This is a genomic window from Alistipes finegoldii DSM 17242 (assembly GCF_000265365.1).
Lineage (GTDB): Bacteria > Bacteroidota > Bacteroidia > Bacteroidales > Rikenellaceae > Alistipes > Alistipes finegoldii.
Map to the genome: position 1 here is coordinate 2,187,501 of NC_018011.1, position 115,343 is coordinate 2,302,843.

95 protein-coding genes and 5 tRNA genes (2 of these 100 cut by a window edge) are annotated in these 115,343 nt (G+C 59.0%); 48 read left to right on the forward strand and 52 right to left on the reverse strand.

The genetic code is table 11. The features are described 5' to 3' along the window. On the forward strand, positions 1-462 hold the 3' portion of the coding sequence (locus ALFI_RS09530; RefSeq protein ID WP_014775652.1) for a DNA-formamidopyrimidine glycosylase family protein. The gene continues 369 nt to the left of window position 1, outside the view; 462 of the gene's 831 nt are visible here — the last part of the coding sequence; the start codon falls outside the window, past its left edge; its stop codon occupies positions 460-462. A gap of 177 nt (positions 463-639) precedes the next feature. Here ALFI_RS09530 and ALFI_RS09535 read toward each other — a convergent pair whose 3' ends face one another. From ALFI_RS09535 to dapF, 5 genes are all read right to left on the reverse strand, one after another. Beyond that, positions 640-1,449: a M48 family metallopeptidase gene (locus ALFI_RS09535; RefSeq protein WP_042493522.1), complete on the reverse strand. Its 810-nt coding sequence runs from the start codon at positions 1,447-1,449 to the stop codon at positions 640-642. A 101-nt stretch (positions 1,450-1,550) separates the two neighbouring features. Next, on the reverse strand, positions 1,551-1,829 hold the full coding sequence (locus ALFI_RS09540) for a zinc ribbon domain-containing protein (protein ID WP_014775654.1): 279 nt from the start codon (positions 1,827-1,829) through the stop codon (positions 1,551-1,553). A gap of 135 nt (positions 1,830-1,964) precedes the next feature. Further along, positions 1,965-2,774 carry an alpha/beta fold hydrolase gene (locus ALFI_RS09545; RefSeq protein WP_042493524.1) on the reverse strand — a complete coding sequence of 270 codons (810 nt, stop codon included), beginning with the start codon at positions 2,772-2,774 and terminating at the stop codon, positions 1,965-1,967. A gap of 11 nt (positions 2,775-2,785) precedes the next feature. Then, a complete protein-coding gene (locus tag ALFI_RS09550; protein WP_014775656.1) occupies positions 2,786-2,977 on the reverse strand; it encodes a hypothetical protein in 192 nt (63 codons plus the stop codon). A gap of 21 nt (positions 2,978-2,998) precedes the next feature. Beyond that, a complete protein-coding gene (dapF, locus tag ALFI_RS09555; protein WP_014775657.1) occupies positions 2,999-3,805 on the reverse strand; it encodes a diaminopimelate epimerase in 807 nt (268 codons plus the stop codon). Between the two features lie 137 nt (positions 3,806-3,942). Between dapF and ALFI_RS09560 the strand changes: the two genes are divergently transcribed. Both ALFI_RS09560 and tamL read left to right on the forward strand, forming a co-directional pair. Beyond that, on the forward strand, positions 3,943-4,689 hold the full coding sequence (locus tag ALFI_RS09560) for a nitroreductase family protein (protein WP_014775658.1): 747 nt from the start codon (positions 3,943-3,945) through the stop codon (positions 4,687-4,689). Between the two features lie 8 nt (positions 4,690-4,697). Beyond that, on the forward strand, positions 4,698-7,073 hold the full coding sequence (gene tamL / locus ALFI_RS09565; RefSeq protein WP_014775659.1) for a translocation and assembly module lipoprotein TamL: 2,376 nt from the start codon (positions 4,698-4,700) through the stop codon (positions 7,071-7,073). A 189-nt stretch (positions 7,074-7,262) separates the two neighbouring features. Here tamL and ALFI_RS09570 read toward each other — a convergent pair whose 3' ends face one another. The 6 genes from ALFI_RS09570 to ALFI_RS09595 all read right to left on the reverse strand — a co-directional run bounded on the left by ALFI_RS09570 (position 7,263) and on the right by ALFI_RS09595 (position 13,900). After that, positions 7,263-8,171, reverse strand: a complete 909-nt coding sequence (locus tag ALFI_RS09570; RefSeq protein ID WP_014775660.1) for a helix-turn-helix domain-containing protein — start codon at positions 8,169-8,171, stop codon at positions 7,263-7,265. Between the two features lie 183 nt (positions 8,172-8,354). Beyond that, on the reverse strand, positions 8,355-8,909 hold the full coding sequence (locus ALFI_RS09575) for an OmpH/Skp family outer membrane protein (protein ID WP_009596382.1): 555 nt from the start codon (positions 8,907-8,909) through the stop codon (positions 8,355-8,357). A 30-nt stretch (positions 8,910-8,939) separates the two neighbouring features. Further along, on the reverse strand, positions 8,940-9,446 hold the full coding sequence (locus tag ALFI_RS09580; RefSeq protein ID WP_014775661.1) for an OmpH/Skp family outer membrane protein: 507 nt from the start codon (positions 9,444-9,446) through the stop codon (positions 8,940-8,942). Between the two features lie 183 nt (positions 9,447-9,629). After that, positions 9,630-12,203: a BamA/OMP85 family outer membrane protein gene (locus tag ALFI_RS09585; RefSeq protein WP_014775662.1), complete on the reverse strand. Its 2,574-nt coding sequence runs from the start codon at positions 12,201-12,203 to the stop codon at positions 9,630-9,632. A gap of 26 nt (positions 12,204-12,229) precedes the next feature. Beyond that, positions 12,230-12,943: an isoprenyl transferase gene (locus ALFI_RS09590; protein WP_014775663.1), complete on the reverse strand. Its 714-nt coding sequence runs from the start codon at positions 12,941-12,943 to the stop codon at positions 12,230-12,232. Between the two features lie 78 nt (positions 12,944-13,021). Further along, a complete protein-coding gene (locus ALFI_RS09595; protein WP_009596378.1) occupies positions 13,022-13,900 on the reverse strand; it encodes an NAD(+)/NADH kinase in 879 nt (292 codons plus the stop codon). A gap of 180 nt (positions 13,901-14,080) precedes the next feature. Between ALFI_RS09595 and ALFI_RS09600 the strand changes: the two genes are divergently transcribed. The 3 genes from ALFI_RS09600 to ALFI_RS09610 are packed head-to-tail and all read left to right on the forward strand — an operon-like array spanning position 14,081 to position 16,889. Then, complete coding sequence (locus tag ALFI_RS09600) at positions 14,081-14,794, forward strand: pyridoxine 5'-phosphate synthase (protein ID WP_014775664.1); 714 nt, start codon at positions 14,081-14,083, stop codon at positions 14,792-14,794. A gap of 27 nt (positions 14,795-14,821) precedes the next feature. Then, positions 14,822-15,475, forward strand: a complete 654-nt coding sequence (locus ALFI_RS09605; protein WP_014775665.1) for a GDSL-type esterase/lipase family protein — start codon at positions 14,822-14,824, stop codon at positions 15,473-15,475. Between the two features lie 4 nt (positions 15,476-15,479). Continuing rightward, positions 15,480-16,889, forward strand: a complete 1,410-nt coding sequence (locus ALFI_RS09610) for a CCA tRNA nucleotidyltransferase (RefSeq protein ID WP_014775666.1) — start codon at positions 15,480-15,482, stop codon at positions 16,887-16,889. A gap of 57 nt (positions 16,890-16,946) precedes the next feature. On the opposite strand, the gene ALFI_RS09615 is transcribed toward ALFI_RS09610, so the two are convergent. Next, positions 16,947-17,885: a DMT family transporter gene (locus tag ALFI_RS09615; RefSeq protein WP_014775667.1), complete on the reverse strand. Its 939-nt coding sequence runs from the start codon at positions 17,883-17,885 to the stop codon at positions 16,947-16,949. A 49-nt stretch (positions 17,886-17,934) separates the two neighbouring features. Here ALFI_RS09615 and ALFI_RS09620 point away from each other — a divergent pair, with 49 nt between their 5' ends. Then, on the forward strand, positions 17,935-18,888 hold the full coding sequence (locus ALFI_RS09620; protein ID WP_014775668.1) for a DMT family transporter: 954 nt from the start codon (positions 17,935-17,937) through the stop codon (positions 18,886-18,888). On the opposite strand, the gene ALFI_RS09625 is transcribed toward ALFI_RS09620, so the two are convergent. The 3 genes from ALFI_RS09625 to ALFI_RS09635 form a co-directional block, all read right to left on the reverse strand. Continuing rightward, a complete protein-coding gene (locus ALFI_RS09625) occupies positions 18,885-19,280 on the reverse strand; it encodes an acyl-CoA thioesterase (protein WP_014775669.1) in 396 nt (131 codons plus the stop codon). The genes ALFI_RS09620 and ALFI_RS09625 overlap by 4 nt on opposite strands. 5 nt (positions 19,281-19,285) lie before the next feature. Next, a complete protein-coding gene (locus tag ALFI_RS09630) occupies positions 19,286-19,867 on the reverse strand; it encodes an L-threonylcarbamoyladenylate synthase (RefSeq protein ID WP_014775670.1) in 582 nt (193 codons plus the stop codon). 117 nt (positions 19,868-19,984) lie between these two features. Then, entirely contained in the window at positions 19,985-20,362 is a 378-nt protein-coding gene (locus ALFI_RS09635) for a VOC family protein (RefSeq protein WP_014775671.1), read from the reverse strand. Positions 20,363-20,514: 152 nt separating this feature from the next. On the opposite strand from ALFI_RS09635, the gene ALFI_RS09640 reads away from it, so the two are divergent. Together ALFI_RS09640 and ALFI_RS09645 are read left to right on the forward strand one after the other, a co-directional pair. Then, positions 20,515-21,240 carry a YebC/PmpR family DNA-binding transcriptional regulator gene (locus tag ALFI_RS09640; RefSeq protein ID WP_009596327.1) on the forward strand — a complete coding sequence of 242 codons (726 nt, stop codon included), beginning with the start codon at positions 20,515-20,517 and terminating at the stop codon, positions 21,238-21,240. 124 nt (positions 21,241-21,364) lie between these two features. Then, positions 21,365-22,255 carry a PHP domain-containing protein gene (locus tag ALFI_RS09645; protein WP_014775672.1) on the forward strand — a complete coding sequence of 297 codons (891 nt, stop codon included), beginning with the start codon at positions 21,365-21,367 and terminating at the stop codon, positions 22,253-22,255. A 21-nt stretch (positions 22,256-22,276) separates the two neighbouring features. Here ALFI_RS09645 and ALFI_RS09650 read toward each other — a convergent pair whose 3' ends face one another. The 3 genes from ALFI_RS09650 to ALFI_RS09660 form a co-directional block, all read right to left on the reverse strand. Next, positions 22,277-23,083, reverse strand: coding sequence for a rubrerythrin family protein (locus tag ALFI_RS09650; RefSeq protein WP_244264960.1), 807 nt, complete (start codon positions 23,081-23,083; stop codon positions 22,277-22,279). Positions 23,084-23,219: 136 nt separating this feature from the next. Continuing rightward, positions 23,220-24,551 carry a glucose-6-phosphate isomerase gene (locus ALFI_RS09655; protein ID WP_014775673.1) on the reverse strand — a complete coding sequence of 444 codons (1,332 nt, stop codon included), beginning with the start codon at positions 24,549-24,551 and terminating at the stop codon, positions 23,220-23,222. A gap of 7 nt (positions 24,552-24,558) precedes the next feature. After that, the gene (locus tag ALFI_RS09660; protein WP_014775674.1) at positions 24,559-25,566 is read right to left on the reverse strand and encodes an NAD(P)H-dependent glycerol-3-phosphate dehydrogenase; all 1,008 of its coding nucleotides are present in this window, start codon (positions 25,564-25,566) and stop codon (positions 24,559-24,561) included. A gap of 197 nt (positions 25,567-25,763) precedes the next feature. Here ALFI_RS09660 and ALFI_RS09665 point away from each other — a divergent pair, with 197 nt between their 5' ends. The 7 genes from ALFI_RS09665 (at position 25,764) to ALFI_RS09695 (ending at position 35,349) form a co-directional block, all read left to right on the forward strand. After that, the gene (locus ALFI_RS09665) at positions 25,764-26,783 is read left to right on the forward strand and encodes a rod shape-determining protein (RefSeq protein WP_009596510.1); all 1,020 of its coding nucleotides are present in this window, start codon (positions 25,764-25,766) and stop codon (positions 26,781-26,783) included. Positions 26,784-26,877: 94 nt separating this feature from the next. Then, entirely contained in the window at positions 26,878-27,732 is an 855-nt protein-coding gene (mreC, locus tag ALFI_RS09670; RefSeq protein ID WP_014775675.1) for a rod shape-determining protein MreC, read from the forward strand. Further along, complete coding sequence (locus tag ALFI_RS09675) at positions 27,733-28,251, forward strand: hypothetical protein (protein ID WP_009596503.1); 519 nt, start codon at positions 27,733-27,735, stop codon at positions 28,249-28,251. Beyond that, positions 28,248-30,074, forward strand: coding sequence for a peptidoglycan D,D-transpeptidase FtsI family protein (locus tag ALFI_RS09680; protein ID WP_014775676.1), 1,827 nt, complete (start codon positions 28,248-28,250; stop codon positions 30,072-30,074). The genes ALFI_RS09675 and ALFI_RS09680 overlap by 4 nt, the downstream gene beginning before the upstream one ends. Then, entirely contained in the window at positions 30,064-31,497 is a 1,434-nt protein-coding gene (gene rodA, locus ALFI_RS09685) for a rod shape-determining protein RodA (protein WP_014775677.1), read from the forward strand. Before ALFI_RS09680 ends, rodA begins: the two co-directional genes overlap by 11 nt. Positions 31,498-31,510: 13 nt before the next feature. Then, the gene (locus tag ALFI_RS09690) at positions 31,511-34,084 is read left to right on the forward strand and encodes a calcium-translocating P-type ATPase, PMCA-type (protein WP_014775678.1); all 2,574 of its coding nucleotides are present in this window, start codon (positions 31,511-31,513) and stop codon (positions 34,082-34,084) included. Positions 34,085-34,098: 14 nt separating this feature from the next. Then, on the forward strand, positions 34,099-35,349 hold the full coding sequence (locus tag ALFI_RS09695; protein WP_042494033.1) for a phosphatase PAP2 family protein: 1,251 nt from the start codon (positions 34,099-34,101) through the stop codon (positions 35,347-35,349). Between the two features lie 310 nt (positions 35,350-35,659). Here the strand turns inward: ALFI_RS09695 and gdhA are convergent, their stop codons facing one another. The 4 genes from gdhA to ALFI_RS17625 form a co-directional block, all read right to left on the reverse strand. Beyond that, positions 35,660-36,997 (reverse strand): NADP-specific glutamate dehydrogenase, encoded by a 1,338-nt coding sequence (gene gdhA / locus ALFI_RS09700; RefSeq protein WP_014775680.1) that lies wholly within the window; start codon positions 36,995-36,997, stop codon positions 35,660-35,662. 143 nt (positions 36,998-37,140) lie between these two features. Next, complete coding sequence (locus ALFI_RS09705; protein WP_014775681.1) at positions 37,141-40,134, reverse strand: PEP/pyruvate-binding domain-containing protein; 2,994 nt, start codon at positions 40,132-40,134, stop codon at positions 37,141-37,143. A 258-nt stretch (positions 40,135-40,392) separates the two neighbouring features. Further along, entirely contained in the window at positions 40,393-40,812 is a 420-nt protein-coding gene (locus tag ALFI_RS17620; protein WP_042493527.1) for a methyltransferase domain-containing protein, read from the reverse strand. After that, positions 40,809-41,069 (reverse strand): class I SAM-dependent methyltransferase, encoded by a 261-nt coding sequence (locus tag ALFI_RS17625; RefSeq protein ID WP_161990498.1) that lies wholly within the window; start codon positions 41,067-41,069, stop codon positions 40,809-40,811. The genes ALFI_RS17620 and ALFI_RS17625 overlap by 4 nt, the downstream gene beginning before the upstream one ends. A 174-nt stretch (positions 41,070-41,243) precedes the next feature. Between ALFI_RS17625 and ALFI_RS09720 the strand changes: the two genes are divergently transcribed. The 8 genes from ALFI_RS09720 (at position 41,244) to ALFI_RS09755 (ending at position 59,576) form a co-directional block, all read left to right on the forward strand. After that, positions 41,244-42,452, forward strand: a complete 1,209-nt coding sequence (locus tag ALFI_RS09720; protein WP_014775682.1) for a hypothetical protein — start codon at positions 41,244-41,246, stop codon at positions 42,450-42,452. Positions 42,453-42,469: 17 nt separating this feature from the next. Next, positions 42,470-43,570, forward strand: a complete 1,101-nt coding sequence (gene gcvT, locus ALFI_RS09725) for a glycine cleavage system aminomethyltransferase GcvT (RefSeq protein WP_014775683.1) — start codon at positions 42,470-42,472, stop codon at positions 43,568-43,570. A gap of 89 nt (positions 43,571-43,659) precedes the next feature. Then, entirely contained in the window at positions 43,660-44,634 is a 975-nt protein-coding gene (locus tag ALFI_RS09730) for a dihydroorotate dehydrogenase-like protein (protein ID WP_014775684.1), read from the forward strand. A gap of 236 nt (positions 44,635-44,870) precedes the next feature. Beyond that, positions 44,871-48,143 (forward strand): phosphodiester glycosidase family protein, encoded by a 3,273-nt coding sequence (locus tag ALFI_RS09735; protein ID WP_042493529.1) that lies wholly within the window; start codon positions 44,871-44,873, stop codon positions 48,141-48,143. Between the two features lie 34 nt (positions 48,144-48,177). Then, entirely contained in the window at positions 48,178-50,622 is a 2,445-nt protein-coding gene (locus ALFI_RS09740; protein WP_014775686.1) for a PL29 family lyase N-terminal domain-containing protein, read from the forward strand. Between the two features lie 30 nt (positions 50,623-50,652). Next, positions 50,653-54,894, forward strand: coding sequence for a DUF4886 domain-containing protein (locus tag ALFI_RS09745; protein WP_014775687.1), 4,242 nt, complete (start codon positions 50,653-50,655; stop codon positions 54,892-54,894). 12 nt (positions 54,895-54,906) lie between these two features. Then, on the forward strand, positions 54,907-58,626 hold the full coding sequence (locus ALFI_RS09750) for a BACON domain-containing protein (protein WP_014775688.1): 3,720 nt from the start codon (positions 54,907-54,909) through the stop codon (positions 58,624-58,626). 20 nt (positions 58,627-58,646) lie between these two features. Next, positions 58,647-59,576, forward strand: coding sequence for a glycerophosphodiester phosphodiesterase family protein (locus ALFI_RS09755; protein ID WP_014775689.1), 930 nt, complete (start codon positions 58,647-58,649; stop codon positions 59,574-59,576). Positions 59,577-59,679: 103 nt separating this feature from the next. On the opposite strand, the gene ALFI_RS09760 is transcribed toward ALFI_RS09755, so the two are convergent. The 6 genes from ALFI_RS09760 to ALFI_RS09785 all read right to left on the reverse strand — a co-directional run bounded on the left by ALFI_RS09760 (position 59,680) and on the right by ALFI_RS09785 (position 68,651). Next, positions 59,680-60,477 (reverse strand): S1/P1 nuclease, encoded by a 798-nt coding sequence (locus ALFI_RS09760; protein ID WP_014775690.1) that lies wholly within the window; start codon positions 60,475-60,477, stop codon positions 59,680-59,682. A gap of 92 nt (positions 60,478-60,569) precedes the next feature. Then, the gene (locus tag ALFI_RS09765) at positions 60,570-62,387 is read right to left on the reverse strand and encodes a RagB/SusD family nutrient uptake outer membrane protein (RefSeq protein WP_014775691.1); all 1,818 of its coding nucleotides are present in this window, start codon (positions 62,385-62,387) and stop codon (positions 60,570-60,572) included. Positions 62,388-62,417: 30 nt separating this feature from the next. Then, positions 62,418-65,969, reverse strand: a complete 3,552-nt coding sequence (locus ALFI_RS09770; protein WP_009596383.1) for a TonB-dependent receptor — start codon at positions 65,967-65,969, stop codon at positions 62,418-62,420. A 44-nt stretch (positions 65,970-66,013) separates the two neighbouring features. Further along, the gene (locus tag ALFI_RS09775; RefSeq protein ID WP_014775692.1) at positions 66,014-67,015 is read right to left on the reverse strand and encodes a FecR family protein; all 1,002 of its coding nucleotides are present in this window, start codon (positions 67,013-67,015) and stop codon (positions 66,014-66,016) included. A 105-nt stretch (positions 67,016-67,120) separates the two neighbouring features. Further along, on the reverse strand, positions 67,121-67,747 hold the full coding sequence (locus ALFI_RS09780) for an RNA polymerase sigma-70 factor (RefSeq protein WP_014775693.1): 627 nt from the start codon (positions 67,745-67,747) through the stop codon (positions 67,121-67,123). 238 nt (positions 67,748-67,985) lie between these two features. Continuing rightward, on the reverse strand, positions 67,986-68,651 hold the full coding sequence (locus tag ALFI_RS09785; RefSeq protein ID WP_014775694.1) for an HD domain-containing protein: 666 nt from the start codon (positions 68,649-68,651) through the stop codon (positions 67,986-67,988). Positions 68,652-68,721: 70 nt separating this feature from the next. On the opposite strand from ALFI_RS09785, the gene ALFI_RS09790 reads away from it, so the two are divergent. The 3 genes from ALFI_RS09790 to ALFI_RS09800 are packed head-to-tail and all read left to right on the forward strand — an operon-like array spanning position 68,722 to position 70,717. Next, the gene (locus ALFI_RS09790) at positions 68,722-69,489 is read left to right on the forward strand and encodes a threonine/serine exporter family protein (RefSeq protein WP_039939570.1); all 768 of its coding nucleotides are present in this window, start codon (positions 68,722-68,724) and stop codon (positions 69,487-69,489) included. Next, positions 69,486-69,983 (forward strand): threonine/serine exporter family protein, encoded by a 498-nt coding sequence (locus ALFI_RS09795; RefSeq protein WP_014775695.1) that lies wholly within the window; start codon positions 69,486-69,488, stop codon positions 69,981-69,983. Before ALFI_RS09790 ends, ALFI_RS09795 begins: the two co-directional genes overlap by 4 nt. Positions 69,984-69,985: 2 nt before the next feature. Further along, positions 69,986-70,717, forward strand: coding sequence for a DUF6064 family protein (locus ALFI_RS09800; protein WP_014775696.1), 732 nt, complete (start codon positions 69,986-69,988; stop codon positions 70,715-70,717). A 117-nt stretch (positions 70,718-70,834) separates the two neighbouring features. On the opposite strand, the gene rny is transcribed toward ALFI_RS09800, so the two are convergent. The 9 genes from rny to ftsY form a co-directional block, all read right to left on the reverse strand. Continuing rightward, positions 70,835-72,382, reverse strand: a complete 1,548-nt coding sequence (gene rny / locus ALFI_RS09805; protein WP_014775697.1) for a ribonuclease Y — start codon at positions 72,380-72,382, stop codon at positions 70,835-70,837. 322 nt (positions 72,383-72,704) lie between these two features. Further along, positions 72,705-73,004, reverse strand: coding sequence for a cell division protein ZapA (locus tag ALFI_RS09810; protein WP_014775698.1), 300 nt, complete (start codon positions 73,002-73,004; stop codon positions 72,705-72,707). 95 nt (positions 73,005-73,099) lie between these two features. Continuing rightward, positions 73,100-73,393, reverse strand: coding sequence for a hypothetical protein (locus ALFI_RS09815; RefSeq protein WP_014775699.1), 294 nt, complete (start codon positions 73,391-73,393; stop codon positions 73,100-73,102). Between the two features lie 64 nt (positions 73,394-73,457). After that, positions 73,458-74,756, reverse strand: coding sequence for a 30S ribosomal protein S12 methylthiotransferase RimO (gene rimO / locus ALFI_RS09820; protein ID WP_014775700.1), 1,299 nt, complete (start codon positions 74,754-74,756; stop codon positions 73,458-73,460). A gap of 103 nt (positions 74,757-74,859) precedes the next feature. After that, positions 74,860-75,705: a hypothetical protein gene (locus tag ALFI_RS09825; protein WP_014775702.1), complete on the reverse strand. Its 846-nt coding sequence runs from the start codon at positions 75,703-75,705 to the stop codon at positions 74,860-74,862. 31 nt (positions 75,706-75,736) lie between these two features. Continuing rightward, a complete protein-coding gene (locus tag ALFI_RS09830; protein WP_009596465.1) occupies positions 75,737-76,561 on the reverse strand; it encodes an endonuclease/exonuclease/phosphatase family protein in 825 nt (274 codons plus the stop codon). Between the two features lie 25 nt (positions 76,562-76,586). Then, the gene (locus ALFI_RS09835; RefSeq protein WP_009596415.1) at positions 76,587-78,218 is read right to left on the reverse strand and encodes a RagB/SusD family nutrient uptake outer membrane protein; all 1,632 of its coding nucleotides are present in this window, start codon (positions 78,216-78,218) and stop codon (positions 76,587-76,589) included. A gap of 11 nt (positions 78,219-78,229) precedes the next feature. Then, the gene (locus ALFI_RS09840; protein ID WP_014775703.1) at positions 78,230-81,448 is read right to left on the reverse strand and encodes a SusC/RagA family TonB-linked outer membrane protein; all 3,219 of its coding nucleotides are present in this window, start codon (positions 81,446-81,448) and stop codon (positions 78,230-78,232) included. Positions 81,449-81,805: 357 nt separating this feature from the next. Then, complete coding sequence (ftsY, locus tag ALFI_RS09845) at positions 81,806-82,816, reverse strand: signal recognition particle-docking protein FtsY (protein ID WP_009596472.1); 1,011 nt, start codon at positions 82,814-82,816, stop codon at positions 81,806-81,808. An 82-nt stretch (positions 82,817-82,898) separates the two neighbouring features. On the opposite strand from ftsY, the gene ALFI_RS09850 reads away from it, so the two are divergent. Further along, positions 82,899-83,807 (forward strand): hypothetical protein, encoded by a 909-nt coding sequence (locus ALFI_RS09850; protein WP_039939566.1) that lies wholly within the window; start codon positions 82,899-82,901, stop codon positions 83,805-83,807. Positions 83,808-83,869: 62 nt separating this feature from the next. On the opposite strand, the gene ALFI_RS09855 is transcribed toward ALFI_RS09850, so the two are convergent. The 10 genes from ALFI_RS09855 to ALFI_RS09895 form a co-directional block, all read right to left on the reverse strand. Further along, entirely contained in the window at positions 83,870-85,084 is a 1,215-nt protein-coding gene (locus tag ALFI_RS09855) for a glycosyltransferase family 4 protein (protein ID WP_014775705.1), read from the reverse strand. 29 nt (positions 85,085-85,113) lie between these two features. Then, entirely contained in the window at positions 85,114-86,313 is a 1,200-nt protein-coding gene (locus ALFI_RS09860) for a glycosyltransferase (RefSeq protein WP_014775706.1), read from the reverse strand. A gap of 142 nt (positions 86,314-86,455) precedes the next feature. Then, on the reverse strand, positions 86,456-86,614 hold the full coding sequence (locus ALFI_RS16585) for a DUF4295 domain-containing protein (protein ID WP_009596369.1): 159 nt from the start codon (positions 86,612-86,614) through the stop codon (positions 86,456-86,458). Between the two features lie 12 nt (positions 86,615-86,626). Next, complete coding sequence (rpmG, locus tag ALFI_RS09865) at positions 86,627-86,809, reverse strand: 50S ribosomal protein L33 (RefSeq protein WP_009596501.1); 183 nt, start codon at positions 86,807-86,809, stop codon at positions 86,627-86,629. A gap of 16 nt (positions 86,810-86,825) precedes the next feature. Continuing rightward, on the reverse strand, positions 86,826-87,059 hold the full coding sequence (gene rpmB / locus ALFI_RS09870; protein ID WP_009596398.1) for a 50S ribosomal protein L28: 234 nt from the start codon (positions 87,057-87,059) through the stop codon (positions 86,826-86,828). A 127-nt stretch (positions 87,060-87,186) separates the two neighbouring features. Further along, positions 87,187-89,100, reverse strand: a complete 1,914-nt coding sequence (locus ALFI_RS09875) for an ATP-binding protein (RefSeq protein WP_014775707.1) — start codon at positions 89,098-89,100, stop codon at positions 87,187-87,189. Positions 89,101-89,175: 75 nt separating this feature from the next. Then, positions 89,176-89,724, reverse strand: a complete 549-nt coding sequence (locus ALFI_RS09880) for a CinA family protein (RefSeq protein WP_014775708.1) — start codon at positions 89,722-89,724, stop codon at positions 89,176-89,178. Between the two features lie 11 nt (positions 89,725-89,735). Beyond that, a complete protein-coding gene (locus ALFI_RS09885; RefSeq protein ID WP_014775709.1) occupies positions 89,736-90,977 on the reverse strand; it encodes a competence/damage-inducible protein A in 1,242 nt (413 codons plus the stop codon). Between the two features lie 16 nt (positions 90,978-90,993). Further along, positions 90,994-92,166, reverse strand: coding sequence for a quinone-dependent dihydroorotate dehydrogenase (locus ALFI_RS09890; protein ID WP_014775710.1), 1,173 nt, complete (start codon positions 92,164-92,166; stop codon positions 90,994-90,996). 58 nt (positions 92,167-92,224) lie between these two features. Further along, positions 92,225-93,220 carry a 4-phosphoerythronate dehydrogenase gene (locus ALFI_RS09895; RefSeq protein ID WP_014775711.1) on the reverse strand — a complete coding sequence of 332 codons (996 nt, stop codon included), beginning with the start codon at positions 93,218-93,220 and terminating at the stop codon, positions 92,225-92,227. A 94-nt stretch (positions 93,221-93,314) separates the two neighbouring features. Here ALFI_RS09895 and ALFI_RS09900 point away from each other — a divergent pair, with 94 nt between their 5' ends. The 4 genes from ALFI_RS09900 (at position 93,315) to ALFI_RS09915 (ending at position 97,674) form a co-directional block, all read left to right on the forward strand. Then, positions 93,315-94,355 carry an agmatinase family protein gene (locus ALFI_RS09900; protein WP_014775712.1) on the forward strand — a complete coding sequence of 347 codons (1,041 nt, stop codon included), beginning with the start codon at positions 93,315-93,317 and terminating at the stop codon, positions 94,353-94,355. Beyond that, entirely contained in the window at positions 94,356-95,735 is a 1,380-nt protein-coding gene (gene nhaA / locus ALFI_RS09905; protein WP_014775713.1) for a Na+/H+ antiporter NhaA, read from the forward strand. Position 95,736: 1 nt separating this feature from the next. Beyond that, on the forward strand, positions 95,737-96,450 hold the full coding sequence (locus ALFI_RS09910) for an FKBP-type peptidyl-prolyl cis-trans isomerase (RefSeq protein ID WP_014775714.1): 714 nt from the start codon (positions 95,737-95,739) through the stop codon (positions 96,448-96,450). A 90-nt stretch (positions 96,451-96,540) separates the two neighbouring features. Then, positions 96,541-97,674 (forward strand): FKBP-type peptidyl-prolyl cis-trans isomerase N-terminal domain-containing protein, encoded by a 1,134-nt coding sequence (locus ALFI_RS09915; RefSeq protein ID WP_014775715.1) that lies wholly within the window; start codon positions 96,541-96,543, stop codon positions 97,672-97,674. Positions 97,675-97,773: 99 nt separating this feature from the next. Here ALFI_RS09915 and ALFI_RS09920 read toward each other — a convergent pair whose 3' ends face one another. The 4 genes from ALFI_RS09920 to ALFI_RS09935 form a co-directional block, all read right to left on the reverse strand. Further along, the gene (locus ALFI_RS09920; protein ID WP_014775716.1) at positions 97,774-98,271 is read right to left on the reverse strand and encodes a GNAT family N-acetyltransferase; all 498 of its coding nucleotides are present in this window, start codon (positions 98,269-98,271) and stop codon (positions 97,774-97,776) included. Between the two features lie 66 nt (positions 98,272-98,337). Beyond that, the gene (locus tag ALFI_RS09925) at positions 98,338-98,706 is read right to left on the reverse strand and encodes a DUF3127 domain-containing protein (protein WP_009596520.1); all 369 of its coding nucleotides are present in this window, start codon (positions 98,704-98,706) and stop codon (positions 98,338-98,340) included. Between the two features lie 298 nt (positions 98,707-99,004). Then, positions 99,005-99,078, reverse strand: a tRNA-Ile gene (locus ALFI_RS09930). A gap of 107 nt (positions 99,079-99,185) precedes the next feature. Beyond that, the gene (locus tag ALFI_RS09935; RefSeq protein ID WP_014775717.1) at positions 99,186-100,013 is read right to left on the reverse strand and encodes a S1/P1 nuclease; all 828 of its coding nucleotides are present in this window, start codon (positions 100,011-100,013) and stop codon (positions 99,186-99,188) included. 316 nt (positions 100,014-100,329) lie between these two features. Here ALFI_RS09935 and ALFI_RS09940 point away from each other — a divergent pair, with 316 nt between their 5' ends. The 3 genes from ALFI_RS09940 (at position 100,330) to ALFI_RS09950 (ending at position 102,958) form a co-directional block, all read left to right on the forward strand. Continuing rightward, positions 100,330-100,596, forward strand: a complete 267-nt coding sequence (locus tag ALFI_RS09940) for a type B 50S ribosomal protein L31 (protein ID WP_009596455.1) — start codon at positions 100,330-100,332, stop codon at positions 100,594-100,596. 305 nt (positions 100,597-100,901) lie between these two features. Beyond that, positions 100,902-101,759 (forward strand): Cbp1 family collagen-binding glycoprotein adhesin, encoded by an 858-nt coding sequence (locus tag ALFI_RS09945; protein WP_009596463.1) that lies wholly within the window; start codon positions 100,902-100,904, stop codon positions 101,757-101,759. Positions 101,760-102,229: 470 nt separating this feature from the next. Beyond that, positions 102,230-102,958 carry a helix-turn-helix domain-containing protein gene (locus ALFI_RS09950; RefSeq protein WP_039939562.1) on the forward strand — a complete coding sequence of 243 codons (729 nt, stop codon included), beginning with the start codon at positions 102,230-102,232 and terminating at the stop codon, positions 102,956-102,958. Positions 102,959-103,065: 107 nt separating this feature from the next. Here the strand turns inward: ALFI_RS09950 and ALFI_RS09955 are convergent, their stop codons facing one another. Then, entirely contained in the window at positions 103,066-103,587 is a 522-nt protein-coding gene (locus tag ALFI_RS09955) for a GNAT family N-acetyltransferase (protein ID WP_009596318.1), read from the reverse strand. Positions 103,588-103,926: 339 nt separating this feature from the next. Here ALFI_RS09955 and ALFI_RS09960 point away from each other — a divergent pair. The 13 genes from ALFI_RS09960 to rpoC form a co-directional block, all read left to right on the forward strand. Beyond that, a tRNA-Thr gene (locus tag ALFI_RS09960) sits at positions 103,927-104,000 on the forward strand. Positions 104,001-104,125: 125 nt separating this feature from the next. Further along, positions 104,126-104,208: transfer RNA gene (locus ALFI_RS09965), tRNA-Tyr, on the forward strand. A gap of 97 nt (positions 104,209-104,305) precedes the next feature. After that, a tRNA-Gly gene (locus tag ALFI_RS09970) sits at positions 104,306-104,378 on the forward strand. Positions 104,379-104,510: 132 nt separating this feature from the next. Further along, on the forward strand, positions 104,511-105,698 hold the full coding sequence (tuf, locus tag ALFI_RS09975; protein ID WP_009596396.1) for an elongation factor Tu: 1,188 nt from the start codon (positions 104,511-104,513) through the stop codon (positions 105,696-105,698). Between the two features lie 48 nt (positions 105,699-105,746). Next, positions 105,747-105,820 (forward strand) — tRNA-Trp (locus ALFI_RS09980). A 20-nt stretch (positions 105,821-105,840) separates the two neighbouring features. Beyond that, entirely contained in the window at positions 105,841-106,038 is a 198-nt protein-coding gene (secE, locus tag ALFI_RS09985) for a preprotein translocase subunit SecE (RefSeq protein ID WP_009596332.1), read from the forward strand. A gap of 14 nt (positions 106,039-106,052) precedes the next feature. Next, a complete protein-coding gene (gene nusG / locus ALFI_RS09990; protein ID WP_009596421.1) occupies positions 106,053-106,613 on the forward strand; it encodes a transcription termination/antitermination protein NusG in 561 nt (186 codons plus the stop codon). A 16-nt stretch (positions 106,614-106,629) separates the two neighbouring features. Then, positions 106,630-107,070 carry a 50S ribosomal protein L11 gene (rplK, locus tag ALFI_RS09995; protein WP_009596474.1) on the forward strand — a complete coding sequence of 147 codons (441 nt, stop codon included), beginning with the start codon at positions 106,630-106,632 and terminating at the stop codon, positions 107,068-107,070. Between the two features lie 6 nt (positions 107,071-107,076). Continuing rightward, positions 107,077-107,775: a 50S ribosomal protein L1 gene (gene rplA, locus ALFI_RS10000; RefSeq protein WP_009596498.1), complete on the forward strand. Its 699-nt coding sequence runs from the start codon at positions 107,077-107,079 to the stop codon at positions 107,773-107,775. A 17-nt stretch (positions 107,776-107,792) separates the two neighbouring features. Further along, positions 107,793-108,317 carry a 50S ribosomal protein L10 gene (gene rplJ, locus ALFI_RS10005; RefSeq protein ID WP_009596430.1) on the forward strand — a complete coding sequence of 175 codons (525 nt, stop codon included), beginning with the start codon at positions 107,793-107,795 and terminating at the stop codon, positions 108,315-108,317. A gap of 41 nt (positions 108,318-108,358) precedes the next feature. Further along, positions 108,359-108,736 carry a 50S ribosomal protein L7/L12 gene (gene rplL / locus ALFI_RS10010; RefSeq protein WP_009596324.1) on the forward strand — a complete coding sequence of 126 codons (378 nt, stop codon included), beginning with the start codon at positions 108,359-108,361 and terminating at the stop codon, positions 108,734-108,736. A 244-nt stretch (positions 108,737-108,980) separates the two neighbouring features. Beyond that, positions 108,981-112,841, forward strand: coding sequence for a DNA-directed RNA polymerase subunit beta (gene rpoB / locus ALFI_RS10015; RefSeq protein ID WP_009596390.1), 3,861 nt, complete (start codon positions 108,981-108,983; stop codon positions 112,839-112,841). A 36-nt stretch (positions 112,842-112,877) separates the two neighbouring features. Next, a protein-coding gene (rpoC, locus tag ALFI_RS10020) for a DNA-directed RNA polymerase subunit beta' (protein WP_009596320.1) crosses the window boundary here: on the forward strand, positions 112,878-115,343 show its 5' portion. 1,794 nt of this gene lie beyond the right edge of the window; the window shows 2,466 of its 4,260 coding nt (coding positions 1-2,466); the start codon lies at positions 112,878-112,880; its stop codon lies beyond the right edge, outside the window.

Here is a 115,343-nt window from a genome sequence, read left to right on the forward strand (position 1 = left end):
TTCGACAATCCGTATTATCTCGGCGCACTCTCGAAGCCCTCTCCGCTGGACGACGCTTTCGATGAAGCCTGTTTCGGCCGGCTTATCTCCGATGCCAAGTCCAATTTGTCGGCAAAGGCGTTCTTGGCGACGGAACAGCGTATTCCCGGACTCGGAAACGGTGTTTTGCAGGATATTTTGTTCAAGTCGCATATTCACCCCAAGCGCAAGCTGGCGACGCTGGGTGATGCAGAACTGGGGCGGATGTATTCATCGGTGAAATCGACCCTGAGGGATATGGCGGATCGCGGCGGACGCGATACGGAGAAAGATTTGCTGGGCAAGCCCGGCGGGTACAAGACCCTGCTCTCTAAAAACACCTTCGCGGAGCCTTGTCCGGGCTGCGGCGGTGCGATTGTCAAGGAGGCTTATCTGGGCGGAGCCGTCTATTACTGTCCTGTCTGTCAGCCGCTGATAAAATAGCGAGACATGCAAAAAAGCCGCCCAAAAAGGGGCGGCTTTTCCGTTGCATGAGTGTGCCAATGCGAAGGCTGGCGTGCTGCGGCGGGTTTTATTCCGGACAACCGGTTTTATTCCGAATATGCTGGTTGCCGGACTTTTCGGCCGTTGAACGCGGGGTATCCGCTGCGGCTTGACGGCCTACTGCTGGTGTGCGGCTACGTAGGCGTCGGCTTTCTCTTTCATGCGCGCAGCGCGTTTTTCGCTGTCGGGATGCGAAGAGAACATTTTCTGTACCGTCGAGGACTTCGCGCCCTTGGAAAGCTCGACCAGCTTGTTCAGCGAATTGCCCATGCCGTAGGGGCTGAAACCGTTCTTTACGGAGAATTCGAATCCGTATTCGTCGGCTTCGTATTCCTGCTTCTGCGAGAACTGGGCGCCGGTGAATGCCGTCACGACCTCGCCGAGCTGCGAGTCGCTCAGCTTGGCCAGCGTGCTGCCCTCGGCGGCTCCTGCGGCATTGCGCGCCGCCGATGAGAGGTAGGCGTTTTTCATCGCGTGTTTTACGTCGGCATGTACCACATGGCCGATCTCATGGCCGCTGATCGCCATCAGTTCGTCGTCGTCCATCAGGTCCATCAGGGCGCTGAATACGCGGATCGAACCGTCGCCGCAGGCGAAGGCATTGACGTCCACGACATGGTAGACCTTGAAGTTGAGCGGCAGTCCGTTGATCTCGGTGATCCCCTCGGTCAGCCGCTTGAGACGTGCGCCGTATTCGGTCGTTTCGTCGGCGATGGGGTTGTTGGCATCCATCCATTCGACCGCTTCGCGGCTCAGCTGGGCAATGTCCTTGTCGCTCAATGTCACGGCTTTGGCCACGTCCTTTCCCGCTTCGAGCAGTTTTCCGGTGTTGAGTTTCCTGCCGCCGATTTTCAGCTGGGCTGCGGCGTCGGCGGGCCACATGGCGCACAGAAGCAGGGCAAAGCCCATAAAGAAAAGTTTTTTCATTTCAAGTATGTTTTAATCAGCGTTTGTGGTTTTTTCGGGACAAATATAACGCAATTCTGCTGCGGATACAAAAACGGACCGGAATTTCCGGTCCGCTTTCGTTATTTGCTCCAGCGCTTGAGCGTCGGAAAATACTCCCGCATCAGCCTGACAGCCTCTTCACGGGTATAGCTTTTGCCGTTCTCGTCGCGGAATTCTTCGTGGAACTCGGCGCAGTGCCGGATCATCTCTTCCATCGTGCACGCTTCGGTAAAGGCGCCGTTTTTGTAGCAATAGACGCAGTAGTCCACGCTCGCGCCGCCGTCGGCTTCCGTGCCGAAGTCGCCCGCCGTCTGCATCGGCATGCCGCAGCTCTGACAGAATTTCATCTCTTCGTTCATCGTTCAAAGGTTTTATATCCTGCCGGAACCGATGAGACGCGGTTCAGAGAGGATCGGTTTAGTTTGTTCCGGGAATGGGATCGAATCGCGCCGGCTGAACCCCGGAGAAATTATCGCCCGAACAGTTTTTTCGCGCTATTCGATTTTTTCATCGTGGACGAAATCCAGTATCGCCTGAGCCGCCGCTTCCGGCTCTTCGAGGAATCCCATGTGTCCCGAATTTTCCAGCCATACGACCTGCGCCTGCGGGTGCTCCGCAACCATCTTTTCGGCGGCTTCGGGCGGTATGTAACCGTCTTTTCGACCGAGTATGAAAAGCTGCGGGACCTTCGACGTGCGCAGCATTTCGTTCTGGTCCCTGCGGGCGATCATGCCGCCCAGCAGGGCTACGATTCCCTCGTCTTCGGTGACGAAAACCTGCTCGGTAAGGTCTTCGATTTCGTCCCGCATGCGTGCGCGGTTCTCTTCGGCGAATCCTGCGGCGGGAGCTACCCGTGCCAGCATCTCTTTCTTCCCGGCCTCGACGAGCGCGATCTCCCTGCGGCGGTTTTCGGCCTTCTCCGGCGTGTCGGGATTGGGCGTGGAGCTGAGCAGCACCACGCCGTCGAGCATTTCGGGATGGCGTTCGCAGAAAGCCAGCGCCACGTATCCGCCCATCGAATGTCCTACGAGCGTGCAGCGTCCGATGCCGAGGGCTTTGAGCGCGTCGGCGACCGTGTCGGCCAGAAAATCCATCGTGTGGACCGCGCCCGTCACCACCGAAATGCCGTGGCCCGGCAGATCGAGCGTCACCACGCGCACCTCCTTATATAGATAAGGTACGAAATCCTCCCAGACGAGCAGCGATTCGAGATAGCCGTGCAGCAGCACGACGCATTTGTCTCCGGCCTGCGAGTCGCAGACGTGCAGGGCCGTGGAGCCGGCCATAATAAATTTTTCAGTCATGATTACAGGGCTTACTCCTCGTCCTGATCGTCGAGGTAGTCGAGTACGGATTCGCGCCGGGGCATGAGTTCTTCCTCCTCCTCTTCGTCGATCGAACGGTAGAGCGAATGGCGCTCCTTGCCGCTTTTGCGCATCGGTTCGAGACGTTTGGCTTTCCGAAGTTCGTCCGCTTCATGTTCGCGAATTCCCTTTTGTGTTTTCATGGATGGGAAAAGATGAGTGGTTTAGAAATTGTCGGTTTCGAATACCCCTTTGAAGACGCGCCGCGCGGGGCCCGTAAGCCGGATATCCGTATAGGTCTGCGTGCCGGGTTCATGCGAGAAGCGTACGTGCAGTTCGCCTCCGGGCACCGTGATTCGGTATTTGGTCGTTTCGTGCTGCAAAGCGTAATTGGTTATGATCGCCGCGGCCGTGGCTCCTGTGCCGCAGGCCAGCGTTTCGTTTTCGACGCCCCGTTCGTAGGTCCGCATCCGGATTTCGCCCTCGCCTGCGATCTCTGCGAAATTGACGTTCGTACCCTGCGGAAAACGCGCCGTGTCGTGACGGATCATCCGTCCCAGACCCTTTACGTCCACGCCGTCCAGCTCCTCCGTGAATTCCACATAGTGGGGAACGCCCGTATTGAGGAACCACCAGCCTTTGCCGCTGCGAATTTCCGATACATTTATCATGCCCAGCTCGATCTCGCCCGTCCGGTTCTTCGCGCGGCGTATGCGCGCGGTGTGCATGCCGTCCGTGGCGTCGAAATACTTGGTTTCGCCGCCGATGCCCAGATGCTCGGCGAAAAGCGCGAAACACCGTGCGCCGTTGCCGCACATTTCGCCCGGCGAACCGTCGGCGTTGTAGTAGCGCATCGAGCAGTCCATCTCGACGCTGCGCCGCAGGGTCATCAGCCCGTCGGCTCCGATGCCGAAGTGGCGGTCGCACAAGGCCGCGATCAGCCGTGCGTCGGCGCTGAACAGCTCTTCGCGGTCGTCGATGAGGATGAAATCGTTGCCTGCGCCCTCGTATTTTACGAATGATACCAGCATTCCGGATAGTGGTTATATCATCGCAAAAATAATAAAACTTCTAAAAGTTTTACTATTTTTGTGGAAAATAAGCGCATTCGCCCGGACCGGCGGACGCTTGTATTGTTTTTATACAGAACCGATAAAAGAAAAAATCCATGAAAAGCGTGCTTTTCAAGCATCGTTCGATACGTAAATTCTGTTCCACACCCGTTCCCGAAGAGCTGCTGCAGGAGATACTGGCAGCGGCTTCGCGGGCTTCGACCTGCGGCAACATGCAGCTCTATTCGCTGGTCGTGACGCGCGATGCGGCCCTGCGCGCGAAACTCGCCCCGTGCCATTTCAACCAGCCGATGGTGACGCAGGCGCCTTGCGTGGTGACGGTCTGCGCCGACGTGCACCGCTTCTCGATGTGGTGCGAGCAGCGCGACGCCGATCCCGCATACGACAACTTCGCATGGTTCCTGAACGCTTCGACGGACGCCCTGCTTGCGGCCCAGAACCTCTGCGTCGAGGCCGAAATGAACGGGCTGGGCATCTGTTACCTCGGTACGACGATCTATACGGCCGGGATGATCGCCGAGATACTCGAACTTCCGAAGAGGGTGATTCCCGTGACGACCATCGTGCTGGGCTATCCCGACGAATCGCCCGAACTGACCGACCGTCTGCCGCTGGAAGCCGTCGTGCATTACGAGAAATACACCGACTATACGGCCGCCGAGATCGACGAATTGTGGGCCGAGCGCGAAGAGTCGGAGCTGACCAAGCGTCTGCTGGAGGAGAACGGGCTGCCTAATCTGGCGCAGATTTTCACGCAGCGCCGTTATGTGCGTGAGGACAACCTCTCCATCTCGAATTCCTACTTCGCTCTGCTGAAAGAGAAGGGGTTCTTTAACAACTGATCGGGGGCGTGCGGGGCTTGAGTCGTATATTAGCTGTCGCCGTGCTGGGCTTTTTGTGCTCCGCGTGCAGCGTTACGCGCAAGATTCCCGAAGGGCAGTACCTGCTGCAGAAGGTGACGATCGAGTCCGACAAATCGACGCCCCGCAAGGAGCGCATCACGGCTGCCGACCTCGAAAAATACGTGCGCCAGACCCCCAACAAGCGTTTTCTGGGGACGAATTTCTATGTCTGGCTCTACGAGCAGGCCAATCCGGGCAAGCAGAACTGGTGGAACAACTGGAAACGCAAGATCGGGCAGGAACCCGTGCTGCTCGACATGAGCCTGACCGAGCGGAGCGCGCAGAACCTGAAGGTCTATATGGACACGCGCGGGTTCTTCTCTTCCCAAGCGACGTTCGAAGTCGATACCACCTCGCGCCGCAGGCGCGCCAAAGTCGTCTACCGCACCCGGCAGGGCGAGCCTTACCGCATCGACAGCATTTCGTACGATTTTCAGGACAAGTTCCTCGAACAGATCATCCTGCCCGACACCGCCAATACGCTGATCCGTCCGGGGCGGGTTTTCGACATCGCGGTGCTCGACCGCGAGCGGGAGCGCGTCACGGCTTTCCTCAAGGAGCGCGGCTACTACAACTTTACGGTCAACAACATCGACTATGTCGCCGACACGCTCGGCGGAAACCATCAGGTCGATGTGCAGGTCAATATCAAGCAGTATCTTACGGGTTACAACGAACGCGGACAGGCCGTGATGGACAACAACATGGTCTACCGCATCGACCGGATCAACGTCTTTCCGGCGTACGATCCGACCGTCGCGCGGACCGATTCGACCTTTCTTTCGCGGCTCGATACGCTCTATTACCGCGGTCTGAATATCATCTACGAGAAGCGTCCGAACCTGCGTCCGGCCATTCTGCGTCAGTCGGTGCCGCTCTATCCCAACTACGTCTACAATTCGGCGCAGGTGAACCGCGCCTATACCGACCTGATGTCGCTCGGCTATTTCAAGAGCGCCAAGATCGCCTTCGTCGAGCAGCCCCGGAGCGTCGATGTCACCAATTACGTCTCCTTCATCGGCGCCTCGGCGGATTCCACGCAGACCCGCTTTACGAAGGAGGGCTATCTGGAGTGCAACATTTTGTGCACCCCGGCGCTCAAGCAGAGTTTCAAGGTCGATCTCGAAGGCAGTACGACGTCGAGTTTCTACGGACTGAAGGCTACCGTCGGTTACCAGAACCGCAACATCTTCCGGGGAGCGGAGGCGCTGGACGTTTCGTTTACGGCGGGATACGAGTTTATGAAGGCGCCCGACGCCAAGAAAAAGCGCGCCACGGAATTCGGCGTTACCACCGGACTCACCTTCCCGCGTTTTCTGGTGCCGTGGCGTACGCGGCGGTTCCGTTCGGTGAACCAGCCGAAGACCAAGGTGGAGCTTTCGGTCAATTTTCAGGACCGCCCCTATTATCGGCGTACGCTTTCGAGTGCGGGAATCACCTACCAGTGGACCAACAACCGTTACTCTTCGTTCTCGCTGCGGCCCGTCGATATCAATGTCGTCGATGTGAATCGGCTGGACTCGACCTTCCTCGGCAAGACGACGAATAAATACCTGAAAAACAGTTTCCGCACCCAGTTTATCGGCGGCCTTTCGTTCGGCTACAGCTATAACAACCAGCGTAAGAATCTGGGCGGCAACGCCACCAATATCCGCTTCAATCTGGAGACGGCGGGCAACCTGATCGACGCGGTGGACCGGCTGTTCTATGCGCGGCCGAAGGAGGGCGAGCCTGCCAAAATCTTCGGCATCGAATATTCGCAGTATTTCCGTACGGACCTGAGCGTCAGCCGCAAGATAATGCTTGGCGAGGTGTCGGCTCTCGTGGGGCGTCTCTACGGCGGCGTGGCGATGGCCTATGGCAACTCGTCGGCCGTGCCCTTCGACCGGCAGTTCTATGCCGGCGGCAGCAACGGCATGCGCGGCTGGACGCCCCGCACGCTCGGTCAGGGGTCGGTGCCCAATCCGCACGACTCTTTCCCGATACAGACGGGCGATGTCAAGCTGGAGGCCAACCTCGAACTGCGCTTTCCGATCTGGGGCATGGTGCACGGCGCGACCTTCTTCGATCTGGGCAATATCTGGTATATCCGGCGGAATCCTTCGGAGTACTCCGACGAGGCGGTCTTCTTCTTCGACAAGTTTTATAAGCAGCTGGGATTCAACACCGGACTGGGTCTGCGTTTCGACATCAAGTTCGCCGTGCTCCGGCTCGACTGGGGCGTGCAGCTCCACAATCCCAACAATCCGGCGGGCGAACGGTGGATCCACAACCTCCGCTGGAAGAATACCGCGCTCAACTTCGGCGTCGGATATCCCTTCTGACGAGGCTTCGCGACGACAAACCCCGGCGCAGTGCTGCGGCCGGGGTTTCGTATGCAGGAGGGTGTGCATACTGCCGGATATGCGCTGTCATACATGCTCCGTCGGATATTCACTGCCGGATATGCCTCTCCTCGACATGCACCGCCGGATGCGTATTGCCGGACGTGTTTCGCCGGATGCTGGCCCTTGTCAGTTTTGCGCTTTGTACTGCGAGGGCGACATGCCCGTGTTGCGCTTGAAGTAGCTGCCGAAGAACGACTGGTTCGGGAAGTTCAGGTAGTAGGCGATCTCCTGTATGCTCATCGTCGAGTATTTGAGCAGGGTTTTGGCCTCCAGAATCACATAGTTGTCGATCCACTCCGAAACCGACTGCCCGCTGATGCGCTTGATGAGCGTGGTGAGGTATTTGGGCGTGATGCAGAGCTGGCGGGCGTAGAACCCGACGCTGCGCTCTTCGCGGAAGTGTTCGCCCAGCAGGTGGGTGAATTGCTTGAAGTACTCTTCGGCGCGGTTGTGCGAATTGTTCTGCCCTTCGGGATGCTCCGCGAGGTAGTGGTACATGATATCCCCGACCTTGTAAATCGTTGCGGCGATCAGCCCGCTGACGATATCGAACGAGAAATGGGTCTCCGGCCCGCGGGTTTCGCGTTCGATCTGGGCGATCATGCCGCGCATGGAGCGGCTCTCTTCGGGCGTCAGCGCCAATGTGGGATTTTCGACGAATTTGAGGAACAGCGGTATCATGTTTTTGATGTCGATGTTGATGCGGCGCATGAAGTCGGGCGATATGGCGATGACGTCGGCTTTGAAATACTGTTGCGAATTTACCTGCAGGATATTTTTCGGGGTAAAGATGAACATCGAATCCTTCTTCAGCCGGAATTCATGCAGGTTGAACGATACGGAGGTCTCCCCTTCGGTGCCGACTCCGATTATGAAGGCGTCGATGCGGCACGGGAACCGGAAGACCTGCATTTGGGAGTCGCTGCTGGCCGTAATGCATTCGCGCATCAGGCCCTGACGTTGTTCGCCGGCCAAGTCTATAAGTTCGGCCAGCGTAAATGAGTTGATCGGTGTTTGGCTCTCTGTATTGTTCATTTCGTCTCTGGATTTTGGATGAAATATAGCGATAAAAACTCATATTCAGTTCATATAGTTTTATATTCGGACCAAATGAACAGCTTTGTGCCTCTTTTGATCGCCGCTTGCGGCAGGGGCATGAAAAAGGCGCCGGAATCGCCGGCGCCTTTTTCATGCCCCATCGGGAAATCCCGGAGTGACTTATTTCGAAGCAGCGGGTGCGGCCGCAGCGGCGGGAGCATCCGTAATGCCGAGTTCTTTCTTCACTGCGGGGGCGATGTCGGTGAGGGAAGCCTCGTCGAAATAGGCGAGCGAACCCGTCGAAGTGTCGAATACGGCCAGATAGCCGCCTGCGGCAGCCACTTTGTCGATCGCGTTCTTGGCCTTCTCGATAATCGGGGCCAGCAGCTCGTTCTGACGCTTCTGGAAGTCCTGCTGGGCTGCCTGCTCGAACTCGTTGCGGCGCTGAATCAGGGCGTTGAGATCGTTCTCCTTGAGCTGGCGTACCGACTCCGAAAGGGTGTTGAAATTCTTCTGGAACTCCTGCAGTTTCTGGTTGTATTCGACGGTCATGGACTCCAGATTGTCCTGAAGATCCTTGGCATAAGCCTCCATGTTGGTCTGCATCTCCTTCGTTTCGGGCATCCCCACGATGATCTCCTGAGTGTTGATGCGTCCGAATTTCTGTTGTGCGAAGAGCGATGTCGCGCCCATCACGAATACAACCGCAAGGGTTAGTTTGATTGCTTTTTTCATAAAAGATTATTAGTTAATTGTTTGATGTTTCTACTTCTTCAGTATGTCGATCAACTGCTGCGTGCGCTCCACACAGGGATTCGTATAGAGCAGCGTGGGATTGTTCGCCGAGTCGAGCACCACGTCGGCGCCGGCCTGCTTGGCGTAGGCTTCGATGGCCGCGAAGACCTTCTTCTGGATCGGCTCGATCATTTCGATCCGCTTTTTCATCAGCGCGCCGTCGTTGCCGAAGAGGCTCTCCTGAAAGGTCTGCGCCTCTTTTTCGCGGGCGAGAATGGCGTTTTCGCGGGTCTGGCGGGTTGTCGCCGAGAGCGAAGCCTTCTGATTCATATAGGCGTTGTAAAGCGCTTCCACTTCAGCGAATTTGGCGTCCACCTGTTCCTGATATTGCTTGGCGAGTTCGTCCAGATCGGAGATCGCCTTGTTGTAGGCCGCGACGGATTTGAAAACCTTTTCGCTGTTGACGATTATGTAATTCTGCGCTGCCAGCGTGCCGGCCGTGAGAATGAATGCCGCGATTAAAATCAGACGTTTCATAATCTTATGTTTTTAAGTTAATATTCAGCCGGTTTCCCGGAACCATACCATAAATATAACTATTTTCTTTCAAATTTATTGCCAGCCTCTCTTTTTTTGCAAACGCCTCCGCCGGAATTCCGGGTCCCCCTTTTCAAAGGGAGATTCGAATACGTGGGGATTGTCCGCGGAATCGTGCGCCGGTTAGAACTGCTGGCCCATTACGAAGTGGAACTGGCTTCCGCTCTTGCCGCTCTGACCTGCCGGCGAGTCGAAGCCGTAACCCCAGTCGATACCCAGCATACCCACCACGGGCAGGTAGAGACGTACGCCGAAACCGGCCGAACGCTTGATCTTGAAGGGCGAGAACTTCTTCCACGAATCGAATGCGTTACCGCCTTCGAGGAATCCCAGCACATAGATCTGCGACGAAGGTTTCAGGATGACGGGGTAGCGGATCTCGGCGGTGTATTTGTTGTATGCCACCGAATAGTCGTTCGTAGGATCGAGGGCGCCGTCTTCGTAACCGCGCATCGAGATGATGTCGATACCGTAGATGTTGTATCCCGACATGCCGTCGCCGCCGACTTCGAAGCGTTCGAAAGGCGAAACCTTATATTTGTTGTAGTTGCCGAGGTAACCCATTTCGGCCTTGAGCATCAGCACGAGATTCGAGTTCTTGGTCAGCGCTTGGAACCACTGCGCCTTGAACTGCCACTTGTGGAACTCGACCCAGCGGTAACGCTCCTGATTTGCTTTGTCCGCCACCTTGCTGTCCGTGCTGTTGGCGAGCTCCGCCAGCTTCTTGTAGTCTTTGCCGTCCCAGAGCGAGTAGGGGGGCGTGAACTGCACCGATGCGCTGAACTCCGAACCGCGGCGCGGATAGATCGGCTGGTCCACCGAGTTGCGTGCGAAGACGAATTTGAGCGAGAGCAGGTTGGCGGCGCCGTTGGTCATGCCGAACGTATTCCAGTTTTTGAGCGAGAAGCGTTCGTAGCTCGCCTCGCCGTAAAGCGTGAAGTAGGGGTCGGGCCAGTTGAGACGCTTGCCCAGACCTGCCGCCAGACCGTACGTGCGGAAGTACTGCGTACTCTTCTGCCATACGTAATAGGCGTTGTTCTGCTCGGAGAAGTGGGCCGATATGGTGAACGAATTGGGCTTCTTGCCGCCCAGCCACGGGTCGGTGAAACTCAGGGCGAACGCCTTGTAGTAGGTGCCGTTGGTCTGCGCCGACAGCGACAGCCGCTGGTTCTGGCCCATCGGGTAGGGGCGCCATGCGCCCTTCTTGAAGAAGTTCTTGATCGAAAGGTTGTTGAGCGTGATGCCCACCGAACCTACGAACGTTCCCGAACCCCAGCCGCCGGCGATGTTGAACTGGTCGGAGGCCTGCTCTTCGAGCGGCCAGTTGACGTTCACCAGCTCGTTCGAAACGGGTTTGATGTCGGGCATGATCGCTTCGGGGTTGAAGTGTCCCAGCGAGCCGAGCGTGCGGATGGTCTGCATGAGCAGCGAACGGTCGTAAAGCTCGCCCGGACGGGTGTAAAGCTCGCGGCGGATCACCTCGTCGTCCACGCGCTGGTTGCCCGTGATGCCGACTTCGTTGATGGTGAACTGCTTGCCTTCGAATACCTTGACCTCGATGTCGATCGAATCCGGCCCGATGATGGTTTCGGCGGGTTCGATCTGCGACATCAGGTAGCCCTTGTTCTGGTAGAGCGACGATACGGACATCGCTTCGGGATCGGTCTCCTTGCCGATGCCCAGACGCTTGTGCATCGACTTCTTGTCGTACGTGTCGCCCTTGTTGACGCCGAACATGCGCTGCAGGTCGTCGGTTTCGTACACCGAGTTGCCGACCCACGACACGTTGCGGATGTAGTATTTGTTGCCTTCCGAAATGTCGAGGTCGATGGCCAGCCGCTTGTCGCTGATCGGATAGATCGAGTCGCTGACGATCGTGGCGTTGCGGTAGCCTTTCGAGTTGTAGAAGTCGATCAGCAGGTCCTTGTCGTTCTCGTAGTCGCTCTCGTTGAGTTTGGTGCCGCGGAAGAAGTTGATGCTCTTCTGGTGCGTCTTCTTGAAAGTCCGGCGCAGGCGCTTGTCCTTGAACTGCTCGTTGCCCGTGAAGTTGATCTTGCCGATCTTGACTTTGTGTTTGCGGTCGATCAGGAAGGTTACGTTGACCATCTGCGGGCGCAGCGTGTCGTTGGTGATGCGCGTCGAGACCTCCGTGTTGCGGAAGCCCTTCTCGGACCAGTAGGCCTTGATGAGTTTCTGGTTCTTGTCGATGACGTAATCCGAAAGCTCGCTGCCGCGTTTGAGCTTGAGCTTTTCGAGCAGGTCTTTCTTCTTGCCCTTCGAGATGCCTTCGAAGTCCCAGTTGTTGACGCGCGGCCGCTCTTTGAGGAACACCTCCAGATCGAGGCTGTCGCCCTCGATCTCGGCTCCGATCTTCACGTCCGAGAAAAACCGCTGGCTCCACAGACGCGAGATGGCGTTTGCGATGAAGTTGCTCGGCAGGTAAATCGAATCGCCGGGGATCAGCCCGGCCGAAGACTTGAGAATGTCGGGGTTGAGGTACTGCACGCCGTGAATGTTGACGTCGCGGATGTAATAGAGTTTCTGCGCGCCGTCCTGCCGCAATATGGGTGCGTCTTCCGGGAATGCGGGCTTGGCCGAAGCCGCGGTGTCAGCAGGATTCTGCTCTTGGGCGAATATATTCGTGCAGCACAGCACGAGGGCAGCGGCTGCCGTGAATATCTTACCGAAATAATTCATCTATTTAAATCTAATCTTAACTTCATCTATTTTACCAGCCCGAAACGGCGGTCGCGCCGGGCGTATTCCTCCATTGCACGGTCGAACTCCTCCTCGGTGAAATCGGGCCACAGCACCTCCGGGAAGTAGAGTTCGGCGTAGGACGCCTGCCAGAGCAGGAAGTTGCTGAGCCGGTGTTCGCCGCTCGTGCGGACGATCAGGTCCGGGTTGGGGTAGGGCGCCGTGTCGAGCGCCGCGCTGATCGTGCCTTCCGAAATCTCCTCCGGCGCCAGCTCTCCCGATGCGGCCCGTGCGGCGATTTGGCGTACGGCGCGGGTGATCTCGCTGCGTGAGGAGTAGTTGAGCGCCAGTATCAGCGTCAGGGTCTTGCCTCCGGCGGTCCGCTGCTCGGCTTCGGCCAGATAACGCTGCACCTTTTCCGAAAAACGCGTGCGGTCGCCGATCATCCGGATCTCCACCCCCTGACGGATCAGTTCGGGCGTTTCGTTGACCACGCTTTTGCAGAAAAGTTCCATCAGCGCATCGACCTCCTGCGCGGGACGTCCCCAGTTTTCGGTTGAGAACGCATAGAGCGTCAGGTACTTCACACCCCAGCGCGCGGCGGCGCGCAGCGACGCCCGTACGGGTTCGACGCCGGCGACATGGCCTTCGTAACGCTCTTTGCCGCGCAACTCGGCCCAGCGGCCGTTGCCGTCCATGATGATGGCGACGTGTTGCGGTATGCGATTCTGCTCGCTCATATTAGGGCACAAATATAGGGAATAAAAATGAAAAATACCTATTAAATGAACAACTTTACACCGTTTTTGTGCAGGGCATTAACTGCGGATGTCGATGCCCCACATCATTTTATTCCGTAACGTGTCGTAAAATGATATATTGTGCGGTACGGCCAAAAAAATCTTCTGTTCGGCGCGTTTGACGGTGAATGTCGCCTCCTGCCCGACGGCATAGACGCGGTTGTCCAGAGTGACGAATGCGTCCGAGCGGCGCGTGTGTACGTGAAGCGTGATGACGGCGGTGTCGGGAATGACCACGGGGCGCATCGTCAGGTTGTGCGGCGCCAGCGGCGAGATCACCAGACAGGCGCACGTCGGGGCTACGACCGGGCCGCCCGCGCTGAGCGAGTAGGCCGTCGAGCCGGTCGGCGTCGAGAAGATGACGCCGTCGCCGTGGTAGGTGGCGACCATCTGGTCGTCCACGTAGGTTTCGACCGAGATCATGCCTGCGCCGTGGCGCTGTACGGTGAATTCGTTGAGCGCCAGCGTGGTGTCGGGCTGCTCGGCGTAATCGCCCGTGACTTCGATCATCGAGCGGGCCTCGGTGGTGAGACGCCCCTCCGCGATCTCCTTGAAGATCAGGTTCAGGCCGGCGGACGGGGCGCTGGTCAGGAAGCCCAGATGCCCGGCGTTGATGCCCATGACGGGAATCGGTGCGCCGCAGAGACGGTGCACGCCTTCGAGCAGCGTGCCGTCGCCGCCGTAGCAGACCATCACCGAATTGGCAGGCTGTTTGCCCGTGCATTGTCCGTAGATCTTTTCCGGCGGAATGCGGATGCCCGTAAGCTCTTCGGCCAGAGGCGCGAACTCCTCGTTGACGGCGTAGTCGAATCCGAAAATGCGGAAGGCTTCGAACAGCTGGCAGATCTCCCCGGCGGTGTGAGGCAGCTGGCGGCGGGAAAAAAGTATGATTTTCATCGGCGGAGTTTCGAAAAAATAAGTAACTTTACCACGCCAAGACGATACAGGAAGCCGGTTCGTGCCTCGTCCGGATCGCCCGGCGCAACTTGGTTCAACATCGGGGACGGCGCAGTCCGCATTCCGGCTTCATCCGGCAGCGGCCGCAGACGGGTCCCGAATGCAAATATAGCGAATTTTATGACAAAGTTGAGTGTAAACATCAATAAGATTGCCGTGGTGCGCAATTCGCGCGGCGGAAATCTTCCCGACGTGGTCCGTGCGGCCCTCGATATCGAGCGTTTCGGCGCGGAAGGCATCACGGTCCATCCGCGTCCCGACGCCCGCCACATCCGCTACGAGGACGTGCGGAACCTGAAACGGGTCCTCGCCACCGAATTCAATATCGAGGGCAATCCGATTCCGAGCTTCGTCGATCTGGTGCTGGAGGTCGTGCCGACGCAGGTGACCCTCGTGCCCGACGCCCACGACGCCATTACGTCGAACGCCGGGTGGGACACGCTCGCCAACCGCGGATTCCTGACCGAAGTCACGGCGCGGTTCCATGAGAAAGGCATCCGGGTCTCGGTTTTCGTTGATCCCGATCCGGCGATGGTCGCCGGGGCGAAGGCCTGCGGCGCCGACCGCGTGGAGCTTTATACCGAGGCCTACGCCCGCGAATACCCCGCCGGCGCCGAAGCCGCGCTGGCGCCCTATCTCGCGGCGGCCGAGGAGGCCCGCCGTCAGGGACTCGGCCTGAATGCCGGACACGACCTCAATCTCGAAAACCTGCGCTTTTTCGTCAGCCGCATCCCGTGGACCGACGAAGTCTCGATCGGCCACGCGCTGATCTGCGACGCGCTCTATTACGGGCTGGAAAACACGGTCCAGCTTTACAAACGCGAACTCCGATAAATAGAAAATGATAAAAAGAAGCCGACCATGAAAAAAATCGTTCTCCTTGCCGCGGCGCTTCTCCTTGCTGCCGCATCGTTCGCCCAGAGCGAATACAACTACCAGAAACGCAGTCTTTTCGAGCAGTTGCCGATTCGCGGCAACGACATCGTTTTCCTCGGCAACAGCATCACCGACGGCGGCGAGTGGGCCGAGTTGTTCAACAACCGCCATGTCAAGAACCGCGGCATCAGCGCCGACCGTTCCGGCTGGCTGCTCGACCGGCTCGATCCGATCATCAACGGCCATCCCAAAAAGCTGTTCCTGATGATCGGCACAAACGATCTGGCCGTCGGCATCGCGCCCGAAGAGGTCGCCGCCAATGTCGAAAAACTGCTCGACCGTTTCGCCGAGGAGTCGCCGTGGACGAAGATCTACGTGCAGAGCATCCTTCCCGTAAACGGCGTGGATACGAAGGCCAAGCCGAAGAACCACTGGAAGAAGGGCGCCGAGATCATCGAGACCAACAAGCTGCTCGAAACGCTTTGCGAAGGGCGCAAGAACGTGATGTATGTCGACGTCTATTCCGCGTTGGTCGATGAGAAGGGCATGCTCGACAAGCAGTACACCAACGACGGCCTGCACCTGATGGGCGAGGGCTATCTGGCGTGGAAGACGGTGATCGAAAAATTCGTGAGGTAGCCGCGTGCCGCTGACGAATCCCATATTCCGGCGAATCTCGCGTCTGGCCGAGGAGCAGGGCGTGAGGGCTTTCGTCGTAGGCGGTTACGTGCGCGACCATTTCCTGCGCCGCCCCTCGACCGACATCGACGTGGTGGTCGTGGGCAGCGGTATCGCGCTGGCCGAAGCGCTGGGCAGCGAACTGCACGCCAAGGTCTCGGTATTCAAGACCTTCGGCACGGCCATGCTCCGCCACAAGGGCGTCGAGGTCGAGTTCGTGGGCGCCCGCCGTGAGTCCTATACGCAGGATTCGCGCAAACCGCAGGTCGAGGCGGGCACGCTCGAAGACGACCAGCGCCGCCGCGACTTCACGATCAACGCCATGGCGTGGTCGCTCAACGCCGGTTCGTTCGGCGAGCTGGTCGACCCGTTCGACGGCATGGACGACCTCGAAGAGTGCGTCATCCGCACGCCGTGCGATCCCGACGTTACCTTCTCGGACGACCCGCTGCGCATGATGCGGGCCGTGCGCTTCGCGTCGCAGTTGGGGTTCACGATCGAAGGCGAGACCTTCGACGCCATCCGCCGCAATGCGCACCGCATCCGGATCGTGTCGCGCGAACGCATCGCTGCGGAACTTAACAAGATCGTCCTTTCGCCCGTACCCTCGATGGGCTTCGAACTGCTGGAGCTGACGGGGCTTCTGGAGCTGATTTTCCCGGAGATGCACAACCTCAAGGGCGTCGAGAAGCGGGGCGCGCATGCCCATAAGGACAATTTTATCCATACGCTCAAGGTGCTGGACAACGTCGCCCGCCGCAGCGGCGATCTGTGGCTGCGCTGGGCCGCCGTGCTGCACGACATCGCCAAGCCGCTGACGAAGGCTTACGATCCCAAGGTCGGCTGGACGTTCCACGGCCACGAGGTCCTCGGCTCGAAGATGGTGCCGGCGATCTTCCGGCAGTTGAAGCTGCCGCTCAACGAGCATATGAAATTCGTGCAGAAGCTGGTTTTCCTCCACCTGCGGCCGATCATCCTCTCCGAAGATCTGGTCACGGACTCGGCCGTGCGGCGTCTGCTGTTCGAGGCGGGCGACGACGTGGAGCAGCTGATGATCCTGTGCGAAGCCGACATCACTTCGGGCATCGACGCCAAGGTCAAACGCTATCTGGCCAATTTCGAGCTGGTGCGCCGCAAGATGAAGGATTTGGAGGAGCGCGACCGCATCCGCAACTTCCAGCCGCCGATCACGGGCGAGATCATCATGCAGACCTACGGCATCGGTCCCTGCCGTGCCATCGGCGACATCAAGGAGGTGATCAAGAACGCCATTCTCGACGGCGAAATTCCCAACGATTACGACGCGGCCTACGCCCTGATGGAGCGGCTGGCGGCGGAGAAGGGATTGACCAAAGCCGCGGTTCAGAACCTCTGAAAACGGTCTTGTCCGTTCAGGGCGTATTTGTAAATCAAAAGGTTGAGTTGCAGATACTCAACCTTTTTTCATGCCCGCTTCCGCCTCCACCTGCGCCCGCGATTTGGATTTGGTCACCAGCCAGACCCCGGCGAAGACGCACAGGGCCGCTGCGGCCTTGGTGAACCCGAAGGAGTCGAGACCGATTGCAACCGAGAAAAGCACCGCCACGACGGGTTGTACGTAGTTGTACATCGACACCACCGTGGGCCGCAGGTAACGCTGTCCGATCGGCACCATGAAGTAGGAGAGGAAGGTCGAGCAGACGACCACGTAGCCGATTCCGGCCCATGTCCGGGGCGCGAGCGCGGCGTAGTCCACCGCCGTGAGCGGCCGGTAATAGACCGCGGCAGCGACGACGGCCGCGAAGAGGAACATCCACTTCATGGTCGTTACGGGCGAATATTTGACGATTACGTTGCGGAAAGCGGTGAGGTAGGTGGCGTAGCTGACCGCGCTGACGAGACACAATACGTCGCCCTTGACGCTGCTCGTGTGCCCCGTCCCGTGCCGGCTGACCAGAATCAGCAGCAGCGCCCCGGCGCAGCCGAGGAACACGCCGCCCGCCTTGAGCCATGTGATCGGCTCGCGCAGGAACAGCGTCGCCAGCACCATCGTCAGTACGGGGACCACCGTGGCGATGATCGACGAGTCGATGGGCGAGGTGAGCGACAGCCCCCAGAGGAAAAGCATCTGGTTGAGCTGGATGCCGAACACCGACGCGAAGAGCAGCAGCACGATGTCGCGCCGTGCGACTCTCTCGCGGGGCAGGAAAAACGAAACGCTCCAGAATAGCAGGCAGGCGCCCAGCATGCGGTAGACGCTCAGTGCGAACGGACTGACCCCGCCGGGATTGCTCTCCGACCAGAGCACGCTCTTGCCGATCGGCGCGTTGAGGCCCCAGACGAGATTTGCGACCCAGAGAGCCGCGTGGCCTTTCAGTTTTCCTTTGTCCATGTCATTGCGGGATTGACGCGGCAAATATAGGTAAAATTTGGTGTAATAATTGCCCCTCGGAATTCCCGTGAGCAAAACGCGTTACAATATCGATCTGGTATTTGCCAACCTCTTTTTCGGAGCGAACTTTTCGTTCTATGTCTCCCTTACGCGCAATTATCTGGACTTCCAGCAGATATTCATGCTTCAGGTCCTTTCGGCGGCGGTGTTCTTCATTCCCTTCGCGCTCTTCTCGAAGCAGTCGTTCCGCATCCGCTGGCGCGACGCGGGCAATATCCTGATCGTCACGATGCTGATTGTCTACGGCTGGATGTACATGCTGTTGTGGGGATCGTCCTACACCTCGCCCATCGACGCTTCGATCATCTCGACCCTCGGTCCCGCCGTGACGCTGATCACGGACCACCTGATGCACCCGCACAAATACATCAGGGCGCGGGTCGTGGGCGTCGTCTGCGCCCTGATCGGCGCCGCCGTCCTGCTCTTCGACCACGGGTTCGTGCTCACCCACGGCAGCCGCGCCTACGGCAATGCGCTGGTACTGGTTGCCGTGGTGGCGATCGCCATCAATACGGTGATTATCAAACCCCAGCTCGAACGGCTGGGAACGCTGGTGGTGATGGGGTGGTACTACATCATCGGATTGGCCGTGACGGCGCCATTCTTCTGGAAATACATCGCCCATACGCAGTTCCTGAAACTGCCCCTTCAGGCGCAGGCCGAACTGGCCTATATCCTGATTCTGGGCACGGTCCTGCCCATGTACCTGCTGTACCGGGGTACGGAGAAACTCACCTCGGTCCATACGGCGCTCTACCGCTATATCCAGCCGGTGACCGCCGGAATTCTGGCCATCGTCCGCGGTCAGGCCGTCTTCGACACGGCCAACGTCGTGGCCCTTGTCTTCATCTTCGCAGGCGTGGTGCTGGTGGTGATCGGCTATAAGTATTACGTCCGCCACGGACTGCCGCCCGTGGGCAGCGACGGGAAACTGCGGGCCTAGTCCGCCAGCAGGCGTTCGCGCCACGCATCGGGCACGGGCATGCTTTGCTGCCGCGAGAAGTCGAATGCGACCATCACCGAGCGGCTCTCGCTGCACACCCGGTCGCCGGCGAGCAGCCGCTGGAAGAGCGTGAGGCTTTTGTTGCCGATCTTCTCGCAGGTGGTCGTGACGCGCACCCTGTCGTGCAGGCGGATCTGATCTATGTACGAGGTCGAAGTGGAGACGGTGACGATGCGCAGATCGCCGAGCAGCACCTCGTCGCCGAGTATCTTTTCGTAATACTCCATTTTTCCCACGTCGAAATACATCTGCTGCGAGACGTTGTTCACATGCTGGAACGGATCGACGTCCGAGAAGCGCTTCTGGATGGAGGTTTCCAACGTTTTTGCCATGTGTGTTATTCGCGTATGATTTTCACTTCGCCGCCCTCGCCGAAGGCGATGATCGACGACGCCTTTTTCGTGGGCTTGCCCTCGAAGCGGGGATTGACGACGAAATCGACGCCGTCGATGATCTCGCGCGACACTTCGGCGAGTCCTGCGGGCGTCGCCTCGCCCGAAATGTTGGCCGAGGTCGAGACCACGGGCCGCCCCAGCCCCCGCAGTATCCGGCGGCAGAATTCGTGGTCGGGAATCCGCACGCCGAGCGTCCGCTCTTCGGGAATCAGGTTCTCGGCGACGCCGGCCGCTCCCGGAAGGATCGCCGTCAGCGGGCTGGTCGCCAGCTCCATGACCTCGAACGCGATGCCGGGAGCCTTGTTTACGTAGCGCACGACCATGTCGGCCGACGCGCACAGCATGAGCATCGACTTCTTGTTTTCGCTCCGTTTGAGTTTGTAGATGCGCTCCACGGCTTCGGCGTTGGTCGCGTCGCAGCCCAGCCCCCAGACCGTGTCGGTGGGGTAGAGGATGATGCCTCCCGCTTTCATCACGCGGACCGCCTCATCGGCCTCCCGCTGCAATTCGGTGTTGTTTTGCATAGGTGTTTGTTTTGACGCGCCGCCGCCCTTCGGGCCGCATGCGCTGCGGTTTTGCGCCGTTTCGCGCGCCGCGGCTTCGGCCGGCGGCGCGTGAATGACGCCGTATGGGTATTCCGCTTATTTTACGGGCAGCACCTCGATCCAGTAGTCGTCGGGATCGCTGATGAAATAAAGCCCCATGTCGTGATTCTCGTAACAGATGCAGCCCATGGCGCGGTGGTATTCGCGGACGGCGTCGTAATCGCCCGCCACGCGCATGCAGAGATGGCTCTCGTTTTCGCCCAGTTCATAGGCGCCGGCGTGGTCGCGCAGCCATGTCAGTTCGAGGCGGAATCCCGTCTCCCCGTCGCCCAGATAAACCAGTATGAAGCTTCCGTCGCCCGCTTCCTTGCGGCCTGTTTCTTTCAGGCCCAGCGCCTTGTCGTAAAATTGGAGACTGCGTCCGAGGTCGGTGACGTTGATGTTGAAATGGTCGAATCTGCTTTTGATTTCCATAATTACCGGATTTAGTGCTGCGCAAAATTACACAAATATCCCAAAATCCGCATACGCGCCGCGCATAATAAATTTTGGCCGTAATTCTTAATTTTTAATTCTTAATTTTATACCTTTGCACCACGAACGAAAAATAATAACGAAAAATTCATATGGGAAGAGCTTTTGAGTATCGCAAAGCGCGTAAAATGAAGCGTTGGGGACATATGGCCCGCACGTTCACCAAACTGGGAAAAGAGATCGAGATCGCGGTCAAGGCCGCCGGACCCGATCCTTCGGGCAACACCCGTCTGCGTATTCTGATGCAGAATGCCAAGGCCGAGAACATGCCCAAGGAGAACGTCGAACGCGCCATCAAGCGCGCCACCGAGAAAGATGCCGCCGATTACAAGGAGGTCATCTACGAAGGATACGGCTCGCACGGCATCGCATTCCTCGTGGAGACCGCGACCGACAACACCAACCGCACCGTGGCCAACGTGCGCATGTATTTCAACAAATGCGGCGGTACGCTGGGCAACAGCGGCAGCGTGGCGTTCATGTTCGACCACAAGTGCGTCTTCAAGTTCCGCCCGGCCGAAGGCGTCGATATGGAGGAGCTCGAACTGGAGATGATCGATCTGGGTGTGGACGAGTTCTATCCCGAAGAGGACGGCGTTACGGTTTACGCCCCCTACGAGTCGTTCGGCGCCATTCAGAAATGGCTTGACGACAAGGGGTACGAGATCGTGTCGGGAGAGTCGGTTTACCTGCCCACCGATACGAAGGAACTGGACGCCGAAGGCCGCGAGTCGATCGAGAAACTCGTCGAGAAACTCGAAGAGGACGACGACGTGACCAACGTTTACCACAACATGAAGGAGGTCGAGGAGGAGTAGTTTCCCGCCTCAGGACGATACGGTCCGCCCCGAACGGCAAGCCCGTCCGGGGCGGATTTTGTTTTGCGGCCGTTTGTCCTTATCTTTATATTCCTGAAAGGGGCGCCCGTAATAATTGTAGCTTATGATTCGTGCCGATTTACATATTCATTCGCAATACAGCAGCGACGGAGAGTTCCGTCCCGCCGACATCGTCGGCAAATGCGCCGCCGGGGGCGTTGACCTCTTCGCCTTGACGGACCATAACACCGTGCGGGGGCTGGACGAAGCCTGCGACGGGGCTTTGCACGCCGGATTGGAGTTTGTGCCGGGTATCGAGATCGATTGCAGCTTCGAGGGTACGGACCTGCATCTGCTGGGCTATGGCATCGACTGGAAGTCTCCCGATTTCCGTGCGCTGGAAGAGACCGTCGCCGCCAAGGTCATGGCGTCGTTCGGCGAGACGGTCGGGAAGCTCCGTCGGCTGGGCTTCGCCGTCGATGAGCAGGCCGTGCTGGCCGCCGCGGCGGGCAAACTGCCGACGATGGAGCTGATCGCCGAAGTGATGCTCTCCGACGCCGCGTGCGATACGCCGCTGCTGGCTCCCTACCGGGAGGGCGGCGTGCGCGGAGATATGCCCTATATCAACTTTTACCTCGACTTCGGCGCGCAGGGCAGGCCCGCTTTCGTCCCGATGGAATATATGAACTTCCGCGACGCCGTCGAGCTGGTTCGCGACAACGGGGGCGTGCCGGTGGTCGCGCATCCCGGACTCAATCTGCGGGGCCGGGAGCGTATCGTCGAGAAGTTGCTGGAGCGCGGGGCCGAGGGATTGGAAGTTTTCAATAATTACCACGATGATCGGCAGATCGCCTATTTCGCGCCGCTGGTCCGGCGCCGTGGGGCCTTGATGACCTGCGGCAGCGATTTCCACGGCAAAACCAAGCCCCTGATCCATGTCGGGCGGTTCGGATGCGACGCGCGCTGGGAATCCTCTCTTGCCGATTCGGTCGCGCGGCTCGCGAAAGGCGTGTGAAAATCCGGATTCGGTGGCGCGTCAATCTTCGAACGCGACGAACCTCCGCCCGTCGGTCAGGCAGCAGGGGCAGTAGGAATCGCTGCACCCCGCCGGATAGATGTTGCCGCAGGTCGGACAGACCAGATAGCCTTTCGGGGCGTTGTCTGCCGTAGCGTCCGGCCGACTGTTTTCCGAACCTTCTGCTGTTCCGCGTCCTGAAGCGCGGGCCGTCCCGTTCGCCGGGGCGCCTGCCGTGCCATTATTTGCCCTCCTGCCGGCGATGTTGCCCTGTGTGCCCGCAGGTCTGTTGGCCGCCAGCCGGCGGCGGCAGGTCTCCATCAGCGCCAGATGCCGCATGTCCCCGGACCTCGCCCAGATCAGCACGCGGGCCGCATAGCGGTTGCCGCTTTGCAGGGCGCGCTCGATGTCGTCTGCATGCAGCCCCTCCGGCGGACGGCGTGCGAAGTCGATGCTCCGGCGCAGGTTGTCGTCGGTCGTGCCGTGGAAGACGGTGACTCGCTCCGGCGGTGCGTAGCGGCCGCCGAGCCGGACGATGGCGTTGGCGCAGTTGTACTCCTGAAGTCGCTCGGCGTGGGCCATGGCCCGGAACAGCCGTTCGGCGTCGTGCTCCCGCTCTTGCCGGGCGATGCCCGCGAAATGGTCGTACTGTGCCGATTTGACGTGCTTGCGGCGGCTGCATGCGTCGAGGTCCGACAGCACGCCGGCCCATTTGTCCTGCCGTGTCGTCGTTCCCTCGCGCGTCGCGGCGTAGTACATCCCTGCGAGGATGACTGCCGATGCCGCGAACAGCAGCAGAACCAATAACGGACGTCCTTTCATAATCATATCGACGGTGGAATAAATTTCCGGAAGCATTTTTTGTGCCAACGGGAAGCTGTTTTTCATGGACGGCCCCGGTAGATTCGGGCAAAATAAAAAGGCGGAGTCCGGAGACTCCGCCTTCTTGCCTTATGTGCGACTGTTACAGCCGTGCCTTGATGGCTTTCGAAGCCTCTTCGTAGCCGGGTTTGTCCAGCAGGGCGAACATATTCTTCTTGTACGCCTCCACGCCGGGCTGGTCGAACGGATTGACGCCGAGGATGTAGCCGCTGATGCCGCAGGCGCGCTCGAAGAAGTAGAGCAGCGAGCCGACGGCATGCGCGTCGATCTGCGGAATCTCGATGCGGATGTTCGGGACGCCGCCGTCCACGTGGGCCAGCTGCACGCCCAGCTCGGCCATGCGGTTTATCTCCGAAATGCGCTTGCCTGCGAGGAAGTTGAGGCCGTCGAGATTCTCTCCGTCGGCTTCGACGACTACCTTGCCGGCGGGTTCGGCGACCGAAATGATCGTTTCGAACAGCGTGCGTTCGCCGTCCTGAATATACTGTCCCATCGAGTGCAGGTCGGCCGTCAGCGTCACGCTGGCCGGGAAGATGCCCTTGCCGTCCTTGCCTTCGCTCTCGCCGTAGAGCTGTTTCCACCACTCGTTGATGTATTGGAGCTTCGGCTCGTAGGAGCCGAGAATCTCGATCTTCTTGCCGCCTTCGTACAGCTCGTTGCGCACGGCTGCGTAAACTGCCGCCGGGTTCTTTTCGAACGGCGTGCCGTCGGCCGTCGCGCGCTCCATCTCCTGCGCGCCGCGCACCAGTGCGGCGATGTCCACGCCGGCGGCCGCCAGCGGCAGCAGGCCCACGGGAGTCAGCACCGAGAAGCGTCCGCCCACGTCGTCGGGAATGACGAACGTCGGGTAGCCCTCGTTGTCGGCGAGCGTCTTCAGCGCGCCGCGCGCCTTGTCGGTGATGGCCACGATGCGCTCGGCGGCTTCCTGCTTGCCGTAACGCTTTTCGATCTCGGCTTTGATCAGGCGGAAGGCGATGGCCGGTTCGGTCGTGGTTCCCGACTTGGAGATGACGATCGTGGCGATCGAGTACTCCTTCACGGCTTCGAGCAGTTCGTGGGTGTAATCCTCCGAGATGTTCTGGCCTGCGAACACCACGACGGGTTCCGTTCGCTTCTTGTGCAGGAACTTGAACGAATCGCTCATGGCTTCGAGCACGGCCTTGGCGCCCAGATACGAGCCGCCGATGCCGATGCAGATGATCACTTCGGCCTTCTCGCGGAGCTTCGCGGCCTGCTTCTCGATGGCTTCGATCCGGTCGGGCGTGATCGACGAGGGCAGGTGCACCCAGCCGAGGAAGTCGCTGCCGGCGCCCTTGCCCGATTCGAGCAGGGCGTTGGCCGCCTGCGCCTTGGCCTGCATTGCGGCCGAAACCGTAACGCCCGTTTTGGAGATGTCTAATTTCAGAGTTTCCATGTTATTGTCAAATTAATTTGGATGTCAGTTCTTTCATGCACTTGCGCGCCGAAGCCCCTTGGTAGAGCACGTTGTAAACCATTTCGGCGATCGGCATTTCGATCTTGTGGCGGGCGTTGATGTGACGGATGCAGTCGGCGGCGAAGTAGCCTTCGGCGACCATCGTCATTTCGTTGAGGGCGCTTTTGACCGTGCAGCCGTGGCCGATGAGCAGTCCCAGCCGCCGGTTGCGGCTGTAGACCGAGTAGCAGGTCACCAGCAGATCGCCCAGATAGCCCGACACCAGCGTGTCGCGCTCGGCCGGATAGCTCTCTTCCAGAAAACGGCGCATCTCTCCGGCGCTGTTGGCGATCAGCACCGCGAGGAAGTTGTCGCCGTAACCCAGCCCGACGGCGATGCCGACCGAGAGGGCGTAGATGTTTTTCAGGATGGCGGCGTACTCGATGCCGTACAGGTCGGTCGAGTAGCTCAGGTGAATGTAGTCCGTGGCGAATTTCTCGCCCAGCATCTGGGCGTTCTCCGGGTCGGTGCAGACCACCGTGAGGTAGGAGAGCTTGCCGCGCGAGACCTCCTCGGCGTGCGACGGGCCGGTGATGATGCCGATCTGTTTGTACGACAGGTCGTAGCGGTCGTGAACGTATTCGACGATGGTCTTGTAGTCGCCGGGAACGATGCCCTTGATGGCCGAGACGACGAATTTGTCCTGCAGCGAGACCGTCAGCGGTTCGAGGAACGTCTTGAGGTAGGCCGACGGAGTGGCCAGAATGACGATGTCGGCTTCGCGGACCACCTCGTCGAGGTCGTCGGAGGGGGCGATGCGCCGGCGGTCGAACTCCACGTCGCTCAGATAGCGGGGGTTGCGGCCTTCGCCGAGCAGTCCTTCTAGCACTTCGGGATTGCGGACGTACCAGCCTACGCGGGCTTCGTTCGCGGCGAGCAGCCCCACGATGGCCGTCGCCCAGCTGCCGTAGCCGATCACGGCGCAGCGGGCCTCTTTTCCGATTTTGTATTCCATGTAAGGATCGATTGTTTCGGTCTACAAATGTAATCAAAAAAAATAATAAAAAAATGTAAAAATATCCCTCGCTTTTTGTTACCTTTGTCCGGATATGTCGCCTTACGGCGGAAGCCCCGGCGGGAGGTTAGGCCGGGCGAGATACAGAACGTTGATTATAAAATAATTAAGGAAATATAACAGTTGGGTGTAGCACTATGGGAATTTTTTCACTGACACAGGAGCTGGCCATCGACCTCGGTACGGCCAACACGCTGATAATCTACAACGGCAAGGTCGTGGTCGATGAACCGTCGATCGTGGCGCTCGACGTGCATACGGGCAAGGTCGTGGCCATCGGCCATCAGGCGCGCCAGATGCACGAGAAGACCAACCCTAACATCAAGACGATCCGGCCGCTGAAGGACGGCGTGATCGCCGATTTCAACGCCACGGAGCTGATGCTGCGCGGCATGATCAAGAAAGTCAAGACTTCGGGCAGTCTCTTCGCCCCCTCGCTGCGTATGGTGATCTGCATTCCGTCGGGTTCGACCAACGTCGAAATCCGCGCCGTGCGCGACTCCGCCGAGCATGCCGGCGGCCGCGAGGTCTACATGATCTACGAGCCGATGGCCGCGGCGCTGGGCGCCGGTCTCGACGTCGAGGCTCCGGAAGGCAACATGGTCATCGACATCGGCGGCGGCACGTCGGAGATCGCCTGCATCTCGCTGGGCGGCATCGTCTGCTCCGAGTCGATCAACACCGCCGGCGACGTCTTCACCAACGACATTCAGAGCTACGTGCGCCAGCAGCACAATATCCGTATCGGCGAACGTACGGCCGAAGCCATCAAGTGTTCGATCGGTGCGGCCGTCTCCGATCTGGACGAGGAGCCCGAAGACTTCGTGGTGACGGGTCCCAACATGCTGACGGCCCTGCCCCAGACCGTGTCGCTCAGCTACAGCGAGATCGCCTATGCGCTCGAAAAGTCGCTCACGAAGATCGACGCCGCACTGATGAAGGTGCTCGAATCGATGCCGCCCGAACTGTATGCCGACATCGTGAAGAACGGCATCTATCTGGCCGGCGGCGGCGCCCTGATCAAGGGGCTGGACCGGCGCCTGAACGAGAAAACCGGCATCCCGTTCCACATCGCCGAAGACCCTCTGCGCGCCATTGCGCGCGGTACGGGCATCGCGCTGAAGAACATCAACCGCTTCTCGTTCTTAATGAAATAGTTGTAACGCACTCCGGCCGGGCCGGAGGTGAGAGGTGAATAAATGAATACGGATTGCGGGCATAGTGTCCGCAATCTTAAATTAACGAGAAACCGTGCGCAAGCTCTTAGAGTTTATCCGAAGCATCTATGTCATGGTGCTCTTCGTCGTGCTCGAAGCGATAGCCGTCAGCTATTACGCCCACTCGACCTACTACACGCAGGCCCGGCTGCTGGCGCGTTCGAATCAGGTGGTCGGCGGCGTGCACGGCATGTTCGCGGGCATCCGGCATTACTTTTCGCTCGGACGCGAGAACCGCGACCTGCTCGCGCACGTGGCCGAGATGAAAGAGCGGCTGGCCGTGTACGAGGAGGCCGAGACCGCCGCGCGGCTGGACAGCTACATGCAGGACGTCGGAATCTCGAAATACCGCGTCATCACCGCCTCGGTGGCTTCGAATACGGTCAACCGTGCGCAGAACCTCGTCGTTCTCAACCGCGGCCGCCGCGACGGAGTGGCCGAGGAGATGGCGCTGCTGGCGTCCGACGGCTCGATGGCGGGCTATGTGGTCGATTGCACGGAACGCTATTCGGTGGCGATGTCGGTGCTCAACACTTCGTTCCGCGCCAGCGGCAAGTTGGTGGGCTCCGATTATTTCGGTTCGATCTACTGGGACGGCGCCGACCCTCACACCGTGGTGCTGGACGAACTGTCGAAGTACGCCGATCCGCAGCCCGGACAAGAGGTCGTGACCACGGGCTTCTCGCAGTATTTTCCCGCCGACGTGCTGATCGGCTGGGTTGAAAGCGCCGAGCTGAACGAAACCCGCACGGCTTTCAAGGTGCGCGTGCGGCTGGCGGCCGAAATGTCGCGCCTGACGGATGTGATTCTGGTCGAGAACCGCGACCTGACCGAAATCCGCGATTTGCAGAACAGTGAAAAAGTAGAACAACATACCCGGCTGAACTAAATGCACAGAACGCTTCCATACATTTCGCTCTTCGTCGTGACGGTGCTTTTGCAGGTCTTTCTGTTCGACAACCTGTCGATCAGCATCTACCTCAATCCGCTCGTCTACGTGGCGTTCGTCGCCCTGCTGCCGCTGGATACGCCGCCCGTGGTGCTGCTCGCATCGGGACTGGCCATGGGCGTGACGATGGATTTCGCCATGGGAGCCGCGGGCGTGAACACCATTGCCACGCTGCTTGTCGCCTTCGTGCGTCCGGCGCTCCTGCGGACGCTGTATACCCGTGACGATCTCCGCGAAGGCGGCGTCCCCTGCGCCGGGCGGCTCGGACGGCGCGTATTCCTGAATTACCTGATCGTGCTGGTGCTCCTGCACCATGCCGTATTCTTCTCGCTTGAGGCCCTTTCGTGGATGCACCTCGTGCGTACATTGGTGCGTATCGTCGTCAGCGGCGCCGTGTCGGTGGCCTTTATCTGGATTATCGCCCGTATTTTCACCGCAAAACTTCCCGTGCGCGTATGAGAGATTCCGAAGGTTTCGTCCGGATGCGCACCCTGCAGTGCGTGGTGCTCTTCGTCTTCCTGCTGATCGGGGGCCGTCTGGCCTATATCCAGCTTATCGACTCGCGCTACAACGAACTGGCCAAAGCCAACGTGCTGCGCCATGTGGTGCAGTATCCGCCGCGCGGCGAAGTCTTCGACCGCAACGGGGAGTATCTGGTCCAGAGCCGCGAGTGCTATGACCTGATGGTGATCTACAGCGAGATCGACAAGAAGGGCTTCGACACCCTGCGCATGTGCGAGGTGCTGGGCCTTTCGCGCGAAAAGCTCGAAAAGGAGCTTGCCAATGCCCGGATGCGCCCCCGTGCGCCCCGCGTGGTGACGAGCTATATCTCCAAGGAAGACAAGCTGCGTTTCGACGAATGCAACTTCCGGGGATTCTATGCCGTCTACCGTACGGTCCGCCGTTATCCCCGCAAGGTGGGCGGCAACCTGCTGGGATTCGTGGGCGAGGTGAACGCCGATTTCCTGAAGCGCCACCCGGACTATAAGTCCGGCGATTACGTGGGTATGAGCGGCGTGGAGTCGGCTTACGAACCCCTGCTGAAAGGCCGGAAAGGCGTGAAGATTCAGGAGATCGACACCCACGGGGCGATCAAGGGTTCCTATATGAACGGCGTTTACGACTCGCTGCCCGAACCGGGGCGCTACCTCGTCAGCACGATCGACGCCCGCCTGCAGCTGCTGGGCGAGGAGCTGATGCGCGGCAAGGTCGGGGCGGCCGTGGCGATCGAACCTTCGACGGGCGAGATACTGATGATGGTCTCCTCGCCGACGTACGATCCCGACGAACTGGTCGGCCGGGAGCGCGGCAACAACTACATGAAGATGATCTACAACAAGCGGCATCCGCTTTTCAGCCGTGCCGTGAAGGCCAAATACCCGCCGGGATCGACCTTCAAGCTCGTGCAGGGCCTGATCGGGCTGCAGGAGGGCGTGCTCAGGCCCTCGGACCTGCACGTCTGCCACGAAGGCTATCAGGTCGGCCGCCGGCGCATGAAATGCCATGCCCACGCTTCGCCGCTGGACCTGCGCTTCGCCGTGGCGACCTCGTGCAACGCCTATTTCTGCTATGTCTTCCGCGACATTCTCGACAACCGCAAATACGAGAGCGTGAAAGACGGTTACGACGTCTGGAAAGAGTATGTCGAGAGTTTCGGTTTCGGCCGCAAACTCGGCTCCGACTTCCTCGACGAGGGCAACGGCTACGTGCCCGACCGCTCGTACTACGACCGCCAGTACAGGGGTTCGTGGAATTCGCTGACGGTCATTTCGCTGGCCATCGGTCAGGATGCGCTGGGCTGTACGCCCTTGCAGCTGGCCAATCTCGCGGCCATCGTCGCCAACCGGGGCTACTACTACATTCCGCATATCGTCAAGAAGATCGAGGGGCAGGATTCGCTCGACCGCCGTTTTTACGAACGCCACTATACCAAGGTCGATCCCAAGCACTTCGAACCGATCGTCGACGGCATGTGGCGGGGCGTCAACGTCGGCGGCACCTCCACGGCGGCGCGTCTGGAAGGACTCGACGTCTGCGGCAAGACCGGTACGGCCGAGAATCCCCGCGGCCGCGACCACTCGACCTTCCTCTCGTTCGCGCCCAAGGACAATCCGAAGATCGCCATTTCGGTCTATGTCGAAAACGGCGGTTTCGGCGCTTCGGCGGCCCTGCCGATCGCCAGTCTGCTGGAGGAGTACTACCTGACCGACACGATCCGCCGTCCGGCCCTGCTGGAGCATATCAAGAATATGAACATCTATTACCCTTCGTATGACCGCTAACCGCCATAGTATCTTTTACGGAGTGGACCTCTGGACGGTCCTGCTGTACGTGCTGATCGTGCTGGCGGGGTGGGTGTCGATCACCTCGGCGTCGTACGACGAGGGCACGGCCGATATCTTCTCCTTCTCGCACTTCTACATGAAGCAGCTGATGTGGATCGGCGTGGCGTGGACCACGGCGCTCGTGGTGCTGCTGCTCGACGAACGGTTCTACCATATGTTCGCCTATCCGGCCTATTTCGCGGGATTGGCGCTGTTGCTGGGCGCGCTGTTGTTCGGCCGCGAGGTGAACGGTGCCAAGGCGTGGTTCGAATTCGGTTCGTTCCGCCTGCAGCCCGTCGAATTCGTGAAGATCGCCACGGCTCTCGCGCTGGCCCGCGTGATGAGCGCCTACTCCTTCTCGATCAACCGTCCGGGCGATCTCTTCAAGGTGGGCGTGGTGATCTGCATCCCGCTTTTCATCATCATCCTGCAGAACGACACCGGTTCGGGCATCGTACTGGGCTCGTTCCTCTTCGTGCTTTACCGTGAGGGACTCAACAAGTGGCTCTGCATCCCGGTGCTGCTGATCGCCGCGCTGTTCATCGTGTCGTTCCTGCTTTCGCCCATGACGCTGCTCGTGTCGATCATTCTGGTCTGCACGCTCTCCGAAGCGATGATGACCGGGGAGTGGCGCTCGCGCCTGATCTATCTGGCGTCGCTGGCGCTGGCGAGCATCCTGCTCTGCATGACGATGGCGCTCGTCGCGCCCGGCGTGATGGACCTGCACGCCTGCCTGCTGACCGTGACGCTGCTGTCGCTGGTCGGCGTGCTCGTCTATGCCTTCCGCATGAACCTGAGCAGCACCCTGATTACCGTGGGGCTTTTTCTCTGCACGATGATCTTCCTCCCCACCACCGACTATATCTTCAATTCGATTCTCAAACAGCACCAGCGCGACCGCATCCTGAGTTTTCTGGGCATCATCAGCGATCCCCTCGGCACGGACTACAACGTCAATCAGTCGAAAATCGCCATCGGTTCGGGCGGGTTCTGGGGCAAGGGATTCCTCGAAGGCACGCAGATCAAGTACGGCTTCGTGCCCGAACGGCATACCGACTTCATCTTCTGTACGGTAGGCGAAGAGTGGGGCTTTCTGGGGACGATGGTCGTGCTGGCCCTGCTCTGCATGCTGATCCTGCGCCTGATGCGCATGGGCGAACGGCAGCAGGAGCCTTTCGGCCGGATTTACTGCTACTGCGTGGCCGCGATCCTGTTGTTCCACGTGCTGGTGAACGTGGGCATGACCATCGGCCTGATGCCTGTGATGGGCATTCCGTTGCCGTTCATGAGCTATGGCGGTTCGTCGCTTATTGCGTTTACCATTTTGTTGTTCATCGCCGTGCGGCTCGACGCTTCGACGCGGCAGTTTTCCCTGAATTAAATACTGCATACCAATGATCCGTTACAATCCCAAAGGTTTATCCTCGCAAGAGGCCGCAGACAGCCGGCGGACGCATGGCGACAACGTCATCACGCCGCCCAAAGACGATTCGGCATGGAAGCTTTTCGTCGAGAAGTTCAAGGACCCGATCATCCGCATTCTGCTGCTGGCCGCGGTGCTGTCGCTTGCCATCGGGTCCGTTCACAAGGATTTCACCGAGTCGATCGGCATCATATGCGCCATTATTCTGGCGACCTGCGTCGGGTTCTGGTTCGAGTGGGACGCCATGCGGCGTTTCCGCCGGCTGAATCAGGTCAACGACGATATTCCGGTCAAGGTGATGCGCGACGGCTCGATCCGCGAGATTCCCCGCCGCGACGTGGTCGTGGGCGACGTGGTCTATATCGAAAGCGGCGAAACCGTGCCCGCGGACGGCGAGCTGGTCGAAGCTGTGTCGCTGCGCATCAACGAATCGACCCTCACGGGCGAACTGGAGGTGGATAAAACCGTCGACGAGGCGCATTTCGATTCCGAAGCGACCTATCCTTCGAACGTCGCACTGCGCGGTACGACCGTGGCGGACGGTTACGGCGTTCTGGTTGCGACGGCCGTGGGTGATGCGACCGAAGCGGGCCGCGTCACGGAGCAGGCGACCGTCCAGAGCGACGAGCAGACGCCGCTCAACCGCCAGCTGACGCGCCTCTCGAAACTCATCGGCCGGGCCGGCATTGCGCTTGCGGTCGCTATTTTCTGCGTCATGCTCGGCAAGGCGGTCTTCGTCGGGAGCTTGTTCGAGCGCGACTGGCTCGAAATATCGCAGCAGGTGCTGCACATTTTCATGGTCTCGGTGGCCATCATCGTGATGGCCGTTCCCGAAGGACTTCCGATGAGCATTACGCTGTCGCTGGCGATGTCCATGCGGCGCATGCTCAAGACCAACAACCTCGTGCGGCGCATGCACGCCTGCGAAACGATGGGCGCCGTGACGGTCATCTGCACCGACAAGACCGGCACGTTGACCCAGAACCGGATGCACGTGCAGGAACTGGTGCGTTACGATGCGCTTCCGGCGCATGATTTCGCCGAGATCGTGGCCGCCAACTCCACGGCTTTCCTCGACGCTTCGGGCGCCGTTATAGGCAACCCGACCGAGGGCGCCCTGCTGGAGTGGATGCGCTCGCAGGGCGAGGATTACGAACCCCTGCGCTCGGAGGCGAAGATCGTCGACCGGCTTACCTTCTCGACCGAACGCAAATATATGGCGACGATCATCGAAAGCGGCGTTTCGGGCCGCCGGATCGTCTGCGTCAAGGGTGCGCCCGAAATCGTGCGCGCCATGTGCGCTCCCGACGGCAAGGATACGCAGGTCGCCGAGCAGCTGGCCGGGTTTCAGGGCCGCGCGATGCGTACGCTCGCCGTGGCGTGGGCCGAAACCGCCGAGGACGACTGTCTGCGTGCCGTAGCGGCGTCGCAGCTGCATTTTTCGGGTGTGGCGGCTATCTCCGATCCGGTGCGCGAGGATGTCCCCGACGCCGTGCGGCGCTGCTTGAACGCCGGGATAGACGTCAAGATCGTCACGGGCGACACTCCCGCTACGGCGCGCGAGATCGCCCGCCAGATCGGCTTGTGGGACGACGCCCGCGACAACGACCGCAACTACATGACCGGTACGGAGTTCGCGGCGATGAGCGACGATGAGCTGCTCGGACGCGTGCGGGAACTGAAGATCATGTCGCGCGCCCGGCCGCTCGACAAACAGCGGCTCGTGCGTCTGTTGCAGCAGTGCGGCGAGGTGGTGGCCGTGACGGGCGACGGTACGAACGACGCCCCGGCGCTCAACTTCGCCAACGTGGGGCTTTCGATGGGATCGGGCACCTCCGTTGCCAAGGACGCCAGCGACATCACGCTGCTCGACGATTCGTTCGCTTCGATCGCGACGGCCGTCATGTGGGGCCGCTCGCTTTACCGCAACATCCAGCGTTTCGTACTTTTCCAGCTGACGATCAACTTCGCGGCGATCGTGATCTGCTTCGTCGGCGCGGTTTTCGGCACCGACATGCCGCTGACGGTGGTGCAGATTCTCTGGGTCAATATCATCATGGACACCTTTGCGGCGATGGCGATGGCCTCGCTGCCGCCCAATCCCGAAGTGATGCTCGAAAAACCCCGTCCGCGCGACGAGTTCATCATTACGCCCGGCATGGCCCGCACGCTCTTCATCTGCGGCGGCATCATGGTCGCCGTCCTGCTGGGCATGCTCTTCTGGTGGACGATCACCGCAGGCGGACTCACCGTGCGCCAGCTGACGCTTTTCTTCTCGACGTTCGTTTTCCTGCAGTTCTGGAACATGTTCAACGCCAAAGGCTTCGAGACGCGCCATTCGGTCTTTACCTGCCTGCGCGGGTGCCGTGAGTTTTTCCTCATCCTGCTGGCCATCGCCGCGGGACAGGTGCTCATCGTCGAGTTCGGCGGCGAGGTGTTCCGCACCGAGCCGCTTGCGTGGCGCGAATGGGCGGCCGTCATCGGCTGCACCTCGCTGCTGGCTATCGGCGGCGAAGCGATTCGTGCCCTGCGGCGAAAACGTTGAACGACTGGCTCTGGATGAAGAGATCTTTTTTGCTTTGTCTGTCGGCGGTGTTCCTGATTTCCGGTCCTGTCTCGGCGCAGATTAAAGACAGTCTGGGCAACGAGTGTCTGATCCCTGCGGCGGAAAGTTCTTTCTCGCAGTATGTGGACCGCCGGACTTCGACCAAAGGTTACCGCATGACCTTCGTCGCCGTGCCGCTGATTCTGGGCGGAGCCGTGGTGTCGCTTTACGATACCGACTTCCGCCGTCTGCGCAACGGTTACGTCAGGTCGTTCCACCACGATTACGACGATTACCTGCAATATGCGCCCGCAGCCCTGCTGGTCGGGATGAAGGTCTGCGGCATCGAAAGCCGCAGCTCGTGGGGACGCATGCTGGTCTCCGACGCTTTCTCCGCCGGGCTGATGGCCGCGGCGGTCAATTCGCTGAAGTACTCCTTCCGCGTGATGCGTCCCGATGGCTCCACGCGCAATTCGTTCCCTTCCGGCCATACGGCGACCGCCTTTATGACGGCGACGATGCTGCATAAGGAATACGGGCACCGCAGTCCGTGGTACAGCATCGGCGGCTATACGCTGGCGACCCTCACGGGCGTTACGCGGCAACTGAACAACCGCCACTGGATGAGCGACGTCATGGTAGGCGCGGGTATCGGCATCCTCGCCACCGAATTCGGCTATTTCCTCGCCGACCTGATATTCAAGGAGAAGGGGCTTAAGGTCCGCGAAACATACGTCGTTTTCGACCGCTACCGGCATCCGTCGTTCGTCGGGTTTTCCGTCGGGCTGACGGTCATTCCCGGCTCCTATACGCCTTATGCGGGGATGCACACCGATTTCAAAGTCGGACCGACGGTCGGCGTGCAGGGTGCATGGTTCGCCTCGCCCTATGTCGGCGTGGGTGGGCGGTTTGCGGTGACGAATCTGGAAATGAACGTAAACGGCGTCCCGCAGAACGATGAATTCGAGTGCTGTTCCGTGACGGCAGGTCCCTATTTTTCCTATCCGCTCTCGACGCGCTGGCGCATCGGCTCGAAGCTTCTCTGCGGTTATGAGCATTATAAACCTTACACTACTTCCGGCTACAGGATCGAAGGCCGGGGCGGATTTACGGTCGGAACGGGCTTTTCGTCCACCTATCTGGTCAATCGCAATCTGGGCGTGCGCTTTACAGCCGACTACGACGTCGCTCCGCCGCTCGTTTCCTCTTCCTGCGTAGCGATGCACAAACTGACGCTGGGCATGGCCGTAAGTGCGATGTTCTGAGATCTTGAATCCCCTAAAATATGGACGCGAATCACGGCTGGGGATTCGCTTTTGTGTTCCGGATATTTTTGCGTTTCGCCGAAAAAACAGCCCTGTAATCCGTCAGGATTGTATATGATATACCCCTTTCTCCCGGGCCAGTGTGATAAGGGGTATATTTCATGGACATTGACCGGGGCGAAAACCGGGCTTGAATGTGAAAACTGCGGTGCGGAATATTTGGGAGGCAGGTGCGTGAAGTGACGGGAGGGGGAAAATAAAGAGACCGAAAATGATTTTCATTTTCGGTCTCTTTTATTAGGCAGTTAATTTACAGCACACCCTGCTCGACCATCGACTTGGCGACTTTCATGAAGCCCGCGATGTTGGCGCCCTTCATGTAGTTGATGAAGCCGTCCTTCTCGGTGCCGTATTCCAGACATGCGTGGTGGATCGACGACATGATCTGATGCAGCTTGGCATCGACCTCCTCGGCCGTCCAGTTGTATTTCTGCGAGTTCTGGCTCATTTCGAGTCCCGACGTCGCTACGCCGCCCGCATTGACGGCCTTGCCCGGTCCGTAGGGGATTTTCGCCGCGATGAAGGCGTCGATCGCTTCGGGGCGGCAGCCCATGTTCGAGACTTCGGCCACGATCTTCACGCCGTTGGCCAGCAGTTTCTTGGCGTCCTCGCCGTCCAGCTCGTTCTGCGTGGCGCAGGGCATGGCGATGTCCACCTTGACCTCCCACGGTTTCTTGCCGGCGAAGAATTGCGCGTTCGGGAACTTATGGACGTAAGGCTCGACCACGTCGTTGTTCGAAGCGCGCAGTTCGAGCATGTAGGCGATCTTTTCGGCGTCGAGACCTTCGGGATCGTAGATGTAGCCGTCGGGGCCCGAAATCGTCACGACCTTGGCGCCCAGCTCGGTCGCCTTCGTCGCCGCACCCCACGCCACGTTGCCGAAGCCCGATATGGCGATGGTCTGGCCTTTGATGTCCATGCCTGCCTTTTCGAGCATCTGGCGCAGGAAGTAAACCGCGCCGAAGCCCGTCGCTTCGGGACGAATCAGCGAACCGCCGTAAGTCATGCCCTTGCCGGTCAGTACGCCCGTATTCTCGCGCGCCAGCTTGCGGTACATGCCGTAAAGGTAGCCGATTTCGCGGCCGCCCACGCCGATATCACCGGCCGGAACGTCTGTTTCGGGACCGATATGACGCCACAGTTCGACCATGAAGGCTTGGCAGAAGCGCATTACCTCGCGGTCCGACTTGCCTTTGGGGTTGAAGTCCGAGCCGCCCTTGGCGCCGCCCATCGGAAGCGTCGTCAGCGCATTCTTGAAAATCTGCTCGAAACCGAGGAATTTCAGGATCGAGGGATTCACCGAGGGGTGGAAACGCAGACCTCCCTTGTAGGGACCGATCGCGTTGTTGAACTGCACGCGGTAACCGGTATTGACCTGCACCTCGCCCTTGTCGTCTACCCAGACCACCTTGAAGGTAAAACTGCGGTCAGGCTCCACGATGCGCTCTGCGATACGGTTGGCCTCGAATTCCGGATGCTGGTTGTAGGTTTCCTCTACCGTCATGAGAACTTCGCGCACGGCCTGCAGGTATTCGCTTTCGCCGGGATGCTTGCGCTCAAGTTCCGCCATTAATTTGTTTACGTTCATATTGCCTGAAGTTTTAAAGGTTGTTTCTTTATTACAAATATAAAACTATTTCTTATAAATTGTAACTGCAACATGATTTTTTCCGAAAATTCGTTATTTATTTCTCCTTTTCTCCGGAAAATGTCGTATCGGTGCGCTGCGGGCTATTTTTCCCGCGCTTCGTCCGGCGTCTCTTTGACGATGCCTTTGTTCGAGCGGCCGTCGATGCAGACCCACAGCGGACGCTCGAAACGCACCTGCCGCAGGAAGCTGCCTTCGTAGATCGCGGCGCATTTGTCGAGCGTCTCTTCGCGGAATACGCCGTCGCCGCAGAAGGGGCTGATCGTCAGGTAACCCACGCCCAGCGAGGTGACGTTCTGGAAGAAGTGCGTGCCCTGCGACGGCTCGACGTCGAATTTCTCGATGCCGCATTCGACGATCACCTTGGCTTCGGAGATGTGGTTCCACTTGACGGGTACGCCGAGGAACGGATCCGACGAACCCCAGCGGCCGGGACCGACGAGTATGTAGGAGCGTTTTTCGTCGCGCATGCGGCGGTTCAGCTCCAGCAGTTCGTCGGCGATCTTCTCGGTCGAAAGCGAACTGAACGTGCCGCTTTTGATGTAGATGACGTCCGAGATGTCGCTCATCATGCCGATGCCGAGGGCGTTCTCGCCGTAGACCAGCGCATCGGAGGTGTCCACTTCGCTCCAGTCGATCGGCCGGTTGTCCTGATTGTCGATGATCGGGCGGATTTGCAGCAGGTTGAAAATCTGCTGCTCCCCCGGCGCCACGTCCATATTGACGGCGAATTCGACCTCCACGGGGCAGCGCATCTCCTCGGCGCCCATGTGCAGGATGTCGGTGACGATCTCCGCCAGCGGGAAGGTGTTGTATTTCAGTATGTTGTTGAATGTTATGACTTTGCGGCCCCGGTCGAAGGGGCTGTCCGAGATGCGCTCGTTCTCGCGGTCCCACACCGAGCAGACGAAGCGCGAATTGCGCAGTTCGGCGATCTGGGCGATGTCGAGCCGCCGCAGGTTCACCGCGTCGTCGATCGACGTGCGGAACTCTTCGGGCTGCAGGCTCAGGGCCAGCACTTCGTTCTGCGTGTCGCGCAGCGCCAGTTCGGGCGTCGAGGTCTGGAGCACCTTCTGCGGATAGCGGGGCGAGAAGCGCAGCGTGCGCCCTCCGTCCACGACCAGCTTGCCTAGTCCCATGGCGACGTTGCACACGCCGTCTTCGGGGGCTTCGTCGCCGATGGGGTAGTAGTTGATCGAACGCGCCACGCCCGAAAAGGTCGGGAAGAAAAGTCCGTTCTGCTCCGTGCCGCACACCTCCTGTATGATGACGGCCATCTTCTCCTCCGAGATCAGGTTCTGCGACGAGGAGAGGTAGGCTCTCGACGATGCGAAGTAGACCGAGGCGTATACGCTCTTGACCGCCTTGAGCAGCAGACGCAGCATCTGGTCCTCGTTGTCCACATAGGGGATCATGTAGGTCGAGTAGATGCCGGCGAACGGCTGGTAGTGCGAATCCTCCAGCTTCGACGACGACCGCACGGCCAGCGGCGTACTGACGGTCTTGATGTAGGCTTTCAGCTCGCGCTGCAGTTTGACGGGAATCGTCGAACTGACGAACTCCGAGAGAATCTCCTCGTCCGAAAACTCCTGCGAAATGATGTATTTGAGTCCGTTGTTGCGGATGAATTCGTCGAAATAGTCCGTTGCGATCACCACCGAGCGGGGAATCATGATGCGCAGGTTGTCGTGCTTGTCGTACTGGCGGTGCTTGAGCAGCATCGAGTTCATGAACGCCAGACCGCGGGCCTTGCCGCCGAGCGACCCTTCGCCGATGCGGGCGAAAGCCACCGCATCGCTGTAGGTCTCGGTGTCGAAGCGCGCCACCACGCCCTGTCCGAGCAGGATGCGGTAGTCCTTGATGAGGTTCACGATGCGCTGGCGGTGTTCTTCGGTGGTGGCGAACTGGCTCTTGTTGCCCCGGCGGATGGCCGCGGCCAGCGGGAAGAGCCCCCGCGAGTAGAGCCATTTCGAGAGGTGGTTCTGCGAGGTGTGGTATTCGAACGCCTTGTCGGGAATCGTGGCGATCATCTCCTGCATCTGCGCCAGATCCTTGGCGCGGCCGATGACGGCTCCCGTATCGGGGTCCTTGAAGAGGAAGTCGCCGAATGCGAACTCCTTGGCGATATATTCGTGCAGCTGCGAGAGCAGCGTTTTCGAATTCTTGGCGATGAATCCGGCTCCCAGCCCGCGGGCCTGCGCCTCGAATTCGGTCTGCGACGACTGCAGCAGTACGGGCATCAGCGGGTTGTCCTCCTTGATGCGGCGGCAGAGGTCGATGCCGGCGTCGCGCTTCTCGCTTTCGGGCGGGTCGTTGCGGTGGAGTACGAACCCCACGTCGGAAATCACGCCCAGCATGTTCTTCTTGTAACGGTCGTAAAGCTCCACGGCCTCCTCGTAGTTGGTGGCGAGCAGGATCTTGGGGCGTGCGCGTTTGCGCAGGATCTGCTGCTGTTCGTTGAGGGCGTCCTTCAGGAATTCGGTGTTCTGCAGCAGGATCAGTTTGTAGAGTTCGGGCAGGTAGGTCGAGTAGAAGCGGATCGAGTCCTCGACCAGCAGAATGGCCTGCACGCCGCCCTCGACGATATCCTCCTCGGCGTTCATCTTGTCCTCGACCAGCTTGATGATCGCCATGATCAGGTCGGTGTTGCCGTGCCAGCCGAAGATGTAGTCGAGTCCCGAACGGTCCTGCTCCTCGATGCGGCGGTAGATGTCTTTCGAGAAGGAGGTGAGCAGCGCCACGGGAATCTGCGGATGGCGCTCCTTGACGATCTTGGCGAACGTGAAGACGTCCAGTTCCCCCACGTTGTACATCGTCAGGATGAAGTCGAACGAATCGTCGCGTCCGAGCAGGTCCAGCGCCTCGCGCGTCGAGCTGACGCGTGTGAATGACGGCGGGTTCGACATGTTCAGGTCGAGGTACTCCTGATTGATCTGCGACTCGATATGTCCGTCTTCTTCGAGAATATACCCGTCGTAGCTGCAGCAGACCAGCAGGATTTTGTGGATGCGGTATTTCATGAAGCGGTACTGGGGCCTGTTTCCGTCCGAAAGGGATTGTTCGAGATTCTTGTTCATCGTGTCGCCTGATTTGTTTTAACAAAAATAGAAAAAAATCCGCGAAATGAGAAACCGTGCGTTTTTACCTCCCTGCCGTCTCCCTGCCGTACCCCGTGCTGCTTCCCTGCCGTACCCCGTGCTGCTTCCGTGCCGTACCCCGTACTGCTTCCGCGTCGTGTCTTGTACTGCCTCCGTGCCGTTTCCGTACCGTCTCCGCGCTGTTTCGGCGGCATCTGTTTCCATACGGCTCCGCCGGCCGGAACGGCGGCGGGGTTTTCACGGTTCCGCAGCCGGGTCGCAGGCCCGGACTTCCGCGGCCGCCGGCGTTTCGGCGCTGAACACCATGTGCCGCCACAGGTACGGGATGCGCCCCGCGCCGGTGAAGGCCATGTTGCGGAACCCGGCTTCCCGCAGCAGGATGGCGAGCGTCCTGCGGGACCAGAATTTGATATGGCCGCCCTCCCACAATGCGCTGTAGTGGCGATCCGCTTTGCCGGCGAGGGCTATCGAGAGGTTTTTCAGGTACCCGTGGTAAGGCGTGGTGAGTATGAAACGTCCGCCGCCGTTGGCTTCGAGGATGCTGCGGACGAAGGCGGCGAATGTCCGCGGGCTGTAAAGGTGCTCGATGACCTCCATCGAGATCACGGTCAAGAAGGGGATTTTCCGCAGTTCGGGCGGCAGCTCGCCCGTCGTCACGTCGCAGACGAAGAAACGGCCGGGATTCCCCCCCCCGTCCGATTGGCGATGGCTATGCCCTGCCGCGATGCGTCGATGCCGTAAACGTCGTAGCCCTTGCCGGCCAGATAATTTGCGGTGAAGCCGTTGCCGCAGCCGACGTCCAGAATCGGGGTGCCGTCGGCCGGGAGCAGCCGCTCGATGTATTTGCAGAGGAGTTCGTGGTAGAATGCGGGCTGAGCATCGCTCCAGCCGAATTCGCTGTAGTCTGTTGTCATGGGGATCGGGGGATTGTGCGGACGCAGTTTCCACAAAGATAAACAATTTTTCCTTGCGGACAAGCGAACCGGCCGCCGCGTACGGGGCGGCGGCTTTGCGACTTTCCCGCCTGTTTCATTCCATTTTCGTTTTTTATTTCTATCTTTGTTCTGGTCTATAAAAAACATCCATGAATGAACAGTGACAAATACGTGCTTCAGGAGGTCGTCACGCCCGCGCTCGAACGCGAGTGGCTCGACCTCCCCAAGAAGATTTACAAGGGCAACCGCAACTGGGTCTGCCCGCTCGATACCGATATCCGCAAGGTTTTCGATCCGGCCCGCAACGAGCAGTTCGCCGAAGGCGAAGCCGTCCGCTGGGTGGTGCGCAACCGTGCCGGCGAGGTCGTGGGGCGCATCGCGGCGTTCTACAACCGCGAGAAGGCCGCACTCGAAGAGCAGCCCACGGGCGGCTGCGGATTCTTCGAGTCGATCGACGACCAGCAGGTCGCCGACCTGATGTTCGACGCTTCGCGCATGTGGCTGGCCAGCCGCGGCATGGAGGCGATGGACGGCCCGGTCAATTTCGGACAGCGCGACGCGTGGTGGGGCCTGCTGGTCGAGGGCTACGAGTTCCAGCCGCTGTACGAGAATCCCTACAACCCGCCTTATTACAAGGAGCTGTTCGAGAACTACGGATTCCGGAACTACTTCAACCAGAACACCTACATCTGGAAAATCTACGACGACGACGTGAACGCCATGGTCCACGACCGGGCCAAGCGTCTCTTCTCGACGCCGGGCTACGGTTTCCGCCAGATCGACATGTCGCGCATCGAGGAGGAGGCCGAGAACTTCCGCATCATATATAATAAGGCGTGGTCGCTCTTTTCGGGCGTGAAGCCCATGACGCAGGAGGAGGCGATGAAGATCATGGAGACGATGAAGCCGATCATCGACCCGGAGATCATCTTCTTCGCCTATTTCAACGACGAGCCGATCGGTTTCTTCATCATGGTTCCCGACCTGAACCGCATCATCGGCAAGTTCAACGGCAAATTCGGACTCATTCAGAAGCTGCGGATGCTCTGGGACCTGAAGGTCCGCAAGGCCAGCGACCGCATTTTCGGCATCATCTTCGGCATCGCGCCCGAATTCCACGGCAAGGGCGTCGAGTCGGGCATGATGCGCTTCATCCTCGAAAAATACATGCGCACGCCGCGCAACCACTACAAGACCATCGAGTTCGCATGGGTGGGCGACTTCAATCCGGTGATGAACCGCATGATCGAAAGCTACGTCTGCGCCACGCGCCACAAGATGCACACCACCTACCGCTACCTGTTCGACCGGACGAAGGAGTTCCACCGCTGTCCGCGTCTGGGTGTCAAACGCCGCGAATAAAACCTTAAAATCCTGATATGAAAACCACTGCATTCACCAAGTACCACATTGCCGCGGGGGCTAAAATGGCCGAATTCGCGGGATACAATATGCCCATCGAGTTCACGGGCATCAACGACGAGCACATGGCCGTCCGCGGCGGCGCCGGCGTCTTCGACGTGAGCCACATGGGCGAAATCTGGGTCAAGGGACCCAAGGCCCTCGGCCTGCTGCAGCGCATCACGACCAACGACGTGTCGAAACTCTACGACGGCAAGGTGCAGTATACCTGCATGCCCAACGGCCGGGGCGGTATCGTGGACGACATCCTCGTCTACCGGGTCGATGCCGAGACCTACATGCTCTGCGTCAATGCCGCCAACATCGAAAAGGACTGGAACCACATCTGCGAACAGGGCCGGGCGTTCGGCATGGAGGCAGGCCACGGCAAGGAGCTTTACAACGCTTCGGACGAAATCTGCCAGCTCGCCGTGCAGGGACCTCTGGCCATGAAGATCGTGCAGAAGATGTGCGACGAGCCGGTCGAGGAGATGGAGTACTATACCTTCAAAAAGATGAAGGTCGCAGGCTGCGACGCCATCCTTTCGATCACGGGCTATACCGGATCGGGCGGCTGCGAGATTTACGCGGCCAATGAAGACGGCGACAAACTCTGGAAAGCGCTCTGGGAGGCCGGCGAAGAGTTCGGACTCAAGAATATCGGTCTGGGCGCGCGCGATACGCTGCGTCTGGAGAAGGGCTTCTGCCTCTACGGCAACGACATCGACGACACCACCTCGCCGCTCGAAGGCGGACTGGGCTGGATCACCAAATTCGCCGAGGGCAAGGAGTTCATCGACCGCCCCCTGCTGGAGAAGCAGAAGGCCGAGGGCGTGACCCGCAGGCTGGTGGGATTCAAGATGATCGACCGCGGCATTCCGCGCCACGGCTACGAGATCGCCGCGCCCGACGGCACGCGGATCGGCCATGTCACTTCGGGTACGATGTCGCCCTGCATGAAGGTCGGTTTCGGACTGGGCTACGTGACGTCCGAATACGCCAAGGCGGGTACGGAAATCGCCGTCGTCGTGCGCGAGAAACCCCTCCGCGCCGAAGTGGTGAAGATTCCGTTCGTTTAATCCGCTGCGGCGGGGCTGTGCCGAACAGCCGCCTGAGCCGGGTCCGTCCCGGCCGTGAAAGCGATTAGTAACTATAAAAAGCTCTTTTTATGAAAGCAAAATACCTCGGACTCGACCTTTCGAGTCCCGTCGTGGTCAGCAGTTCGCCCTATACGGCCACGATGTCCAACATCGAACAGTGCGTGCGCAACGGTGCGGGCGCCGTGGTCCTCAAGTCGATCTTCGAGGAGCAGATCATCCGCCATGCCGCGGCCCTCGACTATGCGTCGCAGCAGGGCATGGGCGATTCGGGCGAGTACCTCGAACGTTATATCGGCGATGCCTACAAGGGTGAATTCCTCAAACTTGTCGCCGATGCGCGCACGACGGGCGTGCCCGTCATCGCCAGCATCAACTGCATCGCTTCGGCCGAAGCGTGGACCGACTATGCCGTCTCGATGGAGCAGGCCGGCGCCGCGGCGCTGGAGCTGAACATCTTCCTGCAGCCGACCGACCGTCACCGTTCGGCGCAGGAGCTGGAACAGGAGTACGCCGACGTCGTACGCCGCGTGGCCGAGGCCGTGAAGATTCCCGTGTCGGTGAAGCTTCCCATGCGCCTGACCAACGTGCTGGCCGTGGCCGATTCGCTGCTGGCGCGCGGCGCCCGCGGCGTGGTGATGTTCAACCGCTTCTTCGAACCCGATATCGACGTGGAGCGCATGACCTTCGTGAACGGCGATCCGTTCAGCGAGCCGGCCGAACTGCGCAACGTCCTGCGCAGCGTGGCGCTCTGCACGACGGCCGTGCCGCAGCTCGACGTCTCCGTATCGACGGGCGTGCACGACGGCGAAGCGGCCGTGAAGGCGCTGTTGTGCGGCGCGAACGCCGTGCAGATCTGCTCGGCGATCCACGAGAAGGGCTACGGCGTGATCGTGGACATCAACCGCTTCATCGACCTGTGGGCCGAACGCCACGGCTTCGGGTCGCTGGCCGAGTTCCGCGGGAAGATGAATTACGGCAATGCCGAAAGCGACGTCTACCAGCGCGTTCAATACATGAAATATTTCCCGCACGACGCCGAATAGCGGCGCGCGGAACCGATCTGAGGAGGTGCGTCCCGGAGACCGTTGCGGTCTCCGGGACGTCTCTTTTCGGGCCGTTCCCGCCGCCGGGGCATGCGGAGCGGATTTTTTCATTCGTCAGGCAAAAACATCTTTTGCGGGTTACGTATTCGGAGCCGGATATGTGTTCTTAATATAGGCGTCGTTACGGCGGCGCCCCTGAACCGACCGAAACTCAACAAACCTTAAAATTAAAACGAATGAAAAGAATCTTGACTCTGATGTTCGCCGCTGCGACCGTTTTCGCTTACGGATGCAGCGACAACTTCGACGATTCGGCCCTGTGGAAGGACATCGACGGGATGTACAAGAGCCTCAACGAACTCAAGGCTCAGGTCACGACGATGCAGCAGCAGCTCGACGCGCTGGCCGCAGTCGTCAGCGGCGGTGCCGTCACTTCGATCACGCAGGATGCCGACGGGCACTATGTCCTCAGCTACAAGGATGCCGACAACGTGGAGCACACGATCGACATCGCGACCATGGACGACGCCAATACCCAGCCGATCATCGGCATGAAGGCCGACGGCGAAATCTACTATTGGACCGTCACCACGGGCGGCAAGACCTCGTGGCTGCTCGATACCGACGGCGCCAAAATTCCCGTTACGGGCCGTACGCCCGAAATCGGCGTAGACGATCAGGGCTACTGGACGCTCTTCGGCAAGCGGATAACCGATGCGTCGGGCAATCCGGTGAAGGCCGAGGGCAAGAGCGCTTCGGTGATCACCAAGGTCGAAATGAAGGACGACGGCACGGTGGTCTTCACGCTGGGCGACGGCGTGCAGGTCACGGCGCGGGTTCAGAACGGCTTCAACGTGCTGCTGAGCGTCGAACCCCGGACCGTAGTGCCCGACGTCGCGCAGCCGCTTGTGATCACCTATACGCTCGTGGGCGAGACCGAAACTTCGGTGCTGACCGTCGAGAAGGCCGAAGGACTCGCGGCCAAACTCGATGAGCAGGCCAAAACCATTACCGTGACCTTCCCCGACGGCTTCGAGGAGGGCCGTTTGGTCGTGATGTTCTACGACGGCGCGGACAACGTGATTATCAAGCCGCTGATCTTTACGACGATGGAGGGCGCGCCGACGGGCATTCGCAACGCCGACGATCTCAAGGCTTTCGCCTCGGCGGTCAATGCCGGCAAGAGTCTGGCCAAATATACGATCGACGGCGAAGTCTGCCTGATGAACGACATCGACATGGCAGGCACGGACTGGAGCGATTATGTGATCGGCGGAGTCGTAACTCCCAGCACCGCCGATGCGAACAAGGCAGTCACCTATGCAATGGGTGAAAATGTCTTCGATAAAGTGTTCAACGGCAAGAATTTCGCGCTGAAGAACGTCGATTGGACCTTCGACCTTGCGGACGGCAACGTCGCCCACGGCCTCTTCTCGGCCCTCGGCGCCGAAGGCGAAATCAAGAACCTCACCATCGAAGGCGTCATCCGTCTGACTGGCGCGGCTCCGCAGGGTGCGGCGATCGGCGCTTTCGCCGGCTATGCCGAAGGCAAAATCACCTCCTGCACCAATAAGGCCGCGATCGCATTCGCGGGCAGCGACGCCGCCAACATCTCGGTATGTCTGGGCGGCATCGCCGGATATCTCCAGAACGCGACGCTGACGCAGTGCGTCAACGACGGCGCGCTGACCTGCGGCACGATCGCCAACACGGCAACGGCTCCCAATTCGGGATTCCATCAGGGCGGCATCGTCGGTTACATGAAGACTTCGTCGCTGACCGAATGCACCAATAACGGCGCTCTGAGCGCTCCGTCGGGACGCAGCGGCGGCATCGTGGCCGTGGCTACCAGCGGTCAAGTGACCGCATGCGTCAACAACGGAAAGGTGCAGGACGACGTGAACGGTATTTTCGGCGCCAATCCGGGCTATAAGCGCATGGGCGGACTCGCCGGCGGCGCTTCGGCCGACGCCGCGTTCACTTCGTGCGTCAACAACGGCGACGTCTTCTCGCAGCTGGGCTGCCGCACGGGCGGCTTCGTCGGCCATAACGAGGCCAAGATCACCAAGTGCGAGAACAAGGGCGTCATCCTTTCGGACCACACGCTGTCGGGGACCAATTACCACGGTTCGGGTTGGGCGGCAGGCTACAACAAGAGCGCCGACCTGATTACCGAATGTGTGGTCGGCGGCCGCGTGGGCGACTATACCGCATACAAGGACAATCCGCAGTCGGCTCCCGAAGCGACCTATGCCATGGCGATCGTACACGGAAAATTCGATCCGACGCTCAACGGCCTGAGCGACCAGTACGAGGAGTTCTACGACTGGGAGGTGAAGGCGGAGACGCAGCTGGCCGAGGGTGTGAAGTTCTACCACTACGCGATGAAGAATTTCGCCCAGAACGTCTACGTCGTCGAGGCCGACCTGACCAATCCCAACGTGGTGCTCGAAACGGTCATGGCCGACGAACTCTGTCTCAACCCCAATGCCAACAACAACTCGAACAACGGCAAGAAACTGCGCGAAACGCTCTCCGAGACCTGTACGCGCCGCCGCGCCGAGGGCCGCAACATCGTTGCCGGCATCAACACGGGCTTCTTCAATTCGCACGACGGTTTCCCGCGCGGATTCCACATCGAATACGGCGAACCGGTCTTCATCAACAACCCGACCGTGCGCCAGTCGCTTTCGAACCACCGTCCCGGCTTCACCTTCTTCGAGGACCGTACCGTCAGCTTCGACAACCGCAGCTTCACGGGCTATCTCAAGGTGAACGATACGGACTATGAATACTACTCGGTGAACGATACGATCGTCCGGCTCAACAACACCGACGGTTACGACGCCAATCTCTATACTTCGCGCTTCCGAAAGGAGCCGCATCCGGGCATCTACAATCCGGTGGGCAGCGATGCGCTCTTCGTCGTGGGCCGCTGCTCGCAGCAGATGACCGTCAACGACGGCTGGTTCGACGCGACGGTCACGGCGATCGTGGACGGCCGCAACGGAGCCTCGGTCGAGGTGCCGTTCGTGAGCGAAAAGACCGACTGGGTGCTTCAGGTGACGGGCGAAAAGGCTGCGGCGCTGGCTGCGGCGCTCAAGGTGGGCGACGCTGTCCGGATCAACGCCAACGTGTCTATCGGCAGCGTCTCCAAACAGATTATCATGCACAACTCCAGCATGTACCGCTTCCTGAACGGCGGCAACTGGAATGCGGTGAACGACGCGACGCTCATGCCGGCCACCTGCATCGGAGCCGATCAGGCCGGCACGACCGTCAAGCTGGTCTGCGTGGACGGCCGCACGAGCATCGACACCGGCATGAACTACTGGCAACTTTACATGACCATGAAGAAACTGGGGCTTCACAATGCGATCCGTTTCGACGGCGGCGGCTCCACGACGTTGTGGAAATGGGAGAACGGCGCCGGTGCGATCGCCAACAGGCCCTGCGACTCGAAGGGCGAGCGCAGCTGCATGAACTACATGCATGTCAGGATCAAGTAGCAAGGAACCCATAAACGACTAAATGAACAGAACGATGAAAAAGATATTGAATACGATCTTCCTCGCTACATTCCTGTTTGCAGCGGCATGCAGCGACGGATACGACGATACCCGTATCAAGAAGGACCTCGACGACGTGGGGCAGATTCTCGATGAACTGGAACAGGCCGTGGACGGACTCCGTACGCAGATGGACGCGCTCACGCAGCTGATAAACAGCTCGTTCGTGTCGCTCATCTCGACCGATGCCGAAGGCAACTACGTCATCACCTACATCGACCGCGGCGGGGAGAGCCGCACGCTTACCCTCGCCACCCAGAAAGAGGTTGTCACCCTGCCGATCGTCGGCATCGCCAAGGACGAGGACGGCGTGTGGTACTGGCGCCAGACCTCCGACAACGGCGAGACCTACGAATGGATACTCGTGGATGGCGAGAAGGTTCCCGCAGGCGGTGAGAAACCCGAAGTGGGCATTGACGCCGAGGGCTTCTGGACGGTGAACGGCAAGCCGATCACCGACGCCAAGGGCAACAAGGTGCTGGCCGACGACGTCAGCAACATCCTCTTCAAAGAGGCTTACGTGGACGAAAAGACCGGCGAAGCCGTCTTCATTCTCGCCGACGGCACCGAACTGCGCCTGCAGATGTTCGAGGCGCTGTCCGTTTCGTTCGACTCGCCGACCTACACGGCCGTTCCGGACTATGCCTCGAAAGTGAAGATCAGATACACCGTCGGCGGTTCGCAGGCGGAAGGCGCGCTGGTGGATATCTTCACCTCCTATAACGTCGACGCCGAGATCGACGAATCCATATCGACGATCACCGTCTCGCTCAAGGAGGGCGCCCAAGAGGGCAATATCCTCGTCATGGCGCACGCCGGGGGCAATACGATTCTCAAACCGCTCTTCTTCACCTACGGCACGGCCGAGATTCAGGACCCGGTTTACAACGGTTCGACGGCCGATATCGTGCTCGAAGGCGACATGACGCAGTTCGAAGTCAAGGTTTCGGCCAGCATCGACTATGAAGTAACGGTCGAGGAGTCGGCGTCCAAGTGGCTCATATACAACTCGACCCGCGCGATGACGACCCTTACGCACGTCTTCACGGCCGATTACTACGAGGATGCGAGCGGCGCGCTCCGCACGGGCGAAATCCGCTTCTCGAATGCGCTTTACGACATCTCGGCGGCAATCGTCGTCAAGCAGTCGCCCAAGATTCCCGAAGGCGGCGGAGGCGGCATCTCGACCGCGGCCGACCTCATGGGCTTCGCCGCGGCGGTCAATGCCGGAGCCAGCACCGCACGCTGGGAGAACGAGGCGGGCGAAGTCGTGTTGTTGAACGATATCGACATGGCGGCCGTCGAGTCGTGGACGCCGATCGGCGGCGTGGATGCCAGCGAGTACAATACGACGACTCCCTACAAGACGGTCAATCCCTTCAAGGGCACCTTCGACGGTCAGGGCTTCGCCGTCAAGAACCTGAACTATACGGCCGACATGTCCACCGGCAAGTGGGGCTACGCGTTCTTCGGCTCGCTCGACGGGGCTACGGTCCGCAACCTGACGCTGGGCGATCCCGACACCGACATCACGTGGACCTTCACGGGCGACGCCCCGAAGGCGACGAGCGTCGCGTCGCTGGCCGTCTATGCGGTCAACTCGACGATCGAATCGTGCACCAACTACTACAACATCGACTTCGCCGGAGACAGCGGTTCCGAAGTGCTCTGCGTGGCTTCGGGTCTGGTCGGCGTGATGAAGAACTCGACCATCGGCGGCCGCGCCAAGTCGCTGGGATGCGCGAATTACGGGTTCGTACGCACGGGCAAGATCACCAACAACGGCAACGGCGGCAACGGCATGCAGACGGCCGGTATCTGCGGCTTCATGGCCAAGGACGAAGGCAACCTGATTCAGTTCTGCGTCAATTACGGACACATCAGCTGCCCGACGGGCCGCACGGGCGGTCTGGTCGCTACGCTGATGAACGGCAACGTGAAGAATTCGGACAACCGCGGTACGGTCGAGGACGACATCGTCGGCAAGTTCGAGGGAGCGGCTGCGCAGAATTCCTACAACAGCAAGCGTATGGGCGGCCTGATCGGCGGTACGGACGACCTGAAGAAGGTGCTGACGGCGACCGTGGAGAGCTGTACCAACTACGGCAACGTGTTCACCCATATCGGATGCCGCACGGGCGGATTCATCGGCCACTCCAACATCCGGATCATCGGCTGCGCGAATCAGGGCGCCATTCTGGGCGACGTCTACAATTCCGACCACGGTCCGGCATGGGCCTGCGGATATTCGGGCCAGTCGAGCGGCGAGTGGGTCAACGTCAGCAGCTGTACGATGGGCGGATACGTGGGCAGCTACACCACCTACAAGGACAATCCGACTTCGGCGCCTGCCGCGACCGTTCACAATGCGTTCTCGTACAAGAACGACGAGTACTACGATCCGACGATAAACAACTAAAAGGCTGTAATCCAGAAAAACGGAACGACAATGAAAAAGATACTGAATATCATCATACTATTTGCGGCCGTGGTCTTTTGCGGTTGCAGCGACTTCGACGATTCGGAGCTGCGCGGCCGGATCGACGGCTACAAAAACCGGATCGAAGCCCTGAAAGCCAAGGCCGAGACGCTCGGCAAGCAGCTCGCGGACCTGAGCTATCTGACCAACGGCAACGTCATCACCACCGTGTCGCAGGACGCCGACGGGAAATACGTCGTCACCTACAAGGACAACAAGGACGTCGAACATACGGTCGTGCTGGCGACGATGGACGACATCGTTGACGTGCCGATCATCGGCGTGAAGCTCGACGAGAACGGCGTCTATTACTGGACCAAGTGCATCGACGGCGAAATCACGTGGCTGACCGACGACGACGGGGAGAAGTTCCCCGTGAGCGGCTACACGCCGACGATTTCGGTCGATGCCGACGGCTGCTGGACCGTGGACGGCGTGCAGATACTCGACGCTTCGGGCAACCCGATCAAGGCCACGACCGACGCCACGTCGGTATTCCGCTCGGCGGAGCTGGACGGCGACGGCAATTTCAGCCTGACGCTCGGCGACGGAAGCACGATCACCCTGCGGGTTTTCAACTCGCTCAACCTCAAGCTGGACGCGATGCCGGTTACCACCGTCGCAGACCCTTCGAAGAGCATTACGGTATCCTACGAGCTTTCGGGCGAGGCTAAGGAGACGGCCATCGTGGCCGTCGCCAAGGCCGAGGGGCTCGACGCCGTGATCGACCGCGACGCGAAGACGGTGACGGTTTCGTTCGACGCTTCGTTCTCGCGCGGTACGGTTATCGTCATGGCCTACGATCTGGCCGACAACGTGATCGTGAAGCCGCTCTTCTACAAGGCCGCGACGCTCGGTACGGTCGCCATTTCGACGCCCGACCAGCTGGTCGCTTTCGCCGCGGCGGTCAATGCCGGCGGCGAGGAGGCGGCCGCCAAAGCCGTGCTGACGCAGGATATCGACATGAAGGACGTGGCGTGGACCCCGATCGGAAACGGCGCCTATACGACGGCCAACGCGATGACGGGACCGGCGTTTCAGGGCACCTTCGACGGACAGGGCCATACGGTCAGGAATCTGAAGATCGTCGTTCCGGCCGACGCTGCGGCGGGTTCGGCTTGGGGACTCTTCGGCGTGCTGAAGGGCGCCACGGTCAGGAACCTTGCCATCGGCGAAGGCTCGTCGGTCGTTTCGACCGCGGCTGCGATGACGGCCGTGGGAGCCGTGGCCGGATATGCCTATGAAGCCACGATCGAGAATTGCGAGAACCGTGCGGCGATCGACATTCAGGGCGGCGGGGACAATGTACGCGAATCGGCTGGCGGCATCGTCGGCGCGATCTGCGCCAACGAAAATGACAGTCATATCCTCTCCTGCACCAATTACGGCAAGATCACGTCGAAGAACAGCGTGAACACCAAGAACGGAGCCACGGGCTTCTCGATCGGCGGCATCGTCGGTTTCGCCGACGCTTCGACGACCACCGAACGCTACAACAACGTCGTGGGGTGTGTCAACGAAGGAGCGATAGATGCGCAGGCGACCCGTACGGCGGGTGTCGTCGCCACGATGAACAAATACACGAAGCTCGAAAGCTGCGTGAACAATGCGGCGGTGACCTGCAGCGACGTGACGGCTTCGAACAGCCGCGTGGCAGGCATCGTGTCGGCCATGGGCGGCCACACCTACCTCACATCGTGCGTCAATAACGGCACGGTCGCTTTCGCCGTTGCGGGCGATACGACGCACGGCTATGCCGCGGGCATCGCCGGCCAGACCAACGACAACAATACGGCCATCGACGGCTGCGAGAACTACGGCGCCGTACTCTCCGACATCATCAATGCCGCGGCGAACAAGTACATCGGCATCGTCTGCGCCAACACCAACAAAAAGACCATCGCGATCCGCAACTGCAAGATCGGCGGCCGGATAGGTCCCTTCTCGGACGGCCAGCAGGGCGCGACGGAGATTACGGAGCAGAATTTCGAACAGTATATCTACTTCACGCTCACGGGCGGCGGCGTGCCGACGCTGGAGAACAACAGCTTTTCGGGCGGACCCGCCAAGCCGGGCATTGCGACGGTCGAGGACCTGACGGCTTTCCGCGACGCGGTCAATGCGGGCGAAAGTACGGCGCAGTGGGAGGATGCCGGCGGCGTGGTGTCGCTGCTCGGCGATATCGACATGAAGGACGTCGCCGGCTGGACGCCGATCGGCAACGCCTCCTATAAATGGGAAAAGAACCTGCTGACTATCGAGGGCAACGCCTTCAAGGGCACCTTCGACGGGCAGGGATATGCGCTGAAAAACCTGCAACTCGCCTACGGGGGCAGTGCGGCCAATACGGCTTACGGACTGTTCGGCGTGCTGGACGGTGCGACGGTGCGCAACCTGACGGTCGGCACCGCCTTGGGCGATGCGAGCGCATTGAAAGTCACCGCTTCGGGCGGCACGGCCGAGGTGGGCGTGATCGCCGGCGTATGCCGCGATGCGAACGTCTCCGACTGCGTCAATTATGCGAAGATCGAATACGACGGCACCAGCGCCGCGCGTGTTTCGGCGGCGATGGTGGGCTTCATCTTCAGCGAAACGGAGGGCACGAAGCTCGAACGCCTGCAGAATTACGGCGCGGTGGAGGCCGATACCCACGGCAATTCGACCAACGGAGGCAATACGGCGATCCACATGGCGGGCATCTGCGGCTTTGCGACGGGCAACGCGACCAACAAGATCTGCAACGACATCGCCTACTGCGACAATTACGGCAATATCACCTCTAACTCGGCGCGCTCTTCGGGCATCGTCGCCGCGGCGAATACCTACACGCGGATCAACTCCTGTGTGAATCACGGCAACCAGCTCAATACGTGCGGTACGACGGGCCGTCTGGGCAACATCACCTGCATCACGGGTACGGGATGCTCGATGACCGACTGCATCAACAACGGCAATCTCGTCTCGACGGGCGGCGCCCGCTGCGGCGGTCTGCTCAGTCTGGCCAACCATGCGACCAACTCGTTCAGCGGCTGCGCCAATTACGGCGAGATCGTCACCGACGACGCCAACCGCGGCGTGTTCTTCGGCTACAGCGCCTATGCGACCAGCTGGATCAACTGCATCGCGGGCGGCAAGGTCGGGGTTTACAACGGCGGAACCACGGTTTACGATTCGTACGGCGAGAACGAGCAGGTGCGTTATCTGGGCGTGCAGAAGGCCACCGATCCGATCAACGCGGACAACATTACCTACCTGATCGGTTCGAGTTCGGGCGGTTCGGGCGGCGACGACGATGTGGAGCCGACGCTGCGCATTCTCTTCATCGGCAACAGCTTTACCAAGGACGCCGTCGAGCACCTGCCGAAAATGGTCTCGGCCGCCGACATTCCGACGCTGAAGATGGTGCATCTCTATTACGGCGGTCGTACGATTCCAGAATATGCCGACGGCTATGCGACCAAGTCCGACTATACCTGCTACAAGTACAACCCCGGCACTTCGCTCTGGCTCTCCTACACCGGATACAACATTCAGCAGATCGTCAAGTCGGATACGTGGGACATCGTCTGCCTGCAGGAACATACGGGCAACAGCTGCGGCTGGATATGGAACGACACCGAGAAAAACGCCATTCAGGGGTTGATCGCCGACATCAGGGCCGACCAGAACGGACATACGCCCAAGTTCGTCTATATCATGTCGCAGGCCTATTTCAATATGGACAAGATCGGTACGGCGCAGCGTCCCTACAAGAATTTCACGACGCAGGACGAGATGTTCGACGTGATCGTGGCGCAGGCCCGCAAGGTGCTCGACCAGACCGACGTGGAGCAGATCATTCCCACCGGGACGGTGCTGCAGAACCTGCGCACCTCGCCGCTCAACAACGACATGGACCTCACGCGCGACGGCTATCACATGGATTACGGCCTGAGCCGCTATGCCGCGGCCTGCGCCGTCTTCGAGTCGATCATCTCGCCTTCGTTCGACGGCAAGAAACTCGACGGCAACAGCTTCCGCTACAACGTGTCGAGTACGGCGGACGGCACTTATACGACGCCCGTGACCGACGACAATCAGCCGGTTGCGCTGCAGGCGGCGCGCTACGCCCTTGCCACGCCCTTTGCCGTGACCGACATGTCGCCCGGCACCCAGACGCCCGGCAACGGGATCGAGGACACCGATTTTGAAAACGATTCGAACAAAGAGTAAAGCAGAAATCCTATGAAACAGATATTTGCATGGTTATTCGCCGCGATTTTCTTCGCGGCAGGGTGCGCGCAGTCTCCCGATCTGGCGGAGCCGGTGCGGGGAGGCGGATATGAGAATGCCGACGGGCTGGTGATCGTGGCCGCCTGCCCGCCCGCGACCCGCACGGACATCGAAGAGGGTAAATCGACTTGGGAGGCGGGCGACCGCATCACGGTCGTTTACGACGGCGCGGCCTATGAATACACGGCCGCGGAAGCGGGACCGACGACCGCTTTCACGAGCGAAGCCGGCATCGCCGACTACGACGCTTCGAAGCCTTTGACGGCCTACTATCCCGCAACGACTGCCGAAGGGGTGGTCGCCGTGGAGGCCGAGCGGACGATTGCGCTCGACGCGGAGTCGCAGAGCAATCCGGCGCGGGCGCCGCTCGTGGGACTGCCCACTTCGGGGAATCTTGCCGAAGGTGCACTGGAGGTGACCTTCCGCAATATCTTCTCGGTCATCGAACTGCGTATCGACGCAGGGGAGTTGGCGAGTGCGGCGCAGTCGCTGACCGTCGAGCCGGCCGACGAAGCGGCTTTCGAAGGGTTTCTGTCGTTCGAAGGGACGGTAGACCCCGAAACGCTGGCGCTGACGCCCGCCGAGAACGGTACGGGCAACAGCTTGGTTTTCAACTTCGCCGAGGGCGTGGATCTGACCAAGCCCCAGACGATCAAATTCCCCGTCGGGCGTTTCAGATCCGAAGCGGGGCTGCGGCTTACGCTCGGCACGGCCGACGGCAAGAGCTATTCGAAGAATATCTACAAGACCGGCATCACCTCCTATGCCGAGCAGGGCGGCGTATTCCGCGCCAAGCATATGGCCAAGGCGCTTTACGCCTTCGCGCCGCAGGGCGGCATCAGCACGGCCGACGACCTGATCGAGTTCGCGGCGGCCGTGAATGCGGGCGAGACGCTCGCTCCGTGGCAGGACGACAAGGGCGTCGTGGTGCTGCTGGACGACATCGATCTGGCCGAGGTGACGGAGTGGACGCCGATCGGCGCGGCTACGTCCAAGCTGGCGAGCAATGCGCTTTCGATCACTTCGGGAAGACCTTTTACGGGTTATTTCGACGGACAGGGCCATACGATCCGCAACCTGAAGATGGTCTGCAAGGCCGCGCAGGCGACCTCGGCATGGGGATTCTTCGGGGCCGTGGCCAACGGGGCCGTGGTGGAGAACCTGATTTTCGACGCGAGCTGCTCGCTCGAAGACAAGGCGACGGCGGGCACCGACTGCGGTGTGGTGGCCGGTCTGGTTTACGAAGCAACCGTGCGCAACGTAGTCAATAAGGCTTCGATTGCCTTCGATGGGGCGGCTCCCGACGAAACTCGCATGACCATCGGCATGGTGGGACTCGCCTTTGCCGACAAAAACGGGGCGCGGCTCGAAAAACTGGTCAACCACGGCGCTCTGACGGCCACGTCGGGCGGCAACACCAAGAACGGCGCGACGGGCATTCACGTGGGCGGTATCGTCGGCTTCAGCTCGAACAAGAGCAACACGACGGCCGTGGTGACGATCGCCGAGTGCGCCAATTACGGAGACCTCGACACGCAGGTAGCCCGCGCTTCGGGTATCGTGGCCGCTGCGAACCGCTACACCGAGATCGAGAACTGCGTGAACGAAGGCGACAACGTCAATGCCTTTGCCACGGTAAATAGCGCCCGCATCGGCAACATTACCTGCATTACGGCAGTCGGGAGCAAGATCACCAATACCGTCAATCGCGGCAATGTGATCTGCAAGACGAGCGGCGCGGCGGGCGGCATCATCTGTCTGGTCAATGACGACGGCAACGCATTCGTCGGCTGCGAAAATTACGGGCTGGTGATTACCGACCGCGCCAGTTACAAGGGCACGCTCTTCGGGCAGTGCAACAAGGCGGCCAGATTCAGCGATTGCATCGCGCAGGGCGATCTGGGCGCTTACGAGGACGGCTCCTATGCGCTGGTCGGCGTGAACTACACGAATTACATGTCCTACATCGGCGACCACAATGCGACGGCCGTGCATGTGAACAGCCAGAACATCCTCTATTATCCCAACGGTTCGCAGGTGCCCGCCGAGCCGGAATTCGGCGTGAACCTTTCGTCGGTCGAGCTGAATGCGCAGGGCAGCAATGCCGCCGTCGTACAGCTTTCGTCGGTCGATTACGACTGGACGGTGAGCGCCGACGGGGATTGGGTGCATGTTACGGACCTTTCGGACGCACCCGTCGTTTCGGGTGTCAGGGACTCCGGCGTGCAGTATATCAAGATCGGGGCCGATGCCAATACGAAGACCGCGCCGCGGTCGGCGGTCGTCACGTTCGCTTCGACCGACGGCTCGAAAAGCGCGACGGTGAGGGTCGATCAGCAGGCGCGGGGCGAAGCGTTCCCCAGCAAGTGGGTGTTCCAAGCTTCGACGCTGCCGCTTTACGGCTCGTCGTGGACCGACGACAACGTCATTCCTGCGACATCGGGCGCGGCGGGCTTCATTTCGGTCGTGCGCGGCGATGCGAATGCTTCGGCCGCTTTCAAGCGGAGCGTCGTTACGAACCGTCCTGCGGTTTCGACGATGGTCGAGGGCGACTACTGGCTCTATACCTTCCCGGTGGAGAATCTCGCCGCCAGATCGGTCGTCGATTTCAACGCCACGATGGCGGGTGAGGCCAATTCGCCCAAATACTTCATCGTCGAATACCTCGACGGCGGAGTCTGGAAGAGCGTCGAGGCCGATCTGCTCACGGCTCCGGAAAACCCGGCGGTCCGCTATACCTACAAGTGTTCGGGCACTGCCACCGGGTCCTCGTATCAGCACGCGACCGTCATGCAGACGATGCGCTTCGAAAACGCCGTGACCGACGGCGAAGTGAAAATCCGCTGCCGCGCCGTGGGACCCTATACCTGCGCGGGCGGTACGCAGAACATCACGGCGACCAACGCCGCCAGCTCCATTCCTCCCTACGGATTTACGGGCAGCTACGTGCAGAACTTCGGCACGGCGACGCCCCGCGACACCAAGAAGGTGCTGTGTCTGGGCAACTCGTTCTCCTACTACAGCAACCCTGCGTGGATGCTCAAGGAGATCGCATGGCGCGAAGGGCATGCTCTCAACATCAAGGCTCACTTCAAAGGGTCGCAGACGCTGACCCAGCATCTGTCGCTGGGTTTCTCGACCGACGTCATCGAACAGGGCGGTTACGATTTCGCTTTCCTGCAGGACCAGAGCCAGAATCCCGCCAACTATGGCCGCGACGCCACGGCGTCGATCCTCACGGGCCTTACGACCTTGGCCGACAAGGTGCGCGCCGCGTCGCCTTCGTGCAAGGTGATTCTGGAGGAGACGTGGACCTTCTCGTCGGCGTCCTACGGCGGCTTTACCGATTTCCCGACCTTCGAGACCTATAACGACGCCGGAGCCAAAGCCATGGCAAAGGCCGCCGGGACTTGGGTGTCGCCGATCGGCCCCGCCTTCAGGCAGGTGCGCGAGGGCGGTTCGGGCATCAACCTCTACTACTCGGACAGCAAGCATCAGTCGGAGTACGGCGCATACCTGAAGGCCTGCGTCAATTATCTGGTGCTTTTCGGCGAGCGGTTCGGCGCAGATCCGGCCGACTGCGGATTGAATCCCGACAAGGCGGCCTACCTGCGTTCGGTGGCCGAGCAGATCGTGCTGGGTAACGAGGGCGACTATTTTATCGAACGATAAACCAAATTGCATAAACTTTTATGAAGAGACTTGTCAGCTGTATTCTGGCCATCCCCGCATTGTTGTGGGGATGCGCCGGACCTAAAACCGCCGCTCCGGAATACCCGACGCATGCGGCGAAAATCGTGGCCGAGATTCACGATCCCGCGTCGAAATACGTCGTGGTGGCTTCGCACCGCGGAGACTGGCGCAACTATCCGGAGAATTCGATTCCCGCCATCGAGTCGGTGATCCGCATGGGCGTCGATATCATGGAGCTGGACCTCAAACTGACGAAGGACAGCGTGTTGGTGCTCTGCCACGACCATACCATCGACCGGACCACTACCGGGCGGGGACGTGTGTGCGACATCACCTATGATTCGATTCAGCGCTGCTTCCTGCGTACGGCGCACGGCGTGCGTACGCCCCAGAAGATGCCGACCCTGCGCGAAGCGCTGGAGGTCTGCAAGGACCGTATCGTGGTGAATATCGACCAAGGATATGAGTTTTACGACATGGCGCTGAAGATCAGCGAGGAGCTCGGCGTGACGGAGCAGATGCTCATCAAGGGCAAGCGTCCGGCGGAGGCCGTCGCCGCCAAATTCGGCGAATACGAGCACAACATGATGTATATGCCGATCATCGACATTCTCAAACCGCAGGGACAGAAGCTTTTCGACGAATACATGTCGAAGGGTATCGTGCCGCTGGCCTACGAGGTTTGCTGGAACGAGTACACGCCCGAAGTGAAGGATTGCATGGAAAAGGTGGTGGAGAGCGGATCGAAACTTTGGGTCAATTCGTTGTGGGAGTCGCTCTGCGGCGGCTTGTGCGACGATGCGGCGTGGGAGAGCGACGATCCCGGCTCGGTTTACGGCAAGCTGCTCGACATGGGCGCGACGATGATTCAGACCGACCGTCCGGAGCTGCTGATCTCCTACCTGCGTTCGCAGGGGCGGCACGACTGACCGCCGCACCGGCGGAGGGGTCTCGGAAGAGGGAGCGCCCCGTTATGAAAAGAGCCGTCACTCGCTGCGAGTGACGGCTCTTTTATTCGCTGCTCCGGCCGCGTCAGTCGAAAAGCTCGTTCAGGACGGCGGCCAGCCGGTAACCGGCATTGCGGATCTGGTGTTCGACCAGCGGCAGGGCCTTGTTCAGGAAGTCCTGTCCCAGCCGCTCGTCGGGCTTGGCCCACTCGAACTGCACTTCGCAGGTCACGGCGCTGTCGTGCAGCCAGTCGCGCGGCGTGCCGGCCTGCACGGCGGCCTTCTCCCGCTTCGATGCGCGGTCCAGCTCGCCGGCCCACTCGGTGACGGACCAGATACGGGTCGTGGTGATGATCTCGTTGTCCCAGACGTGGTGGACGTAATACTTGTGGGGCTTGTGGTACTTGTCTTCGAACAGCACGTCGTACTTCGTGTTGTGGGTCGTGTATTTGATATGCGCAGGGCAGTGCATGTCGCCGACCAGATGGATGACGTATTTCAGATTGACCGCTACGGCCGAGTCGGTCAGGCTGCGGTAATCCCTGAGGTTGCGGATCGCCAGCTCAAGCCCGTAAACGGCATTGCCCTTTCCCGGCTTGAGCAGTTCGTCGCCGTAGCGCAGGTCCGCACCCACGGGCGCCGTGTGCCAGTCGTTGGTGAAGGCGTATTCGGGCGTCTGGCGGTATTCGTCCATCCATTTGGCGTAGTAGACGACGGAGTGCCCGCCGAGATACTTCTCGATCCGTTTCTTGGCCCGTTTGGTGAGGTTGCGTTCGGCGATCTTGGCGATCGTTTCGTGGCCTTCGCGGCCCCACGCCCGCGCAGGTTCGGAAGCGGAGAGGGAGAGAGCTGCCGCAAAGAGCAGCAAAAGCAGTTTTTTCATGGTCTCGATGGTTTTGGTGAGTCTGTTTTTTCGAAGAAGAGGTATCCCGGTCACCGGAATACCTCTTCTTTGTGTCGCGGAGCAAAGGGGCGTCAGAAGCTCAGTCCGTCTTCGTAACCCGGATTCTGGCTCAGTGCGCCGCCCGTGGCCACGCGCTGGTCGGTCGGGATCGGCCACAGATAGTCGCGGCCCTCCTCCCATTTGTAGGTGCGGCCCCGGAAGCAGACGATATAGCCGCTCGTGCCTTCGGTCAGCTGGGCGTCCTTACCTTCGCCGATTTCGAGCATCGCGTCGCAGGTCGTGGCGGGCTTGGTGCCGCTCCAGAGGCAGAGGTCCATCTTGCCGTCGCCGTTCATGTCGTATTCGCCCAGCGAGGGGAAGTAGCAGCCGAGGAAGCCGTCGAGTCCGTTCGACGAGGGAACCAGCTGGGCGCCCTCCTTCCAGCGGAGCATATCCCACTGGCGCAGGCCTTCGCAGGGAAGTTCGACGGTGCGTTCGCGGCGGATTTCGAGGATCACGCCTTTGTTCGCTCCGGAATTGACGTTGGGGTAGTAGCTGGCCATCAGCGGATCGGGATTGTTGTTGGCGGCCGTCATGTCGAGGGCCGGCATGCCCACGCGGTCGCGGACGACGTCCACGGTCAGGGCGATGTCTTCCGGGGTCAGCGTACCCAGCTCGGCCTTGGCCTCGGCGTAGGTGAGCAGGATTTCCGGATAACGGAATACCGGCCAGTCGGTAGTCGAGGTGGTGGCGCCGTTATGCGTGTCGTCGCTCACGAACTTGATGAAGCGGTAACCCGTCATGTCGTAGCTCTTGCAGTCCTCGATCACCTCGTCGATGCCGTTCAGGTCCACGTATCCCGGAGCCATGAGCGTCTGCGCCATGCGCGGGTCGCGGTTCTGGAACTGCTGGTTGTAGGTCATGGTCTCGTATCCGGGCTGGTCCTGAATCTTCGAGCCGTCGGCCATCAGGTAGTGGTTCACCAGCCGCTGCGTGGCGCTGTGGCGCATGTTGCGGAACGTGAATTGGATGCCGTGGCGTACGAGGATGTCGGCGTTGAAGCGCATCGAGAGGATCGTCTCCTTGGCGTCGCCGTCTTCGAGGATGAAATATTCGCGGTAGGGGGCGTCGAGTTTGAGCGTATTGCCTTTGTAGAGCGAATATTTGTTCTGCTCCATGACGGCCCATGCGGCGTCGGCGGCCAGTTGGAGGAAATAGTCGGCCGAGATGGTCACCCCGTCGATCGTCTCGTCGGCGATGCCGTGGTATTTGCGGAAGGTGCCTTCGTAGAGCGCGGCGCGGGCCTTCATGGCGCGGGCGGCGTTTTTGCTCAGGCGGTAGAGCGCGTCGCTCGGCCAGTTGTCGGGCAGGTCCGTGATGGCGCGGTCGAGGTCCTCCATGACCTTCTTCATCACGAATCCGCGGCTGTCGCGCGGCCGTTTGAGCGAAGCCCAGTCGTTCGACGGAATCACGAAGTCGTAATAGGGGATGTCGCCGTATTTGCGCACCTTTTCGAAGTAGAACAGCGCGCGGAAGAAATAGGCCACGCCGTCGTAGCGCTGGCGGATCGTCTCGTCGGGGCAGTTGCCCGAACGTTCGAGGTAGTAGTTGATGTAACGCAGGTAGGCCCATGCGCTTGTGCCCCAGTTTTCGGTGGCCGGGGAGCGCGTGCCCTGCTGTACGGAGCTGAGGTTCTTGGCGATCTGGATGTCGGAGACCTGAATGGCATCGGTGTCGGGACCTGCGAAGAGACTGTAGAAGCGGTTGGTCCAAAGCTCCAGCTCCGCTTCGCTCGAAAAGAACGTATTGGGCGAAAGGTTCGTTTCCGGCTCCTTGGTCAGGAAGTCGTCGCAGCCCGACAGCGCCAGACTCATCGAAACGAATATCAATATTTTGCTGATAGTTTTCATGGTTGATCGAAATAATGCTTTCCGGTTAGTTTAGAAGGTGATGTCCACGCCTACGGAGAAGGTCCGCGAATAGGGATACAGACAGTCGTTGGTGGCGCTGGTCGTGGCTACTTCGGGATCGACCGTCTTGCTGTAGCGCTTCAGGGGCGACCAGTAGGCGAGGTTCTCGCCCGATACGTATACGCGGACCTTTTCGAGGATGCGCTTGTTGATCGGGATGGTGTAACCCAGCGTGATGTTCTTCAGGCGGATGTACGAGGCGTCCTGCAGGTAGCGGTCGGTTTTGACGTTCATCGAACCTGCGCTCGAAGTCTGGTAGCTGCGCCGGCGGGGGAAGTAGGTGTTGCGGTTGTCCTCGCTCCACGCCAGCCGCTCGAAGTCCTTGGCGATGAACGTGGTGGTCGGGAAGCTGTAGGGTCCCCAGAAGTAGTAGCAGTTGGCGCTGGGCATCCAGTCGATCTTGCCGACGCCTTGGAAGAAGACCGCGAAGTCGAAGCCGTTCCAGTTCAAGTCGCCGCGGATCGAGTAGGTGTAACGCGGCAGGCTGTTGCCGATGACGCGCATGTCGCCCGGATTCTTGACCGTACCGTCGCCGTTGTTGATGATGTTGTTGCCGTCGAGGTCGCGGAAACGGACGTCGCCCGCCATGAGGTGCGCCGCCGAAGCGTCGGAGCTGGTGTAGACGCGGTTGTTGACCGCCTTGTCGTTGATCTGCGCCTGATAGCGTGCCGCCTCCTCGTCGGTCTTGAACAGTCCGTCGGTGCGGTAGCCCCAGAGTTCGCCGAGCGTCTCGCCCACGTAATGGTCGGTGAGCAGCATGTCGTCGTTCTTATACTTGGTGATCTTGGACTTGTAGTCGCCCAGCGATGCCGAAATGCCGTAGGAGAAGGGTTTGCCGGCCACCATGTGGCGGTCGCGCCAGCTGACGGTGATTTCGTAGCCCTTGGTGCGCAGGTCGGCGCAGTTCTCCTTGGGCGAGGGCGCTCCGAAGACGTCGGGCAGCGTGAGCGACGTGGTGAGCATGTCCTTGGTGTCGCGGATGTAGAGGTCGGCCGTGACGTTGAGGCGGTTTTTGAGGAAGCCCAGATCGAAACCGAGGTTGTAGGTTACGACCGTCTCCCACGTAAGTCCGTCGCTGATGGGGTTCGACGCCGAGGCGTAATTGGCCTTTTCCGTGCCGTTGAAGGTGTAGCCCAGCTGGCCGGTCGAGATCGTTTCGATGTAGTAGTAGTTCGACACCTGCTGGTTGCCGAGCGAGCCGTACGAGAAGCGCACCTTGGCGTTGTCCCACCAGTTGCGCATCGGCTCCCAGAATTTCTCCTCCGAGATGCGCCATCCGGCCGATGCCGAGGGGAAGAAGCCCCAGCGGTCGTTGGCGGCGAAGCGCGACGAACCGTCGTAGCGTGCCGATACTTCGAAAAGGTACTTGCCGGCGTAGTCGTAGTTCGCACGGGCGAAATAACCCAGCGTCCGGTAGGCCGTATTCGACTCGACGCAGCGTTCGATCTCGCCCTGCGCCATGTTGATGAAGCTCAGCTTCTCGCTCAGCGACCCTTTCTGGCGGACGCTCAGTTTCGACGAGCGGAAGTCCTCGAAGTTGCCGCCGGCTACGGCCGAGAAGTTGTGCTTGCCCCACGAGTGGCCGTAATCGAGGTAGGCGTTGACCACATGGCCGTTATAGTAGTAGCGGTCCTCCTGATAGAAGTCGTAGATCGAACCGTTGGTGAAATCGACCACGGCGGTCTGCGTCGCGTTCCATGTGTTGGCCGTCGGATAGGAGCGGTAGGCTCCGAGGTTGTCGCGGCGGCGGTAGGTGTAGTCGGCGTTGAGTTTCAGATCCTTGTTGCGCGTGAGGTCGAACGTCACCCGGTTGGTGATGATGTAGTAGTTGTTCTTGCGCGAGTTCTTGTTGCGTCCGTCGGCGAATACGCCGCCGCGTCCGCTGGCGATCGGCGAGTTGGCGAACTGGATGCCGTTGGAATAAACGAACGTGGTGCCGTCGGGGTTGACCGGAACGAACGTCGGGCTGATGTTGTTGGCCACGTTGAAGAGGATGCCGTTGGAGTTGAGCTCTTCGGAACCGTCCTGCTCCCAGTAACCGCCGTATTTGTAGTCGGTCACCTCCATGCTGATGTTGTTCGAGTAGTGCATCCACGGCGTTACTTCGGCGGCGATCTTCGTGCGGAACGAGTAGCCGTTGTAGATATCCTCGGCGCCATGGTTGAACAGGCCTTCACGGTAGAGGTAGCGGCCGCTGACGTAGTAGTTGATCTTGTCGTTGCCGCCCGTGAGCGAAATGTTGTGCTCGGTTTCGGGACGGCTGCGCTTGAACATGTAGTCGTACCAGTCGAAGTTGCCCAGATAGCGGTATTTGCCGTTGCTGTCGGTGATGACCCACGGGCGGTCGGGATGCTCGGTCTTGTCGTTGCGGCGGTCGTAGAGCATCTGCATCTCCTCGTCCGTGTAGTTCCAGCCCACATAGCCTTTCGATGGGTAGCAGAATTCGTTGGTGAGTTTCACGTAGTCGTATCCCGACGTGATGAAGTCGGTCGAGGTGGTGTTCCACGACACGCCGTAGCGGCCGTTGTAATTGACTTTCAGCGTGCCGGCCTTACCGCTCTTGGTGGTGATGAGCACCACGCCGGCCGAAGCCTTGGCGCCGTAGATCGAGCAGGCCGAAGCGTCCTTGAGCACCGATACCGATTCGATGTCGTTGGGGTTGACCTGCGCCAGCGACGCTTCGATGCCGTCGACGAGCACCAGCGGGCTGCCACTGTTGAGCGATACTGCGCCGCGGATCTTGACGTCGTAGTTCTTGCCTTCGATCGAGCCGCTGCCGAGCGTCAGCAGCAGCGACGGATCGGCGCCCTGCAGGGCTGCGGCCGTATTGGTCACGGGACGGTTGTTGAGGTCCTTGCCGCTGATGGTGCCCACGGCGCCCGTGACGTTCACGCGCTTCTGCTGGCCGTAGCCGACCACGACCACCTCGTCGATGGCCGCCGAGCTTTCCACGAGGGTAATGTCGATGGCGGCGTAGGAGTTGACTTCGACCGTCCGGGGCTGGTAGCCGATGAACGAGATGACGAGCTTCGCCGGAAGCTTGACGTTCTCCAGCGAGAAGTCGCCGTTGCTCATCGTGGTGGTGCCGTTGTTGGTGCCGTCCACGATGATCGTGGCACCCGGAACGGGCAGCCCCAGATTGTCTTTCACCACGCCTTTGAGCTGGTTCTTATCCGCGGCGAGGCTCTTCGGAGCTGCCTTGGTTACGGAGATGCTTTTGCCCGTAATCGTGTAGGTGATGTCCTGATCGGCGAAGATCTGGGCCAGAACCTCGTCGATCGACGCGTTCTGCGCCGAGATGCTGACGCGGCGCTGCATGTCGACGCCGGCCGATTTGATGGCCACGGAGTAGTTCTCCCGCTGATTGAGGGCTTCGATGGCCTCCTTGACCGTTACATTCGTGAGTTTGAGGTCGATCGCCTGCGCCAGAGCCGGGCTGGGAAGCGCCAGCAGGCAGAGTGCGAACAAACCCACGATCGCACGCGCATGGAAAAGTGCGGTTCGATTGTAAAGTTTTTTCATAGGTTGAAGTTTTAATGTTGTAGTTTTTTGTTGCTGTTTCGCGGTTATTTCTTTCGGGATATGTAGATCACGTCGTTGCGTTCGCGGATGGACATCGATTTGTCGGTGTTGAGCGTGCCGAGGATCTTGAGCAGCGACTCGTTGTTGGTGAAGAAGGCGTAGAAGCGCACGCCGGCCAGTTCGGGATCGGTGATGATGATTTTCTGGTCGAAGCAGCGGGCCAGCTGTGCGGTGATGCCGTCGAGCGACTCGTTGAAGAAGTAGAAGCCGCCGCCCGTGGCGCGCGATTTATAGTTTTCGCTCTGGAAAGAGGTCATTTCCAGCGCTCCCGTCAGGCGGTCGTACTGCGCGACGTCGTTGCGGACCATGACGACCTCGTCGTCGCATTTGTCGCTGTTCACGTCGAAACGCACGCTGCCCTCGACCAGCGCCACTTCGACCAGCTGGTCGCTGTTGTAGGCCCGCATGTTGAATTTGGTGCCGAGGACTTCGACCTCGACGTCGCCGGCCGAGATGACGAAGGGATGCCGCTTGTCGTGCATGACTTCGGCGTAGACCTCGCCGTCCACGAAGATTTTGCGCTGGCGGCCGTTGAAGTGGGTCGGATAGGTTACGCGGGTGCCCGAATTGAGCCACAGGAGCGTTCCGTCGGCAAGGCGCAGCTCGCTGCGCTGGCCCGCCGGCACGAGCACCTCCTCCCATTCGGGAGTGTGCGCGATCTTGGTGTAGAGGAGCGAGACGGCGATCAGCAGCGGGACGATCAGCACGGCGGCGATCCGCTGCGTCCACCGGACGACGGTCGTCAGACGGCGCGGTGCGGTGCGCGCCGGAACGGAATGGCCGATGCGGCGGCAGAACTCTTCGAACGCAGCCTGCGCCAGCGCGGGGTTTTCGCTCCGCACCTCGTCGAGCAGGGCGCCGAGCAGCCGGTCGGCTTCGGACGAATTGCCGTTGTCGGCGAACCATTGCTGGATGCGGACCTCCTCGCCGTCGTTGCAGCGGCCGTAGAAGTAGTCCCGGACTTTATCTAATGTCGGTTTGTTCATCTCTTCATGCGTTTTATCGGCAGCCCGATGCTGCCGGTTACTACATAAAGAACAAACGAAAGCCCCGCACTACGTAACGGGGCCGGAAGATTTATCGGGGAAATTTCAGGGCAGGATGTCCAGAAAGACGATGATGGCCGGAATGATGTTGAGGTATTTGCGCAGCTCCTTCAGCGCCAGCTCAAGATGCTTGTCCACGGTGCGTACCGACAGGTTCAGTTGTTCGGCGATCTCCCTGCTCGGCATGTGCTCGAAACGCGACATGCGGAAAATCTGCTGCCGCTGCGGGGGCATCTTTCCGACGATGGTCTCGACCTGCTCGGCAGTCTCCGCCAGATCGAGCTTCTCCTCGATCTCGTTCCGCGAAGGCAGGTTTCCCCCCCCCTTGCTTTCGGTCTGCGCGATAGCCTCCTTTAGGGTCGTGAACGTGCGGCTCTTGGTGCGGAAGTAGTTGTATATCTCGTGTTTGGCCAGCACGAAAAGGTAGTTGCGGATGGATTTGGCCGCATCCAGCTTTTCGCGGTTCAGCCAAACTTTCATGAAGATATTCTGCGCGATGTCCTCCGCAACGGCGGTCTCTTTGGTCATGCCCTTGATGAAGGCGAAGAACGTCGGGTAGTATTTGTGGAACAGCACCTCGTAACCCGCGATGTCGCCGCGGATGAGCTGCCTGAGCAGGTCCTGCTCTTGCGGATCGCAATTGACGAAGGTGTTATAAACGGATTCTTTCATTATCGGGACTACGTTCCGGAAACAGCATGCCTTTCCCTGCAGCACTCGGATCTGCTCTGAAAAAAGAGGGTGGGTGCGGAAGATGCTATGACGAAGATAAGCATAATCTTTCGAAAAACAAGCGGCAATCCGGGGAATTAACACCCCGGTCGCCGAATTTTAACGGGGCTGCAACAATTCCCCGAAGATACCTATTTTTATATATAAAGGGCCGCGGGAGTGCGCAGTGCGGGGCGGTTTATCGGGCGGTCTCTTGGTCGAAGACCGCATCGAAGGCCGCGCGCAGACGGGCTTCGTCGCGGATCAGCGCCCGCAGCTCCTCCTGTTTGCGGGCGTTGTCCGATTCGGGAATCCAGAGCCGGAGGTAACCGCCTTCGGCGTACTTTTTCCGCAGGTGCGCAAGACAGCGTTCGAAGTGTCCCTCGCGGTCGAGTGCGGGGCAGTGGGACAGACCGTACTGCACCGTACGGCGGAGCACGGTCGCGGGGTCGATGCAGCGGTCGGCCTCGGCGACGATGCGTCCGTAGATCGTGCGGGGTGCATGGTCGGACGAGGCCCGGTGGTCCTCGACGGCGTCGCGCATGACGGCCAGCTGCTCTGCGGTGAACCAGCGCCGCAGCTCCGTGTCGGCGAGCAGGATTTCGCCCGAATGGATGTGGTGCAACTCCCGGCCGCGGGCCAGCCCCGTGTCGTGATAGGCGGCGACGGCGTAGATCATGTCCGCATCGACGTCGTAATGCCGCGCCAGATCGAGACTATGGGCGATGACCGTGCGGACGTGGTCCGTGCCGTGCGCCGCGTCGAAGGATTCGTAACGGGGGATGATCTCCGTTTCGATATAGATTCTCAGCTCTTCGGATGGTTGCATGGTGCAAAAATAAGCATTTGGCGGGAAGTGCGGCATCGGAAAGATATTAAAATTTTTAGTTTTGTTCGGGCTTTTCACTATCTTTGCACCGGTAAAGTTAGGGAAAATGAAGTCGGAAGCGGAATTGAAAGCTGTCACGCAGTTCGTTGCGGAGTATGCCACCCGGCTGATGGGGTCCGGAGTGCATACCTCGCGCGTGGTGCGCAATACGAAGCGTCTGGGCGAGGCGCTCGGCGTGCGCGTCATGGTGTCGGCCTTTCAGAAAGTGGTTACTTTCTCGGTTTATGACGACGAGAGCGGACGGGTTTACAGCGAGGTGGCGGACATTCCGCCGCTGCCGATCAGCTTCGAGCTGAACTCGGAGCTAAGCGCCCTGAGCTGGGACGCCTGCGACCTCAGCCTGCCCCTTGCCGAGATTCGGCGCCGCTATGACGAGATCGTCGCCCGGCCTCGTCTGGACCCGATTTTCACACTGATTCTCGTCGGACTGGCCAACGCATCCTTCTGCCGGCTTTTCGGCGGGGAGTGGTGTGCGGTAGGCATCGTCTTTACCGCCACGCTGCTCGGATTCTACCTCAAGCAGCGGATGCAGGCCAAGGGATTCAATCACTATGTCATCTTTATCGCGTCGGCCTTCGCGGCTTCGATGTACGCTTCGGTGGCGATGATTTTCGATACGACTTCGGAGGTCGCCATCGCCACGAGCGTGCTTTACCTGATTCCGGGGGTGCCGCTTATCAACGGCGTGATCGACATCGTCGAGGGGCATGTGCTGAACGGTATCGCCCGCCTGACGTCGGCGCTGATGCTGATCGTCTGCATCGCCGTCGGATTGTCATGTACCCTGATGATCGTTAAAAACGGATTGCTATGACGCTGCTCGCCATTCTTTCGGACGGATTTTTCGCCGCGGTGGCGGCTGTCGGATTCGGAGCCGTGTCCGATCCTCCGATGCGGGCCTTTCCGGCGATCGCCCTGCTGGCCGCCATGGGGCACGCCTTGCGTTTCTGCCTGATGGACACAGGCGTGGATATCGCTTCGGCGTCGCTGTGCGCTTCGGTGGCGATCGGTATCGGAAGCCTGCTGCTGGGAGGCCGCATCCACTGCCCGATGACGGTGCTGTTCATCCCCGCGCTGCTGCCGATGATCCCCGGCATGTATGCCTACAAGACGGTCTTTTCGATGATTATGTTCATGCAGAATCTCGACGATCCCTCCGCCGCGGGGTATCTGGCGGCCATCGTCCGCAACGGATTCGTTACCTTCAGCGTGATTTTCATGCTGGCCGCGGGAGCCGCCGCGCCGATTTTCCTCTTCAACAAACGCGCACATTCACTGACGCGCAATAAAAAACAGATTCGCAGCTGATTATGGAACTCTTTTGGCAAACTATCGCAGACTACAATACGATGACTTGGCCCGTGCAGGCGCTCATCGTGCTGGCGGCCGTCGTCCTGACGGCGCGTCTCTATCTGCGCCCGACTCTCCGGGTGAAAACCGCAATGAAATGTTTTCTGGCGTTTCTCAATGCGTGGATCACCGTCGCCTATTACCTCGTGTCGTGCGATGCGCGGGCTTACAGCGGAGTCATGGCGTTTTTCTGGGGCGTCATGGCCGCCGTGTGGATTTATGACGCGGTCGTCGGTTACACGACGTTCGAACGGACGTACAAACACGACAAATTCGCTTTTGCGCTCTACCTGATGCCGTTCCTCTATCCGCTGATATCCCATCTGCGGGGACTGGATTTCCCGATGACCACCTCGCCCGTCATGCCCTGCACGGTGGCGATCTTCACCATCGGACTGATGCTCTCGTTCTCGAAGCGGATCAATCTGTTCGTCGTGCTGTTTCTGTGCCATTGGTCGCTGATCGGCTTTTCGAAGGTTTACTTTTTCGGCATTCCCGAAGACCTGCTTTTGGCGAGCGCGCTGGTGCCGGCGCTCTATCTCTTTTTCAAGGAGTATATCGACGTCAATTTCCGCCGCAACGCCAAACCCGATCTGCGGGTGATGAATATGCTGCTTCTGGCGATGTGTTCGGGACTCGGCGTCTTTTTCGCCGCGACCATCTGGCAGCAGCTCGCCGGAATGGCCGGATAATGCCGGCCGCCCGAACGTCTTCTCCGGACCGGGGATAAAAAAATCCCTCCTTTGGTAAGGAGGGATTTGGGGTGGAGTGTCGGAATGGCCGGTAGGAGCTGTCCCGCCGACATCCGGTTATTTCGCGTACGAAACGGCGCGGGTTTCGCGGATGACGGTGATCTTCACCTGACCGGGATAGGTCATTTCGTCCTGAATCTTCTTGGCGATATCGTGCGAGAGCCCTTCCGATTCCTGATCCGAAAGTTTGTCGGCGCCGACGATCACGCGCAGTTCGCGGCCGGCCTGAATGGCATAGGTCTTGACGACGCCGGGGTATGACAGGGCGATGTCCTCCATCTCTTTCAGACGCTTGATGTAGCTCTCGACCACCTCGCGGCGTGCACCGGGGCGTGCGCCCGAAATGGCGTCGCAGACCTGAATGATCGGTGCGATCAGCGAGGTCATCTCCACCTCGTCGTGGTGGGCGCCGATGGCGTTGCAGACTTCGGGTTTCTCCTTGTATTTCTCGGCGAGTTTCATGCCGATGATTGCGTGCGGCAGTTCCGGTTCGTCGTCGGGCACCTTGCCGATGTCGTGCAGCAGACCTGCGCGGCGCGCCGTCTTGGGATTCAGACCCAGCTCCGCGGCCATGATGCCTGCGAGGTTCGCCGTTTCGCGGGCGTGCTGCAGCAGGTTCTGGCCGTAGGACGAGCGGTATTTCATTTTGCCGATCATGCGGATCAGTTCGGGATGCAGGCCATGGATGCCCAAGTCGATCGTGGTGCGTTTGCCGACCTCGACGATCTCCTCCTCGATCTGTTTCTGGACTTTGGCCACCACCTCTTCGATACGGGCAGGGTGGATGCGACCGTCGGTCACCAGCTGATGGAGCGCCAGACGTGCGATTTCGCGGCGCACGGGGTCGAAACCGCTCAGGATAATGGCTTCGGGCGTGTCGTCCACGATGATTTCGATGCCGGTTGCGGCTTCCAGCGCACGGATGTTGCGGCCTTCGCGGCCGATGATGCGGCCCTTGACCTCGTCGCTTTCGATGTTGAATACCGTCACGGCGTTTTCGATCGCCGTCTCGGTCGCCACGCGCTGGATCGACGCTACGATGATGCGCTTGGCCTCTTTGGTGGCGGTCATCTTCGCCTCTTCGATGGTCTCGTTTATGTAGCCGGCGGCTTCGGTCTTGGCCTCGGCCTTCATGTTCTCGATCAGGATGTTCTTGGCCTCCTCCGAGCTCAGGCCCGAAATCTGCTCCAGACGGACGTTCTGCTCGCGCATCATCTGATCGACCTCCTCTTTCTTGTGTTCGAGGATCTGCAGCTGGTTCTGCATCTGCTCCTTCAGCCGGTCGTTTTCGCGGAGTTTGTTCTCCAGATCGCGCTGTTGGTTCTGCAGGTTGTTCTCGATCTGCTTGGCCCGCTGTTCGCTCTGCGCGATTTTCTGGTTGCGTTCGTTGACCTGCCGGTCGTATTCGCTCTTAAGCTGTATGAACTTCTCTTTTGCCTGCAGGATCCGCTCCTTCTTGATCATCTCGCCTTCGGCCTCGGCCTCCTTCAGGGCGGCTTCGCGGCGCTTGCGGATCGAGTTCTTGGTCACGAGGTTCGTAACGGCCATGTAGATCCCGATCGCCGCAATGGCTGAGATGCAGGCAACTAAAATAGTGGTATACATGATTTTGTTGCTGTTTTGAGTTGTTATTATAAAGGGTTTGTTGTTGCATAAAAAAACCGCATAGGATTCCTTAGTCTTGTTTGACGAATCTGCAAGATAAGTCACGTGTGGGGGCTCCGACAATCGCAATCGTCCAACGGTACGCCGCAGCATACACCCCGAAGGGTCAAGGCCTGATTTTGAAGCGCCGTGAGTTGCCCCAATTTAAAAAGTGTTCAGTTTCGCAAAGCTGTAAGGAATCTATGCGGGTAGATTTTTTCCTTCGTATGTTAAAGAACGCTGTTCCGGTTTCAGGGCGCCGTTACGCGCACCTGCATGTCGTTTATCCTTTCAGGGCGTTGAGGTAGGCGTCTATCTCTTCCCCTAAGTGTCCCAGCCGTTTCAGGTCTTCGTCGCCCAGTTCGCGGCTTTGCCGCATATCGACGTTCGCAATGGCGAATTTCAGCGCCGCCATAGACAGATAGTCCTGATCCGTCCAGTTCTTGAAGTTGTTTTGCTTTATCGCGGCGAGGTAACTGTTCACCTCCCGTTCGGCCAGACGGTACATCTCCTCTTTTTCGCTGTCGATATTGAGCGAATAGCTTTTGCCTGCCAGTTTGAGTGTTATCGCCTGTTGTGCCATTGTTCTCGTTTCGTTTTTCTTGCTGCCTCCTGTGCGTCCTGCGGCCTTCCGGAGCCTCTGCCGTAACGGTGGGGTCCCCTCCCGCTGCGGCTTTGCTATTCGGGCCTTCCGAGCAGCGCGATGCACTTGTCCACCTCCCGCATAAGACGGTTGACGCGGGCCCGCGCTTTGTCCCGGTTACGGCTTCCGCCCGCCAGCCCTTCTGTCAGTTGCATGCGTGACAATTCTCCGTCGAGTTCGCGGATCCGCTCCTGCAGGGTGCGGTTTTCGGCTTTCAGGCTGTCGCGCTGCGCCGTCAGTTCCGCACATTGATCCGACAACCGTTTGTGGTCGTCCATGAGCTGCCGGATGCGGTTCTCGATATTTATTATCACACTTTTTTCGGCCATCGGGTCACGGGTAAAGTCCGTTTTACATCTCAAAGGTATGAAAAGGAACGCTAAAAAGCAAATTTTATTTCCCGGCGGCCCGGCCGTAGAGGTCGTAGTCGGCGGCGGAATCGATGCGAACGTCGTAGAAACGACCGCGCAGAAGCCGCTTTTCCGATGCCGGAATCAGGATCTCCTGATCCACTTCGGGCGAGTCGTACTGCGTGCGTCCCACGTAGTAATCGCCCTGCCGCGAGTCGATCAGCACCCGCTCGGTCCGGCCGACGCGGCGCAGGTTGTTTTCGAGCGATATTACGTTCTGAAGCGCCATGATCCGTTCGACGCGCTGCTGTTTGACCTCTTCAGGAATGTTGTCCTGCAATTTCTGCGCCGAATAGGTGCCTTCCTCCTCCGAATAGGCGAAGACCCCCAGCCGCTCGAAGCGTACGTCGCGCACGAACTCTTCCAGCTCGGCGAAATCGGCCTGCGTCTCGCCGGGATAGCCGACCAAGAGCGTGGTGCGCAGCGCCAGATCGGGGATGGCTTCGCGCAGGCGTCCGATCAGCGCATAGGCGTCGGCTTTGGTGTGGCGCCGCTGCATGGCCGAAAGCTGGGCGTCGGAGATGTGCTGGAACGGAATGTCGAGGTACTTGCAGATTTTGGGTTCCGAGGCCATGACTTCGATCACCTCGTCGGGGAATGCCGTGGGATAGGCGTAGTGCAGGCGTATCCACTCGATGCCTCCGATGCGGCAGAGCCGGCGAAGCAGTTCGGCCAGCATCCGCCGGCCGTAGAGGTCGAGTCCGTAGTAGGTCGTATCCTGCGCGATCACGATCAGCTCCTTCACGCCGCCGGCCGCGAGTTTGCGGGCTTCCTCTTCGAGCCTCTCCATCGGGACGGAGACATGTCCTCCGCGGATGAGCGGAATGGCGCAGTAGCCGCATTTCCAGTTGCAGCCCTCGGAGATTTTCAGGTAGGCGTAATGCTTCGGCGTGGTCAGGTGCCGCTCGGTCTCCAGCGCCGGGTCTTCGACCGCGCCCAGCGCCCGGACGATGCCGTCCCACGTGCGGGCGCCGAAGAATTCGTCCACTTCGGGCAGTTCGGCCCGCAGCTCGTCGGCGTAGCGTTCCGAGAGACAGCCGACGACGAACAGCCGTTCGATCTTGCCGGCGTTTTTGGCCGCGGCCGCCCGCAGGATCATGTCGATCGACTCCTGCTTGGCGTCGCCGATGAATCCGCAGGTGTTGATCACGACGACCTTGGCGTCGGTGCGGTCGCTGTCGAAGAGCACCGCGTAACCCGCCGCGGCGAGCCGGGCCATCAGGTGCTCGCTGTCCACGGTGTTTTTCGAACAGCCCAGCGTTATGACGTTGATTTTTTTCATGCGTTTCGTATTTCCTCCGCAAAGGTATGGATTATTCCCGGATTTATCGCAAAAAGAGCGGCGCACTTTCGGTGCGCCGCTGCTGCAGGGAGTCGGTGGGATACTACCACATCACATGGATGCCGTATGCTTCGATGCCGTTGCCGAGCGAGGTCGAAGCGACGTCGACATAGCCCCAGAAGCGCGAGTCGGCCAGCATGAAGATCGTATAGGCCGGGCCTTTCACGATTTCGCGGACCTGAATCGCCTCGTTCGTATTCGCGGCTGCGGACTGCAGCGCGCCGAGCAGGTCGTTTTTCACGGTGCCGATCATCAGCAGGTTCTGCTTCTTGTAGTGGAGTCCGCTCAGCACGCCGTTCTTGCCGCCGAAAGCGTTGATCTGGTCGGCATTTTCGAAACGCGCCGTGTTGAAGCTGATGGCGAATGATACGTTGGTCGTTCCCGTGACGTTGCCGTCCTCGTCCTTGTCGGTGCGGGTGCCGTTGAGCGTCGGTGCGAAACCTGTGACGTAGCATCCCGAACCGGAGGGAGTGCCCTTGACCTCGGTCGTGGGACCGTTGAAATAGAGCATGCTGCCCTGATAGGAGCTCTTGTTGGCGATACGGTTGAATGCGAACGCCGTCCAACGCTTGGTGTTGAGGGCCGTCTGCATCGTTTTGGGCTGGTTGGCGCCGTCGGCGCGGTCCAGCACCGTCAGCCACGACTTGCCGCGGCCTTCGAGCGTATTGACCATGTAGTTGTCGATGGCGGCGTAATCCGCATCGCTGCCGGCCAGCGCTCCGTCGGTCAGACGCGATACGAACTGGATTTCGGCTTTGAACTTGTCCGAAGGGGGAGCGATCGTCTCTCCCGACTTGTACTCGTCCAGACCGTTGTCGCAGCCCGTGAAGACCGGGGCGGCAAGGGCGAGCGCCAGAAAAATGGATAAATATCTCTTCGTGTTTTTCATCTCTGTACTTTTTTAGCTGTTTGATACGCGCTTAATTCTTCAGTACGGCCGTGCCTGCGATGGGGTAGTGGTCCGAAATGACATTGAGCCGGTCGCCCTTGACGACTTTGTAGTCGCTGCAGCTCCATTTGCCCTGCGGGAAGCTGATGAAGTAGTCCAACTTGCTGTAACCGCCGAACGTGCCGTCGTTGTTGCAGAGCCGGGTGCCCGTCTTCTCATACTCGCGGATTGCGCTGGAGCTGGGACCGCAGTTCATATCGCCCATGATCAGCACGGGGATGTTTTCGGCAACGGCCGGAGCGATCGCGTGTTCGATGACCTCTTTGGCCTGACCCAAGCAGGTCTCGTCGCCGCCGAAAGCGTCGAGGTGGGTGCAGACGATGCGCACCTTCACCCCTTCGGGTTTGGAGTCGGTCGGAACCAGAATGTCTGCCCAGCCCGCCGAACGCTGGTCGGCGCCGGTGTACATGCCCAGCAGTACCGAAGCCGAATTGACGATCGGGTATTTCGACAGAATGCCGTTGCCGTAGGCGCCGTTGTCCTTGTTGTAGGAGAAGACGAAGAACGGGAACATGCCGAGCGACTGTGCGCATTCGGTCAGCTTCTCGACCGAACTCATGCGTCCGGTCGCGGTTTCGAACTCGTTGAAGCAGACGATGTCGGGGTTTTCAGCCTTGATCTTTTCCATGGCCTCGGCGATTTCGAAATAGACTGCATTGGAGTTGTCGTCGTATTCGAACGACTTGATGTTCCACTCCATGCACTTCAGCTTGACGTCCTGTGCCTGTGCCGACGCGGCCGGGAGCATCATGCAGAGCAGTGCGCCTGCTCCGAGGATATATTTGTTGATTTTCATAATCGTTTCTGTTCTTAAATATGGTTTAATAACCCTTGTTCTGCTTCAGGTAGACCGTGCCGGTGAATGCCCGCTGCGGAATGGGGAACACCTTGTTGTAAGTCGGATTGAAGGTGCGGCCCGGATAAACTTCCACCTCTTCGGCAACGATCTGGCCGTTGACCTTCTTCGAAATGACGCTGTACAGCGGCTTGGCGTAGGTCGTCGTGGCGATGCCCCAGCGGACTACGTCGATATGGCGGCTGGGCTGGAACTCGAAGGCCAGCTCGCAGCGGCGCTCGTTCATCAGCTGGGCCTTGGTGGCCTGACTGTTCTGCGGCAGACCTGCACGGTCGCGGATCTGGTTGAGCAGCTGCTTGGCCTCGGCGTCGCCCTCGCCTTTGGTCCAGATCAGGGCTTCGGCCTTCATCAGCATCACGTCGGCATAGCGCAGCAGGCAGCAGTTGAGCGAGTTCCAGAGTTTGTCGCGCAGCGCGGACACCTCTTTGCCCTTGCAGTCGGCGCCTTCCCACGGGGAGATGAACTTGCGGCAGATCAGACCTGCCGATACGTGGCCGGTCGTGTAGTCCGAGACGCTTCCGTCGGTGTTGTAACCGCCGAAGGTGATGTCACGGCCTACGAATTTGACGTGCTGGCCCGGATAGAGGATCGTTACGTCGCGGCGCTGGTCGCCCTCTTCGAACGCATCCCACAAATTCTTGCTAGGCGTGAAATACCCCCACGTGTTGTAGAGGCCCCAGCCAGCGTTGACGAAAGTTACGCCGTGGTAGCGGGCGCCGTTGGTATAGTCGCCTTCCAGCGAGAAGATGTACTCCTTGGAGTGGTTCTGCTCCTTGCGCCAGAGGTTGGCGTACGAGTTGAGCTTGTTCGACGGATCGATGTAGAGTTCGCGTTTGTCCGAACCGGTAAGCGCCATGATCTTGTTGCACATCTCCAGTACGATGTCGTAGTATTTCGCGTCGTACTGCGCTGCATAGAGGGCTGCGCGGGCTGCGTATCCCCAAGCTGCGGCCTTGTGCGGAAGTCCGATCTGCGAGGCGTCGAGCTGCGAAAGGTAGGGAAGCATCTCGCCTGCCGTGCGCATGTCGGAGATGATCTGGTCGTAGTTCTGCAGTACGTGCGCCGGGCGCGGGGAGTCGATTTCGGCGGCGGGAGTCGTGTCGAGGATAATCGGAATACCGCCGTTGGTGTCGTCGCCGTAATAGGGAACCATCCAGAGCATCGAGAAACCGCGGAAGAAATAGGCGGTGCCTACAGCCTGGTTTTTGTATCCCTGGTCCAGCTTCATGTCGGGGACCATCTTGATGATGTTGTTGGCCTTGGCGACATTCTGGTACATCACCTCCCAAACACGCGAGACGTCGTTGTCGTTGGACGGCGACATGCGGAATTCGCGGATTTCATCGACCGACGGACGGGCGCGGCCGATCAGTATGTTGTCGCTGGCGCATTCGAGCCACATATGGCCGCGGCCGCAGATCTCCTCGCTCCAATAGGGCGAGACGAAGTGGTAAAGGGCGTAGATAGCTTGGTCTACATCCTCTTTGGTCTTCCAAGTAGCGTCTTTGCCGTAAGGCTCCCTGTCGAGGAAATCGGAACAACCCGAAAGGCAGAAAGCGCTTATGGCCAGACAGAGGCTGAATATGGTTTTTTTCATGGTCGTAGTTGTTAGAAGTTGATGTTTACACCGAAGTTAAAGAAGCGCGACGTGGGATAGATACCGCTGTCGAGACCGTAGTTGCCTACTTCGGGGTCGGTGCCGGAGTAGCCGGTGATGGTGGCCACGTTGTCGATGCTCAGATAGACGCGGACCGAACCCTTCTCCATGCCGATGTGGCGGCTGATATGCTTGGGCAGCGTGTAACCCAGCGTGATGTTCTTCAGACGCAGGTAGTCGCCCTTTTCGAGGAAGATGTCCGAAACCTTGAGGTAGTTGCCGTTCATGTCGTCACTGAGGCCGAGTCGCGGATATTTGCTGGTCATGGGTTTGAAATCCCATGTGTTGTAAACATCGGTTGTTAGGTTACCCAAGTCTTGACGACCGTTCATTCCCAACTGTTTCGTGCCGTTGTAGACATAATTGCCTGCGACGCCCTGAAACATAAAACTGAAGTCAAAACCTTTCCAATCGAGCGATCCTCCAAAAGAGTAGGTTTGTTTCGGAGTATAGGAGCGGGATAATACGCGGTCGTTGTCGTTGATTACGCCGTCGCCGTTGGTGTCGATGAAACGCAGGTCGCCGACCTTGGCATCGGGCTGCAGCATCTTGACCTCGCCGGTGTCGGGATCCTTACTGATATGACGGTCGATCTCGTCCTGCGAGCGGAAGATACCGTCCGTGCGGTAGATATAGTAAGAGTACCATGGGTGTCCTGCTCCTGAAGCAAAAAGCTGAATGCCGTTGAATGTGGGGTATTTGTGCATTACAATGGGCTGGGGGCCGTAGTCCTCTACATAACCTTTGTTGGTCGAGAAAGTGCCCCAGACATTGTAGTTGAACTTGCCTTGTGCGGCGCTGTTCCGATAGGATACGGAGAACTCCCATCCCTTGTTGATTACGTGGCCCATATTACCCAGCGGCGCATTCTCTACACCCATCTGCGGCGGAATCGTGAGGTAATCGACGAGGTCCTTCGTTTCCTTGTTGTAATAATCGACGCTGACTTCGAGCGTGTTGTGGAGCATTGTCAGGTCCAGACCGGCACTGGTCTGGACGGTGGTCTCCCAGCGTGCGTCCGTATTGGGGATGGTCGCCAGATAGGTTCCGTAATGGGTCGTGCCGCCGATAAGCGAACCGTCCGGGTAGATGGAGAGCGGAATGCTGGTCGGGTTGGGCAGGTTGTAGAGGTCTACGTTGCCGACCTTACCCCAGCCTGCACGGAATTTCACGAGGTCGAAGACCTTGTTGAGACCTGCATTCTGGAAGAATTTCTCCGAGGAGAGTTTCCACGATCCCGAAATGGCCGGGAACCAGTCGTAGTTCTTTGCTGCGGGCAGTTTCGACGATGCGTCGCGGCGGATGCTGCCGGTGAGGAAATAGCGGTCGTCGAACGAATAGCCGAGACGGGCAAGGAACGAGACCATCGAGTAGTCTACTATATCTTCGTTCGGGTTCTTGGTCCATGAGCCTGCGGCGCCCCATACCAGATTGTGGTCTTCGTTGGAGCCGTAGCCCTGCGTGCGGAAGTCGCGGAAATGTAGTTTCTTGTAGTCGGTGGTGAAACCCGCCATGGCGCTGATGTGGTGGCGTCCGAAGACTTGCGCGTAGGTAGCCGTCGTTTCCCAAAGATAGTGGAAGTTGTTGTAGTTGAACTGCTCGCGGCTCGAAGTGCTCGATCCGCCCGGCACGTCGATGACGGGCGAGAATTCGTCCTCCTCGCGCATGTCGAGGTCGGCCGTGAACTCCGATTTCAGGGTCAGCGACGTGATCGGCTTGATTTCCAGCGAGGTGGTCGAGAATATCTTGGTGCGCGGGTAGCGGCGGTGCATGGTTTCGAGCTGGGCGACGGGATTCACGATGTTGGGACCCTCGACGCCGCTGGCCATGTCGGCCGACGAAGCGATACCGCCCCATTTCGGTTTGCCGTCGTTTCCGTAGACGATGTTGCCGTTTGCGTCGCGGTCATAAACCGATGCGGAAGCGGGAAACCACATGGCGCCGTAGATGGGGCCCGTGTGCGAGGTACTGATGTTGCCCTGTCCGTTGGAGTATTCGAAGTTTACGCGCTCCGACAATTTCAGCCATTTGACCGGCTTGAATTCCGTATGGAGTTTCGCACCCAGCGCTTGGCTCCATGTGTTGAGCAGGGTGCCTTCCTTTTTGTCGTAGGTTACCGAGAGGATCGACGAGAGCGTCTCGCTGCCGCCGGTAATCGACACGGCATAGTGCTGCGTCAGACCCGTGCGGAAGATTTCGTCGAGCCAGTCGGTGCGGGTGACGTTGGCGCCTGCATAGACCTGCGGGTTGGCCAGATTGGGCAGCGAGCTGCCCGGCGAGTTCTCGACGGCCTTGCCCCAGACGTCGCAGAACTGCTGCGCGTTGAGCATCGTCGGGAGGTTCATGGAGCGTTCGAAGCCGACCGATACGTTGACGTTGACGCGGGCTTTACCTGCCTGCGCCTGACGTGTGGTGATCAGAATTACACCGCTCGAACCTACCGAAGCACCGTAAATGGCGGCCGAGGCGGCATCTTTCAGGATGGTGATCGTCTCGATATCTTCGGCCATGTAGGGAGCGCCGGGGACACCGTCCACAACGACCAGCACGCCGTCGCCCGAAGTCGGGCCGATATTGTCGCGGCTGTATGCGGCGCTCTTGTCCGTGCCGTCGTCGTTGCCCTTCGAGCCGCGACCGCGGACGGTGAACGACGCTTTCTGCAGCGGGTCGCCCGACTGCTGGATCGTAACGCCCGGCATGCGGCCCTGCAGGAGGGTTCCGAGATCGGCGGCGCGGCTGCGGGCCGCATCGTCCACTTTGACGGTGGAGACGGCCATCGAGAGGTCCTCTTTACGCTGCGAGCCGTAACCGATGGCAACGACTTCGCCGATCATCGTGGCGTCTTCTTCCATCGTGACGTTGATTTCCGTGCGGTTCATGACGGCCAGCGACTGCGGTTTGTAGCCGATGAACGAAAAGTCGATCACGCCGTCCGGTTTCACGGAAATCTGGTAGCGGCCGTCGGCATCGGTGGTGACGCCGTTGGTCGTGCCCTTTTCTATGACCGAAGCGCCGATGAGCGGAGTCTGGCTGCTGTCGGTCAGCTGTCCGGACACCGTGACCCGATCCTGCGCATGGGCCGGAAGAATGAGTATGCTCAGCAGCAGACTCATCAGAAGAAAGCGGACGAAGCCCCTGTTCTTCTCCGAAGTTGTCAAATTCATTTTCATAGAGTTAAGGTTAATATTAATAGTAATTGTGTAGAGAGGCTCGGTAATTCTCGGTTTTGGCAGATATTTATTTAAATATTTTAAAAATAGGCGCGGTTTTGGTGTCGATTTGCAGTATGTGCAAAATCGATATTCAAAATTATGTATCTGTAAATTGTTGGTGGGCGTGGTTTGCGTATTTGAATCCTCAAATTGCGTATAATTGACTGCCGCGCCGGAAAAAACCGGACGATACATATATACAAAAAAGCTCCGGACTCTGTTGGGGAGTCCGGAGCGCGGATGTCTGTGCTTTTAATATATAGGTGTCGTTCCGATATGGCCGTCCGCCTATTGTGCGGAATCGCCGGCGGCCCGTCAGCTTTGGCCGGAGCCGTCGCCGAAGAGCGCCTTGACGAACTCTTTGCGGTCGAATATGCGCAGTTGGTCGATGCCTTCTCCGATGCCGATGTAACGGACCGGGATGTGGAACTGGTCGCTGATGCCGATTACCACGCCGCCTTTGGCCGTGCCGTCGAGTTTGGTGATGGTGAGCGAAGTGACCTGCGTTGCCTGCGTGAACTGCCGGGCCTGCTCGAAAGCGTTCTGTCCGGTCGAGCCGTCCAGCACGAGCATCACCTCGTGCGGCGCGCCGGGGATCACCTTGCCCATGACGTTGCGGATTTTGGTCAGCTCGTTCATCAGGTTGATCTTGTTGTGGAGACGGCCCGCCGTGTCGATCAGCACCACGTCGGCGCCGTTGGCCTTGGCCGAGGTCAGCGTGTCGAACGCCACCGATGCCGGGTCGGAACCCATCTCCTGACGGATCATCGTGGCTCCCGCACGGTCGGCCCAGACCTTGAGCTGGTCGATGGCGGCGGCGCGGAACGTGTCGGCGGCGCCGATCCAGACCTTTTGTCCGGCTTTGGTGAGCTGGGCCGCGAGTTTGCCGATGGTCGTGGTCTTTCCGGCGCCGTTGACGCCCACGACCATCACCACGTAAGGTTCGCCCTCTTTGGCGTCGAGTCCGAAATGCTTTTCGGAGCCGTGCGACTCCTCCATCAGCGCGGTTACCTCTTCGCGCAGAATGGACTGCAGCTCGGAGGTGCCCATATACTTGTCGCGCGCCACGCGCTCTTCGATGCCCCGGATGATTTTGACGGTGGTTTCCACGCCTACGTCCGACGAGATAAGCACCTCTTCCAAGTCGTCCAGTACGTCGGCATCGACCGTCGAACGGCCTGCAACGGCGCGGGCGAGCTTCGAGAAAAGTCCCGTCTTGGTCTTTTCCAGCCCGGCGTTAAGCTCTTCCTGCTGCTGTTTGCGCTCTTCGGAAGCCTGCGCGGCGGAGTTGTCCTGCTTCTTTTTGAAAATATCGAAAAATGCCATGTCTAATATCTCTATATCCGTACAAAGATAATAAGAATGTTTGGAAAAAAATGTTATATTTGCACTATATACATTTTCAACGATGATGAAAAAAACGATTCTGCTGCTTGTGGCAGCGCTTTGCGGCGTATTGACGGCCGCGGCTCAGGACCTGATCGTCAAGACCGATGCGACGAAGGTCGAGGCCAAAGTAACCGAAATAACACCCGATGCAGTACGGTATAAGCGTTTCTCCAATCCCGACGGACCGACCTATGTGCTGCCTGTCGCCGATATCGACTACATTCAGTATGCCAACGGCGAAAAGGAGCGCTTCCGGGCTGCCGAAACTGTGCCTGCGACGCCGCTGACCCCTGCGACGCCGGTCGGTGAGGCTCCGGTCGCAGCGGCTCCCGCTGCGCAGGCGCCTGTACAGCAGGCTGCGCCGGTGCAGTATGTCGCCAAAGAGTATCAGATCGGCGAGTTCTACGACCAGAACGGCGTCAAGGGCGTGGTCTGCATGCTGACGGAGGACCGCCGGCACGGACTGATTATTTCGCTCGATGAAATATACCTGCCGTGGAGCGAATTCCGGAAGCCCGACCTGCGGGTTGCGGGCGCCGACGACCGGATCGACGGCATGGGAAATATGGAGAAGGTAGCCGCCTATATCGCCGAAAACAACCTTGCGTGGGATGATTTTCCGGCTTTCAAGTGGTGCCGCGACAAGGGCGAGGGCTGGTACCTGCCGGCCATCGACGAACTGCTGACCATCGGACACAACTACAACGGCGGCACGCGCATACATTCCAACCGTCAGGCCCGCAACCGTTTCAACGACGCGCTCAAGGATAACGGCGGCAAGCGCATGGACCGTCTGGTCTACTATTTCTCCTCGACCGAGAAGGACGAGAAGGAAGCCTATACGACCCATACGGGCATCGAACCTCCCTATGTGATCGAGATTCCCAAGTACAACAAATTCCTCGTGCGGGCGGTGCGGAAGTTTTAGCTTTCGTCAATTAAAGAAAAGGAGTATCCTCGATGGGTACTCCTTTTTTGCTTTACCGGCAATCAGATGCTTTCGATCAGGGCGCTCAGTTTACGGACGATGACTTCCCAACTGTAATTCTGTTCGACATAAGCCGGTCCTTTTTCGCTTATTTCGCGTCGCAGCCGCTCATCCGTAAAGAGTTTGTGAAGCTGGCGGCAGAAGTCCCTGCGTCCTTTGTAGTAAAGTGCCGCGCCGCTTTGCTGGCAATGGTCCTTCAGCACTTCGCTGGCTCCGTTTACCAATACGGGAACGCGGTTTTGCATGGCTTCGAGCAGCAGCAGGGAGAGACTTTCGAAACGCGATGGATTGATCATCAGAGTTGCGTGCCGGATAATCGCGCTTTTTTCTTCTTCGGAAACGAATCCCGTCAAAATGATATTCGGATCGTCGGGATATTTGATTTCCGGAGACAGACTCCCGACCAAAACCAGTTTCGACTGCTGCTTGTATGTCCGGTTGTAAGTCTGAAAATCGGGCAGCAATGTGTTTATCTTGCCGGTTGTGACCCGTCCGAGATAAAGCGCATATTTATCCGGAAGATTGAATTTCGCTTTGACATGCTCCCACGCTGCGGCGGGCGCGAGTTCTATGCCGGTGCCTACGATGCTGCTCGGCGCCAATCGCGGCCCGAAAATGCGCAGGCATAGCCTGCGTTCGGCTTCGGTGTTGAACGCAATATGGCGAACCTGCGTGAACAACCGGGTGTAAATGGCCGGGAAAAGCCATTTTTCCGGGTGTGCCATCGGAATCAGTATGCTTTTTTGGGGAACCTGCAGCCCTGCGAAAATGGTCTGTGCATGGAAATAGCACATGGGAATGAATGCCGCATAATCGTCCCGATGTTCTTCGATGTAGCGCAGCAGGTCGGGGGCGTAGGAGACCGTCGAATGCTGGTAGGCGGTTTCCTTGTCGAAGCCGAGATTCCAGATCGGGTGAATTGCCGCAAGGAGACGCAACACGCCGGCTTGCGACAACCAATAGCGGAGTCTGCGGACAGGTTTGGATTTCTGAAGCAGCCGGCGGCTTTCCCTGCCGTTGAAGCCGGGATGCGGTACAAACCGCCGGATGGTTATTCCGCTTTCATGGCTTTCGCCTGCAGGATATTGGTCCGAGGGGTTGTTGAAGTCCTTGAGCGTCGTGGTCAATACCTCGACGTCATATTTATCCCGCAGTCTTTCTGCAAGCATCCGGCAATGCACTTCCGATCCGCCGTTGATGCCGGCTCCGTAGCGCACGTTGATAAATGCTATTTTTTTTCATGGGTTTACATTTCGTTGAAAAGGCTGAGCCATTGGTTGCCGATATTTTCCAGATCGTATCTGCGGGAAGCTTCCAGCGCGCGCGTCCGCATACGTTCCTGAAGTTCCGTGTCCGCAAGCGCCGCATTCAGCAGCGCGGCGTATTTGCGCAGGCTGTAGGAGGGAACCATGATTCCGCACGCTCCGTCGCAGGTGATTTCCCTAATTCCGGCATAGGAGTCGAACGATACCGGAATGACGCCGTATTGCTGGCCTTCCATCAGACTCATGGGCAGCCCTTCGAAATTAGAGGTCAGGCACATGAATGTCGCCCTGCGGTAGAATGGCGTTACATCGGCATGATAGCCGGCGAATTCGGCCCGCTGCAACCGTAGTCTTACGGCTAATTTGCGCAGGTTCTCGTCTTCCTCGCCGCATCCGACCAGAATCAGCTTCCAGTCTGGATTCCTGCGTTCGACGGTTTTCCATATTTTCAGCAGGCGATCGACCCGTTTGTGAGCTCTGTGGAAGCGTCCTACGTACAGGACGATCTTTTCTTTGGGCGATACGGGGGCGGCCGCCGCAGGCAGGAGCGGATTGAGTATGGCTCCGTATTTCGATGCGGGAGCGTCGCTTCCGGGATGGCCTGAAGCCTTGAGCGCCTGCATGAAGTCCTCTTTGTATTGGTCGCAGAGGAGCAGCATGCGATCCAGATGGGGCATCATGCCGGCGTACATTTTCTCTGTCCGGTGCAGGCGTTTGCGGGTAATGCGGTCGAGCGGCCGGCGCAGGAACAGAAATTCCAGCCGGCGCAGAAATGTCGGATTGGGGATTTCCGTGGATTTGAGTTCGCGCCATGCGTACTCTTCCCAGAAGGGAATGTTGTGCAGACAGAAAATCATCCGGCACCGGGTCCTGCGTTTGATCTCTGCGAACGGAATGGCATCTATGCCTTGGACGATGATGCAATCTACGCTCTCCTCTTGGAGAGACCGGCAAAGGAAATCGACGTTCGCCGGTTTTTTCGGATCGGGTCCGGCCGGCAGCTCCCTGAATTGAAATATTGCCCGCTCTTCATCACATAATAATTCGCGGTTCAACTTCTCGATATACAGAATTATGCGGTAACCCTGTTTGTGAAAGAAGGAGGCGAGATTGTGCGTTACCGTTTCCGCTCCGCCGTATGGATAAAGCCAATTGAAGAAAGCGATGGTTTGCAGTTGCATTGTCGTGTATTTTTGACCAAAGTTACTCTTTTCGCCCTGAAATAGCAAACGGACATCCGAATTTGTGCTTTTCTTCGGAGAGTATAAATACAAAGGGCACCCTGTCGGATGCCCTTTGTATTTAAGATCGCTCTTAAAATACTTATTTCTTCTCCTCGAAGAATTCTTTGACTTGGTCGTTGGGGATGATGCCTTCCTTGAACATGTAAGCACCGGTTTTGTCCGACTTGACCATCTTGATGCACTTCGTAAAGTTCTTACCCGTGCCGGTTTTCAGTGTTGCGACTACTTTCTTTGCCATAGAGCTTCAAAACTATTTAATTTCACGGTGAACGGTGACCTTTTTCAGAAACGGGTTGTATTTCTTGCGCTCCAGACGGTCGGGGGTGTTCTTCTTGTTTTTTGTCGTGATGTAACGGGACATTCCCGGAACTCCGCTCTCTTTCTGTTCGGTGCATTCGAGGATGACCTGAACTCTGTTGCCTTTCTTTGCCATTTGTTACTTCGGTGTTTTAGTAAACGGACTTAGGTGCGGCAGCCTCGCGCAGAGCGACTGCAAGACCCTTCTTGTTGATTGTTTTCATGCCGGCAGCCGATACCTTCAGGGTAATCCAGCGGCCCTCCTGCTCAGACCAGAAACGCTTGGTTTTCAGATTGGGACTGAATTTGCGTTTGGTCTTGTGGTGCGAGTGCGAGACGTTGTTTCCCACGATCGCCACCTTGCCTGTGATTTCGCAAACTTTCATTTTTGTTTTCGATAATATTAATATTATTCCCGTAAGGGAGTGCAAATATAAGGAAAAAATGAGAACTAAAGATTCAGTTGCCCGATTAATTTTTAATGCTGAATGTTATTGTGTTGATAGTCAATGTTTAAACGATTGGAATTGTGAGCGTGAAACGCGCCCCTTCCGTGTAGGAAGTGTCGAGTTCGACCCCGCCGCCCAATGCGCCGGCGATCAGCCGGCAGACGGCGAAGCCCAGTCCCATGCCCTGCGAGAACGGGTCGAGTTTGACGAAACGGTCGAAGATGCGCCCGGCTTCTGCGGTGGGGATGCCGGGGCCACGGTCCGTGACCGTGAAGGCGATCCGCTTTTTGTACGAGATCAGGGTGTAGGCGAGCGTGATCCGGCCGTCGGGGGCGAAGCGTGCTGCATTGCGCAGCAGTTCGGTCAGGGCCTTGGAGAGCAGCAGGCAGGAGGTGTTGACCGGAAGTTGTGCGCATTCGGGTTCGAAGCGGATGTCGAGTTTGCGGAGGCTGTAGTCCCTGACGGTCTGAATGCACTGCATGCAGCAGACGTTGATGTCCACCGGACCCAATGCGGGCGGGGTGTCGGAGGATTCGAGGCCTGCGATATAGAGCACGTCGTCCACGAGTTTCTGGAGGTAGCCGCTGTTTTCCCGGATGATCTCGATGTAGGACTGACGCTTTTCGTCGTCCGCGTCCGGGGCCGCGGCCAGCTCGGCGAAACCTACGATGGAATTGAGCGGGGTGTTGATCTCGTGCGTGATGTTGCGGATGAAGACGCCTTTCATCCGGTTGCTCGCTTCCGCGGCCCGTTTGGCATGCGCCAGACGACGGTTCATGCGCGCCGTGAAGACAAGAAAGAGGACCGTCAGCAGCAGGATGACGCTCAGCGCCGCGATGCCCAGTTGCGTGCGGTGCAGGCGCACTTCCTGCGTCTGCCGCTGCAGCTCCGCCTTTTCGACGTCGAGACGGCTGACGTCGAGCAGCGTGGCGAATTCGCCGAGGTTTCTTTCGTTGTCGTCGCCGACCTTTTTCCGGTAGAGGTCGAGGTAGTGTTTCTGACTTTTGTAGGCGGCTTCGTAATTGCCGGTTTCGGCATAGGTTTCCGCACGGGTTTGGAACAGTTCGTAGAAATAGGTTTCGCTGTGCCCGGTCTCTTTGAACAGGCCGATCAGTTTGTCGAGTGTGGTCAGCGCCCTGCCGAATTCGTGCTCGGCGAGGTCGATGGCAAGCTGCGCTTCGGTGAGGCTGGCCGTCGTAAGGTATCCGTCGTGTCCCTGCCGGATTTGGTCGAACAGCGTGCGGGCTTCGGCGCTCCGGCCGGTCCGGCTGTAGAGGATCACCTGTTTGAGTTTCAGCGGCCAGATGTATTCGGGCAGGGTGAGCCGCGCCTTGCCTTTTTCGATTTCTTCGGCGGCTTCTTCGTACCGTTCGGTGTCGATGAGGACGGTGGCCAGTTCGGAATAGAGAATCGGCAGCGAGAATTTGTTGAGGTTGTTCTCTTCGATGAAGCCGATCGCCTTGCGGTAGTAGTCGGCGGCGGTCTCCTTGAGTCCGCGGGTCCGGTAGATGTGGCCTAACTGCTTGTAGGCTTCGGCGATGGCGGGCTTGTAGTCGTCCTGCTCGGCCTGCGCCATGTAGCGTTCCAGCTCGTACTGCGCCAGCGTGTATTGCCCGTGTTTCGTGTAGTAGAGAATAAGCCGCGACCAAGTGAAAAAATAGTAGGTCGGCTGCTTGTTTGCGCGTGCGAAGGCCTGCACGCGGGGAATCCACGCCTTGAGGGAATCCAGTTCGTTGTTGAAGTAATAGTGGTCGGCCTTGAACGAGAGGGCGACGGCCTGCATGCGGATGTCGTTCTTTTCGCCCGCCAGCCGGAACAGCGTGTCGGCCTTGAGCAGGACGACCGAATCGCGGATGTTGTTGTTGCACCAGCGGTAATAGGCGTAAAGCGTGCTGTCTACGTTTTTGTAGGTTTCGGTCTGCGCGTGGCCGGACGGAATCCGGGTAAACAGCATCAATAAAAGCAGGGCTTTTTTCATTAGTTTTTGAGCTGAATAGTTGCAAAGATATGTAAATATATGCTATAAAGCAAACTATTCAGTCTATTGATAGGGCTAATTAGCCTGATTTGCCGCCCGCAATTCTTCTTCGAGCAGTTCGATGGCCGCCGTTCCGGCTTTCCGGATGACGGCGTTTCGGCTGCCGCCGGCACGAATCAGGCGGGTCGTGGTGCGCAGCGGGGAGCTGACGGCGATCCATACCGAGCCGACGGGATATTCGGGCGTTCCGCCCGTAGGGCCTGCGATGCCGGTCGTGGCGACGGCATAGTGCGAATTCGAAGCCCGGCGTACGCCTTCGGCCATCTGACGGACGACCTGCTCGCTGACGGCGCCGTAGCGGGCGATCGTGTCGCAGCTGATTTGCAGGATCTCCTGCTTGGTGTCGAGGCTGTATGCCACGACGCCGCATTTGAAGTAGGCCGAAGCGCCGGGCAGGGCCGTAAAGCGCGCGGCGATCGTGCCGCCCGTACAACTCTCGGCGACGGCCAGCGTCTGGATGCGGTCGGTCAGGATGCGGTGCACCCGTTTTTCCGGAGCGTGGCTGCTGCAGGCGGTCAGCGAGAGAATGAATGCGGTTGCGGTTGAGAGCAGGATTTTATTCATCGGGGCGTCTTTTATTTTCCGTTGAGTTCGTCGCGCAGCAGACCGAGGGCGAAGGCGCCGGCGCGGTCGATGATCTGTCCGCGGTCGGAGCCGCACTGTTTGAGCAGGGCGACCGTGCGGCGGGGGCCTGCGACGGCGATCCATACCGTGCCGACGGGCTTTTCGGCCGTACCGCCCGCGGGGCCTGCGATGCCGGTGGTCGAGACGGCGTAGTCGGCGCCGCTGATGCGTCGCGCCCCTTCGGCCATCTGTCGGGCGACCTGTTCGCTGACGGCGCCGTAACGGGCGATCGTGTCGGGATCGACTCCCAGCACAGCCTGCTTCGACGCGTTGCTGTACGAAACCACGCCGCAGAGGAAGTAGGCTGAAGCGCCCGGCATGGCCGTAAAGCGCGCGGCGATGGTGCCGCCCGTGCAGCTCTCGGCTGTGGCGAGGGTCTGTCGCCGTTCGGTGAGCAGCTTGTGTATCAACTCCTGCATGGTGGCCGTTTCGTAGCCGATGATGTTGTGGGGAATGATCCTGCGCAGCGCTTCGAACTGCCGTTCGATCTCCTTCGATACGCTTTCTCCCTCGACCTCGTAGGCTGACAGCCGGAGCCGCACGGCGCCCGGATTGGGCAGGTAGGCCAGCTTCAGGTAGGGCGGCAGGGCGTTTTCCCACGTTTCGATCGCTTTGGCGAGCATCGATTCGGGCAGTCCGGCGGTGATCATCGTGCGGTGTACGATCTGGCGCAGTTCGAAGTGCGCCTTGAGCCGCGGCATGACCTCGTCCTGCATCAGATGCTCCATTTCGTAGGGTACGCCCGGCAGCGAGACGACCACTTTGCCGCCGCGTTCGAACCACATGCCCGGCGCCGTGCCGTGCGCGTTGAACAACACCGTGCAGCAGGCCGGAACCAGAGCCTGTCCGCGGTTGAGGTCGTTGAATTCGATGCCCCGCTCTTCGAGCATCCGTTTTACATGGTCGGAGACGGTTTGGTTCAGGATGAGTTCGCTGCCGAACATTTCGGCCAGCGTCTTTTTGGTGATGTCGTCCTTGGTGGGGCCGAGTCCGCCGGTGATGATTGCGATGTCCGACTGGCCGAGGGCGCGTTCCACGCACCCGACGATCTGCGCGCTGTCATCGCCGATCGAGACTTTTTCATGCACGACGATGCCTGCGGCGTTGAGGTGGCGGGCGATGGATACGGAATTGGTATCCACGATCTGACCGATGAGGATTTCATCGCCGATAGTGATGATCGTTGCTTTCATAAGCGGTGTTTTTGACTCAGGACTCCGGCTGTTCTGCTCCGGCTTGCTCTGCGGAAAGCTGTTTTGTCGCGGGCTGTTCCGCCGCAGCCTGCTGCACTGCGGGCTGTTCTGCTGTCGCCTGCGCCGCTGCGGCCTTTTCCGCTGCGGCTTTCGCTTCGGCGTCGGCGACGAGGGCGCGGCAGATGTCACGCACCAGTCCGGGACCGTTGTAGATATAGCCGGTGTAGAGCTGCAACAGGTCGGCTCCGGCGTCGAGCATCGCTTTCGCGTCGTCGGGGGTCATGATGCCGCCCACGCCGATGATCGGAAAATTGCCGCCCGAACGGGTGTGGATGCGGCGCACGACCTCCACGGCCCGCTGCGTGAGCGGTGCGCCGCTCAGCCGGCCGCTGCCGATCTTGTCGAGCGTCGTGCGGCTGGTGTGCAGCCCTTCGCGGTTGTGCGTGCCGTTGGTCGCCACGATGCCGTCGAGGGGCGTTTCGAGCAGAATGTCGCTGATTTCGTCGATCACGGCGTCCGGCATGTCGGGCGATACCTTGAGCATGATCGGGCGGTATTGGTTCTGTCCCCGGCGGAAGTCGAACAGCGGGTCGAGAATCCGCAGGATATGTTCGCGCGTATGCGTCGCGCCTTCGCGGCACGAGTTGTCGCAGCTGATGTTCACAGTGAAGTAATCCGCGTACTGGTAGAGGTTGCGGAAGAGTTTGAGGTAGTCGGCCGCGGCGTTTTCGGCGAGGGTAGCGGTGTTGCGGCCGATGTTGCAGCCGACGATGAATCCTTCGTGGGGCCGGCGCAGGTGCTGGATGGTCTTTTCGAGACCGCGGTTCGAAAGCCCGATGCGGTTGATGATCGCCTCGTCCTTCGGGAGCCGGAAGACGCGGGGGCGGGGGTTGCCCGCCTGCGGGCGCGGCGTCACGGTGCCGACTTCGACGAATCCGAAACCGAGGGCCGCCAGTTCGCGGAACGCCTCGCCGTTGCGGTCGAAACCTGCGGCCAGCCCGACGGGGTTGGCGAATTTGATGCCGAAGACCTCGCGTTCGAGCGCGGGGTGTTCCACGGCGTAACACTTGCGGAGCAGCCACCGTCCGCCGGGAATCAGCCCGATGGCGCGCAGCAGTATCAGTACGACGCGGTGCGCCCGCTCGATGGTGAGCGAGAAGAGGATGGGCTTTATGATGCTACGGTACATGGTCTCAAGTGGCGGTTTCGCTTATGGCCGCAAAGGTACTAAAAAAGAATTGATTTCGCTAAAAGTATTCGCGGCGGTAGCGGTAATGGTCGCGCATCGGCTCGAAATCCTCCGGCCGGGCCTTCAGGCTGCGGCTCTGGGCCTCGATGTCGAACGCGCCCCCGATGGTGGTGCAAAGCTCCTGCCACGAAATCGGCCGGGGCGTCGAAGGGGCGGCCTGAGGCGGGTACCATCCGGCGAGGGGCAGGCCGAAGAAACGGGCCAGCGTATCGACCGACATGGCCGTGGCATTGGCTTTGCCCTGCTCGGAATAGCCCGCGATGTGCGGCGTGGCGAGCAGTGTGCGGGTGAGCAGCCGGCGGTCGATGGCGGGTTCGTGCTCCCAGACGTCGAGTACGCAGGCAAGGCCACTTCGCAGCAGGGCCGCGCCGTCCACGACCTCGCCGCGCGAGGAGTTCAGGATTACGGCGCCGGGTTTCATCCGTGCAAAAAGGGCGTCGCCGGCCATGCGGCGCGTCGTGTCGTCGAGCGGCGTGTGGAACGTCAGGATGTCGGCTTGGCGGGCGACCTCCTCCAGCGGCAGGAAGCCGCAGTGTTCGCGCGCCTCGCGCGGCGGGTCGCAGCAGAGGACCCGGAAACCCCATGTTTCGGCATACTCCTTCACGAGCGATCCGACGTGTCCCACGCCGACGACGCCCAGCGTACGCCCGGCGGGCTGCCAGCCCTGCGTGCGGGCGAGGTGGGCCAGCACCGCCCCCGCCCATTGGAGTACGCCTCTGGCGTTGCAGCCGGCGGCCGTGCAGACGCGGATGCCGTGCGCCGCGCACCACGCCGTGTCGATGTGGTCGAAACCGATGGTCGCCGTGGCGATCAGACGGACGCGGGAGCCGCCGAGCAGCCGCTCGTCGCAGCGGGTGCGCGTGCGGATAAGGAGGGCGTCGGCGTCGCGCACCTCCTCCGGCGCGATTTCCGCCCCCGGAAGATAACGCACCTCGGCCCACGGTTCGAGGACCCCCTGCAGGAAGGGTATGGCGCTGTCGGCGATGATTTTCATGGCTGATGGCTTTTTCCTGATTTCTACTCTTTACGGGAAGCAAATATAGGGAAAAATTAAAATTTTTGTACCTTTGACATTTAAAACGGATCTTATGGAACAGAAAACGTTCGATCCCGACGGGGTCGGTGTGGATAACGGGACCTATTTCGGGCTGCCTTTCGAACCGGAGACGGCCGAGCTGGTGATCGTCTCGGCGCCTTGGGACGTGACGGTATCCTACGGGGCGGGGACGGCTTACGCTCCCGATGCCATTATCGAGGCCTCGACGCAGCTCGATTTCCACGAACCGCTGGCTCCCGGCGCATGGCGCCGCGGCATCGCCACGGCCGACGTGGACTATTCGCTGCTGGACGAATCGCAGCGCCTGCGCGGCGATGCGGCGAAGGTGATCGACCTCCTCGAAGGGGGCGGCAGTCCTGAGGACGACTATGTGGTGCGCAAAATCTGCCGCGTGAACGAAGGGTGTGCGGCCATGAACGCCAATATCGGGGCGCAGGCCGCGCGCTGGCTCGATGCGGGAAAACTCGTCGGGCTGGTCGGCGGCGACCATTCGACGCCTTACGGCCTGATCCGCGCGCTCGGCGAGCGGCATGCGGAGTTCGGAATCCTGCATATCGACGCCCACTGCGACCTGCGGGACGCCTACGAGGGGTTCGAGTTTTCGCACGCTTCGATCATGTTCAACGTGCTGCGCGACGTGCCTGCGGTGACGAAGATCGCCCAAGTCGCCGTGCGCGACTTCAGCGAGCGGGAGGCGGCGCTGGCCGCGTCGTCGGGCCGTGTCGTCCTGTTCGACGATCTGTCGCTGGCGGCCGCCGGGTTTCGCGGCGAAACGTGGGATGCGCAGTGTCTGCGTATCGTCGAAACGCTTCCGCAGGAGGTCTACGTGAGTTTCGACATCGACGGACTCTCCTACGAGAACTGTCCCCACACGGGGACTCCCGTCGCGGGCGGACTGGGTTTCAACCAAGCCGTCTGGCTGCTGGACACCCTCGTGCGTTCGGGCCGCCGCATCGTCGGGTTCGACGTGGTGGAGGTCACTCCGGCCCGCGAGGAGCGGATCGACGCCATAACGGGCGCACGGGTATTGTGGAAGTTGTGTAATTTAACTTTAAAATCAAACGTTCGATAAATGCGACTATTTTCGATGTACCGCTGGGTGCGCGAGCGCCACATGATCGGTATACGCGGCCGTAATTTCATGGAGGCCCCTTGGGCCGGGGGCATCGTGCTGCTCGGATGCGTGATCATCGCCATGCTGCTGGCCAATCTGCCTGCGACTTCGCTCTATTACCGTCATCTGCTGGAGACCGACCTTTCGCTGATGGTGCATAGCCCCGACGGGCTGATCGACTGGGTGTTCCCGCGCGGGATGACCGTCGAGAAACTGATCAACGACGGCCTGATGGTGATTTTCTTCTTCGCCGTGGGGCTTGAGATAAAACGCGAGATCGTCTGCGGACAGCTTTCGTCGGCCAAAAAGGCCCTCCTCCCGGTGCTGGCCGCGGCGGGCGGCATGCTCTTCCCGGCGATCATCTTCACCGCCTTCAACCACGGTACGATGGCCGCCAACGGCTGGGGTATTCCGACCGCCACCGACATCGCCTTCGCCATCGGCATCCTCTCGATGCTCGGCGACCGGGTCCCCGTGTCGCTCAAGATATTCCTCACGGCGCTGGCTATCGCCGACGACCTCGGAGCCATTCTGGTCATCGCGCTCTTCTACGGCGGGCAGGTGCAGATCGGATGTCTGCTGGCGGCGCTGGCCATCATGCTCGGCGTCTACTTCATGAAGGAGATGGGCGAGAAGCGCATGTTCTTCTATCTGGTGCCGGCCGTGGTGGTGTGGGGGCTGTTCTACTATTCGGGCGTCCACTCGACCATTTCGGGCGTGGCGATGGCCATGCTGATTCCGATGACGCCACGCTACAGCAAAGAGTATTTCGTGCACAAGATGCGCCATCTGAAGGCGCTGATGCTCGCCGCCGGCACTTCGGGCGACGATTTCCCCAACGAAAACCACCGGTTCTACCTGCGCCGCATGCGTAATCTCGCGGCCGACTCGGTGGGCATGAGCTACCGGCTGGAGCATGCGCTGGCGCCTTCAGTGACCTTCCTCGTGATGCCGATTTTCGCGCTGGCGAACGCCGGGGTCGAGATATCGTCGCTCGAATACCTCAATATTTTCCATATGTCGCCCGATATCGGATCGGTGGGGATGGGCGTCTTCTTCGGACTGCTCGTGGGAAAACCGCTGGGCATATTTCTTGCGAGCTGGGGCGCCGTGAAGTCGGGGCTGGCCGAACTGCCCGAAGGGGCGACGTGGCGCATGCTCTTCGCCGTGGGGTGTCTGGGCGGTATCGGATTCACGATGTCGCTGTTCGTCGATGCGCTGGCCTACACCGAACCCGACCTGATCGACCGGGGCAAAATCGCGATCCTGATGGGCTCGACGGCCGCCGCCGTCGCGGGCAGCCTGCTGATACTGATTTTTTCGAAAAAACGAACCTGATATGCGTAAGACATTAGTTGTCCTCATGGCTGCGGCGTTGCTGGCCGGGGCCTGCTCCAAAAAGACGGGCGGGGGCGTGAAGCTCAAGACCGACACCGATTCGGTGGCCTATGTGATCGGCATGAACGTGGGCATGAACCTGATGAAGATGGATTCGACGATCAACGTGAACGCCGTATGCGAAGGCATCCGCGACGTGTTCCGCCAAGGGACCAGATTCTCGGCTGCCGACGCCGAGGTTTTCTACCTGCGCTATATGAATTACGCGCTGCCGGAGAAAGCCCGCGCCTACGAGGAGCAGTTCCTGCAGGATATTCTCAAGGCCAACCGCAACTACGCCCGCACCGCATCGGGCGTGACCTATACGGTCGAGGTGCTGGGCGATCAGGAGCAGATACCCGCTTCGGACCGCGACAGCATCGCGCTCCGCTACCTGATCCGCACTGCCGACGGACAGGAAGTCTACTCATCCTACGAGCGGGGCGATACGCTGCGCACGACGCTCGGCGGCCTGCTCAAGGGCATGAAGGAGAGCGTCAAACTGGTCGGCAGGGGCGGAAAGATCAACGCGTGGATTCCCTCCTCGGCGGCTTACGGAACGCAGGGCGACAAAGAGCTGGGAATTCAGCCGAATACCACGCTGTACTACGAAATCGAGCTTGTCGATGTCGATAAATATGCGAATTGGTCGCGGCGCAGCAATTTACGCCGTTAATTTTAAACCATTATTCCAAATATTTTATAACTTTGCGCAGGTAAACCCCTAACAGGCACAAACGATTAAACATATTTGAAAAACAAAACAATGAAAAAAATTCTTTTTGCAGCGGCACTTGCAGGTGCTGCGTTCATGACTGCCTGCGGCGGCAAGGACGGCGGCGTTCGTATGGGCAGCCTTTCGGATTTCGACTCGCTTTCGTATTCGCTGGGCGCCAATATCGGCTACGGCATGAATCACGAGATGAGGGACATTCCCTTTGATTTCAAGGCCATCGACAAAGGTATCAAGGAGGGCGCCATGGGTAAGGCCACGCAGGAGCATGACAAGTCGCTCGACATGCTGCGTGAGTATTTCATGAGCAAGCGCGGCGAGCGTGCGCAGGAGATCGCGACCAAGCGTGCCGAGCAGGACAGCATCCGTCTGGCTGGCGGCGACACGACCAAGGTCGAGTATCCCGCAGCCGATCCCGCCATGTTCGAGAGCGAGGAGGAGCGTGCCGAGATTTCGTATGCGTTCGGTAACGACATCGGTTACAACATCAGCCAGAGCGGCATGCCCATTCAGCTCGTATGGATCGGTCAGGCCATGCAGGACGTGCGCGACGGCAAGGCGAAGATGGCCGAGGATGCCGTGAACCAGTATCTGCAGTACTACTTCATGGTGAAGCGTCCGGCCGAGAACGCTGAGGCTTCGAAGGCGTGGCTGGAGAAGATCGAGAAGAAGTCGGGCGTGAAGAAGACCGAGTCGGGGCTGCTTTACAAGGTTACCAAGCAGGGCGACGCTTCGATGATGCCGAAGGATCCGCGCGACGTGGTGAAAGTGCATTACACGGGCCGCACGCGTGAAGGCAAGGTCTTCGATACTTCGAAGTTCGCAAACCGCTCGAAAGAGCAGCAGGAGATGATGCGCAAGCAGAATCCTGACGGTTTCAACGAGGACGGCACGCCGAAAGAGGCCGATACGGAGGCTGAATTCCCGCTCAACCGTGTGATCAAAGGCTGGACCGAGGGTCTGCAGCTGGTAGGCAAGGGCGGCACGATTATGCTCTGGATTCCCGCCGATCTGGCTTACGGCCCGCGTGGCGCCGGCCGCGACATCGGCCCCAACGAGGCGCTTGAGTTCGAGGTGGAGCTGATCGACGTCGTTCCTTTCGAGGAACCCGCTCCGGCGGATTCGACGGCCACGGCCGAGACTCCTGAGGCAGCTCCCGCGAAATAAGCAGGTGTGATTCCGAATATGACAGGGCGGACCCCGTGCGGGGTCCGCCCTGTTTGTCATTGTGCCGGCATTGGGAGGAGGCGTCCGCTGCGGCCGCTGTTATAATAGGTATGTCATCGGGGTAAAACGGATTCCGTCCGTGACGCGTTCGGCGTCGGTTGCGGTGAATCCCAGTCTGCGGTATATTTCGACGGCATAGGGCGACGAGTTGACGGTGATGCGGGAAACCGCCGGATCGGTGCGGCAGAAGTCGCGTACTGCGCTGAACAAGGCGCGGGCGATGCCCTGCCGGTGACAGGATGCGTCCACGAAGAGCAGGCTTATGTGGCTACGGTTTCTGACCGCGGCGACGCCGGCCAGCGTATCCTGCCGGAATGCTCCCCATAGCATCAGCGCGCCGGTGCGAAACTGTTCCGTCAGAGCTTCCGGGGCAATGAACCGGTGAAAGACGTCGATGCCTTCCTGCGCGTAATCAGGGGCTTCGAATTCTGCGAAAACGCGGCGGACGAGCGCGGAAGCCGCCGGGATTTCCGCTTCGCGGAGCGGTCGGATGTCGGTTGCAGGCGGGGGTGTCGTGTCGGGAACGATCGGTTTCATGGGAGTGATTTTGAAATGAAAAAGGCGGCTGGAGATCCCAGCCGCCTTGTATGTTTTCCGTCCGTTTTAGAACGGCAGGTCGTCCACCTCGGCGGGCGACGATGCATAAGAGGGTTCCTCGGCGATGGGCGGCATGTCGGGCATCGGGCCTGCGCCGGGAACTTCGGCCTGTTTGGGCTGGAGGCGCCATGCGCGGATGTCGGTGTACCAGCGGCCGTTGTATTCGCGCGACTCGATATTGACCGAGACGGTGTAGGCCGCACCCTCTTTCAGACGGGCCACGTCGTCGGGCTTGTTGAAAAACGTGACGCAGATCTTGCGGGCGAACGAACCTTCGTTCATCTCGAAGACCACGTCCTGACGCTGCCATTCGCCGCGTGCCGACGTTCCTTTTGTCACGGGCATTATTTTGTAAACTGTTCCTTCGAATTCCATGGTGATGCTGTGAATGGATTAATAATCTTATTTTCCGCAAAGGTAACAAAAAATCGGGAGAATCGCCGCACCTGCCGGCAAAATTCCCGCGCAAATTTCTCGGCCGGGGAGTTTCGGGGCGCCGCGATTTTTTTGTGTTTTGCGTCGCCGGACGGGAAAAACTGCGCAGGCGTGTGCCCGGAGAATTCTATGGATGCCGAAATCGGGGATTCCACACGTGCCGATTGGCTGTTCGGTCGGATGTGTCCTTCAAATAAGACAAAAAAGACCTGCATTTCTGCAGATCTTTGATTTTCAGTGGACCCAGAGGGGCATGATCCCACGACCTTCGGATTATGAGTCCGCTGCTCTAACCGACTGAGCTATGGGTCCGTCCGGCGGCTGTGTGCCCAAACCGCGGGCACAAATATAGCAAAACAAATCCGAATTCCCAATATGACGCGGAGATTTTTTAGGTCCGGGCAAGCCGCGGCGGGGGCTTACTGACGGTCGAAAATGTCGTTGAGGACCTTGGCCAGCCGGTAGCCGGCTTTGGCGAGCTGCTCTTCGGCCAGCGGTTTGTATTTCAGGATGAAGTCGTGTCCCAGTTTGTCGCCCGGCTTCACGTCGTAGATACATTTCGAGTTTGCTGCCGATTCGCGGCCCCAGTCGTAGATGTCGCCGGCGATCGCCGCCCGCTGCTGTTCTTCGGTGTAGCGGTCGAGCAGGAAGGCCAGATCGGAGAAGCTCCAAGGGTGGGTCGTCGCTACGATCGGGGTGTCCCAGATCGTGTGGTAGCGGATTTCGCTGCCCTTGAGGACGACGTTGAAATAGCCGATTTCCTGGTTGTCCGGCCAGCGGACGTGTCCGGGGCAGTGCATGTCCCCCAGACAGTGGACGATGACCTGAATGCAGGCCAGCCGCGTGGAGTCGTTCATCTCGTGCATGCGGTTTTTCAGCCGGTCGGCAGCCCGCTCGACGTAATAGAGGCAGTTGGCCAGATATTTGTCGCCGGGCAGCCTGTTGCCGCGGATTACCTCGCCGCTTTCGTCCACCGAGAAGGTGTGGGGCAGCATGTGCATGCGGGGACCGTTGGTGGGCGTATAGCCCAGATCGACGAGCATTTGGGGCTTGTAATCGTCCATCCACGAAGCGTAATAGACGATCGAGCGGCCGTCGAGCAGTTTGTCCAGATTGGCTTTGGCCTTTTTCGTCAGGTGTTGCTCGGCCAGACGGGCGACGGCGGCGTGTCCCAGCCTGCCCCATGCGAAGGCGCCCTGAGCGGACGTCAGTGCGGCGAAGGCCGCGATGAGAAGGAGTCTCTTCATGTTTTAAGGTGTTTTGTTGTTTTTTCTTTCCGGCCCATGCGCGGCGCGGACGTTTGTCATAATATAATACCGTGCTGCGGGACGAAACACCTATCCGGCGGCGGGAAATTTTCGGGATATTTTGTCGCGGGCCTTTGGGAGCCTTTCTGCGGGCTGTTTTTATCCGTCCGGCGCGGTTTTCGGCGCGAGGCGTTTTCGCTGCGGAAGCAGTGCGGAGATAAAAAGTTTCGCGGAAAATCGGGCGGAGTATTGTTTGTTGCAAATAAATTCGTACCTTTGTCCCGCTTAAGCAATCAATTAAAACAAAAACAACGAAATGAAAAAGGGTATTCATCCGGAGAATTATCGTTTGGTGGCGTTCAAGGACATGTCCAACGACCACGTGTTTTTGTGTCGGTCCGCCGTTTCGACAAAAGAGACCATCGAAGTGAACGGCGAAACCTATCCCGTGTATAAGATGGAAATTTCCAACACGTCGCACCCGTTTTACACCGGTAAGATGAAGTTGGTAGACACCGCCGGTCGCGTCGATAAGTTTATGAGCCGTTACGCAAAACGCTACGATAAGAAAGGCGCGAAATAGGCGCTTTCCGCATTGAGAGACAACGGGCTGCACTTGTGTGCGGCCCGTTTGTTTTTGGTGCGTTTTGTTGCAGAGAGAGCTATTTTGCGGTCGAGGGAATGTCTGCGTGGAGGAACGGTCCTGCGGTTGAGGGCGTGTTTGGCGGTTGTAGGAACGTTTCTGCGGCCGGGGTGCGGATATGCCGGGGAAGGACCGGCGGTGCGGCCGGAATTTTCGTTCTGGGGCCGATTTTTTTGTACACGATATCGTTTTTATGTATATATTTGCCGCCGTAAGGCAAACAATGACTTAAACGTTAGAAAGTTATGAAGCATGTAATTGTCATGGCGCTGGGGGCTGCGCTGGCTCTGGCGTCGTGTGTGAGCAAAGGGACGGTCGTCAAGGTCGAGGAGCAGCGCGATTCGCTTTCGGTGGTCGTCAGCGCGAAGGATTCGCTGATCAGTGCTGTTTTCGAGGACATCAGTTCTATTTCCGAGAATCTTGCGCTGATCAGGACGCGTGAGAATCTGCTCTCGGTGGCGGGCGACGCCGAAGGCGGCCGCCGTCCCGTGGAGGAGATCAACAACGATATCGCCGCCATCGACCGGCTGCTGCGGGAAAACAAAGTCAAGATCGCTTCGCTGCAAAGCGCTGTCGCGCAGTTGCGCAAAGCCAATCTGCGCCTCGACGGACTGGAGAAGATGATTCGGGACATGAGCGCGCAGCTTGCCGAGAAGAAAAACGAAATTGCCCGGCTGCGGGAGAATCTCACCCAGATGGGGGTCGAGGTGGAGACCCTGACCGAGCAGGTGGCTGTGCGGAGCGAGCAGGTCGAAACCCTGAATACCGAGAAGGTCGAGCTGGAGAACCAGCTGAATACGGTGTATTACATCGTCGGGACCGAGAAAGAGCTGCGTGAGGCGCAGATCATCAACAAGCAGGGTTTCATCGGGCGTACGCTGACGGTCAATAAGACCAATAATCTGGACAGCTTCACCAAGACCGATTCGCGGCTGCTGTCGGAGGTGCCGATCGGGCAGAAAAAGGTTTCGGTCGTGACGACGCATCCCGAAGAGTCGTACGAGTTGGTGACGGATGCCGACAAGGTCGTGTTGAAACTGCTCATCACCGATCCCGTCCGTTTTTGGGAGTCGTCGAAGATTCTGATCATAAGCTATAAATAACGGGCGGCGGGCCGGATGATCCGGCGCCGCGCGGCAATGAGAGAGGCATCCCGGAATATTCCGGGATGCCTCTCTCGTTTGGCGAGCGAGTGAGTTCAGCAAGGAAACCGAGATGGGGCGGATAATGGATGTATTTTGTCAGAGACGGGCGGTGTATGGCATGCCGGACACGTTTTTTGATTCGGATCGGAATGGAGACGAACCGTTATTTGCGATGCGCGGTGTTCTGTTTTGTCATTTTTATTTTTTTTACGTACATTTGGACAATAAAAAATATACATAGTTGTAATATGGATTATCAAATCAAACCGCAGTTTGTGGAGGCCGGTTTGAAAGAGAATTGCCCTGCGGATTGTAGTAGTTGTCCTACGTTTCCTGCGCCGTTTCGCCGCATAGGCGATTCGAATTACTGCCGTTTCGCGCAAATTTCTTTTTCAGCAGGAGAAGGGGTGACTTTTCCCGCAGACCGCATGGTGCGCATTCTTTTCGTGATGTCGGGTTCGCTGATGATGGAGCATGGGGATACGGTGCGGCTTGTGACGTCGAAACAATACGTATGTCTGGCGAGGGGCGAACGTTTCGTCACCACGGCGCAGGACGACGCCCATGTCGTCGTGCTATCGCTGATTCACCGCATCGAGTTCTGCGAACAGGATATCTTCGATAAGGTGATGCCCTACGATACGGTCATCCCGACCGAAGCAGTGCCGCGGCTTTCGATGCATCCTACGATCGAACGCCTGCTCTGCGATCTGTTCGCCGTTCCGGAGCTGAGCGAGTGCGCCCGTTACCACAAAATGAAGGCTACGGAGCTTTTCATGATGATCAAGGTGCTGTATACCCCGACGGAGCATGCTTATTTCTTCCAGTCGATGATTCAGCCGCAGGATAACTTCCGCGTGTTCGTGTGCAACAATTACGACAAGGCGCAGGGCGTGGCGGAGCTGGCCGCGCTTGCGGGCATGAGCCTTTCGGTCTTCAAGCGCCGCTTCGCCGAGCACTTCAACGACAGCGTCTATCATTGGATGATGCGCCAGAAGGCGCTGAAGATCTTTACGGATATCCGCGACGGCGAGGACAGCACGAAGGTGCTGATGAACAAGTATGGATTCCGCCATTATACGCAGTTCAGCCGGTTCTGCAAGAATTACCTGCAGGCGACGCCCGCGCAGCTGATCGCATCCATAAAGGAGGGGTAGTAGGGGATTTGTCCCGTACCGTCCGCAGACGGAGAGCATATGCCGGCAGCTTGGGTTTGTTGTCGGATTGTGGAAACGGAGAGGCTGTGGGCTTCTCCGCTTCTTTTTCAGCGCTCCAGCAGGTAGACGTTCAGATCGACGAACTCCCCGTCGGCAAGTCGTTCTCCCCGGACTTCCACCCGGTCGAGCGCGAATCCGAGCCGCTGGGGAATGCGGTTGCTACGGTAGTTGCCCAGTGCGCAGCGTATTTCGATGCGTTCCATGCCCATCTCTTCGAAAGCGAGCCGGCAGAGCGCCTGCACGGCGGACGTCATGATCCCCCGGCCCTGAAACTCGCTGCGGAGCCAGTAGCCGATTTCGATGGTGCGCGTCGTGCTGTCCGCCGATTTGAAGCCGATCAGTCCTGCGAACGCATCTCCGCTCCGGATCGTGAAGACCGGGTTTGCCGTGTCGTTCAGCATCCCTGCGACGACCTCCTGTGTTTGCTCCACGCGGTGCGTCGCCGCCACGAACGGGAGCCAGCGTCCGAGGTGTTCGCGCTGGGTGTCTATGGCGCCGAAAATCGCAGGGGCGTCCCCGCTGCGCAGCGAACGCAGCGAGAAGTCGTCGAAAAGCGGAATCGTTTTCATGGTATATGCCGGTTTTGGGAGCAAAGGTAATGAAAAATCTGGGATGCTGTTTTTTTATATATTAAATAGGTGTCGGAGCGTTTTTGCACCTGCAATTCCTGTGGTTTCGGAGCGTGCAGGGGCGGAACGGTAATAACCTTGGGTGCGGAGGGTGATATTTTTTGCAGAAGCTGTTGTAAAATATAAAACTTTTCCTATCTTTGCACCCGATTTCACCCCTGTAAAAAAGGCGGTAGACCGACGTTCTTTGAGAAGAGTAAAAAAGTGAAAAATTTATTGGAAATAATTTGGCCGGTAAATTTTTTATGCCTACTTTTGCAATCCAAAACGGTTGATTTTGCCGATGTAGCTCAGTTGGCCAGAGCAGCTGATTTGTAATCAGCTGGTCGGGGGTTCGAATCCCTCCATCGGCTCGGACAGCCGATGCGAGAGAAGCGGAAAGACGAAGGTCTTCCGGAACACGAGCAGCGGCGCAACGAAAGCCTCACGGGGAAGACCCGCGCAAAAAGCGAGCCGATCTTTCAGGGGCAGACAACTTGGGAAGTTACCAGAGTGGCCAAATGGGGCAGACTGTAAATCTGCTGGCTTACGCCTTCGGTGGTTCGAATCCATCACTTCCCACTAAGAAAGAGTGCCGGTTGGAGTTGCAAGATCTTCGGCGGTGTCCGATCGACGGACGGCGCGGAGGAAAGGGTAGACTCTGATACGGTATATTTTTGCGGAAGTAGCTCAGTTGATAGAGCATCAGCCTTCCAAGCTGAGGGTCGCGAGTTTGAGCCTCGTCTTCCGCTCAAGACGCAGAAGCGTGTGATACGGACGTCTCCTATCGGTTGATAGGGGAGTTTGTGTCGCCCGCTCGTTCTGCGAAATGAATTTTTAAAACTTTAAAGCAATTTTTAACAATACTTTAAATACTTAATACTATGGCAAAAGAAAAATTCGACCGTTCGAAACCGCATGTGAACATCGGTACCATCGGACACGTTGACCACGGTAAGACCACCCTTACCGCTGCTATCACGACCGTTCTGGCTAAGAAAGGTCTGTCGGAGCTTCGTTCGTTCGACTCCATCGACAACGCTCCTGAGGAGAAAGAGCGTGGTATCACGATCAACACCTCGCACGTTGAGTACCAGACGGCCAACCGCCACTATGCTCACGTAGACTGCCCCGGACACGCCGACTATGTGAAGAACATGGTTACCGGTGCCGCTCAGATGGACGGTGCCATTCTGGTAGTTGCCGCAACGGACGGCCCGATGCCCCAGACCAACGAGCACGTGCTGCTCGCCCGTCAGGTGAACGTTCCCCGCATCGTTGTTTTCTTGAACAAGTGCGACATGGTGGACGACCCCGAAATGCTCGACCTCGTCGAGATGGAGGTTCGCGACCTGCTTTCGAAATACGAATATGACGGCGACAACGCTCCCGTTATCCGCGGTTCCGCACTCGGCGGCCTGAACGGCGAGCCGGCATGGGAGGACAAGATCATGGAGCTGATGAACGCTGTTGACGAGTATATTCCGATCCCGCAGCGTGAGAACGAGAAGCCGTTCCTGATGCCTGTCGAGGACGTGTTCTCGATCACCGGCCGCGGTACCGTTGTAACGGGCCGTATCGAGACCGGTATCATCCACGTAGGCGATCCCGTCGAGATCGTAGGTCTTGAGGAGAAGACCCTGACTTCGACCTGTACGGGCGTCGAGATGTTCCGCAAGCTGCTCGACGAGGGCGAGGCCGGCGACAACGTAGGTCTGCTGCTCCGCGGTATCGACAAGAAAGAGGTTAAGCGCGGTATGGTAGTCGCTAAACCCGGCTCGATCACCCCGCACACCGAGTTCGAGGCTGAGGTCTACATCCTGAAGAAGGAAGAGGGTGGCCGTCACACGCCGTTCCACAACAACTATCGTCCCCAGTTCTATCTGCGTACGATGGACGTGACCGGTGAGGTTCACCTGCCCGCAGGCGTAGACATGGTTATGCCCGGCGACCACGTGACCATCACCGTGAAGCTGATCTACCCGGTAGCTATCAACGAAGGTCTGCGTTTCGCAATCCGCGAGGGTGGCCGTACGGTAGGTGCAGGTCAGATCCTGAAGATCGTGAAATAATTTTCACAACCCATAGGGAAGCGGTGTTCCGCACCGCTTCCCGCTTTTAGGAGCATAGTTCAAGGGTAGAATAGCGGTCTCCAAAACCGTTGATGGGAGTTCGAATCTCTCTGCTCCTGCCAAAGAGTAAAAGAAAAAAAGTATGTTCAATTACGTTAAAGAATCCTACAACGAGCTTGTAAACAAGGTGACGTGGCCCACGTTTCCCCAGCTCCAAAGCTCTACGATCGTCGTGATGGTGGCTTCGGTCATTTTCGCCATTGTCGTGCTGGCTATGGACCTGACGTTCGAGAACCTGATGGCCGTCATTTACAAGACACTGGGTAATCTTGGCCGTTAATTGTTGCTGAAACGATGAGCGAGATTAAGAAGCAGTGGTATGTCGTCCGGGCTATCGGCGGTAAGGAAAACAAGGTCAAAGAGTATATCGAGGCCGAAATCCGCCATAATAATCTGGAGGAGTACATATCTCAGGTGCTGATTCCCACCGAAAAGGTATACACCATCCGCAACGGAAAGAAAGTCTCCAAGGAGAAGGTTTCTTATCCGGGCTACGTATTGGTGGAGGCCGCGTTTGTAGGTCAGATTCCGATTATAATTCGTAACACTCCCAATGTGCTGGGTTTCCTCGGCGATACCAAGGAAGACAGTCGCAAGATGAATGCCACGCCGCTGCGTCCGCAGGAGGTGGCCCGCATCCTCGGCCGCGTCGATGAGATGAACGCCATGGAGGAGGAGAACGAAATACCATTCTTTGTCGGCGAGACCGTCAAGGTCACCGATGGCCCTTTCTCAAGCTTCCAGGGTACCATCGAGGCCGTCGACAACGAGCGCAAGAAACTCACGGTATCGGTGAAGATATTCGGGCGCAAGACTCCTATGGAGTTGGGTTTCACACAAGTAGAAAAAGAATAATTAACCAAGGAAAACTATGGCAAAAGAGGTTGCTGCATTTATTAAATTGCAGATCAAAGGTGGTGCCGCCAATCCTTCGCCCCCGGTTGGTCCCGCATTGGGTTCTAAGGGAGTCAATATCATGGACTTCTGTAAGCAGTTCAATGCGCGTACCCAGGACAAGGCAGGGAAGGTTCTCCCGGTCATCATCACGGTTTACAGCGATAAGTCGTTCGACTTTGTTGTAAAACAGCCGCCTGTAGCTATTCAGCTCAAGGAAGCAGCCAAAGTGCAGAAGGGTTCCGCACAGCCTAACCGCGACAAGGTCGGTCAGGTGACGTGGGATCAGGTGCGCGAGATCGCTCAGGACAAAATGCCTGACATGAACTGCTTTACCTTAGAGGCTGCTATGCGTATGATCGCTGGTACCGCTCGCAGTATGGGTATCAACGTCGTCGGTGAATTTCCTAATATGTAATCGAAGATGAGTAAGTTGACAAAAAATCAAAAGATCGCCTACGCCAAGGTGGAAGCCAATAAGGCTTACAAGCTCTCGGAGGCTGCCGCTCTTCTGAAGGAGATTACGTTCACGAAATTCGACGCTTCGGTTGATATCGACGTGCGTCTGGGAGTCGATCCCCGCAAGGCCAATCAGATGGTCCGCGGCGTTGTGACGCTGCCCCACGGTACGGGTAAGCAGGTGCGCGTGCTGGTGCTCTGTACTCCTGAGAAGGAGGCTGAGGCTCAGGCTGCCGGCGCCGATTACGTAGGTTTGGACGAGTTTGTTGATAAGATCAAGGGCGGCTGGACCGACGTTGACGTTATCATCTGCACGCCGAACGTAATGGGCAAGGTTGGTGCGCTGGGCCGTATTCTGGGTCCCCGCGGCCTGATGCCTAACCCCAAGACCGGTACGGTTACGATGGAGGTGGGCAAAGCCGTTCAGGAAGTGAAATCGGGTAAGATCGACTTCAAGGTCGACAAATTCGGTATCATTCACACTTCGGTAGGTAAGGTTTCGTTCTCGGCCGATCAGATCGTGGACAACGCGAAAGAGGTGCTGAACATGATTCTCAAACTGAAACCGGCTGCTGCGAAAGGTTCTTATGTGAAGAGTATTTATCTCTCGACCACGATGAGTCCCGGCTTGCAGATTGATTCCAAATCAGTAGAAACCAAATAAGAAGGAGGAGAGAAGAGATGACAAAGGAAGAAAAACTGGTCGTTATTAACGCCATTGCCGAGCAGCTCCAAGCTTATCCTCACTTCTATATCGCCGACATCGCGGCGCTTGACGCAGAGCAGACCGCTGCCCTGCGCCGCAAGTGCTTCGAAAACGACGTCAAACTGGTAGTCGTGAAGAACACGCTGCTGGGCAAGGCGCTGGAGAAGGTGGAGAAGGCTGACGCTGATCTGGTAAAAGTATTGGAGGGTCCGACCTCGATTATGTTCGCCAACGTTGCGAAGGCTCCTGCGGTCCTGATCAAGGAATTCCGCAAGAAGTCCGACAAACCCGTTCTGAAAGCGGCTTTCGCCGAGGGATGCGTTTACGTGGGCGACGATCAGCTGGACGCTCTGTGTAACATCAAGTCGAAGGAGGAGCTTATCGGCGATATCATCGCACTGCTCCAGTCTCCTGCGAAGAATGTTATTTCTGCATTGCAGGCTAATGCAGGCCAAAAGATTGCGGGCATCGTGAAGACGCTCGAATCGAGAAACAACTAATCACAATCAAGAATTAAACAAAATTTAATAAGCTTACAACTATGGCAGACGTAAAGAAACTTGCTGAAGAACTGGTAAACCTCAAGGTTACCGAGGTAAACGAATTGGCTACCATCCTCAAGGAGGAGTATGGCATTGAACCGGCTGCTGCCGCTGTTGCCGTTGCAGCTCCCGCTGCTGGCGCAGGCGAGGCTGCTGCCGCCGAGAAGTCGACTTTCGACGTGATTCTGAAGACCGCCGGTCAGGCAAAACTTCAGGTTATCAAGGTCGTTAAGGACCTCGCTGGTCTTTCGCTGGGCGACGCTAAAGCTCTCGTTGACGGCGCTCCCAAGGCTGTTAAAGAGGGTGTCTCCAAGGAAGAGGCCGAGTCGATCAAGGCTCAGCTTGAGGAGGCTGGTGCTGAAGTTGAGCTTAAGTAGCATTGCTGCTTAAGTCGTTTCAGACGATTCAGGTATAGGGCTTACCGGCGTGTAAGCTCTATGCCTTTTCTTGGTCTAAAGACTGGAAGTGCCGAGCAGGAGCTGTGTCCACTCTTTGGAAGAAAGGATGCTCCCGGGGCGAAATACGCCTGCAAACGGGGGCATTGGCGGGATAATAAATACCCGGCAACGCGGGGGAGCGTAACCCACCAGAATTACACTTCAACATAATTTGGATTTTACGATGTCCACAGCAAAAACACAACAAAGAATTAGCTTTTCGACAGTCAAGAACCGGGTGCCTTATCCCGATCTGCTGGAGGTACAGCTTAAATCATTCCGGGACTTTTTCCAGATGGACACCACGGCCGAAAATCGTAAAAACGAGGGGCTGTATAAGGTGTTTCAGGAGAATTTCCCCATTACGGATACCCGGAACAATTTCGTTCTGGAGTTCATCGACTACTATATCGACCCGCCGCGCTACTCGATCGAGGAGTGTCTGGAGCGCGGGCTGACGTACAGCGTTCCCCTGAAAGCCAAACTCAAGCTTTACTGCACGGACGACGAGCACGAAGATTTCGGTGTCGTCGTTCAGGATGTGTACTTCGGTACGATTCCCTATATGACCGAACGCGGTACGTTCGTCATCAACGGTGCGGAGCGTGTCATCGTATCCCAGCTGCACCGTTCGCCGGGCGTGTTCTTCGGACAGAGCATGCACACCAACGGCACGAAGCTCTATTCGGCGCGTATCATTCCTTTCAAGGGTTCGTGGATCGAATTTGCAACGGACATCAACAACGTGATGTATGCCTACATCGACCGTAAGAAGAAGCTTCCCGTCACCACGCTGCTGCGCGCCATCGGCTACGAGGCGGACCAGCAGATTCTCGAAATCTTCGATCTGGCGGACGAAGTGAAGGTCACGAAGGCCAACCTCAAGAAGGCCGTGGGCCGCAAGCTCGCCGCACGTGTGCTTTCGACGTGGGTCGAGGACTTCGTGGACGAAGATACGGGCGAGGTGGTTTCCATCGAGCGCAACAACGTTATCGTGGACCGCGAGACGGTCCTCGAAGAGGAACATGTGGACCAGATTCTCGAAAGCGGCGCCAAGACGATCCTCCTGCATAAGGAGAGCCTGTCGGGCATCGATTTCTCGATCATATACAATACCCTGCAGAAAGACCCCTGCAACTCCGAGAAGGAGGCTGTCGTTTACATCTACCGGCAGCTGCGCGCTTCGGAGCCGCCCGATGAGGCGACGGCGCGCGATGTCATCGAGAAGCTGTTCTTCTCGGACAAGCGCTACGACTTGGGCGACGTGGGCCGCTACCGCATCAACAAGAAGCTGGATCTGGATACCGATCCGGCCATTCGCACGTTGACGCGCGAGGACATCATCGCCATTATCAAATACCTGATCCAGCTGATCAACTCCAAGGCCGACGTGGACGATATCGACCACCTGTCGAACCGCCGCGTGCGCACCGTGGGCGAACAGCTGTCGAATCAGTTCTCGGTAGGTTTCGTGCGCATGGCGCGTACGATCCGCGAGCGTATGAACGTGCGTGACAACGAGGTGTTTACGCCGGTGGATCTGATCAACGCCAAGACGTTGTCTTCGGTGATCAACTCGTTCTTCGGCACTTCGCAGCTCTCGCAGTTCATGGACCAGATCAACCCGCTGGCCGAAATTACGCACAAGCGCCGTCTGTCGGCCCTCGGCCCCGGCGGTCTGTCGCGTGACCGCGCCGGTTTCGAGGTGCGAGACGTACACTACACGCATTACGGCCGTCTCTGCCCGATCGAGTCGCCGGAAGGCCCGAACATCGGTCTGATTTCGTCGCTCTGCGTTTATGCGAAGATTTCGCCGATGGGATTCATCGAGACTCCCTACCGGAAGGTCGAGAACGGACAGATCGACATGAACAACGACGACATCCGCTACTACTCGGCCGAAGAGGAGGAGGGCAAGATCGTCGCGCAGGCGAACATGCCGATCGACGACGAAGGCCACTTCCTGCAGCCCGACCGTATCAAGGCGCGCGAAGGCGCCGACTTCCCGGTGGTTACCGCCGAGGAGGTGAATCTGATGGACGTGGCTCCGAACCAGATCGCTTCGATCGCCGCGAGCCTTATCCCGTTCCTCGAACACGATGACGCCAACCGCGCCCTGATGGGTTCGAACATGATGCGTCAGGCCGTGCCTCTGGTGACTACGGACGCTCCTATCGTCGGCACGGGCATCGAGAAGGACATGATCTCTGACAGCCGCATCCAGATTGTGGCCGAAGGCGACGGCGAAGTGACTTTCGCCGACGCGACGAAGATACAGATCAGGTACGAGCGTACGGAAGACGAGATTCTGGCGTCGTTCGAGCCGGAAGTGACCACATACGAGCTTCCGCGCTACCGCCGTACCAACCAGAATACTTCCATCACCCTGAAGCCCATCGTACTGACGGGCGACAAGGTCGTGAAGGGACAGATCCTTACCGAAGGCTATTCGACGCAGCACGGTGAGCTGGCTCTGGGCCGCAACCTGAAGGTGGCGTTCATGCCTTGGAAGGGTTACAACTTCGAGGACGCCATCGTGATTTCGGAGCGTATCCAGCGTGAGGACATCTTCACGTCGGTGCACGTTGACGAGTACATCATGGAGGTGCGCGACACCAAGCGCGGTGTCGAGGAGCTGACTTCGGACATTCCGAACGTGAGCGAGGACGCTACCAAGGACCTCGACGCGAACGGTATCATCCGTATCGGCGCCAACGTGCATCCGGGCGACATCCTGATCGGCAAGATCACCCCGAAGGGCGAAAGCGATCCTTCGCCTGAGGAGAAGCTGCTCCGCGCCATCTTCGGCGACAAGGCCGGCGACGTGAAGGACGCCTCGCTCAAGGCGCAGCCTTCGCTGCACGGCGTGGTGATCGACACGAAGCTCTACAGCCGCGCCAACAAGGAGGGCAAGAAGGGCAAGAGCGCCGAGAAGGTGCAGATCGAGAAACTCGACGAGAAGTTCGCAGCCGAGATTGCGGAGCTGACCAAACGGCTGGTGGCCAAGTTGTGGACCCTGCTTCAGGGCAAGACCACGACCGGCGTCACCGACTACTTCGGCGTGGAACTCTATCCCGCAGGCACGAAATTCTCGCAGAAGATGCTGGAGGAGATCGCCCGCAAGACCACGGACGAGAAGACCGGCGTGGTGATGGGTTATCTGAATCTCGGCACCTGCAAGTGGACGGGTGACGCCCACACCGACGCGCTGATCGAAGCTACCATTAACAATTATACCATCGAATGGAAGAAGGCCGACGCCGCCATCAAGCGTGAGAAGTACAACATCACCAACGGCGACGAGCTTCCGCAGACGGGCGTCATTCAGATGGCCAAGGTCTACATCGCCAAGAAGCGCAAGCTCAAGGTGGGCGACAAGATGGCAGGACGCCACGGCAACAAGGGTATCGTAGCCCGTATCGTGCGCGACGAGGACATGCCGTTCCTCGAAGACGGTACGATCGTCGATATCTGTCTGAACCCGCTGGGCGTGCCTTCGCGAATGAACCTCGGACAGATTTACGAGACCGTGCTCGGATGGGCGGGCCGTGAACTGGGCCTGAAGTTCGCAACGCCGATCTTCGACGGTGCGTCGCTCGACCAGATCAACGAGTACACGGCCAAGGCGGGTATTCCGCACAGCGGCCGTACGTACCTCTACGACGGCGGCACGGGCGAAATGTTCGACCAGCCGGCGACGGTGGGCGTGATCTACATGCTCAAGCTCGGCCACATGATCGATGACAAGATGCACGCCCGTTCGATCGGTCCCTACTCGCTCATCACGCAGCAGCCGCTCGGCGGTAAGGCCCAGTTCGGCGGCCAGCGTTTCGGTGAGATGGAGGTTTGGGCGCTCGAAGGCTTCGGCGCCGCCAACATCCTGCAGGAGATCCTGACCATCAAGTCCGACGACGTGATGGGCCGCGCCAAGGCTTACGAGGCGATCGTCAAGGGCGAGAACCTGCCCAAACCGGGTATTCCGGAGGCTATGAACGTGCTGCTGCACGAGCTTCGCGGTCTGGCCCTGTCGGTCAAACTCGAATAAGGTATAATTTGAGGATAAGAAAAACGAAGAACAAATATGTCAATTTCCAAAGACAATAAGACGAACAATGGTTACAGCCGCATTTCGATTGGCTTGGCCTCCCCTGAGGAGATTCTGGCCCAGTCGAGCGGCGAGGTGCTCAAGCCCGAAACCATTAACTATCGTACCTACAAGCCTGAGCGCGACGGTCTGTTCTGCGAACGCATTTTCGGTCCCGTCAAGGACTACGAATGCCATTGCGGCAAGTACAAGCGTATCCGCTACAAGGGTATCGTCTGCGACCGCTGCGGTGTGGAGGTGACCGAGAAGAAGGTGCGCCGCGAGCGTATGGGCCACATTTCGCTGGTCGTGCCCGTGGTTCACATCTGGTACTTCCGTTCGCTGCCCTCGAAGATCGGTTACCTGCTGGGTATTCCGTCGAAGAAGCTGGAGGCGATCATCTATTACGAGCGTTATGTCGTGATCAACGCCGGCGCCGCCGCCGAGCAGGGCATCGAGCGTCTGGCCACGCTTTCGGAGAAGGAGTATCTCGACGTGCTGGCCGCGCTGCCGAAGGGCAATCAGGCGCTGGATGACAGCGATCCCAACAAGTTTGTCGCGCAGATGGGCGCCGAGGCGATCTACACGCTTCTGAAGACCGTGGACCTCGATTCGATGTCCTACGCGCTGCGTCACAAGGCTTCGACCGAGACTTCGCAGCAGCGTAAGAGCGAAGCCCTCAAGTGCCTGAACGTCATCGAGTCGTTCCGCGCGTCGGAGGGTAAGAACAAGCCCGAATGGATGGTGCTGAACGTCATCCCGGTCATTCCGCCCGAACTGCGTCCGCTGGTGCCGCTGGACGGCGGCCGTTTCGCCACGTCGGACCTGAACGACCTTTACCGTCGTGTCATCATCCGCAACAACCGTCTGAAGCGGCTCATCGAGATCAAGGCTCCGGAGGTGATTCTGCGCAACGAGAAGCGCATGCTGCAGGAGGCTGTCGATTCGCTGTTCGACAACTCGCGCAAGAGCAACGCCGTGAAGAACGAGTCGAACCGTCCGCTCAAGTCGCTGTCGGATTCGCTCAAGGGCAAGCAGGGACGTTTCCGTCAGAACCTGCTGGGTAAGCGTGTCGATTATTCGGCCCGTTCGGTCATCGTCGTCGGCCCTGAGCTGAAGATGCACGAGATGGGTATTCCGAAGGACATGGCGGCCGAGCTTTACAAGCCGTTCGTGATCCGCAAGCTCATCGAGCGCGGCATCGTGAAGACGGTGAAATCCGCGAAGAAGATCATCGACCGGAAAGACCCCGTGATCTGGGGTATTCTGGAGAATGTCATAAAGGGACACCCCGTGCTGATGAACCGCGCCCCGACCCTGCACCGTCTGGGTATTCAGGCGTTCCAGCCCAAGCTGATCGAGGGCAAGGCAATGCAGCTCCACCCGCTGGCATGTACGGCGTTCAACGCCGACTTCGACGGCGACCAGATGGCCGTGCACCTGCCGCTGGGAAATGCCGCCATTCTGGAGGCCCAGCTGCTGATGCTCGGTTCGCACAACGTCCTTAACCCCGCCAACGGCGCGCCTATCACCGTGCCGTCGCAGGACATGGTCCTCGGTCTGTACTACATCACCAAACCCCGCAAGGGCGTGAAGGGCGAAGGCCGCGTATTTTACGGTCCTGAGGAGGCTATTATCGCCTACAACGAGCGTCAGGCGGACCTGCACGCCATCGTGAAGTGTCTGGTGGACGACATCGACGAGAACGGCAATCCGATTACCGAATTGAAGGAGACGACCATCGGCCGCATCCTCTTCAATCAGGTGGTGCCCAAGGAGGTCGGTTATATCAACGAAATCCTCACGAAGCGTTCGCTGCGCGACATCATCGCCGTGGTGATGAAGAAGGCCGGTGCCGACAAGGTGGCCGCTTTCCTCGACGATATCAAGCACATGGGTTACCAGATGGCCTTCCGCGGCGGTCTGTCGTTCAACCTCGACGCCGTGATTATCCCCGAAGAGAAGGAGAAACTCGTGCAGGAGGGTTACGAGCGTTCGGACTCCATCATGGAGGACTACAACATGGGTCTGATTACCAACAACGAACGTTACAACCAGATCATCGACGTCTGGACGAACATCAATACCAAACTCACGAAGGTCGTGATCGACACGCTGATCAAGGACGACGACGGTTTCAACCCGGTATACATGATGCTCGACTCCGGCGCCCGCGGTTCGAAGGAGCAGATTCGTCAGCTGAGCGGTATGCGCGGTCTTATGGCCAAGCCGCAGAAGTCGGGCGTCGAGGGCGGTCAGCAGGTCATCGAGAACCCGATCCTCTCGAACTTCAAGGAGGGACTTTCGGTGCTGGAGTACTTCATTTCGACGCACGGTGCCCGTAAGGGTCTTGCCGATACCGCGCTTAAGACCGCCGACGCAGGTTATCTGACCCGTCGTCTGGTGGACGTTGCGCAGGACGTGATTATCAACGAAGAGGACTGCGGTACGCTCCGCGGCTTG

Bases quoted from the DNA above. Each gene is read 5' to 3' on its own strand.
- ALFI_RS09535 (WP_042493522.1), bottom strand. From the start codon at position 1,449: ATGAAAAAACTTTTCTTTATGGGCTTTGCCCTGCTTCTGTGCGCCATG.
- ALFI_RS09540 (WP_014775654.1), bottom strand. From the start codon at position 1,829: ATGAACGAAGAGATGAAATTCTGTCAGAGCTGCGGCATGCCGATGCAG.
- ALFI_RS09545 (WP_042493524.1), bottom strand. From the start codon at position 2,774: ATGACTGAAAAATTTATTATGGCCGGCTCCACGGCCCTGCACGTCTGC.
- ALFI_RS09550 (WP_014775656.1), bottom strand. From the start codon at position 2,977: ATGAAAACACAAAAGGGAATTCGCGAACATGAAGCGGACGAACTTCGG.
- dapF (WP_014775657.1), bottom strand. From the start codon at position 3,805: ATGCTGGTATCATTCGTAAAATACGAGGGCGCAGGCAACGATTTCATC.
- ALFI_RS09560 (WP_014775658.1), top strand. From the start codon at position 3,943: ATGAAAAGCGTGCTTTTCAAGCATCGTTCGATACGTAAATTCTGTTCC.
- ALFI_RS09570 (WP_014775660.1), bottom strand. From the start codon at position 8,171: ATGAACAATACAGAGAGCCAAACACCGATCAACTCATTTACGCTGGCC.
- ALFI_RS09575 (WP_009596382.1), bottom strand. From the start codon at position 8,909: ATGAAAAAAGCAATCAAACTAACCCTTGCGGTTGTATTCGTGATGGGC.
- ALFI_RS09580 (WP_014775661.1), bottom strand. From the start codon at position 9,446: ATGAAACGTCTGATTTTAATCGCGGCATTCATTCTCACGGCCGGCACG.
- ALFI_RS09585 (WP_014775662.1), bottom strand. From the start codon at position 12,203: ATGAATTATTTCGGTAAGATATTCACGGCAGCCGCTGCCCTCGTGCTG.
- ALFI_RS09590 (WP_014775663.1), bottom strand. From the start codon at position 12,943: ATGAGCGAGCAGAATCGCATACCGCAACACGTCGCCATCATCATGGAC.
- ALFI_RS09595 (WP_009596378.1), bottom strand. From the start codon at position 13,900: ATGAAAATCATACTTTTTTCCCGCCGCCAGCTGCCTCACACCGCCGGG.
- ALFI_RS09600 (WP_014775664.1), top strand. From the start codon at position 14,081: ATGACAAAGTTGAGTGTAAACATCAATAAGATTGCCGTGGTGCGCAAT.
- ALFI_RS09605 (WP_014775665.1), top strand. From the start codon at position 14,822: ATGAAAAAAATCGTTCTCCTTGCCGCGGCGCTTCTCCTTGCTGCCGCA.
- ALFI_RS09615 (WP_014775667.1), bottom strand. From the start codon at position 17,885: ATGGACAAAGGAAAACTGAAAGGCCACGCGGCTCTCTGGGTCGCAAAT.
- ALFI_RS09625 (WP_014775669.1), bottom strand. From the start codon at position 19,280: ATGGCAAAAACGTTGGAAACCTCCATCCAGAAGCGCTTCTCGGACGTC.
- ALFI_RS09630 (WP_014775670.1), bottom strand. From the start codon at position 19,867: ATGCAAAACAACACCGAATTGCAGCGGGAGGCCGATGAGGCGGTCCGC.
- ALFI_RS09635 (WP_014775671.1), bottom strand. From the start codon at position 20,362: ATGGAAATCAAAAGCAGATTCGACCATTTCAACATCAACGTCACCGAC.
- ALFI_RS09640 (WP_009596327.1), top strand. From the start codon at position 20,515: ATGGGAAGAGCTTTTGAGTATCGCAAAGCGCGTAAAATGAAGCGTTGG.
- ALFI_RS09645 (WP_014775672.1), top strand. From the start codon at position 21,365: ATGATTCGTGCCGATTTACATATTCATTCGCAATACAGCAGCGACGGA.
- ALFI_RS09650 (WP_244264960.1), bottom strand. From the start codon at position 23,083: ATGATTATGAAAGGACGTCCGTTATTGGTTCTGCTGCTGTTCGCGGCA.
- ALFI_RS09655 (WP_014775673.1), bottom strand. From the start codon at position 24,551: ATGGAAACTCTGAAATTAGACATCTCCAAAACGGGCGTTACGGTTTCG.
- ALFI_RS09660 (WP_014775674.1), bottom strand. From the start codon at position 25,566: ATGGAATACAAAATCGGAAAAGAGGCCCGCTGCGCCGTGATCGGCTAC.
- ALFI_RS09665 (WP_009596510.1), top strand. From the start codon at position 25,764: ATGGGAATTTTTTCACTGACACAGGAGCTGGCCATCGACCTCGGTACG.
- ALFI_RS09675 (WP_009596503.1), top strand. From the start codon at position 27,733: ATGCACAGAACGCTTCCATACATTTCGCTCTTCGTCGTGACGGTGCTT.
- ALFI_RS09680 (WP_014775676.1), top strand. From the start codon at position 28,248: ATGAGAGATTCCGAAGGTTTCGTCCGGATGCGCACCCTGCAGTGCGTG.
- rodA (WP_014775677.1), top strand. From the start codon at position 30,064: ATGACCGCTAACCGCCATAGTATCTTTTACGGAGTGGACCTCTGGACG.
- ALFI_RS09690 (WP_014775678.1), top strand. From the start codon at position 31,511: ATGATCCGTTACAATCCCAAAGGTTTATCCTCGCAAGAGGCCGCAGAC.
- ALFI_RS09695 (WP_042494033.1), top strand. From the start codon at position 34,099: ATGAAGAGATCTTTTTTGCTTTGTCTGTCGGCGGTGTTCCTGATTTCC.
- gdhA (WP_014775680.1), bottom strand. From the start codon at position 36,997: ATGAACGTAAACAAATTAATGGCGGAACTTGAGCGCAAGCATCCCGGC.
- ALFI_RS09705 (WP_014775681.1), bottom strand. From the start codon at position 40,134: ATGAACAAGAATCTCGAACAATCCCTTTCGGACGGAAACAGGCCCCAG.
- ALFI_RS17625 (WP_161990498.1), bottom strand. From the start codon at position 41,069: ATGACAACAGACTACAGCGAATTCGGCTGGAGCGATGCTCAGCCCGCA.
- ALFI_RS09720 (WP_014775682.1), top strand. From the start codon at position 41,244: ATGAACAGTGACAAATACGTGCTTCAGGAGGTCGTCACGCCCGCGCTC.
- gcvT (WP_014775683.1), top strand. From the start codon at position 42,470: ATGAAAACCACTGCATTCACCAAGTACCACATTGCCGCGGGGGCTAAA.
- ALFI_RS09730 (WP_014775684.1), top strand. From the start codon at position 43,660: ATGAAAGCAAAATACCTCGGACTCGACCTTTCGAGTCCCGTCGTGGTC.
- ALFI_RS09735 (WP_042493529.1), top strand. From the start codon at position 44,871: ATGAAAAGAATCTTGACTCTGATGTTCGCCGCTGCGACCGTTTTCGCT.
- ALFI_RS09740 (WP_014775686.1), top strand. From the start codon at position 48,178: ATGAAAAAGATATTGAATACGATCTTCCTCGCTACATTCCTGTTTGCA.
- ALFI_RS09745 (WP_014775687.1), top strand. From the start codon at position 50,653: ATGAAAAAGATACTGAATATCATCATACTATTTGCGGCCGTGGTCTTT.
- ALFI_RS09750 (WP_014775688.1), top strand. From the start codon at position 54,907: ATGAAACAGATATTTGCATGGTTATTCGCCGCGATTTTCTTCGCGGCA.
- ALFI_RS09755 (WP_014775689.1), top strand. From the start codon at position 58,647: ATGAAGAGACTTGTCAGCTGTATTCTGGCCATCCCCGCATTGTTGTGG.
- ALFI_RS09760 (WP_014775690.1), bottom strand. From the start codon at position 60,477: ATGAAAAAACTGCTTTTGCTGCTCTTTGCGGCAGCTCTCTCCCTCTCC.
- ALFI_RS09765 (WP_014775691.1), bottom strand. From the start codon at position 62,387: ATGAAAACTATCAGCAAAATATTGATATTCGTTTCGATGAGTCTGGCG.
- ALFI_RS09770 (WP_009596383.1), bottom strand. From the start codon at position 65,969: ATGAAAAAACTTTACAATCGAACCGCACTTTTCCATGCGCGTGCGATC.
- ALFI_RS09775 (WP_014775692.1), bottom strand. From the start codon at position 67,015: ATGAACAAACCGACATTAGATAAAGTCCGGGACTACTTCTACGGCCGC.
- ALFI_RS09780 (WP_014775693.1), bottom strand. From the start codon at position 67,747: ATGAAAGAATCCGTTTATAACACCTTCGTCAATTGCGATCCGCAAGAG.
- ALFI_RS09785 (WP_014775694.1), bottom strand. From the start codon at position 68,651: ATGCCGCACTTCCCGCCAAATGCTTATTTTTGCACCATGCAACCATCC.
- ALFI_RS09790 (WP_039939570.1), top strand. From the start codon at position 68,722: ATGAAGTCGGAAGCGGAATTGAAAGCTGTCACGCAGTTCGTTGCGGAG.
- ALFI_RS09795 (WP_014775695.1), top strand. From the start codon at position 69,486: ATGACGCTGCTCGCCATTCTTTCGGACGGATTTTTCGCCGCGGTGGCG.
- ALFI_RS09800 (WP_014775696.1), top strand. From the start codon at position 69,986: ATGGAACTCTTTTGGCAAACTATCGCAGACTACAATACGATGACTTGG.
- rny (WP_014775697.1), bottom strand. From the start codon at position 72,382: ATGTATACCACTATTTTAGTTGCCTGCATCTCAGCCATTGCGGCGATC.
- ALFI_RS09810 (WP_014775698.1), bottom strand. From the start codon at position 73,004: ATGGCACAACAGGCGATAACACTCAAACTGGCAGGCAAAAGCTATTCG.
- ALFI_RS09815 (WP_014775699.1), bottom strand. From the start codon at position 73,393: ATGGCCGAAAAAAGTGTGATAATAAATATCGAGAACCGCATCCGGCAG.
- rimO (WP_014775700.1), bottom strand. From the start codon at position 74,756: ATGAAAAAAATCAACGTCATAACGCTGGGCTGTTCGAAAAACACCGTG.
- ALFI_RS09825 (WP_014775702.1), bottom strand. From the start codon at position 75,705: ATGAAAAACACGAAGAGATATTTATCCATTTTTCTGGCGCTCGCCCTT.
- ALFI_RS09830 (WP_009596465.1), bottom strand. From the start codon at position 76,561: ATGAAAATCAACAAATATATCCTCGGAGCAGGCGCACTGCTCTGCATG.
- ALFI_RS09835 (WP_009596415.1), bottom strand. From the start codon at position 78,218: ATGAAAAAAACCATATTCAGCCTCTGTCTGGCCATAAGCGCTTTCTGC.
- ALFI_RS09840 (WP_014775703.1), bottom strand. From the start codon at position 81,448: ATGAAAATGAATTTGACAACTTCGGAGAAGAACAGGGGCTTCGTCCGC.
- ftsY (WP_009596472.1), bottom strand. From the start codon at position 82,816: ATGGCATTTTTCGATATTTTCAAAAAGAAGCAGGACAACTCCGCCGCG.
- ALFI_RS09850 (WP_039939566.1), top strand. From the start codon at position 82,899: ATGATGAAAAAAACGATTCTGCTGCTTGTGGCAGCGCTTTGCGGCGTA.
- ALFI_RS09860 (WP_014775706.1), bottom strand. From the start codon at position 86,313: ATGCAACTGCAAACCATCGCTTTCTTCAATTGGCTTTATCCATACGGC.
- ALFI_RS16585 (WP_009596369.1), bottom strand. From the start codon at position 86,614: ATGGCAAAGAAAGTAGTCGCAACACTGAAAACCGGCACGGGTAAGAAC.
- rpmG (WP_009596501.1), bottom strand. From the start codon at position 86,809: ATGGCAAAGAAAGGCAACAGAGTTCAGGTCATCCTCGAATGCACCGAA.
- rpmB (WP_009596398.1), bottom strand. From the start codon at position 87,059: ATGAAAGTTTGCGAAATCACAGGCAAGGTGGCGATCGTGGGAAACAAC.
- ALFI_RS09875 (WP_014775707.1), bottom strand. From the start codon at position 89,100: ATGAAAAAAGCCCTGCTTTTATTGATGCTGTTTACCCGGATTCCGTCC.
- ALFI_RS09880 (WP_014775708.1), bottom strand. From the start codon at position 89,724: ATGAATAAAATCCTGCTCTCAACCGCAACCGCATTCATTCTCTCGCTG.
- ALFI_RS09885 (WP_014775709.1), bottom strand. From the start codon at position 90,977: ATGAAAGCAACGATCATCACTATCGGCGATGAAATCCTCATCGGTCAG.
- ALFI_RS09890 (WP_014775710.1), bottom strand. From the start codon at position 92,166: ATGTACCGTAGCATCATAAAGCCCATCCTCTTCTCGCTCACCATCGAG.
- ALFI_RS09895 (WP_014775711.1), bottom strand. From the start codon at position 93,220: ATGAAAATCATCGCCGACAGCGCCATACCCTTCCTGCAGGGGGTCCTC.
- ALFI_RS09900 (WP_014775712.1), top strand. From the start codon at position 93,315: ATGGAACAGAAAACGTTCGATCCCGACGGGGTCGGTGTGGATAACGGG.
- nhaA (WP_014775713.1), top strand. From the start codon at position 94,356: ATGCGACTATTTTCGATGTACCGCTGGGTGCGCGAGCGCCACATGATC.
- ALFI_RS09910 (WP_014775714.1), top strand. From the start codon at position 95,737: ATGCGTAAGACATTAGTTGTCCTCATGGCTGCGGCGTTGCTGGCCGGG.
- ALFI_RS09915 (WP_014775715.1), top strand. From the start codon at position 96,541: ATGAAAAAAATTCTTTTTGCAGCGGCACTTGCAGGTGCTGCGTTCATG.
- ALFI_RS09920 (WP_014775716.1), bottom strand. From the start codon at position 98,271: ATGAAACCGATCGTTCCCGACACGACACCCCCGCCTGCAACCGACATC.
- ALFI_RS09925 (WP_009596520.1), bottom strand. From the start codon at position 98,706: ATGGAATTCGAAGGAACAGTTTACAAAATAATGCCCGTGACAAAAGGA.
- ALFI_RS09935 (WP_014775717.1), bottom strand. From the start codon at position 100,013: ATGAAGAGACTCCTTCTCATCGCGGCCTTCGCCGCACTGACGTCCGCT.
- ALFI_RS09940 (WP_009596455.1), top strand. From the start codon at position 100,330: ATGAAAAAGGGTATTCATCCGGAGAATTATCGTTTGGTGGCGTTCAAG.
- ALFI_RS09945 (WP_009596463.1), top strand. From the start codon at position 100,902: ATGAAGCATGTAATTGTCATGGCGCTGGGGGCTGCGCTGGCTCTGGCG.
- ALFI_RS09950 (WP_039939562.1), top strand. From the start codon at position 102,230: ATGGTGCGCATTCTTTTCGTGATGTCGGGTTCGCTGATGATGGAGCAT.
- ALFI_RS09955 (WP_009596318.1), bottom strand. From the start codon at position 103,587: ATGAAAACGATTCCGCTTTTCGACGACTTCTCGCTGCGTTCGCTGCGC.
- tuf (WP_009596396.1), top strand. From the start codon at position 104,511: ATGGCAAAAGAAAAATTCGACCGTTCGAAACCGCATGTGAACATCGGT.
- secE (WP_009596332.1), top strand. From the start codon at position 105,841: ATGTTCAATTACGTTAAAGAATCCTACAACGAGCTTGTAAACAAGGTG.
- nusG (WP_009596421.1), top strand. From the start codon at position 106,053: ATGAGCGAGATTAAGAAGCAGTGGTATGTCGTCCGGGCTATCGGCGGT.
- rplK (WP_009596474.1), top strand. From the start codon at position 106,630: ATGGCAAAAGAGGTTGCTGCATTTATTAAATTGCAGATCAAAGGTGGT.
- rplA (WP_009596498.1), top strand. From the start codon at position 107,077: ATGAGTAAGTTGACAAAAAATCAAAAGATCGCCTACGCCAAGGTGGAA.
- rplJ (WP_009596430.1), top strand. From the start codon at position 107,793: ATGACAAAGGAAGAAAAACTGGTCGTTATTAACGCCATTGCCGAGCAG.
- rplL (WP_009596324.1), top strand. From the start codon at position 108,359: ATGGCAGACGTAAAGAAACTTGCTGAAGAACTGGTAAACCTCAAGGTT.
- rpoB (WP_009596390.1), top strand. From the start codon at position 108,981: ATGTCCACAGCAAAAACACAACAAAGAATTAGCTTTTCGACAGTCAAG.